The sequence below is a fragment of the Bradyrhizobium sp. SRL28 genome, from assembly GCF_018596315.1.
Classification (GTDB): Bacteria; Pseudomonadota; Alphaproteobacteria; order Rhizobiales; family Xanthobacteraceae; genus Bradyrhizobium.
Genome location: NZ_JAHEAG010000015.1, coordinates 1 through 111098 on the forward strand (window position 1 = coordinate 1; position 111098 = coordinate 111098).

A 111098-nucleotide genomic window follows, 5' to 3' on the forward strand; every position below is an offset into this window, starting at 1 on the left:
TCTGTCCGCGTACGCCGAAGGATGGATTGCTTCGTCGCTTTGCTCCCTTGCGCAAAAGCTTCGCGTTTGTCGCAGGCAATGACGTGGTGAGGCCGGCGCTCCACTCGCTCAGATTTTCTCCACCCCGCACCATTCCGCGATGAACAGCGCGGTGGCCTTGGTCGACTTCCGCAGCGACTCCAGATCGACATATTCGTTGAAGCCGTGCATCGCCGCGCCCGTCGCGCCGAAGCACAGGCTCGGGATGTTGTAGTTCAACCCGTAGAACCGCGTATCGGTCAGTGCGGTGAACGCCCGGTCCGGCACCGTGCCGCCATAGACAGTGCCAAACGCCTTTGCAAAAGCGGCTTCCGGTTCGGCAGAATTCGTGAGCTCATAGCCTTCCGACAGGAAGCCCGACCACTCGACCTGCGGCGGATTGTTGGACAAGAAGCGATGATCGCGCGCCGCGGCCGAGACGCAGGCCAATATCTCCTTCTGGCATTCGGCGATCGACCAGCCCGGCAGCACCGCAATCCGGCAATCGACGTCGCACCAGGCCGGCACGCTGGAGGCCCAGTCGCCGCCCTTGATGATGCCGGGATTGAAGTTGAGCGGATGGGCGACCGCCTTGAAGTGACGGTCCGCCTTGGCGCGCTCGTTCCAGTCGGCCTCGAGCTTCTGCAGCGAATGGATCAGATGATACGCCGCCATGATCGCGTTGGCGCCCGCGCCGGCCTCGAACACATGCACGGGAAAGCCGCGCACCTTCAGGCGAAACCAGATCACGCCGACCTGCGAGCGCACCATCGTCTCACCGGTCGGCTCCGGGATGAAGCAGGCGTCCGCCCGATAGCCGCGCTGCAAGGTCGAGAGCGCGCCGACGCCGGTCGACTCTTCCTCGATCACGGACTGGAAGTGAATGCGCGCCGTGGGCTTCAGGCCTGCGGCCTTGATCGCATCCAGCGCATAGAGCGCGCCGATGGTTCCGGATTTCATGTCGCAAGCGCCGCGGCCATACATCTTGCCGTCTTTCACGACGGGAGCGAACGGGGGCGTCTCCCACATGTCGAGGGGGCCCGCCGGAACGACGTCACAGTGGCCCTGCAGGATCAGCGATCTGCCCGCGTTGTTCGAGGGACGGTAAGTGCCGACCACCGTGCGCGCCCGGGAGAAATCATGCTCGATCGGCCCGAAGCCGCGCAGGTCCTTCAAATCCTCGACGTCGATATGCCAATCGTCGACCTCATAGCCGCGCTGGCGCAGGAGGTCGCCGATCATGTCCTGGCACGGCCCTTCGGCGCCGCGGGTCGATGGGATAGCGACGAAATCCCGTGTCGTTGCCAGTTGCGCATCAAAGCCGGCATCGACGGCGTCGAGGATTTTCTGTTGCGTGTCGGTCGTCATGCGGCGGGCTCCAGTCGAGAATTCAAAGGAGCGCGCACCCTACCTATCTCAGCCGCCCGCGTAATGCGCAAAATGCGCATCCCGCAATGCATCTTCGAGCAGGCGGCCTTCCGAATAGCCACCAAGCGACGCCGGCCGCTCGACGCCATCGAGAAGCCGCGGACACGGTTCCGGCGCGCCCAGCACGGTGCGCACCGGAATGCGCTCGGCATAGATGGGCAATGCATAGTCCTCCTCGTCGTCACCAACGCCCTTGGCGCGAATTTTGGCGGAAGCCTCTTCGATCTCCATCGCGATGACGGATGTGGCCTTGATCTCCTGCGCGGTACTCTGCCGCAGACTCGCAGTGCGATCGGGGAAGAAGCGGTCGACCATGGCAACCAGCGCGCGCTCCTTCTCGGCGGGAGAGTCGATGAGATAGGCAGTACCGAACGCCATCACGGCGCGATAATCGGCCGAGTGATTGAAGCCGCATCTTGCCAGCACCAGGCTGTCGAGATGCGCGACCGTGAGACATGCGCGTTGACCGTCAGACTGGTTGCGCAGCATGCGGCTCGCGCTGCTGCCATGCCAATACAGCGTGTTTCCTTCCCGCCAGAAGAAAGTCGGCGTGCAGTAGGGCTGGCCGTCGACCACGTAGGAAACGTGACAGAGCATCGAGGCATCAAGCAGGCCGTAAATCTTCGCCCGATCATAGGAGCCACGCTCGTGCATGCGCTTGACCCGATTGCGCGGCGACAGCGGATAGGAAGTGGTGGTCTCGCCCTGGATCGTCACGGCAGCTCCTTGCGGTATTGGCATGGTGGAACCAGTTGTACCGGCGAATTTGGTCTGCGATAGTGCCAATTCCATGCGAAAAATTCCGACCAATTTCCTTGCCAATTCCCCTGCGACGCGGCGCAAGGCCGAGCTTCCGCTCGACCTTGACGGGCCCCACGTGACGGCGGATGCCTCCTCGCAGCACCGGCTCTATCAGGCGCTCTGCCACGCCATCACAGGCGGAATTGCAAAGCCGGGCGAGCCGCTGCCGCCGCAGCGAACGCTGGCAAAGCAGACGGGTTTTCGCCGCAACGCCGTCACCTCGGCCTATGAGCGGCTGATCGCGGACGGGTTTGCCGTGGCCACCGTCGGCTCCGGCACCTTCGTCGCCGCACGCATCCCGGCCCGCGCCAGCGACACGCGCAAAACCAGGATCGCGATCGAGGCGCCGCAGCAAGGCGCGCTGGCGCTCGGCTGCACGCATATCGATGAAAGGGCGCTGCAGCGCTTCAGGTCTTTTGCCGGCCGGCGCATGCGCGCCTTCGGCGCCGAGCACCTGCAATACGGCGACCCCAGGGGCAGCCGCGAGCTGCGCGCCGCGATTGCCGATCATTTGTTGTCGGCGCGCGGGCTGCGCTGCGATCCGGACCAGATCATGCTGGCGTCGGGAACGCAGCACGCATTGCGGATCGTGCTGGGCGCGATCCTCAAGCCCGGCGATCAAATCTGGTGCGAAGATCCCGGCTATCCCGCGGCGCGAAGAGCGATCGGGCACTATGGCCTGCGCCCCGTCTCCGTGCCGGTCGACGGATCAGGCATGATCGTGGCCAGGGGCCGCGCTCTCGCGCCGGCGGCGGGAGCGGCCTATGTGACACCGTCGCACCAGTTTCCGCTGGGCGTGCAGATGTCGATGCCGCGGCGGCTGGAATTGCTCGACTGGGCAAGGGAGGCGAGCGCCTTCGTGATCGAGGACGATTACGACAGCGAATTTCGATATGACGGTGCGCCATTGCTGTCGCTCGCCGGCATCGATCACCTCTCGCGCGTCATCTACATGGGCACGTTTGCAAAGACGCTGTTTCCCGGATTGCGCATCGGCTACTGCGCGCTGCCGGAGCGGCTGGTCGGACCGGTGACGACGGCCCGCGCCGCGCTCGACCGCTTTCCCGGCACGCTGCTCGAAGGCGCGGTGGCGGACATGCTCAATTCCGGCGCGTTCGCGGCAAATCTGCGCAAGGTGCGCGGGATCTATCGCGAAGCGCGCGACGTGCTGGCTTCGACCTTGTCGGCGGCATCGGAGGGGCTTCTATCGGTGCCGGTGCCCTCGCAGGGCCTGCATCTGGTCGCGCGGTTCGATCCATCGACCGATCCGCAGGTTGCCGCCAACGCAAAGACGAAGGCCGGCGTCGCGGGCTGGCTCCTGGCGGAAACCTATTTTCGTGTGCGCCCGCTGCCGGGATTCGTCCTCGGCTTTGCCGGCCACCCCCTGCCGCAACTGATCGCATCGGCCGAACGGCTGGCGAAGGCGTCGCTGGCCGCCTTGCCGATAAGTGGCAAACCGAACAAGGGTGGAACCGGCAAGATCAAACGGCCGAAGACCGCGACCTGACCGCACTCGTCGGCCATCGCCCTATCAGAATCGCCGCCGCGTCACTAAGCTCGCCGTCCATCATTATGACGGAACCACCGGATGCCCGGCAATCGCAACGTCCTCTATCTCATTATCGGCGTGTTGATCGTCGCGATCAGTGTGCTCGGCTACAATCTCTATCAAGCCAAAAAGGAGCCCGAGGGCCTGCAGATCAATGTCGGGCCCGATGGGCTGAAGATCAAGACCAAGTGAGCGAGGCCGGAATGATGACGACAAAGGCTGCCCGATGTCTTGCCCTGCCCGCCGGCCTTGCACTGTGGCTGCTCACGAGCCCCGCCCTCGCCCAGGTGTTCTCGCGCGAACAGGATATCGTCGACCTGCGTCTCGGCCAGCGCGCCCTCGTCGACGACGGATCCTGCCCCGCCGGACAAATCAAGGAAGTCATGGGCTCGCAAATGACTGAGACCGGCGTGCTGCGCACCCGGAAATGCATTCAGCGACTGGGGACGAAGAGACGATAGCGGCGATTCTCCTTAGCGCTAGAACATGCCGTTGGTATTGGCGGCCTTCTCCGGAATCTCCTGCACGACGTCCCAGTGTTCGACAATCTTGCCGTTCTCGAGCCTGAAGATGTCAACGATAGCGCGGCCGCGCGTGCCCTTCTCGCGTACGCTATGGACGTGGACAATCACGTAATCGCCGTCCGCAAAAGCGCGCTTGATCTCGCTCCGCGAGTCCGGGAATTTCTCCCGCAGGAAGCCGAGGAAGGCCTTGAAGCCTTCGATACCGTCCGGCGCGGTCGGGTTGTGCTGGATATAGTGCGGCCCGAAAAACTTCGCCGCGGCGTCGAAATCCTTCCGGTTGAGCGCCGCATCGTAGAATTCGAGCACGGCCTTCTTGTTGGCTTCCTGCGTCGCCGTGTCGGCGGCGGATGCCGGAGATATGGCCAGCGACAACAGGCCGATCAGGCCGATGAGAAGAGATCGCATGACTGCTCCTTTGTGCAACCGGTATCGATGCCGAACCAATCCTACCAGCTTCCGTATCGGCCGACGACCCCGCGCCACAGCGCATCGCGTTCGCGCGCGAGCGGCTCCTTGCCGACGCTGGCATTCTTCGCCGCCGCGGTAATGACCATCACCAGCTTGAGTTCGGGATCGACGAAGATCGACTGCCCGTAGACGCCGAGCAGCGCGAACCGCCGCTTCTCGCCCGGAAACAACCAGAACTGGTAGCCATAGCCGAAATAGGGCGTCGCCTTGCGCGGCGCGAACGCCTCCGGCTGGCGGTGCCAGTCGGTCGCATCGAGCAGATAGTCCTTCGGCAAGATCTGCCTGCCGCCCAAGGCGCCGTCGTTGGCCAGCAGGATTCCAAGGCGGCCATAGTCGCGCAGGACCGCATTGAAACTCCCCGAGCCGACTTCGGTGCCATCCTTTGTCCTGATCCAGGTCGCATCGGCCTCCGCGCCCATCGGCTGCCACAGGCGCGTCGTCAGATATTCGCTCACCGAGGTGCCGGTCACCGCGCGCAGCAACAGCGTCAGAGCCACGGTCTGGTTGGACGCATAGTGAAAGCGCGTCCCCTGCTCGTCCTCGCGCGTCGTGAACGCGCGCAGCGCCGCGACCGAATCCTGCGTGAGGCGGATCCTGTTGAATTTCGTCAGATCGTCCTTGCCGTCATAGACTTCCTGAAACGGCACGCCGGACGCCATCCGAAGCATGTTGCGGATCGTCGTCTCGCCATAGGGATTGCCGGCAAGGCCGGGCACATATCTGGCGATGGTATCGTCAAGCGAAGCGATCTTCTTTTCGGCCAGCGCCATCCCGACGGTGATGCTGACAATGGACTTCGCCATCGAATGCGAAACGAAGCGATGTTCGGCATTGCGATTGTACTGATAGCGTTCAGTCAGCACCTCGCCGTCCCGGATGAGAAGGAAGCCGGTCACGCGTTGATGGTTGAGAAAATCATCGAGGGTGCGGGTCTGCTGTTCGAACCGATACTCGATCCTGGGCTCGGTGGAAATTTTCGGCAGTGGCCGCGGAGACACCGCCTTCTTCAGCATGTAGTGCTGCAGGATGCTGTCGAGGTGGCTGAACGATCCGACCCGGACGCTCTCGTCATAAAACCAGTTGGCGCGCGAGCCGATCGGATAGCCGGCCGCCTTCCCCAACAGGTCCTCGTCGGGTGCGGCGCCGGCTGGCAAGCCCAGCGCGACAAGCACCGCGCATGAGAGCAGGATTCGTCCCGGCTGCATTGGCTGGCTCACGCAGATCTTCGATCTGCCATTGCTTACAATGGCCGTTACCGGCGTGTCGAGCCTGCGGGGAATGTGGAGCTAAGCCGCGCCAACTTTACTGGTTCGTCGCCGGCTCGAACATGCATTGCAGCGTCGGCTTGGCGATCTTGGTGAAGGTCGGGCCGATCTCGGCTTGCTTTGACGGCGGCACCCACGCGGTCTCGATCGTCGGCACCCCGGTCTCGCTGATGCCGCGCAGCAGGGCTTCGCGCAGGTCGGCATCTTCCACCGTCGCGGCGGCGTAGTCGTGCAGACAGCCGCAAACCCTTTCGGGGTGCGCCCAGCGTCCGACCATATGGGGCATGCAGAGCCGCACGAACTCGCCGCGCGGATCAGGCATCTTGAAGAGAGAACGGAACGAAGTCTGCGGCGGCTGAAACTGGACCTGAGCCCGCGCAGCGCCGCCGAGAAGGACGGATGCCAGGATGGCGGCAGAACAGATGCGTACGAACATGCAGGGCCTTTATCGGCAATCTTTTTGCGAACGGTACGCGACGCTCACTTGGCGGCCAGAACCATCGGCAGGGGCGCCGGAGTCGCGACCGCCGAGCCGTTGTAGGCGAAGGTGCCGACGCCCGGCAGAGCTTGGTCCGACGAACCAGCCATCGAGGGACCAGCCAGGATGAAGGCGAAGGCGAGGATGAAGCTTGTGGTCCGCATCTGACTGTCTCCGGTTGTCCGTGGCCGGCAACGCCCGCCGTCTCGTTAACCACGTGATAGCCGTCGGCTGTTTCCGGACATCTGCGCCAAAAACGCAAAATGGTTTCATTGCGCAGGAGAATTGTTTCATCGGCTCTGTCGGACGAAACATTGGCCCGAAAAATTCAATGAATTCAGCCCCGACGCCGTCACTCCAGATGATCCGGCTGAACACTGAAAGCCGCCCGTTGGGGCCACTTTGGAACCTCTCCCATAGACGAGGACGGCCTCGTTCACTGGCTGATTGGATGAACCGAAGCCTCGTTCCGGCCGACTCAGTCGAACGCCGTGCAACTTTGCGCGTGCCTGTGCGTTGTGACCCCTCCTCAACAAAGGATAGCCGTCGTGGGTAGTGGCAACACCGATGTTGGCAGTGCAACCCCGACCCGCAAACCCGGCCAGCCCGAACTGCGGATCGATCCTTCCCTGAAGACAGAGCACCAAGGAACAACCCCAGCGCATCCTGCGAGCCCTTGTGGCGCGATGTCGCAACAGGGCAGCGAATTTCGCGGCAATGTATCGGCGCCGCAAAAATTCGTGCAGCTGGTCGGTTGCCGTGAGCGCAAGGCCGGACCCGGCCTGGAGGCCCGCCAATATTCCTATCCGGTCAAACGGTAAGCCCAAAACCCTCATCCCGGATCCGATCTCGGATCCCGGGTGACATTGGGCTTACTGGACGAATTCACCGCATTTCTGAACCGTGGCGTCGGCTGCCCCCCAGGGCATGATCGGCACCGAGGACGTCGAGTTTTTGGGTGAACCTTCGATCAGCCTGTCCGAATAGACCATGTAGACCAGCACGTTGCGTTTGGCATCGCAGCCGCGAACGATCTGCATCTTCTTGAAGAACAGCGAGCGGCGCTGCCGGAACATGTCGTCGCCCTGCTCAAACTTATGCTTGAACTTGATGGGCCCGATCTGGCGGCACGCCAGTGAGATGTCCGAGACCTCCTCGGCGAGGCCGAGCCAGCCCTTGAAGCCGCCCTTTTCCGGCACCGTGAAGTGACAGGCCACCCCCTCGACCTCGGGATCGTCGACGGCATAGGTCGCGAGCTTGTCGTTCGGGCTCAGCCACTTGAAGACCGTCGAGCGGCGAAAGATCAGGTCGGGTTCGTCCGCAGCCGACGCCGGCCCTGCCTGCCAGAGTACCAGCGCCAACACCCCCAAGGCCAGACTTCTCCACTTCTTGTCACGCTTAACGATGGCCTTGGATGTCATTGATATCTCCGCTGAAGGGCTCCCCGGCCTATGTAGTGGCAGAAAGCCGCACAGGAAGGCTCCGGGAGGTATTGGAGGGCCGTAGTGCTGCCTTATGGATGGCGTCAGATTGGGCAGGCGCCGTTTAACGGAATGTGAGGCTTTTTTGCTACGATTCGGGCGAAAAGCGCTGGAATTAGAAGGCCTACGCTGGTGAACGCTTTTCGTGTCTGCGACAACAAACGGATTAGCAGGACGGTAGATTCGAGTATCTGGATTTGAGGATTATGCGCGTGAGCGGGCATCGGTTTTTCAGTGCGAACGTTGCGGGCGCGACCATTTCGAAGCAGCGATTTTGGCAGATGGCGATGTTGACGGCGGCCGGTACCCTGGTCGCCACGCCCCAGGCAGATGCCGCCACCATGTTCTACTGGCAGGACTCCGATCCCGGCTACTACTACCGGCCGGCACCCGTGGCGCAGCCGCGCAAGCCGAAAGCCCGCCAGCCTTCCGCAAAGGCCGGAGCCGCCGTCAAGGAAACCAACGCCAAGCCGCAGGGACCGCTGATCATCGCGGTCTCGATCGAGCAGCAAAAGGTGCGCGTCTACGACGCCAACGGCTTGTTTGCCGAAAGCCCGGTGTCGACGGGCATGAAGGGTCATTCGACCCCGATGGGCGTGTTCAGCATCATCCAGAAGCACAAGATGCACCGCTCCAACATCTACAGCGGCGCGCCGATGCCTTACATGCAGCGCATTACCTGGTCGGGCGTTGCGATGCATGCCGGCGTGTTGCCCGGCTATCCGGCATCGCACGGCTGCATCCGCATGCCGACGGCGTTCGCCATGAAGATGTGGAACTGGACCAGGATGGGCGCGCGCGTCATCATCACGCCGGGCCAGATCACGCCTGCCAGATTCGCGCATCCATTGCTGGTGGCGCAGAAGGTCGTGCCGCAACCCCTCATCGCCAACGATCCGACGACCGACGCGCCCGCGGTGAAGAGCGACAAGGGCGCGGACGCAGGCAGCGCGACCAAACCTGCGAATTCGGAGGCGGGCCTCGACCTCCGATCGACCGTCGGGCACGCGGCGCCGTTACGCGAACAGACCCACACTGCGGATGCCAGCAGCGCGTTGCCGAAGGGCGTCGTGACCATGTCCGACGCAGCGCCGTCTGCGGCTACGATTCAGCCTGCCAGCGATACACCGGCCGCCGAAGTAAAATCGACTGAGGCCGAGGACAAGCCCGGCGATGCGAAGGTCGAAGTGAAGTCGGAAACAAAGTCCGACGAATTGAACACCGAGGCGCCCACCGCTGCGATCGCCAATACAGAGCCTGCCAAGACAGAGCCTACCAAGGCTGAAGCGCCGAAGGTCGAGGAGGCCAAGCCGTCTGAAACGAAGGCCACGGAATCCAAGTCCGCTGAAAAGCCCACCGAGCCCGTCAAGGCGGTCGGCGCTCCACCCGCCGATGCCAAGAAGGATCCGGCGCGTCTGCCCGGCGCGGAAAAGGCTGCCAAGGCAGACCCCCCCAGGCGTCCCGGCCAGATTGCTGTCTTCGTAAGCCGCAAGGATTCCAAGCTGTACGTTCGCGAGAACTTCAAGCCGCAGTTCGACGTTCCGGTAACCATCGCGCCGAGCGACCGGCCGCTGGGTACGCACGTCTTCACCGCCGAGGCGGACAAGAAAGACCCCAATCTGTTGCGCTGGTCAGTGATCTCTCTGCCGGTCACGGCCCGCAACGCCGCTCGCACCGAGGAGGACAGCCGCACAGCCGGCCGCCGCAAGATAGCCGCCCCTGCCGAGGCCAAGCCGTCGCCGGTGCCGAACAGCCCGGCCGAGGCGCTCGACCGCATCACGGTAGCGCCCGAGGCGATGGCGCGGATCGCCGAGGTGTTGGCCACCGGCGGCTCGATCATCGTGTCCGATCTCGGCGTCAACCAGGGCGGCGAAACCGGCGAAGGCACCGACTTCATCGTCCCGCTGCGGTAGATCCCATAACGGCTTGTTGAGGGGCCGCGGCCCCCGCGTTGCGCTATCCTTTGCACTGACGAACCGCAGCACGAGGCTTTTCATGATCGACCGCAGGAACGTGATATCAGCGGCGCTGGCCGCGATCGCAGCCGTCGCCTCGAACAGGAAATCCCTGGCGCAGGCCGGCATGAGCCGGATCACGGCCTACGCGTTTTCATTTCCGGGATTGGCCAGCGGCGATATCAGGCTTTCCGAATTTGCCGGCCGGCCGATTCTGATCGTCAACACCGCCTCGCTCTGCGGCTTCACCCCGCAATATGGCGGACTACAGGAATTGTGGACCGAGTTTCACGGCCGCGGCCTGATGATCATCGGCGTTCCCTCCAACGATTTCGGCGGCCAGGAGCCGGGCGGCGCGACCGAAATTACCGCGACCGCGCAAAACCACCACGTCACCTTTCCGATCGCCGCCAAGGCCGTCGTCAAGGGAGCGAACGCGCATCCGTTCTACAAATGGGCGGCGGAGGCACGACCTAAGGATGTTCCACGCTGGAACTTCCACAAATACCTGATCGGCCGCGACGGCTATATCGCCGACGTCTTCCCGGAATCCGTCAACCCCGTGGATACACGGGTAAAGACCGCCATCGCGCGGGCACTGGCTCAAAGCGTTTCCGAGCGAAGTGGCTAGCGGTTCGCGTAGAGGAAACGCGTCAAAAAGAGCACAAGACTCCTGAATTAAGCGCCCGGTGACAATTCGGCTGGGCGCAACCGTTGCGTTGGCGCGGCTGCTCCAACTAGGTTACTATGTGCTTCGGGGAATGGAGGCAGACCGGATGACGGCAGAGCCGCGGACCGGGTGCGGGATTCAAATTTAAGGAAAACAAGATGCGTGTTGCGGCAGGGTTGATCTTTGCAGGCGCGGTTTCGCTGTTGGCATCAAGCGCGGCGTGGTCGCAGACGCCACCCGCCAAGGGCGCGGCCTCTCCGCCGCAGGCAGCACCTGCCCCCGCCCCGCCGCCGGCGCCGGTCTCGACCCGTCCGCCCTGCAACAATCCGAACGCGCTCGGCATCGGCCGCACCGTCGAGATCGACACGACCGGCGGTCCCGGTTTCGGTTTCGAACATTTCAAGGAACTCGACTTCCTGCGCGACAAGGAAGTGGTTCTGACCTTCGACGATGGTCCGTGGCCGGTGAACACGCCCGCGGTCTTGAAGGCGCTGGCGGAGGAATGCACCACCGGCATCTTCTTCCCGATCGGCAAGCACGCCACCTACTATCCCGAAATCCTCAAGCAGGTGATGGCGGCCGGCCATTCCATCGGGTCGCATACCTGGTCGCATGCCGCCCTCGTCAACAAGAAGCTGAACGAGCAGCAGCGCAAGGATGAAATCGAAAAAGGATTCAGCGCCGTGAAATGGGCGCTCGGAGGCAAGTCGCCAGCGCCGTTCTTCCGCTTCCCCGCGCTGCAACACCCGCCGGAGATGGTGACCTATCTCGGCGCCCGCAACATCGGCATCTTCTCCTGCGACCTCGATTCCTTCGACTTCAAGGCGAGCAAAGCGCAAACCATCGTCGACACCGTGATGCGTAAGGTCGAGAAGAACGGCAAGGGCATCCTCCTGATGCACGACTTCCAGAAGCATACCGCGGAAGCCTTGCCCGAGATCCTGAAGAAGCTGAAGGCCGGCGGCTACAAGGTGGTTGCGATGCGCGCCAAGACGCCGGTGCAGACCATCGCGCAATATGACGAAGACATCGTCAAGGACCTGAAGCTGCCGACCGTGAGCTCGCGCCCGGTTTCCAGCGTCGTTCAGACGATCTCGGAATAGCGCGGCGCGACACGCCCCGTGCCGGCGCTGCGCATCGAAGGTTATGTCATCGTCTCCGCGGACGGCATGCTGGCCGACGCGCGCAATGTCATGCCCGACGAATTGAAGTTCGAGGGCGACAAGGCGTTTTTCACCGCCGCCCTCGACCATGCCGATCTGATCCTGCACGGCCGCAATTCCTACGAAGACCAGCCGAACTCGCCGCTGCGCAGGCGCGTCATCCTGACGCGGACGGTCGACGCGATCGCGCCCGATCCGTCCAACCCGAAAGCCACGCTTTGGAATCCCGCGGGCGCGACCTTCGAAGCTGCCTGCGCGCATGTAGGCGTGCGTGACGGCGCGGTTGCGATCATCGGCGGCCCCGGCGTGTTCGGCATGTTCATGGACCGCTACGACGTGTTCTGGCTCTCGGTAGCGCCGCATGTTCGCCTGCCCGGCGGCGAGCCTTGCTTTCCCGGCGTCCCTGCCCGTACGCCGCAGGAAATCCTCGCCGCGCATGGACTGCGTGCCGGCGACGTGCAGACGCTTGATGCAGTGCAGGATGTCACCGTTACACCGTGGCGGCGCAGCGCCTAGAGCCCGGCCCTATTACGGCGTCATCCTTTCGTACAACCAGCCTCGCCGTAAGCCAGCCTTCGGCCAGAGATCGCTTGACAGCACGCGGGCGCGGTTCCACCCTGAAAAGAAAAAACATACACATCATCATCGGGAGGACCACAACATGTTGAGGTACGCTTCAACCATGGTTGCAGCGGTGACTCTTGGAATGGTCACCATCTTTGCTGCGCCGGTTCACGCTCAGACCACTGAAAAGCCGTTAGTGCTTAAGGGTCAGTCGACCCACCCCGCATCCTCGAACTTCCATCTCATCTTCAAACTATGGGCCGAGACCGTCGAAAAAATGACGGCCGGGCGTCTCAAGATCGAAACGCTTCCGGCGGGAGCGATCGTGCCCGCGTTCGAGGTTTTTGACGCGACTTCCAAGAACGTTCTCGACGTCGGCATGGGACCGTTCGGCTACATCCTCGGCCGCAACACCGCGACGATACCGATGTCGCATGGTCCGCTGTACGGCATGGACGGCTCGGACTACTGGGCCTGGTACTATGACGGCGGCGGCATGAAGCTGCTTGATGAATTCTATCGTGACGTCCTCAAGCTGAACGTCGTCGGCTTCCCGATCCCGACCGACTACCCGCAGGGAATGGGCTGGTTCAAGAAGGAGATCAACAGCCTCTCCGACCTCAAGGGCATGAAGTACCGGATCTACGGCATCGGTGCGGAAACCTACGGCCGGCTCGGCGTGTCGGTCGTCACCATTCCCGGCGGCGAGATCGTGCCGGCGATGGAGCGCGGCGTGATCGAGGGCGCCGAGTGGATCAACTGCGAGGAAGACAAGAAACTCGGTCTGCACCAGGTCGCCAAGCACTATTACACGCCGGGCATGCACGAGCCCGTCACCGGCGGCCAGTTGATGATCAATGGTGACGTCTGGAAGAAGCTCACTCCGGATTTGCAGGAGATCATCAAGGTGGCGAGCGTCTACGCCACGACCACGCGCAACTTCGCCTTCAATCGCGAGACGGCGCAAGCTTGCCAGGACCTGATCAAGATGGGCGTGCAGATGCATCGCACACCCGACGAGATCCTGAAGAACTTCCTCGACGAGTGGGAGAAGATCCAGGCCGAGCACGCGGCGAAGAATCCCTTCTACCGGAAAGTCATCGACAGCCAGAAGGCCTATGCCGAACAGATCGTGCCCTTCAAGCTGTCTTGGTTCCCGCCCTACAATTTTGCGGGCGAGTACTACTGGAAGAACAAAATCTACCTGACCAAGAAGTGATCTCTCTGTAACGGAGCTGCTGGCGTCCGAACCGCCGGACGCCAGCACTGTCTGATGAGGAGCGATCATGTCCGCGGACACCAGCAGTGCTTCAGTCGCCAGCAATCAGGGCGGCGAATTCCCGCGCGCTTTTTACCTGATCATACGTGCGATCGACCGCTTCACCGACGTGACCGGCAAGCTCATCGCCATGTCGATGTTGTTTCTGGTGGCGACGATCTCGTACGAGGTCGTCATGCGGTACGGGTTCGGCGCGCCGACCGTTTGGGTCTACGAATCGAGCTTCATGGTCAACGGCGCGGCCTTCATGCTCGGATCCGGATATGCGCTGCTGAAGGGCGCGCATGTCCGCACCGACATCTATTGGGAGAATTACTCGGAGCGGAAAAAGGGCATCGTCGACCTGATCTCCTACCTGATGTTTTTCTATCCGGCCATGATCACGTTCATGCTGATCAGCATCGACGACGCCTTGCACTCCTATGACACCGGTGAACGATCGCAGGAAAGCGTTTGGCGCGCGATCATGTGGCCGTTCCGGGCAACGATCCCGCTGGCGGCGCTTCTGCTCATGATCCAGGGCGTGTCCGAGGTCCTGAAGTGCTGGTACCAGGTCCAGTTCGGGCGCGAGTTCGAGCACAAGGAAAAGATCGAGATATGACGGGCCTCGAACTCCTCGGACTTTCCATGCTCCTCGTGATGCTGGGAGCGATCTTCATCGGCCTGCCGATCAGCTTCACACTGCTGTTTCTGGCGCTGATGTTTGGTTACGTCGGCATGGGAGAGCGCGTTTTCAACCTCGCCTACCTGCAGACCATCGGCCTGATGAAGCAGGACGAACTCGTCGCGGTGCCGATGTTCATTTTGATGGGCTTCGTCTGCGATCAGGCCGGACTCATGGAGCGACTGTTCAGGGCGTTCCGCGACCTGTTTGCGCCGCTCAATGGCGCGCTCTACGTGGTCGTCATCCTCACGGCGACGCTGTTCGGGATCGCCGCCGGAACCGTCGGCGCAACCGTCGCCCTGCTCGGCATCATGGCCGGGCCGATGATGATCCGCTCCGGTTATGATGTGCGCATGTCGGCCGGCGCGATCGCCGCCGGAGGCACGCTCGGCATCCTGATTCCGCCGTCCGTGATGCTGGTCGTGATGGCGCCGGTGCTCGATATTTCGATCATCGATCTCTATGCGGCGGCATTCGGTCCGGGCTTCCTGCTGTCCGCGATGTTCATCGCCTATACCTTGATCCGTTGTTATTTCAATCCGAAGCTCGGCCCGCCGGTACCGGTCGAGGAGCGCCCCGATTCGATGCGGATCGTGCTGTGGGAATGCCTGGTCGGCCTCGTGCCGGTGACCGTGCTGACGATCGTGACGCTCGGCGCCATCCTCGCCGGAATCACCACGGCTGCGGAGGCCGCCGCGTTCGGTGCCTTGGGAGCGATCCTGCTCGTTGTGGCCTACGGCCGCTTCACATGGAAGGGCTTGCTGGACGCCTGCTACGCCACGCTGGCGACGACCAGCATGGTGCTGTTGCTTGCGGTCGCCTCCAACGTATTCGGCGCCGTCTTCTCATGGCTGGGTACCGCGACCTGGATGACCAAGGCCTTGCTGGCCTCGCCGCTGCCGCCCTGGGGCACGATGTCCATGCTCCTGACCCTGATCTTCCTGCTCGGCTGGCCGTTCGAATGGCCGGCCATCGTCTTCATCTTCCTGCCGATGCTGGCGCCCGTGGCCAAGGGCCTCGGCTACGACATGGTCTGGTTCGGCTGCATCGTCGCGGTCGTGCTGCAAACCGCCTTCCTGTCTCCGCCGGTCGCCATGTCGGCCTATTATCTCAAACAGGTCGTCAAGGAATGGAACCTGCGGCTTATCTACCGCGGCATGGCCGACTTCATGGTGCTGCAGGTCGCTTGCGTGGCGCTGGTGCTGATCTTCCCCGCCATCGCGATGTGGTTCCCGCAATGGCTGCAGGCGCGCAGGATGGCGGCGCGGACCGCGCAGATCGAGTACGTCGCGCCGCCGCAGAACGCCGCGGTGGCATCGAACGAGCCACCCGCCATCATCAGGAATTTCTGACTTCGTCTGGAGTCGTAGATACCGGAACTACACGTCTCCGTAGGCCGGTTCATTCGGCCGTGGCCCGCGGCCGTAACCTGCGATCATGAACAGGGCGCCGATGAGCGACAGGTTCTTCAACGCCTCGATCAGCGTCTTGGCATTTTCGGGCGCCGGCTGGTTCCAGAAGTCGTGGAAGTAGAAGGTCGTCGCGATGACGAAGAAGATCAGCAGGATCGCGAAGAAGCGCGCCCCGAAATTCACCGCGATCATCAGGCCCGCGAGGATCTCGAAGCCGCCGACGCCCCACGCCAGCAGTTGCGGCGTCGGCATGCCCGTCATGGTTTCGAGCTGCGAGGTATAGGGCGCAAGCATCGACGGGATGGCCACCTTGGATGAGATGTAGTCCGCCGTCTGCTGAATCGCGAAGAGCTTGGTCGCTCCCGTGTACATGAAGAGGACGGCGAACAGGACTCGCCCGAAGGTAACTAACGCTGGCATGGGATCGGCCTCACTGAATGGCATGCAAGATAGCAGGCGGCGCGAAACGATTATGGGCGTTTCGCCTCCGCTTTTCAAACGCTCAAATCGAAACCATCCGCGCAGGAGCCTGCGCGGGGCCTAACCAGACCTTCTGATAGAAGCAGAACCAAGGCCCTTTTTTGGCCATAGCGTTTTCGAGCGCGGATACATTCGCACAGAGAAAACACGTCAAAACAAAAGACTAGAGCGGTTCTGATTCAATCGGAACCCCGCGCTATCCAAACAGCGTCGGCTGCGGGCGGCCGGCGCGCTCCTGGGCTTCGACGGCGGCAACCGCCGTCATGTTGAGTACGCCGCGCGCCGTCACTCCCGGGGTGAGGATATGCGCCGGACGCGCCGGCCCGATCAGGATCGGCCCGACCGGCAGCGCATCCGCCAGCGTCTTGATCATCTGGTAGGCGACGTTGGCGGTGTCGAGGTTCGGCATGATCAGGATGTTGGCATCGCCCTCCAGCTTGGAATGCGGCAGCACGAGCTTGCGCGCCGCGGCCGAGAGCGCGGTATCGCCCTGCATCTCGCCGTCGGCCTCGATCTCGGGATGCTTTTCCTTCAGAAGCGCGGTGGCGCGGCGCATCTTGCGCGAGGAGTCCGTATCATAACTGCCGAAGTCGGAATGTGACACGAAGGCGACGCGCGGCTTCATGTTGAACCGCTGCACATGGTTTGCCGCCAGCGACGCGACTTCCGCGAGTTCCTCGGCGCTCGGGTTCGGGCGCACCTGGGTATCGGCGATGAAATAGGAACCCTTGCTGGTGATCATCATCGACAGCGCCGCAAAATCGCTGACGCCAGGCAGGAAGCCGATGATCTCGCGGACATGGCGCAGATGGCTCATATAGCGGCCCTCGACGCCGCAGATCATGGCATCGGCCTCGCCGCGCATCACCGCAAGCGCTGCGATCACGGTGTTGTTGGTGCGGACCACGGTGCGCGCGGCTTCGGGCGTGACGCCGCGCCTTCCGGCGACGTCGATATAGGTCTGCACATAGGAACGATAGCGCGGATCGTCCTCGGGATTGACGAGATCGAAATCCCGCCCGGCCTTGATTGAGAGGCCGAACCGCTTGAGCCTTGCCTCGACGACGGAGGGGCGGCCGACCAGGATCGGCCGCGCCAGTTTTTCCTCAAGCACGACCTGCGTGGCGCGCAGCACGCGCTCGTCCTCACCCTCGGCATAGATCACGCGGACCGGCTGGGTCTTTGCCTTGGCGAATACCGGCTTCATGACGAGGCCGGAGCGGAAGGCGAAGCGTTGCAGCAGTGCGCAATATTCGTCAAAGTTCTTGATCGGGCGCGTGGCCACGCCGGATTCCATCGCAGCCTTCGCCACCGCCGGCGCGATGCGCAGGATCAGCCGCGGATCGAACGGGCTCGGGATCAGCGAGCCCGGGCCAAACCCTTGCGTCTCGCCGCTGTCAAAGCCTTGCGCCACCGCATCCGACGGCGGATCGCGCGCGAGCTGCGCGATCGCATCGACCGCTGCATGTTTCATTTCCTCGTTGATCCCGGTAGCGCCGACGTCGAGCGCACCGCGGAAGATGAACGGGAAGCACAGGACATTGTTGACCTGGTTCGGAAAGTCCGAGCGCCCGGTGCAGATCATCGCGTCGGGGCGCGCCTTACGCGCCTCGTCCGGCATGATTTCCGGGTTCGGATTGGCCAGCGCCATCACCAGCGGCTGGTCTCCCATCGACTTGACCATGTCTGGCGTCAGCACGTTGGGCGCGGACAACCCCAAGAAAATATCCGCGCCGCCGATCACGTCCGCCAGCACGCGCGCGCTGGTTTTCTGCGCATAGACCGCCTTCCAGCGATCCATCAGCGTGTTGCGGCCCTCATGCACCACGCCGTCGATGTCGCAGACCCAGATGTTCTTGCGCTGCGCGCCCAGCGAGACCAGGAGATTCAGGCACGCGATCGCCGCAGCACCGGCGCCCGAACAGACGATCTTCACATCAGCGAGCTTCTTGCCGTTCAGCAGCAGCGCATTGACGATGGCGGCGCCGACGATGATGGCCGTGCCATGCTGGTCGTCGTGGAACACCGGGATCTTCATGCGCGCCTTGAGCTGCGCCTCGATCTCAAAGCATTCCGGTCCCTTGATGTCCTCGAGATTGATACCGCCGAAGGTCGGTTCCAGCGCCGCCACCGTCTCGACCACGCGCTCGATGGTGTCGGCAGCGATTTCAATGTCGAAGACGTCGATCCCGGCGAATTTCTTGAACAGGACCGCCTTGCCTTCCATGACCGGCTTGGAGGCCAGCGGGCCGATATTGCCGAGCCCGAGCACCGCGGTACCGTTGGAGACCACTGCGACGAGATTGGCGCGGGCGGTCAGCGAGGCCGCTTCGGCCGGATTGTTGGCGATTTCGGTGCAGGCTGCAGCTACGCCCGGCGAATAGGCCAGCGCGAGGTCGCGCTGGTTGGCGAGCGGCTTGGTGGCCTGGATCTCGAGTTTACCCGGGCGCGGCAGCCGGTGATACGCAAGCGCCGCGGAGCGGAGATCTTCAGAATAGGACGACATGCACTCCCCCACGGGCTTTCTCGACCCCGAATTGCTTCCGGCGGCCGGTCTTCGTTCGAACCGTTAGTTCTGCGGCAGATTGAGCCGGATGTGAAGCACGGGCAACCGCTTGGATGCAACATTCGAAAGCCTCCCCATCAACAGGGGGCATCGACGGAAAGCGCCAAAGCCGGTAGCATATTTTCCTCCCTACCCCGTCCCCTTTACCGACATATGGCAATTTTGCCTCCCGCAATGTCGGCATCCGGAGCACAACTAATGGTCAAGATACTGATGGGCCTGGCCGCTGCGGTCGTAATCGCGGTGGGCGGCTTCTTCGGCTTCGAGTTTTATACGCAGCATCGGGTTGCCAGCGAGGTCGAGGCCACGTTCGAGCAGATCCGCGCCGGCGGCGGCAAGGCAAGCCACGGCAAGGTATCGTTCGACCTGCGCAGCCGCACGCTCAAGATCGCCGATATTGCGACTGAATCGGCCACGCAGCCTCCGGTAAGCGTCAAGATCGCCAGCATCATAGCCACCGGCGTCGGTCAGCCGGACGCGACACGCTTCTCGGCCGATGCCATCGAGATCACCGACTTCGAACTCAATACCAGGATGGCCGTGGGGGCGGATTGGCAAGTCGCCTACAAGGTGCCGCGGATCGCGGCGAAGGATTTTTCCGGCCCGGCAAACCCGCCGGTGCCGCCGGCATCGTCATCGATGATCGACCTATATCGATTGTTTATTGAACAGCTTGGTGCAGTCACTGCTTCCTCGATCACGGCACCGACTGTTGCCGGCACCATGAGCTCCGGAAACCCGCAATTGGGGAACGGAGAATTCGCCTATTCTAACCTTACGCTGCGCGACATGAAGGCCGGCAAGATTGCCGCTGTGACTGTAGACCGAATGACCTTCACAGGGAACTCGCAATCGAAGGGCAAGCCCGAGAGGGTCACCGGTGAGCTGGCAAATCTCGCTGCGCAGGACGTCGATATGGTCGCGGCCGCGACAATCCTCGATCCGCAGCGAGGCAACGACGACCAATACTACCGCGTCTACCGGCAGATTAGCGCCGGCGCCTATACGATCACCTCAGGGCAAGGTCCGACGGTGCGTATCGAGGGGCTGACGGCCGAGGATATCGGGGCGCGGCCCTCGCGGCTGCAACTGGCCGCACTGCTGGCAACGATGCCGTCCGGAGCGGCCCAGCCCACGCCGGCGCAGACGCGCGAAATGATGGAAAGGGCGGCCAAGATCTACGAAGGCGTGCGCATTGGAAACGCCGAGATGCGCGGCTTTTCGATGGATATGCCGGAGGGCGGCTTCAAGCTCGCCTCGCTGCGCTTCAGTCTGGAGAACGGAAAGACCGGCGAATTTGCGCTCGAGGGTTTTGATGGCCGTACAGCGCAGGGGCCGGTCAAGGTCACCCGCTTCGCCCTCAAAAGCGTGGATATCGCCGGCTTGTTGCGCAAGACCGCACTGTTCTCGAACCCGGCGCAACCACCGCCGCCCGACCAAGCGCTCGGCATGATTGCCCTGCTCGAGGGCGCCGAACTCAAAGGCTTCGCAGCGCCCTTTAAGAACACCGGCCGGCCGATCAACGTCGACCTCGTCAGCCTGGACTGGGGGCAGTTCATCGGACCTATACCGAGCAAGGCGCGACTGACCGCGAAGATGTCCGGTCCTCTCGACGCGACCCATCCCGGTCAGCGAATGCTGATTGCCGCGGGCCTCGACAAGATGGCGATCGATCTCGATCTCGGCACGGCATGGACCGAAGCATCGCGCGCATTCGTACTGGAGCCCGTGACGGTCGAGCTTGGCGGCATGCTGAAAGCGTCCGCAAGAATTTCGCTCGCCAACGTGCCGCGCGAGGTGTTCTCGATCAATCCAATTCAGTCGGCCGTCATGGCCACGCAGATCGAGGCCGGCACGATCGATCTCACGGTGCGCGATTTGGGCGGCGTCGATCTCGCGGTCGGCCACTATGCCCGGATGCAGAACATCAGCCGCGACGCCGCGCGAAAAGCGATCGTTGACGACATCAGAAACAGCGCTGCGACGACAGGGACAAACAACCCCGATGCTGTCGCCGCCGCGGAGGCGCTGGCGCGTTTTATCGAAACGCCGCGGACAGCGCTGACGCTCAAGCTCACGCCGCTCGGCAAAGTGCCGGCGATGCAGCTCTTCCAGATGTTGAAGACCGACCCGCTCGTCGCGCTTTCGCAGTTCCGTATCGAGGCTTCGACGGCGCTGTGAGCTACCCCTTGTCCGGCAAATTGAGCCGGATGTGAAGCTCGCGGAGCTGCTTGGTTGTGACTTCCGACGGCGCGCCCATCAGGAGGTCCACGGCCTGCTGGTTCATCGGGAACAGCGAGATTTCGCGCAAGTTCGTGGTGCCGCAGAGCAGCATCACGATGCGGTCGACGCCGGCCGCCATGCCGCCATGCGGCGGGGCGCCGTACTGGAACGCGCGATACATGCCGCCGAAACGCTCGACGACATCCTTCTCGCCATAGCCCGCGATCTCGAACGCCTTCACCATCGCCTCGGGGCGATGGTTGCGGATGCCGCCGGAGGCGATCTCGTAGCCGTTGCAGGTGATGTCGTACTGGAACGCCTTGATGGTCAGCGCTTCCTGCGTCTGCAACGCCTTGAGGCCGCCCTGCGGCATCGAGAACGGGTTATGCGAGAAGTCGACCTTCTTGTCTTCCTCATTGTATTCGTACATCGGGAAGTCGACGATCCAGGCGAGCTCGAACCGGTCCTTGTCGATCAGGTTCAATTCCTCAGCCACCTTGGTGCGGGCGAGGCCTGAAAACTTCCAGAATTTTTCCGGATCGCCGGCGACGAAGAACGCCGCATCGCCCTCCTTCGTGCCGAGCTGCGTGCGGATCGCAGCTGTCCGCTCCGCGCCGATGTTGTTGGCGAGTGGACCCGCGCCCTCGCCGCCCTCGCGCCACATGATGTAGCCGAGCCCGGGCTGGCCTTCGCCTTGCGCCCAGGAGTTCATGCGGTCGCAGAACGCGCGTGATCCGCCGCCCACGCCGGGGATCGCCCAGACCTGGTTCTTCGGGTCTTCGAGCATCCGCGCGAACACCTTGAAGCCGGAGCCGCGGAAGTGTTCGGAGACGTCCTGCATAATGATCGGGTTGCGCAGGTCCGGCTTGTCGCTGCCGTATTTCTTCAAGGCTTCGGCGAATGGAATCCGCGGCCAGTTCTTGGTCACCGGCTTGCCCTTGGCGAACTCCTCGAACACGCCGGTGACGACGGGCTCGACGGCCGCGAATACGTCGTCTTGCTCGACAAAGCTCATTTCGAGGTCGAGCTGATAAAACTCGCCCGGCAAGCGGTCGGCGCGCGGGTCCTCGTCGCGGAAACACGGCGCGATCTGGAAGTAGCGGTCGAAGCCACTCATCATCAGGAGCTGCTTGTACTGCTGCGGCGCCTGCGGCAGCGCGTAGAATTCTCCGGGATGGATCCGCGACGGCACCAAAAAGTCCCGCGCGCCTTCCGGCGAGGACGCCGTCAGGATCGGGGTCTGGAACTCGAAGAAGCCCTGCTCCTTCATCCGCTTGCGCATGGAATCCACGATGGCGCCGCGGGTCATGATGTTCTGGTGCAGCTTCTCGCGACGGAGGTCGAGGAAGCGGTACTTAAGCCTGATGTCTTCAGGATATTCCTGCTCGCCGAACACCGGCAGCGGCAGCTCGGCCGCAGGTCCGAGCACCTCGATCTCGCTGACATAGACTTCGACCGCCCCGGTCGGCAGTTCCGGATTGTCGGTGCCGTCGGGACGACGGCGTACCTTGCCGTCGATCCGCACCACCCATTCCGAGCGGAACTTTTCCACTTCCTTGAACGCCGGCGAATCCGGGTCCGCCACGCATTGGGTGATGCCGTAATGGTCGCGCAGATCGATGAACAGCACCCCGCCATGGTCGCGGATACGATGGCACCAGCCGGAAAGACGGGCAGTTTGGCCGATGTCGCTGTCGCGAAGCGCGCCGCATGTATGTGACCGATAGCGATGCATGGAAGTCCCAAAAACAGATGTCGGAGGTCAGAATCGGGGGCCAAAGCCCGCGCGAATTGCGGGAGGGTTTACCCGACGCCGCGAGGGGCGGCAACCAATGGCGGGGCCTGTTTTGGGCCCGGACAGCGAGATTTCCGCCCGCACCCGCCCGAACCGTTTGCCTATTCCCTGCCCGCGCCTATCTTTGGGTCATGACCGTCCATTTCCCGTTCCAGAACACCTATTCGGCGCTGCCGGCGAGTTTTTTCGCCCGCGTGGCCCCGACACCCGTCGCCGCCCCCCGACTGATCAAGCTGAACCGGGCCCTGGCCGTCCATCTCGGCCTTGATCCCGATGTGCTGGATAGCCCGGAAGGGGCGGAAATCCTCGCCGGGAAGCGCCTGCCCGACGGCGCCGATCCGATCGCGATGGCTTATGCCGGCCACCAGTTCGGCCATTTCGTGCCCCAGCTCGGCGATGGCCGCGCCATCCTGCTCGGCGAGGTCGTCGACCAGGACGGCATCCGCCGCGACATCCAGCTCAAGGGATCTGGCCCGACGCCGTTCTCGCGCCGCGGCGACGGCCGCGCCGCGCTCGGGCCTGTCCTGCGCGAATACATCGTCAGCGAAGCGATGTTCGCGCTCGGCATCCCCACCACCCGCTCGCTCGCCGCCGTCACTTCGGGCGAGAACGTGATGCGCGAGACCATGCTGCCCGGCGCCGTGCTCACCCGCGTCGCCGCAAGCCACATCCGCGTCGGCACCTTCCAGTTCTTCGCTGCGCGCGGCGATACCGACGGTGTGCGCCAGCTCGCCGACCACGTCATTGCCAGGCATTACCCGGATGTCGCCAAGGCCGAGCGTCCCTATCACGCGCTGCTCGAAGGCGTCGTCGCCCGCCAGGCGGATCTCGTCGCGCGCTGGCTTCTGGTCGGCTTCATTCATGGCGTCATGAACACCGACAACACGTCCATATCCGGCGAGACCATCGATTACGGCCCATGCGCCTTCATGGACGAATACAACCCCGCGCAGGTATTCTCCTCGATCGATGAAATGGGCCGCTACGCCTACGCCAACCAGCCGCGCATCGCGCTCTGGAACCTGACCCGGCTCGCCGAATGCCTGCTGCCGCTGTTCTCCGACGACCAGGACAAGGCGATCGAACAGGCCCAATTCATTCTCGGTGAGTTCGCCGAAAAATTCACCGCCGCCTATCAGGCCGGCCTGCGCAAGAAGATCGGCCTGTTCACCGCGCGCGACGGCGACGAAGCGCTGGTGCAGGATCTGCTCGATGCGATGGCGAAGAACCAGGCCGATTTCACCCTCACCTTCCGCCGCCTGATCGATGCCGCTGTGGATGCCGACGACGACAGCGTCAGGGCCCAGTTCACCGATCCCGCCGCCTTCGACGAATGGGCCACGCGCTGGCGTCAGCGCCTTGCGGACGAGCCGCAATCCGCCGCCGATCGACAAGCCGCGATGCGCGCCGTCAATCCAGCGTTCATTCCACGCAACCACCGCGTCGAAGCCGTGATCGCGGCGGCCGTAAACAACGACTACGCGCCGTTCGAGGAATTGCTGACGGTGCTGTCGAAGCCGTATGAGGATCAGCCGGCGTACGCAGCCTATGCCGAGCCGCCACTGCCGGAGCAACGCGTGCTGCAGACGTTCTGCGGCACATGAGGCGAAGTTTTCACTCCTCGCGCAGATTGTAGGATGGGTAGAGCGAAACCCATCAATGCCGCGCGCGGGGCTGATGGGTTTCGCTTCGCTCTACCCATCCTACGCACCATTATTCTAACGACCGTATCACCCGATGATACGTCATAATTGACGAGTGTATCATATGCTGATACACTCAATCATGATCAAGAGTTTCAAGGATTCTCTAACGGAGGATGCATTCAACGGCGTCGTCCGCAAGGGCTTTCCCGCGGACCTGATCAAGGTTGCCCGACGCAAGCTGCGTTATCTGCACGCCGCACATATTTTAGCGGATTTGCGTGTGCCGCTGGGCAACCGGCTTGAGGCGCTCAAAGGAGACCGTGCTGGGCAACACTCAATTCGAGTAAACGACCAGTTCCGGATTTGCTTTGTTTGGACCGCCGAAGGGCCGAGAGATGTTGAGTTGACTGACTATCACTCGTGAAGTCAGGCATGGCCTTCGCGCCAAAAGGAGGACCGTTAATGGCCAAGAAGCTTTCCCCCATGCATCCGGGAGAAGTTCTTCGTGAGGAGTTTTTGTTACCGCTCGGGCTGTCGCCCGGCGCGGTGGCAAAGGCCTGCGGCGTTCCACGGACGCGCATCGAGCGATTGTCGAATGAGGAAACTGGCGTAACGGCAGATACCGCGTTACGCCTGTCGAAGGTCTTCGGTACCTCGCCCGAACTCTGGCTGAACCTTCAGACCGATTACGACGTTCAAATCGCGAAGCGACAGATAGGCAAGGACCTCGCGAAGATCGGACCGATCCGCACAAGAGCGGCCTAGACGTGGTTGAGGATCAGCCGCAGCCTCGCACGACGACTATTACCCGTTAACCGAACTCCTTAAGCGCGCGTCCACCATCCGCGCATGCGCGCCTCCCCAGGTTTCAGAAATTAAGAAACGGTCAACGCGCTCCCCACAATTCTATCGGTTTATCCGGGGAGAATTGCCGTGGACGCCTTTGCTTTCGGATTCATGGGAATGGTGATGATTGCACTCTGTCTCGCCGTGCTCGCGATCCCGTCCGGCCGGCGCCGGTCGCGGCACATCCGCTACGAGTAGTGCCTGGAATTTCCTGACATCGAACCAGCCGCAGCGAAGCCAAATTCGCCGCCGTTATATCAATTTGCTTTGCCGCCCTCAGATATATGTATTATACGTATAATTGAAATCGTGAGATTTCACTAAGGGATATCGCAATGGTCAAGACCACGGCCCTGGAATTCCAGCGTAAATTCGGTGAATTCCAGCATCAGGCCCAACGGGAGCCGGTGGAGATCACCCGACACGGCCGGCGCGAATTCGTGCTGATGTCGGCCGAACAGTATGATTGGCTCACGGCTGCCGCCAAGCGCACGCATCGGACAGCCGACGCAACATCGGTGGTGATCGACGCCGTGGAGCGGGCCGAGATGGATGTCGAACACACCGCGCTCGACGAACTGCTGAAGTAAAAACAGCACCGTGGCGTTTCCCGATCCGAAGCCCGGACTCATCGTCCGCTATGATTATCTGTGGTCTCATGAGGCTGCAGAGGGCCGCGATCAGGGCAAGGACCGGCCGACTTGCCTCGTGGCCGCAAGCGATAGCCTGGCGGAGCCACGCTATGTCGTGCTGCTGCCGATCACGCACTCGCCGCCGAATGCGGGCACGGAGGGCGTCGAAATACCGGCGAAGGTCAAGCAGGCCTTGGGATTGGACGACGCGCCGAGTTGGGTCATCGTTTCCGAGCACAACGTCGACGAATGGCCGAACGCCGGCGTGTCGCCTATCCCCGGCAGACCAGGCGTATTCAGCTATGGGTTCATCCCACCGGGCCTGTTCGCGCAGATCAAAGCCCGATTTCTCGAACTGGCTCGACGGAGCAAAAGCCGCAGCGTGCGGCGCTGACCAAATTTGGGGGCTGAACGATAACGCCCCTATCGTCCGGCCCCGGTTGGGTCGCAAAAAAGCCGTGCTCAGGATCAAATGCAGGGCTCAAATTCTGCCCAACACCCTTGACATATCAGCGTTTTCGGCAGAACGCCTGTCCGACGCGTCATGGATTGTTCATGGATCTGATTACCACCACTTCCGACCTCGCCGCCGCCTGCTCCCGGCTCGCCCAGCACAAGGTCATCACCGTCGACACCGAGTTCCTGCGGGAGACGACCTACTATCCCCTGCTCTGCGTCGTGCAGATGGCAAGCGCGGACGAGGCCGTCGTGATCGACACGCTGGCGCCCGGCATCGACCTCAAGCCGTTCTTCGAGCTGATGGGGAACGAGGCGGTGCTGAAGGTGTTTCACGCCGCCCGCCAGGACATCGAGATCGTCTGGCACCAGTCCGGCACCATTCCGCATCCGATCTTCGATACGCAGGTCGCCGCCATGGTGCTGGGTTATGGCGACAGCATCGCCTATGACCAGCTCGTCGAGCGCGTCACCGGCCATCGGCCGGACAAGACCCACCGCTTCACGGACTGGTCGCGCCGGCCGCTGACGCCCGAGCAGATGCATTATGCGGTCTCCGACGTCACCCATCTGCGCGACGTCTTCGCAGCACTGGACGCCGACCTGAAGAAGCGCAGCCGTAGCGACTGGGTCAGCGAGGAGATGGAAGTCCTGACCTCGCCCAGGACCTACGATTTCCACCCCGAGCGCGCCTGGGAGCGGCTCAAGACGCGGGTGCGCAAGCCGAAGGAGCTCGCCGTGCTGATGGAAGTCGCGGCCTGGCGCGAGCAGGAAGCGCAAAGCCGCGATGTGCCGCGCTCGCGCGTGCTGAAGGACGATGCGGTCGGCGACATCGCCACCCATGCCCCGACCTCACTGGAGCGCCTCGCCAGCCTGCGCTCGCTGCCAAAGGGCTTTGACCGCTCCAAATGGGGCACCGATATCATCGCCGCCGTGCAGCGCGGGCTTGCCCGCGATCCCCACACGCTGCCGAAGATCGAAAAGCCGCGCGGCAACTCGAATGGCGCTGCGACCGTCGAACTCCTGAAGGTGCTGCTGCGGATGACGTCGGAACGCCACGCCGTCGCCAGCAAGGTCATTGCCACCGTCGACGATCTCGACCAGATCGCCGCCGACGACCAGGCCGACGTCCCCGCTTTGCACGGCTGGCGCCGCGAATTGTTCGGCGAAGCCGCGATAGCTCTGAAGCACGGCAGGCTCGCGCTCGCGATCGAAAAAGGCCGCGTCGTCAGGGTCGATCGGGCTTAGACGCTCGCGTTCCCCGGATGCTGCGCAACGCGCCGCGTTTGCGGCGTGGTGCGCTGCTGGTCCGGGGTCCACACGCCATGGGTCCCGGCTCTGCGGAGCACCGCTACGCGCTGCATCGCGTCCGGGACACGAGGATGTTCTCGTCCGCTACCACCTCAGCTCCAGGCCCAGCGTGCCCTGATGCGACTGCATCGCGGCGCGGAGTTTGGCGTCGTAGTTGACGTAGAGCCGCGCGGTATTGGTGAGGCTCAACGATGCCGAAGCGCCGGCATCGGCACCGTACCGGCTCTCGCCGATACCCTGGAACGTAATACTCTGCACGCCTTGGCTGACGGTGATGTCGGAGAAATTCTGCACGACATTGTCGACGAACTTGCCATAGCCCGACAGGTCGAAAATCTTGCCGTCGAAGATCCAGTAATGGCCGATCTCCGCGCCGATCAATAGCCGCCCGCGCTGCACGGTGGCGCCCGTCGCCGTCACGGGATCGAGGCCGCCGATCTCCTGCAGCGAGCCGGTCTGGGCGCGGACGTATTCGAACGCCCCCTTGGGCACGATGCGGCCCTGGTCCTTGGTCCAGTAATAGCTGATCTCGCTCAGGACGCCGTCGAGCCGTGCATTGTATCCGGCGGTCGCAATTCCAAGCCCCGTGTCGCGGTGCGAATGGATGTTGCCGAAACCGTGGACCACCGCACTGGCCCAGGTCCATGGCCCGCTGTCGACAGAGGCCGTGAAGCCGATCTGGGTCAGGTCGATCGTCGCCGATTGCAGCGCCAGCGGAATATCGATCGCGGAGCGGCTCTGATCGACCGAGAAGCCGATATTGATGCCCGGCGCCACCCGCGCGCCGATCCCGGCGACGCCGCCCCAGGTCTTTCTGCTATCGCCGACGAAATCGCCGATCGCGCCGGTCTTCGTATAGTTCCCATAGCCTTCGAACCAGGTCCGGAAGCGTGGCGCTTCCGTGCTCTCGGAGGCACCGCCGCCGCCCGGATTGGTCCGCTGCAGGCGGTTGAAGCCGTTGCTCGACTGATTGCCCAGCCGTTCCAGGAAATTGCTGCCGAGATTGGTCAGCGCTGCGCCCGACGAAACCGTCGAGTTGATCACCGTCGGGGTCGGACTAGGAGTCGGCGATGGTGTGGGTGTCGGGGTGGGCGTTGGCGTTGGCGTCGGTGATTGCGCCTGTGCCGCTGACATCACGGCGACGAGCACGACCACAATCGCGATAAGCCGCGCGAGCGCGCCACCGGTCCCGATTTTTCGTGCCCGCGAAAGCCGCGATGAGCAGCGCATGCAATCCATTCCCAAGGGCAAAAGCGCCGGCCCGAAAAATGCGCAAATCCCGATCAACCGGAGCGATTTGCCCCCAGTTCGCGGGAAGCGTCAATCGGTTGGCTCCCCGGCGCGCCACCGAATACGCGCCATTGTTGTCCGGCTGCCACAGCTCGCGCGAACCCGCGACCAGGTTTCCAGCACGCGCCAGAAGCCCCTGAGGATCTTGCCCTGCCCTCGAACTCAGGCCGCCGCCTGACACCCGGCGATCTCGACCAGTTCCGGATAGAATCGCGCGGTCATCCGGCCGACATATCGCCTCAAATTGTCATGGCTTGCGGCCGCCCGCTGCAGATCCGATTCGAACACCGGACAAATCGCGCAGACCGCGAAGGCAAACATCGTGGCATCGATGCCGGCCGGCGAGGTGCCCATGAAGAACTGCTTGTCACCGAGATAGGCCGCCATCGCATCGATCGAGCGGATTCCGATCGCGGTGATCTCGTCGGCAGAGTGACGGCCGATTCCCTGGCCCTGCAACGTCTTGCGGAGGCGGCGGCGGATCATCGAGACGACGACGGGCCGGACCGGCGCGGGCACGCCCTTGAAGAAATTGACCGGCCCCTTGCGGAAATTGTCGTCGATCATCCAGCGGAAATAGACGCTGGCCCAGTACAGATTGTCCTCCGCCATCTTCTCGAATGCCCAGGCGATGGCGAGCTGCTCGGCGCTGAGTCCCTTGTCGAAATCGATGCCGTATTTCTTTTCGAGGTGCCAGCGGATCAGCGTGGAGTCGCCGAGCAGCTGGCCGTCGTCCTCGATGTAGGGAATCTTGCCCTTGGGCGCCTTCGAAAAGCTCATCAGCGCCTTTTCGAACGGGAGTTTCGACATCCGCAACAAGGTCTCGGCCTTGGTCACGAACGGGCTTGCGTCGGGAAGGCCGAAATTGGGCCCGGAGCCATAGAGCGTGATCATGGAACCTCGATGGATTTTGCGGAGCGCGGCTATCGCGCTCGTTCGCGTATACCGAGGATAATATCAGATCGTCCGCGGCGAAATCAGGGTGCCGTCGCGCTCAGTGCTGTCAGCGACCTTGCAGAGATCGCCTTCGAGGCGAAGTTTGCCGCTCGCAAGCAGCCGCAGCGCCTCCGGGTAGATGCGATGCTCGATGCCGAGGATGCGCTGCGACAGCGTCTCGGCCGTGTCGTCATCGGCCACCGTGACCGCCCCCTGCATTATGATCGGGCCGGCGTCGGTTTCCGGGATCACAAAGTGCACGGTCGCGCCCGAGATCTTCACCCCGGCCTGCAACGCCTGGCCGTGCGGATCGAGGCCGGGAAAGGACGGCAGCAGCGAAGGGTGAATGTTGAGCATCCTGCCGTACCAGCGCTGCACGAATTCGGCGGTGAACAGCCGCATGAATCCGCCAAGACAAATCAGCTCGACCTTCTGTTCCTCCAGCGCCCGCTGCAGGACGGCTTCGAAACCCGCGCGATCCTTGCCGAACGGCTTGCTCTCGATAACCGTCGTCGGGACGCCGCTCGCTTCTGCCTTCTCCAGCCCAGCCGCATCGGCCCGATTGGAGATGACCGCGACGATCTCGGCCGGAAAGTCCGCAACCTTCGCCGCGTCGATCAGCGCGGCCATGTTCGAGCCGCGCCCCGAGATCAGGATGGCGACACGACGTTTCATTGCGCGAGATCGAGGTGGCCGTTGTAGATCACGCGATGCTCGCCATCCCCGTCGCGCCGGGCCGGGATCACTTCACCGAGCAGGGCGACGGTCTCGCCGCTTTCGGTCAATATCTGCGTCACCTGCTCGATCGCATCCGGCTTGACGATGGCGATCATGCCGATGCCGCAGTTGAAGGTGCGCAACAGTTCGAGTTCGGCGATGCCGCCCTGCTCCGCCAGCCATTTGAAAACCGGCAGCACCGGCAGCCGCGCCAGATCGATGCCGACGCCGAGATGCTTTGGCAGCACGCGCGGAATGTTGTCGGTGAAGCCGCCGCCGGTGATGTGCGCGAGGCCCTTGATCGCCCCGGTCTCGCGGATCGCGCGCAGACAGGATTTCACATAGAGGCGCGTCGGCGCCAGCAGCGCGCCGCCCAGCGTCATGACCGGCGAGAACGGTGCCGGCGCATCGAAGCCGAGGCCTGAGTTTTCCACGATCTTGCGGACCAGCGAAAAACCGTTGGAGTGCACCCCCGACGAGGCCAATCCGACCACGGCGTCGCCCACGGCGATATCCCCGCTCGGCAGCAACGTGCCACGCTCGGCGGCTCCCACCGCAAAGCCCGCGAGGTCGTAATCGCCGTCCTTGTAGAGCCCCGGCATCTCGGCGGTTTCGCCGCCGATCAGGGCGCAGCCGGATTCCCGGCAGCCCTCGGCGACGCCGGCCACGATGGCCGCGGCCGCCTCGGGGTCGAGCTTGCCGCATGCAAAATAGTCGAGGAAGAACAGCGGTTCCGCGCCCTGCACCACGAGGTCGTTGACCGACATCGCCACCAGGTCGATGCCGATGCCGCCATGCAGCCCGGTCTCGATCGCGATCTTGACCTTGGTGCCGACGCCGTCGGTCGCCGCCACCAGCACCGGGTCCTTGAAACCCGCCGCCTTGAGGTCGAACAGACCGCCGAATCCGCCGATTTCGGCGTCCGCGCCCGCCCGGGCGGTGGCGCGGACCATCGGCTTGATGAGATCGACCAGGCGGTTGCCCGCATCGATATCGACGCCCGAATCCGCGTAAGTGAGCCCGTTTTTGCGGTCGATCATGCCCAATTTCCGTATGATGACCGCTGGTTACGAGGAATTCCACGATCCTGCAATGGCTCGCGAACGCTTCTCGCATATACTATGTAGATAAGGTCCGGCCGAACCCGCCAAGGGCCGGATTTAGGCCGGGAGCCGGGAAGCGACCGAGTTGAGTATTCCAAACATCATTACGCTGGGGCGCATCATTCTGGTCCCGGTCATCGTCTGGGCGATCGTTTCCAGCCAGATGGAAATCGCCTTCGCGATCTTTGTCATTGCCGGGGTCAGCGACGCCGTCGACGGCTTTCTCGCCAAACGGTTCAACATGTCGAGTGAACTGGGCGCCCTGCTCGACCCACTCGCCGACAAGGCGCTCTTGGTGTCGATCTTCGTGGCGCTCGGCATCTGGGGCGCGGTTCCGCGCTGGCTCGTCATCCTCGTGGTATCGCGCGACATCATGATCGTCACGGCCGTGATCGTGTCGTGGCTGTTCGACAAACCCATTCCGATGAAGCCGCTGATGGTGTCGAAGCTCAACACGGTGGCGCAGGTGGCGTTCGCGGCGCTGGTGCTGGCTTCGCTCGGTTTCAATTTCAAACCGGCGCCCTATGACGTGATCCTGATGGGTTTTGTTACGGTCTTTACTTTGGTTTCCGTCTCGCTCTATCTCGTCGAGTGGGTGCGGCACATGAGCACGATCGAAGCGCGCTAGCCGTCCTTTTCGTTTTGCCGTTTTCTTCACGCGAACCGGTTCCCACTTCGCTTGAAAACGCTATGAAGGCTGTAATATCCCGGCCTGGAGATCTGCGTGGCAGTCCGCGTTCAACCTCGTCAGCTTGCCTTTGCGTTGCCGCATGCGGAGAGCCTGACCCGCGACAATTTCCTGGAAGGCCCGGCCAATGAAGCCGCGCTCTCGCTGATCGAAAGCTGGCCGGACTGGCCGAACCGCATCATGCTGCTGGTGGGACCGGAAGGCTCCGGCAAGAGCCATCTCGCCGCGATCTGGGCCGAACAGGCCGGCGCGCGCGCGATATCGGCGCACGCGCTTAACCCCGCTGCCGTCCCCGGCGCGCTCGCCACCGGCGCGCTGGTGGTCGAAGACCTGAGACCGGCCGACTTCGACGAACGCGCGATGTTTCACCTCCTCAATCTCGCGCGCGAGGACGAGGCCTTCGTCCTGATCACGGGGCGCGTTCCGCCTGTCGCGTTCGAGGTCGAACTACGCGATCTCAGGTCGCGGCTGCGCGCCGCACCCGTCGTGTCGCTATCCGCGCCCGACGACTTGCTGTTTCGCGGCCTGATCATCAAATTCTGCGCCGACCGCCAATTGAGCATCGACGAGACGGTCGTGAGCTACCTCGCCACCCGGATCGAGCGCTCCTATGCCGCCGCCCGCCAGGCGGTCGACCTCCTGGATACCGAGGCACTGCGGCTCGGCCGGCCGGTGACCCGGGCGCTGGCCGCGGAACTGCTGCGCAACGCCTGATCGGACGGGTGTGCTGCTTCCTGCCGCCTTGACGGCGGCGGTGGGCGGAACATCAATGTCATTGAAACGTCATCGGCGTATCACATGGTGCGGGCCGCATTCCCTGTAAACTAGCCACGCCTCTCCCGAGATGGATCAAAGCCTTATGGAATCGGCACAAGTTATTGAAATAAAAGAAAAAGAACCAGTTGCCGAGGCTCCGCCCACGATTGCCACGAGCCCGGAACGATTCATCAATCGGGAACTGTCCTGGCTGCATTTCAACCGCCGGGTGCTCGAGGAATCCGTCAATCCAGGCCATCCCCTGCTGGAACGGGTCCGGTTCCTGTCGATTTCGGCCAATAACCTTGATGAGTTCTTCATGGTCCGCGTTGCCGGTATCAAGGCACAGGTCCGTGAAGGTATCGCCGAACGCAGCCCCGATGGCATGACGCCGTCCGAGCAGCTCACCCTCATCAACAAGACGGTTTCGACGCTCGCATCCGACCAGCAGGCGATCTGGCGCGATCTGCGCGCCACCCTGTCGGAGACGGGCATCATTCTGGTCGACGGCCACGACTTCACCAAGGCGGAGCGCGGCTGGCTCGAGGATCACTTCCTCCGCAACATCTTCCCGCTGCTGACGCCGCTGGCGATCGATCCGGCGCACCCGTTCCCGTTCATCCCGAGCCTCGGCTTCACCATCGCGCTGCAGTTGGCGCGCGTCGCCGATGGCAAGCCCATGAACGCGCTGATCCGCATGCCCGGCAAGATCGACCGGTTCATTCGCATGCCCGCGTCCAAGGATGGCGCGGTGCACCTGATCCCGCTGGAACAGGCCACCGGCCTGTTCATCGGCCGGCTGTTCCCCGGCTACACCGTCAAGGGCCAGGGCGCCTTCCGCATCATCAGGGACTCCGAACTCGAAATCGAGGAAGAGGCCGAAGATCTGGTCCGCCTGTTCGAGACCGCGCTGAAGCGGCGGCGGCGGGGTTCGGTGATCCGCCTCGAGATGGAAGCCAAGATGCCGGAAGAGCTGTGCGGCTTTGTGCGGCAGGCGCTTTCGGCCGCCGACGACGAAGTGTTTCTGGTCGACGGCGTGCTGGCCATGAACGAGCTGTCACAGCTCACCCGGCTCGACCGGCCCGACCTCGAATTTGTGCCCTATGTGCCGCGCCATCCCGAGCGCGTACGCGACCATGGCGGCGACATCTTCGCCGCGATCCGGCAAAAGGACCTCATCGTCCATCACCCCTACGAATCCTTCGACGTCGTCGTGCAGTTCCTGCAGCAGGCCGCGCGCGATCCTGACGTCGTCGCCATCAAGCAGACGCTGTACCGCACCTCGAACAATTCGCCGATCGTGCGCACGCTTGCCGAAGCAGCCGAGGCTGGCAAATCGGTGACGGCCCTGATCGAGCTGAAGGCGCGGTTCGACGAGGAAGCCAACATCCGCTGGGCGCGCGATCTCGAACGCGCCGGCGTGCAGGTGGTGTACGGCTTCCTCGAATTGAAGACGCACGCCAAGCTGTCGATGGTGGTGCGCCGCGAGGGCGGCAATCTAACGACCTATGTGCATACCGGCACCGGCAATTATCATCCGGTCACCGCGCGCATCTATACTGATCTATCCTACTTCACCTCGGACCCGATCATCGGCCGCGATGCGGCGCGGGTGTTCAACTACATCACCGGCTATGCCGAGCCGAGCGACATCGAGCGGATGGCGGTGTCGCCGCTGACGCTGCGCAAGCGCATCATCGAACATATCAAAGGCGAGACCAATCACGCCCGGCACGGCAAGCCGGGAGCGATCTGGATGAAGATGAACTCGCTGGTCGATCCCGATGTCATCGACGCGCTGTACGAGGCCTCGCAGGCGGGCGTGTCGATCGACCTGGTGGTGCGTGGCATCTGCTGCCTGCGGCCGGGCATTCCCGGATTTTCCGAGAACATCCGGGTTAAATCGATCATCGGCCGCTTCCTGGAGCACGGCCGCATCTACTGCTTTGGTATGGGTCAGGGCCTGCCCGGCGCCAAAGCGGCTGTGTATATCTCGTCTGCCGACATGATGCCGCGGAACCTCGACCGCCGCGTCGAAGTGCTCTGTCCGTTGCAAAATCCCACGGTACATCAGCAGGTTCTCGAACAGATCATGGTCGCGAACCTGAAGGATACCGAGCAGAGCTGGCAGTTGTTGCCGGACGGGTCGTCAACGCGTATGAAGGCCGCGAAAGGCGAAGAGCCATTCAATCTGCACAACTATTTCATGACCAATCCGAGTCTGTCAGGCCGTGGAAAGTCTCTCAAGGAATCTTCGCCGCGCCGCCTCACGCGCCGTAACGAACGCCAGCAATCGCCATAAAGGACCGTGGCTGTGAAGCGACCGCGCAAGCGCGCTTCCAGCGTCGCCGTCATCGACATCGGTTCGAACTCGGTTCGCCTCGTCGTCTATGAGACGATGACGCGCAGCCTCGTCACCATCTTCAACGAGAAAGCGCTGTGTGGGCTCGGCCGCGAGGTGCAGAGCACCGGCCTGCTGTCGGCCGACGCTGTCGCCAAGGCCCTGACCTCGCTGCGGCGCTTTCGCGCCTTGTGCCGCATTCAGCAGGTCGGCCGCGTCTATGCGATCGCCACCGCGGCCTGCCGCGACGCCTCCAACGGCCCCGACTTCATCGCCAAGGCCGAGCGGATCTGCGGCGTTCCCATAGAAATCCTGTCGGGGCCGCGCGAGGCGAAACTATCCGCGCTCGGCGTCGTGTCCGGCATCCACAATCCCGACGGCGTCGTCGGCGATCTCGGCGGCGGCTCGCTCGAACTGATCGACGTGCGTGGCAGCCGCGTCTCAAGCGGCGTCACGCTGCCGCTCGGAAGCCTGGCGCTGCAGGACCTGTCGGACAAATCGCTGAAGCGCGCCGAACGCATCGTCAGCAGTGATCTGGCCAACGTGGCCCAGCTCAAGGCCGCCCAGGGCCGCACCTTCTACGCGGTCGGCGGCACCTGGCGCGCGCTGGCGCGCATCCACATCGTCCAGAGCGACTATCCGCTGCGGGTGATGCACGGCTATTCGTTGCCGGCCGCCGATGCGCTGGATTTCGCGCGGCGCCTGCGCCGGCTCGCAGCCGCCAACATGCTCGCCGATATCGAGGTGGTCGCGGATGCTCGGCGTCCGCTCCTGACCTACGCCGCGCTGGTGCTCGAATACATCATCCGTGTCGGCCGCCCGAAGACGATCGTGTTCTCGACCTTCGGCGTGCGCGAAGGCCTGCTCTACGAAATGCTGCCGCCGAAGGAGCGCGCCAAGGACGGCTTCATCTGCGCCGCCCAAACCCTGAACGGGCTGCTGTCGCGCTCCGCGCGCCACGCCGAGGAACTGGTCGCATGGACCGATCGGCTGGTGCGAGTCGTGAAGCTGCGCGAGACCGAGGAAGACCGCCGCCTGCGCCACGCCGCCTGCCTGCTGTCCGATGTCGGCTGGCGCGTGCATCCCGACCACCGCGGCGAGGAAACGCTGAGCCTGATCACCAACGGCAATTTCGGCTCGATCAGCCATCAGGGCCGCGCCTTTGTCGCGTTGTCGGTGTTCTATCGCTACGCAGGCTTAAGCGAGGAAAACGAACCGCCGACGCGGATCCGGGAGCTGGTGCCGCCGGCGATGGATGAACGCGCCCGCATTCTCGGCGCCGCCTTCCGCGTCGCGCATCTGATTTCGGCGGCGCGCACCGGCGTGTTGCCCGCGACGCATTTCCGCAGCCGCGGCCGCAAGCTGATGCTGGTGTTCGAGCATCGCATGGTCGATCTCGTCGCCGACCGCGTCGGCAGCCGCTTCAAGCAACTGGCGCGGCTGGTCGGGCGCGCAGGGTCAATCGTGCGGAACTGACGGACGGGGAAGCGCCGCCTCCCCCGCATTATCAGTCACATCAGCGCCATCACGCGGGCCGCGAGCGCTGGCTCGCGCAGCGCGGCCTGCGGCTTGAGCAGTTGCGAGACTTCCACCGTCAGCCGGTGCACCTCGGGATCACCAGCGGCGAGCTTGGTCAAGGCTACACCATATTTCAGGCGCTGGGCGAGGTCGGCGGGTCGAACACCGCGCGTCGCGGGATAGACAAAATCGCTGACGGCAACGCCCCACGGCGTCGCGATGGTGTCCTGGATGGCAGCGAAGAAGTCACGCGCCAGCCGCTCCATGGGAACGTCTTCCGCCAGCAACCGGTCGAGGATCACGGCTTCCTGCGCTGCCACGCTCATGCCCTGGCCGAAGACTGGATTAAAACGGCAGAGGGCATCGCCTATCGCGAGCAGCCCCGCCGGGAAAGACTCCAGGCGCTCGAAATGCCGGCGTGTGCTGCAGGGCAGCTGGTAGCGGACGATATCAGTCACCGGTCGAGCGTCCCTGATCGCGTCATAGATGGTCGGGGTGCGCAGGCTCCTGACAAAATCCATGAATCCCGCGCGGTCGCCCGGAGGCGCATCGCCATGATTGCCTCCGATCGAAAGCAGCCATCGCTGCTTCTCGATCGGAAACAGGAACGCTCCGCGGCTGCTGGCGGGTGCGGACGGCAGGATGATATTGCCCAGCCATTCGGCGTTGTGAGCGAGCGGTCGCTCGACGATGGTGCTCGCGTAAGCCTGATCAATGCCGATCTCGGTTTCTTCGGGCATCGGCAGAGAAAGCTCTTCGAACAGCTTCAGCGTCAGGCCGCAGCGGCCGGAGGCTTCGACCACCAGGTCGGCTTCCAGGGTCACAGGCCCATCTTCGCTATCATAACGGACCCCCTCGATCCGCATTGCATCACGCGATGGGACAAGCCCGGTCACGCGAGAGCGCACGCATATATTGATGTTCCGCGTCTGCTGAATGCGTCGTCGCGTTACGGCTTCGAGCAGCGGGCGCGACATGCAGAAAATGTCGATGCCGAGATCGCGAGTCGGGAAAGGATCGAACCCCGGGCGCTCCATCCGGATATCCTTCCCGGTGCGGGCCTTCACGGCGCCCGCTTCCGCCAGATCGTTCTCAAATCCCGGAAACAAGGCCTGCAGGGCCTTCAGCCCGCCCGCGAGAAGCGTATGGGCATGCTGGGCCTGCGGCGTGCCGCTTCGGGGCGCGGCCTCGGCGGGAAGCACGTCCCGCTCGATGATCGTGACTTTCGCGAAATGCCTGGAGATCGCCTGAGCGGCCGTAAGGCCGGCCATGCCGGCGCCAATTACCACGGCATGACTTCTTGCAAGATCTGGCACGTCTTCCTCCTTGTACGGGAGTGTCAAACGGGACCGAAAACGAAACCAAGCTTATCTCATCCTTTTTGGGGCGATGGTGAAAGGCATCACAAGTTTGGCTTGGGAACCTACCTCCAGCAGGTCTGCTCAACCCGGTTGAAAACAGCGCCTAGATTGCACCGGCTCCTGCTTGTCCGGGCTCCGCTTTCGTCACAGACACCTTTCCAAGCCCCGCCCCTTTGACCAGCGCGTAGATCGCGGGGATCACAATCAACGTCAGCAGTGTTGACGATATCATGCCGCCGATCATCGGTACGGCGATGCGCTGCATGATCTCCGAGCCGGTGCCGGTGCTCCACATGATCGGCAGCAGTCCGGCCATGATGGCGACTACCGTCATCATCTTCGGACGCACCCGTTCCACCGCGCCTTCCATGATGGCGTCGTAGAGATCGTTGCGCGAGAGCGAACCGCCTTCGGCTGCCTTGCGTGCCCTCCGCTCGTCCAGCGCCTGGTTGAGATAGATCAGCATCACCACGCCGGTCTCGGCGGCAACACCAGCCAGCGCGATGAAGCCGACCACGACGGCGACCGACAAATTGAAGCCGAGCCACCACATCAGCCAGAGGCCGCCGACCAGCGCGAATGGCAGCGACAGCATCACGATCAGCGTTTCCGCGAGCGAGCGGAAGTTGAGATAGAGCAGCAGGAAGATGATCGCGAGCGTCACCGGCACCACGATCCTGAGCCGCGCCGCTGCCCGCTCCAGATATTCATACTGGCCGCTCCACATCAGGTAAGCGCCGGGCGGAAACTGGATGCTGGCTTTGACGGCCGCCTGCGCATCGGCGACGTAACCGCCGATGTCGCGATCCCTGATGTCGACGTAGACGTAGACCGCGAGTTGTCCGTTCTCGGTCCGGATCGAGGTAGGCCCGCGCGCCGGCGCGACTTTTGCGACTTCCCCCAGCGGCACCGCCCCGCCGGCCGGCATAGGCACGAGGACGTCCCGGGCGATTGTCTGTGGGTCACTGCGCAAGTCGCGGGGATAGCGCATGTTGACGCCAAAGCGCTGGCGGCCCTCCACGGTCGTCGTCACGGTCTGCCCGCCGAGCGCGGTCGCGATGACGTCCTGCACGTCCTGGATCATGATGCCGTAGCGCGCGAGTGCCGCCCGGTCGGGAACGATGTCGAGGTAATAGCCGCCGATGCCGCGCTCGGCATAGGCCGATGACGTCCCCGGCACCGCCCGCAGCACCTGCTCGACCTGTTTTGCCAAACGATCGATCTCGACCAGATCAGTGCCGATCACCTTAACGCCGATCGGGGTGCGGATGCCCGTCGAGAGCATATCGATGCGCGCCTTGATCGGCTGGGTCCAGGCGTTGGAGACGCCGGGAAATTGCAGCGCCTTGTCCATTTCGGCCGTGAGGCTCTCGAGCGTCAGCCCAGCCCGCCATTCGGCCTTCGGTTTGAGATTGATCGTGGTCTCGAACATCTCGATCGGCGCCGGATCGGTCGCGGTCGCAGCGCGGCCGGCCTTGCCGTAAACCGACTCTACTTCGGGAAAACTCCTGATGATCCGGTCCTGCATCTGCAGCAATTCGGCTGCCTTGGTGACGGAAAGTCCGGGCAGCGTAGTCGGCATGTAGAGCAGCGTGCCCTCGTTCAAATTGGGCATGAACTCGGTGCCGAGCTGCCGGGCCGGCCACGCCGTCGCCGCGAGAATGCCGAGCGCGATCAGGATTACCGGGATCTTGGCGCGCATCACCGCCTTGATGACCGGCCGATAGATCCAGATCAGGAAACGGTTGATCGGGTTCTTGTGCTCCGGAATGATCTTTCCGCGCACGAACACCACCATCAGCGCCGGCACCAGCGTGATGGACAACAGGGCCGCCGCCGCCATCGCAAATGTCTTGGTGAAGGCGAGCGGACTGAACAGGCGGCCCTCCTGCGCCTCCAGCGTGAAGATCGGCATGAACGAGACGGTGATGATCAGCAGGCTAAAGAACAGCGCCGGGCCGACCTGCGCTGCCGCCTCGATCAGGATTTTCACGCGAGATTGCCCGGGTTCGGCCCGTTCGAGATGCTTATGGGCATTCTCGACCATGACGATCGCCGCATCCACCATCGCGCCGATCGCGATCGCAATGCCGCCGAGACTCATGATGTTGGAGCCGAGCCCCAATAGTTTCATCGCGCCGAATGCCATCAGCACGCCGACCGGCAGCATCAGGATGGCGACCATCGCGCTGCGAACGTGCAGCAAGAACACGATGCACACCAATGCAACGATGATGCACTCCTCCAGCAGAGTGCTCTTGAGCGTGTCGATGGCGGCATTGATCAGGTTGGAGCGGTCATAGACCGGCACGATCTCGACCGATTTCGGCAGGCTGGAAGCGATTTCCGCAAAGCGCTTCTTGACGTTTCGAATGACGTCCAGCGCATTGACGCCAAAACGCTGCAGCACGATGCCGCCGGCGACCTCGCCTTCGCCGTTGAGTTCGCCGATGCCGCGGCGCTCGTCCGGCCCCAGCTCGACCCGCGCAATATCCCGGAGCAGCACCGGCGTGCCGTTACTGGCCTTGAGCACGATATTGCCGAGATCATTGACCCCCTTCAGATAGCCCTTGCCACGGATGACGTATTCGAACTCGGACAGTTCAACGGTGCGGCCACCGACGTCGGCATTGCTGGCGCGGATTGCGTCGCGCATCTTCGGCATGGTGATGCCGAGATCACGCATGCGCTGCGGATCGAGCACGACGTTGTATTGCCGCACGAAGCCGCCGACGCTCGCGACCTCGGCGACGCCTTCCGCTTTCGCCAGCGCAAATTTCAAATTCCAGTCCTGGATGGCGCGGGTGTCGGAGAGGTTCAACTCCCTGGACATCACGGCGTATTGGTAGACCCAGCCGACGCCGGTCGCATCAGGACCGATGGTCGGCGTCACGCCAGCTGGCAGCCGCGACGCGGCGCTATTGAGGAATTCCAGCACGCGCGAACGCGCCCAGTAGATATCGGTGCCGTCCTCGAAGATGACATAGACGAACGACACACCGAAGAACGAGAACCCGCGCACGACCTTCGAGCGAGGTACCGTGAGCATGGCGGTGGTCAGGGGATAGGTGACCTGATCCTCGATCACCTGCGGGGCCTGCCCCGGATATTCGGTGTAGACGATCACCTGCGTATCCGAGAGGTCAGGAATGGCGTCGAGCGGCAGATGCGCGAGCGCGTAGAGGCCGGCGGCGGCGGCGAAGGTCGCGCCGAAGAACACCAGCAGCAGATTGCGCGCCGACCACGCGATGAGGCGGGCGATCATGGCTGCGCTCCCTCGGCAAAGCCTTTCAGCGCCGCCTTCAGATTGCTTTCGGCATCGATCAGGAAATTGGCTGAGACCACGACCGGATCGTCCTCGGCGAGGCCTTCGCGGACCTCGACATAACCCTCGCCGCGATGGCCGAGCTTGACCTCGCGCGGCTCGAACCGCCCTTCCCCCTTGTCCACCAGAACGGCCTGCCGGCTACCCGTATCCATGACCGCGCTCTCCGGAATGGCGAGCACGGCCTCCGGACTGCCGGTGTCGATTTCAGCATCGACATACATGTCGTGGATCAGCAGCAGTTCCGGATTGGAGAGTTCGACGCGCACGCGCGCCGTTCGCGTCTCCTTGGTGATCTGCGGATAGATGAGGTTGACCTTCCCCGAAAATTGCCGCCCGGGAAAACTCCTCGCGCGCACTATCGTGCGCTGGCCAATGGCGACGCTTCCCAGATCGCGTTCGGCAACATCGACGATCGCCCACACCACCCTGTGATCGGCAATCCTGAACAGAACGTCGCCCGGTTGGGCACGCATGCCTTCAGTGACGTTGCGTTCCATAACGATGCCGTCACGCGGCGAGGTCCATTCGATCCCGATCGGAACGTTCCGGCCCTTCTCGATGGCGACGATCGCCGCCTCTGGCACATCGAGATTCATCAGCCGCTGGCGTGAGCCCTTGCCGTAGGGCCCCTCGCCGCCGCCGGTGACCTTGGAATTGAGGGTCGAGATGTATTCGGCGGCGGCCGACGAGACCGCGGGACTGTAGATTTCCATCAGGGGCTGGCCCTTGACGACGTGCGCGCCCGTCGTGACGTCGGCAACTTTCTGGACATAGCTTTCTGCGCGCATCGCGATCACGGAGACGCGCCGTTCGTCGAGCTGGATCGTGCCGGGCGCGCGGATCATGGTGCGGATCACGCGCCGCGCGGCCCGCTCCGATTTGACGCCGGTTCGCTGGATCTTGCCCGGCGACAGCTTGACCGAGCCGTCGTCGCTGTCCTCCCCTTCGTAGACGGGGATGTAGTCCATCCCCATCGAGTCCTTCTTGGGCGTCGGCGAAACGTCCGGCAGGCCCATCGGATTGCGGTAGTACTTGATCTTGCGATCCGCAGGCTGCGCAGCCGCCACATCCGTCGGATCGTCGAAACTGAAGTCGGCGCCCGGAGGGACGGCGCGGTAATCGCGGCCATCAGGCGTTTTCTTCGGCGTCAGCGAATAGAAAGGCTTGCCGTCCGGGTCCTGATAGTAAATCGCCGTGCCCTGTTGGGCGCGCGCCTGCTCCATGACGTGCGCGTGTTCCATCTCTCCACTCGGCCAGAGATATGGACGCGAGAGGACGCCTGCGATCGCCGCAGCCGTGACGGCAGCGGCGATTCCAACCAGAACCGAGCGTTTCATTTGTCGGCCCGAATGACGAGCTTGTTTTCGACCGTGCCGGTTTCACCCTGCACCTTTGCGCCAAGCGACAATTGCCACCGGCCGGCCATGCTGAAGCTGGCCTTGAACCGGTAGGTGCCGGGTTCCGCTCCCGGGAGCGGGGTGACCTTGGTGACCATCTCCTGCATGGCATCCGGCGCCATGTCGAGGCGCGTGGCGAAGATGACTGCGCCCGGAACAGGCTTGCCCGTCGTCTTGTCGACAAGCCTCACGGCGATGGTTTGGTCGGCGCCGACCTTGACGGTCGGTTCGACGAGTTTGAACTCGTAATTCTTGATATCGGCGAACGCGACGGTAGCGCCGCACATCAAGACAGCGCCGGTCAGCGCAAGCCGCAGGCTGCGCGAAAATTGATTGGCCTTCATGGTGATAACCCTCGATCTTCTGGTCAGCTGCGAACGCAGCATGGGCGCGGACGCCACAAAGCGCCGCGCGCGATTTTCGGCGTTACGCCGAACGGACCAGGGATCGGGGAGGTTTTGGAGGGGGTGAGTACGCGACGCTTTCCACTTCGGGATCGCTGCCGGGAAACAGCATTCGAAGCGTAACCGGCTGGATTTCGGCAACGCCCGCCGGCAGTGGCGCCTGCAAAGTCGTCGTCACGCAGAGCGCCATCAACGGGCACTGGTCGCAATCGGCAGGCGCCGACTTGTCCGGACAGCACGGCATGTCGTCGGACATCGCCGCCGCCTCATCGGACATCGACGTCATCGCCATCGATGCCATGGCTCCCCCCTTCGCCCGCGCCGAAAGCGGGGCGATCACGAGGCCGACGATCAGGAAGAACGCCAGCAGCCGGGGAAGGTGGATCGAGCGTTTCACGAAGCTAGTTTCGCATAATCCGGCCTACAATGGAAAGCCAAGTTCCATCACGAAACCGCGGGTTTCGTTAATATAATCCGATTGGGGTGCACCACATTTGCGGTGGATCAACCGGCCCGATCCAAGGGCGCCGGAATTCATTCTTGCCGACGGCGAGAACATTTTCGGTCGCTGCGGCTTAAAATAGCGGCCGCCCCGCTTGCGGCCAGCCCCTCAAAGGAGCCCGCCATGCACGCCCGCGAAATGATCGGCACCCACCCGGCCGTCCAGGGCCAGATCAACGACGCCCTGATCCGCTGCATCGAGGAATGTTATTCCTGCGCCCAGACCTGCACCTCCTGTGCCGACGCCTGCCTGTCGGAGCGCATGGTGCAGGAACTGACCCAGTGTATCCGCCTGGACATGGATTGCGCCGACATCTGCAACATCACCGGCCGCATCATGACCCGCCGGACAGGTTCCGATGACGAAGTGATGCGCCGCATGCTCAGCGTATGCGCGGCTGCCTGCCGGCTTTGCGCGGAAGAGTGCCAGAAGCACGCCGCCATGCATGAACATTGCCGCATCTGCGCGGAAAGCTGCCGCCGTTGCATGGAGGCCTGCCAGGAACTGGCGCGCGGCATGGCGCACTAGTCTAGCGCGGTGGCCGCGGGGGCGTGGATCAGCCCTCGTGCCGAAAGATGCTGAACTGGAAGTTCTGCCGGGACTGCCATGGCGTCGCGTGCTCGTGCCGCTGCGTGTGGATGAGCCTGAACGCGGTGCCGAGCGTCCGTCCGAGGCTCGCGCTGTCGTAGCGCACGACCGGCAGGCCGCTGCATTTCTCCGGGCCGTCGAGCGCGAAGGTCGCGACGATGGCGTGACCGCCGATCCTCAGGCCACGCCCGAGGTGGGCGATGTAGGCGTCGCGATCGCTGGCGTCGGTGAGAAAGTGGAACGCCGCCCGGTCATGCCAGATGTCGTAGATCCTCGCCGGCTCCCAGGTCGCCGCATCAGCGACGATCCAGCTGACACCCTCCGCGCTGGCACCGAGATGACTCTCAAGCCGGCTGCGCGCGGCGGCCAATGCGGCGGCGGACAGATCGAGCACGGTGACGTCCTCAAAGCCCTGCTCGACGAGATTGTCGACCAGCCGCGAAGAGCCACCGCCGATGTCGATGATGGCCGACTCACGCGTCGCGCCCGCCTGCACGATCAGGTCGAGCGAAGGCGCCGGGCTTTGCTGAAACCAGCTGACCTCGTTCTCGCCCTTCGTCGTGTAGACGTTCTCCCAATGGGCCTGACGGCTGGTGTCTTCCATGAGCCTTAATCTCCCTGTCCGTACATGGTCATGCCGCCCGTCTTCGACAACGATCATGTCGCCAGCGTTCGCGCCTGCAGCTCTGCTTCCCGGACGGCCGCGGGATCAAACGATGATGCATAACCAGCGGGATATAATAAGTTCTGGAACCGGTGGTTCCCATGGTATGGTCCGTCGCTGTGCTTCGCATTCCCGCTTGACTAACCCATAGCTCAGCGGCTATGCGTTAGATCAATAACCTGTAGGTTATCGATCCCAATGCCGAACGCTCACGATGTCCTGTTCAGAACCCTCGCCGATCCGACCCGTCGGGCGATCTTCGAACGTCTGTGCCGCGAGGGAGAGCAGACGGTCGGGGCCCTGACGGCCCGCGCCGGGATCTCTCAACCGGCCGTCTCAAAACATCTCGGCCTGCTGAAGCAGGCCGGGCTGGTGCGCGACCGTCACGAAGGCCGACAGACGCACTATAGCGCGCAGCTCGGCGCCCTCGCCCCGCTGATCGACTGGACCAGCCAGATGCACGGCTTCTGGCAAAACCGGTTCGATCACCTCGAAGACCTGCTCAAACGGATGGACCAATGACCAATACAGCGACTGAAACGCGCACTGTCGTCGTCGAACGCGAGATGCCGCATCCGCCGGAAAAGCTCTGGCGCGCGCTCACGCAACCACACCTGATGGAGGAATGGCTGATGAAGAACGACTTCAAGCCGGTCGTGGGTCACCAGTTCAATCTTCGCGGAGAATGGGGCGGCGTGCTGGATTGCGAGATCATCGCCATCGAGCCGAATAAGGAGCTGTCCTACACCTGGAATTTTAGGCATGACGATGCGGCCTTCAACCTGCAGAGCGTGGTGACCTTTACGCTCACGCCGACGCGCACGGGGACACTCCTGCGCATGGAGCAGACGGGCTTCCGGCCGGATCAGAAGCAGGCTTTTGGCGGCGCCCACGCCGGATGGAAGCAGTTCTTCGAAAAGCTGGAAGAGCTCGTGGCGCGGACGGATTGAAATCTGTCGCGTTTCGCTTCGGCTCGTCTTCGAAAGGAGGTCGCATTGAACTGGAATAACTGGGTTCGGCAAATCCACCGCTGGCTGTCGATCGCCTTTACGGCGACCGTCATCGCCAACTTCATCGCCATGGGATTGGGGGAACCTCCGACCTTGGTTGTCTACTCGCCACTGCTCCCGCTGTTTTTACTCCTGTTCACGGGTCTGTACATGTTCGTGCTACCCTACGCCGCCAAGTGGCGCAGCGGCTGACACAGCGGCGACAGGAATAAATGCAATGGCGCAAACGACGTCGAGAAAGCCGGCGAAGGCCGCAAAGAAGGGCTCCGCCAAGCGGCCCGCAGCAAAAAAGCCTGTCCTCCTCTCAGGCGGCAATCCGCAGATCGCGAAGGGGGACGGCGACGCCCCTGTGCAGGCCTACATCGCGGCCATGCCGGGCTGGAAACGCGACGTCGGGCGCCAGCTCGACGCGCTCATCGTGCGCACCGTCCCCGGCGTGCGCAAGGCCGTCAAATGGAACACGCCCTTCTATGGCGCCGAGGATCAGGGCGGCTGGTTCGTCGCTTTTCACTGCTTCACGAAATACGTCAAGGTGACTTTCTTCCGCGGCACATCACTGCGCCCTATTCCACCCGGCGAATCCAAGCACAAGGAAGTGCGCTACCTCGACGTTCGCGAGGACGATCTCGACGAAGCCCAGTTCGTCGCCTGGGTAAAGCAAGCCAGCCAATTGCCCGGCGAAAAAATGTGAGCCGAACGACAACAGCCATGAAGAAAGCAACAATGAAGAAGAGCGGTTCGAACGAAGGAAAAGGCGGAACCTCTCCCTCTCAGCACATCGATGCGCGAATAAAAGAGCTGGGCGATTGGCGCGGCGAGATGCTCGCCCGCATCCGGAGTATCATCAAGCAGGCCGTCCCCGACGTGGTCGAGGAGTGGAAGTGGCGCGGCGTTCCGGTGTGGGAGCACGACGGCATCATCTGCACCGGCGAGACCTACAAGGCCGTCGTGAAGATGACTTTCGCCAAGGGCGCCGCGCTGGACGACCCGTCAGGCCTCTTCAACTCCAGCCTCGAAGGCAACACCAAGCGCGCCATCGATATCCGCGAGGGCGACAAGCTCAATGAAAAGGCATTGAAGGCGCTCATTCGCGAGGCCGCGGCGCTGAACGTTTCGGCGCGAGCACCGCGGAAGAAAAAGAGCGCTTGAGAGGACGACGGCGACGAACGCGAGGACGCGGGATGACAGCCGCGTCGACGTTACAAAGTTACGGCGCCTTCGCCCGCAATTGCTCAAAGCTCACAATGCGGCCCGCAATCGCACTGGCCGCCACCGTAGACGGGCTCGCCAGCCAGACCTGTCCTGGCCCGGAACGTCCCGGAAAATTGCGGTTGATCGCGCTCACCGTCACCTGTTCGGCTCGCTCGGAGACGCCAGGACCGGCGTTCACACACGCGCCACATCCCGACTCGATCAGTTCGACGCCTACGCGTTCAAACACGTCAAGCATTCCGCTCTGCACGCAATAGTCGCGGACATCCTGGCTGCCGAACTGGAGAAAGAAGCGTGTGCCGGGAGCAACCCGCATGCCTCTTTGCATCGCCCATTCCAGCACGGCATGGTAATGCAACAGGTCTTCGCGCTTGCCGCCGGTACATGAGCCACCATAGGCGATATCGATCCCCACCGTCTCGACCAGTTCCGATACGGCAATGCCGTGACCGGGATCGCCAGGCCTCGCCAGCATCGGCTCGAGCCTGTCGCACTCGACTTCGATGACGTGAGCGAATTCGGCGCCCTCGTCGCTGCACATCCAGGGCTCCAGTTGCAAGTCGGTGCCGCGACGGTCCCTGACAAAGCGGCGTGTCTCTTCGTCAGGCACGACAATTCCACTGAAGCCGCCGATCTCCGCCACCATGTTGGTCAGGGTCGCGCGCTCGTCGGTGGACAGGCCCGACAAGGCTTCGCCGCAATACTCGATCACCTGACCGATTGCTCTTCCCTCACGCACATAGGGCAAACGCAACAAATGCAGAACTATATCCTTCGCCTCGACGCCTGCCGGAAGCCGGCCATTGAGCCGCACACGGCATGTCCGAGGAACTTCAACGCGCACTTCTCCCGTCACCCATGCGTTTGCCATCTCGGACGTACCGATACCAAAGGCCAAAGCCCCCAATGCGCCGCAGTGAGGCGTATGGGAGTCGGTGCCGACGACCAATTGACCAGGCCGAACGTAACGCTCGGTCATGATCGAATGGCTGATGCCTTCCGAGCCGTCACGGTCCGCAAGGTAGCCGTGCAAACGCAGCCCATGTGTTTCGCAGAATTGCTTTTGAACCTTAGCCAATGCCTGAGCCGCTTCGAGCAGCCCTTGCGCGCGCCGCTCCGGTGACATGCTCCGGTGGATGAAGGGCAAATGATCGCCAAAGCAGACGATGCTCGCGCGGTCATGCAGCGTGATCCGGTCGCCCATCTCCCGTTCGAGAAAGCTGATGCACATCGGCGTGACGTATTCATGTGCATAGCGCCAATCCGCCCTTGCAAAAATTGCGTCCCCGGCGCGAACCGCCCCGGAATTGTCGGCAGAAGCGCGAGCGATGATCTTTTCGGCATAAGTCATCGGCCGCGGTGCAGTGGCATGCGTGGTCGGCGACCACCCGTCCTTTCGCGCGCGCATCAGCTTGAACAACCCTCCCCGGCGAACGAGCTCGGCTGTGAGCTCGTCCTCTCCTTGCGTGAACTCGCCGACAGGAATGCTGTCGCCGCGGCGGATGCGTTCGATCAACCCGAAATCGGTCGAGGTGTAGATACCGAGGTTGCGGCAGTTCTGCCGATAGATACGTTCAAAATTTTCGGCAATCACCAGCCGGATGCCGGCACACCATTCGGCATAGGGACTGGCCTCGCGCGACGAACCCTTGCCGTAGCGCCGCCCCGCCACCGTCACGCCGAACCCGCCGGCCTTGACGCCACCGGCGGACACCGGCGTTCGCTGACCGCATTTCAGGCCCAGATAGGGAAATTCCCCGAGCTTTTCGTCGTAATAATAGCAGATCCAGGCCGGAGTGATCTCGTCGGTCGACACGTCGCTGCGCAACGGCAACGCATCGGCCAGCGAGACATCCGTCCCCCGTAACTGGCGCTCCACTACATCAGCGTCTTCAGACAGGAACAAGATACGGCCCTCAAACCGGACCTGTTCGTTTGATGCCGTCGCCATGATGCTTCCCTCGCTCATTCGCCGGTAATGCCAAGAGCTCGGACGAGTTCACCACGCGCTTGATAGTCGACCTCGATCTGGCGCCTGAAATCATCAGGCGGACCACCGACGGCGACCATGCCCTGCTTGTCCAGCCAGGCCCGCATCGAATCCGTTGCAAGTATCTGGTTCACTTCCTTGTTCAAGGTAGCGATCACCGGCTTCGGCGTGTTCCTTGGGAGCATGAACCCGATGTAGCTGATGATCTTGAACTGCGGAAAAGTTTCGCTGATCGCCGGCACGTTGGGCAGCAACGGGAATCGCTTTTCCGATGTGACGCCGAGCACCTTGATCTTGCCCGCCGCCGCCAGCGGCTCCACCGCCGTAGGCGCACCGAACAGCAGCGGTATCTGCCCGCCCAGGAGGTCGTTCACCGAGGCCGCCGTTCCCTTGTAGGGAATGTGGGTCATGGTGAAACCGCCGTATTTCTGCAGCATCTCGCCGGCGAGGCGGTGCGGCGTGGAGCTGCCCGGGCTGCCGAAACTCAAATTCTGCGTCTTCTGCTTGCCGAGAGCGACAAGCTCGGCAACCGAATTCGCCGGCACATTGTTGGCTGCGGCAAGCAGCAGCGGCGACCACGTGACGTTGATGACCGGCTCCATCGCCTTCGAAAGGTCGAAGTGATTGCTGGTGGCGAGATGCGGATCGATGGTGACCATCGCATCCGTCACCATCAAGACGGTGTATCCGTCAGGCTCGGCGCGCGCGGCCGCCTGCGCCGCGATCATGCCGTTGGCTCCTGTCTTGTTCTCGATGATGACGGATACTTTGAGGTTCTCGCCGAGCTGCTTGCCCACGATCCGGGCCAGGGCGTCGGCCTGCCCTCCTGCGGAATAGCCGACCAGCATCGTGATCGATCGCGACGGATATGGTTGCGCCTTTGCAGGCAACGCGATCGCGCTCAGCGCAAGCGCCGCGGTCGCTACACCGACGATGCGAGCTTTCGTTCGAACCAGTTTGCCGAAAATCATGTTCCGCCTCCTCCCTGACCATGTTGCGTTGCGCGAGTCGGCTGGACCGCTCTTGTTCGCTTCGTCTTGTTGCTTCTATGCGGGCACGCTCGCAGCCGCGCCGAGAACACCCGCCGCGCGCAGTTCGATAATTTCCTGCTCCGAATATCCGGCCGCGCTCAGAATCTCGTGCGCGTGCTCGCCGACCTTCGGCGGCTGGCGGTCGAGACCCGCGCGCACGCGGCCGTCGCCGAACTCCACCGGCAGCGCAGGGATTCCGACCAGCGGTCCGCCACCTAGTCCGGAAACGGCTGTCGCAAGCAGGCCGCCATGGGCAAGCAGATGCGGATCGAACGACAATTCATCGGGCCGCCCGACGCGCGAATAGGCCACCCGCGCCGCCTCGCACTTTTCGAGGATTTTATTGAGCGGCAATTTCGTGATGCGCCGTTCCAATTCGGGCAGCATCCACTCACGCGCCTCGCACCGCCTGGTGTTTCCTGCAAGCCGTGGATCGTCGCGCCAGTCGTCAAAGCCGAAGGTTTCGCAGAAGCGTTGCCAATGTCCGTCCGATGTGCAGCCGATGAAGACCTGGCCACCATCGGCAGCGCTGAAAACGTCGTACACGCCCCAGGCATTCTTGCGGGCCGGCATCGGCGGTATCGGTCCGCCGGTCACGGCACTGCCCACGACGATGGACCCGAGCATGAAGGTCGCGCTTTCAAACAGCGAGCTCGCAACCTTCTGTCCGACCCCGGTGGTGTCGCGCTCGCGAAGCGCGGCCAGCGCAGCAACCACGCCGAACACGCCGCCGAGAATGTCGATGACAGGTGCGCCCGCGCGCAACGGCCGGCCCGGCGGCCCGGTCATGTAGGCGAGGCCGGACTGCATCTGCACCACCTCGTCGAGCGCGCCGCGGTTCTCGTACGGCCCCTTCAGGAAGCCCTTCATCGAGAGGTAGACGAGGCGCGGGTTGATCTGGCGCAGGTCCTCCCAACTGCATTTCAGCCGTTCGATCGTTCCCGGGCCGAAATTCTCCAGCACGACATCGGCATCCCTGACGAGCCGATGCACGATCGCCTGTCCCTCAGGCCGTTTCAGGTCGATCGCGATCGAGCGCTTGTTGCGGTTGTAGGTCGCGAAGAATCCGGCGGCGAAGCCCGGCAGCCGCCGGGTCGGATCGCCGTCGGCCGGCTCGATCTTCACCACGTCGGCGCCGAGATCGGCAAACACGACGCCGGCGCACGGCCCCATGATGGTGTGACCGAAATCGAGCACTTTCAGCCCCGCCAGCGGTCTGGAGGAAGTCGTCATGCAGCCCGTCTCCTGAATGCGGCGAGCGTTCCCGATCGCAACGCGGCGCTCGGCAGCCTGTGCCCGACGATCCGCTCGGCAAGCCGTCCAGCCTCGATCAGCGCCTCGATATTGAGGCCGGTGGCGATACCCATCTCCTCGCAGAGCAGCGCGAGTTCTTCGGTGGCGATGTTGCCCGGCGCCCCCGGCTGGCCGGCGAACGGGCACCCGCCGAGCCCCGCTACCGCCGCATCGAAGGCCGTGACCCCGAGCCGCAAGCCCTCATAGGCGCAGGCGATGCCTTGCCCGCGCGTGTCGTGGAGATGAAGGGCGATCCGCAAATCGTCGAAGCTTTCCCGCACGGCGCCGATGGCGTCAGCGACACGCCTGGGCGTGGCCCAGCCCATGGAGTCTGCGAGCGTCACGTCCTGCACCTCGACGCCGGCGTCGCGCGCAATGGCGCGCGCGTCCGAAACGGTCTCGACGACTTCGGCCGGCGAAACGTCTCCTGCAAAATTGCAGCCGAAGGCGGCCATCACGATGATCTTGGCAATCGGCACGCCGGCTTCCCGGTGCACGCGCACATATTTGCGCATCGCCTCGATCTGTCCGGCGCGGTCGCGGTTGAGGTTCCTGATCGCGAAGGGCTCGGATGCGCTCAGCGAAATGAACCCGGTAAGAGTGAGCTTCTCCCTGACCGCAAGCGCGCGCTGCAATCCGCGCTCGTTGAACCACAGCGCGGAATATTCGACACCTTCACGCGGGGTGAACCCTTCAATTACCGCTTCAGCATCGGCCCACCCCGGAACATGCTTGGGATTGACGAAAGAGGCGATCTGGATCCGGCGGAGGCCGCACGCGGAGAGCGCATCGATCAGCGCGATCTTGTCCGCGGTTGCGATCGGACCCGGCTCGATCTGAAAGCCTTCGCGGGGCCCCTCCTCGCTGATGACGACGCTGCTCGGCAGGTCCATACGCCGACGCTCCTCGGGTTATCGTTATTGCTTGTGACGGCAGCTTGCCGTGCGCACAGATATCTGACAAATATAATATGAAGATCATCTTGTTCTGATAATTAGATGGCAGGAGCGATTTCAGTGGCGCTCGGATTGCGGCAGATCAGGTATTTCATCGCCATCGCCGACGCCGGCGTGCTGTCGCGGGCGGCGGAGACGCTCAATGTCGCCCAGTCGGCGCTGAGCCACCACGTCGCCGCCCTCGAAACCGATCTGGGCGTCAAGTTGCTCGAACGACGACCGCGCGGCATCGCGCTGACCGCGGCCGGCCGGCGGCTCTATGAGCATGCCAGCGCCGTGCTTTCGGCGCTCGGCAAGGCGGAAGAGGATGTCCGGACCTATAACGAGGCCGCGACCGGTCCGGTTTGCATCGGCTTCAGCCATACGGCGACCTCCATGGTCGCGCTCGATGTCATGAAGGCGGTGCGAAAGAATTCCCCGGGCGTATATCTAAGCGTCGTCGAGGCGCTGTCGCCGGCGCTGATCGAACGCATCTTCTCAGGCACGGTCGATCTCGCGCTCGCCTATAATCCCCCTAGGGACGCCCGCTTGGACGTCGAATTGCTGCACGACGAAGAGCTCTATCTCGTCGGGCATCCGAGCCTGATCGGCCGATCATCCGGTCCGATCGCATTCTCTGCCATTCCGCAACGAAGCGTGGTGGGACTGACGCCGATGCCGGCATCGCGCGCCATCATCCAGGCCCAGGTTCTTCGCAATCAGATCACACCGAGCGAGACACTCGAAGTCGATTCATTGTCGGCCTTGCGAATGGCGCTCGAGGCTGGACTGGGATGCGCGATCCTCTCCCGCGCCACCGTCCTCTCCGACCTGGCGGCGGAGAAATATCACGCGCGGCGCATCACCGATCCGCCGCTGACGCGCTCGCTTGCGCTGGTCGCGCTCGCGGACCGGCCGCAGACCAAGGCCTTTCTCGAGGTACGCAAGACAATGGTCGAGGTGGTCCGCTCAGCGGTCGGCGCAGGGCGATGGCCCGCGAAAGTAAACGGCCGGCGGAGCAAACGCGCCACGACCTAGTTCCCCGATCAGAGGCGCCGCAATCTCCCAGCGGCATTTAACCAGGCGGCATTCGCTCGAATGTCTGCAGCGAGGAATTCATCGCGTCCCAGACATGGCCCCGGATGCCGTACGTGACCAGTTGCGGATTGAACTGGCTTGGGTCGTCAAGGCTGGTCGCGTGAACCGCTATCAGTTCCGGCATGGCGACGAATGTCAGGTAGACCGGCGTTCCGCAGGTCGGGCAGAAGGCGTGAACCTTTTCATTCCCGCTGTCGCCCGCTACCCGCCAGTTTTTCGCTTCACCCGCAATGCTCATTTCGGCTCGCCGGGAGAAGACCAGATAGGATCCATGCCCGGTGCCACTTCGCTTCTGGCAATCGCGACACTGGCAGTGGCTCTCGACGATGGGTTTGCTGCTCGTCTCATAACGGATCGCGCCGCACGCACATCCGCCGATATAGGGCTTGGTCATGGTCATGCTCCCGGATTGATAAGGCAAGGGATCAAGCCGATTTCGGCTTGGCGAGAACGTCGAGGCCCTGACCGGTTTCGAGCAAGGATTTGAGGCTGGCGAGGACAACCGGCCAGCCCTTCTTGATGCCGTTCGCCATCCCGCTACCGGCTTCGAGTTCGTCATGGCTGACGGTCAGCCGGACCATCTCCTCGTATTCCTCGATCTCGAACGTCACCCGGCTGTAGGCGGAAGGATCGGCGGCCTGTGACGCATTCGCCCAGGTGATGACGAGACGGGTCGGCGGCGAGACCTCGATGACCTTGCCGACGAGTTCGACAGTCCGTTCATCATTGGCGCGGACGTGCTCCCATTTCGATCCGGGATTCCAGTCAGAGACGTTCTCGTGGCCCCAGTAACGCCTTGCGATCTCCGGTTTCGTAATGGCCGCGAACACCTTCTGCGGCGTCGAGCGAATATAAGTCACGTAGACAAAGCTGGTCGTCTCTTTGGTCATCGCTATTCTCCTTCGAGCTCTTTCTTCAGATCGTGCAGCAGGCTGAGCCGCTGTCGTTCGAATTTCCGCACCCACCGCTCGTAGACTTCGTGAAGCGGCACGGGGTTGATGAAATGCAGCTTTTCCCGGCCGCGCTTGACCGTGCTCACCAGATTGGCCGCCTCCAGGATTTCGAGGTGCTGCGTGGTGGATTGCCGGGCCATGTCGAGGTTTTCGCAAAGCTGGCCCAGCGTCTGCCCGTTCTTTTCACAAAGAAGGTCAAGCAGCTTTCTGCGTGTCGGGTCGCCCAGCGCTTTGAAAACCTTGTCGGCCTGCATCGGTCTCGCTCGTATGGAGAACATAATATGCAGGTAAATACCTGCATGTCAAGCGACGACAATCCAGCCGCGATCAGGCATTCGCCAAAGTTGCGGATCAGGACGGAGGATCAGGATTGACGGGTCGCGTCTGCCGCCTGGATCGCGTGCCAGATGCGCGAGGGCGTTGCGGGCATGTCGAGATGCCGCACGCCGAGCGGCGCGAGCGCGTTCATCACCGCGTTCATGATGGTGGCGGGAGCCGCGATGGCGCCGGCCTGACCGCTTCCCTTTACGCCGAGCCGGTTAGCGCGGCTTGGAAAGTCGCCCGTCAGGCTGCCCTCGAACGCGGGAAGATCGTCCGCGCGCGGCAGCGCGTAATCCATTAGCGAGCCCGAGAGGATCTGTCCGGTCTCCGCATCGAACAGCGCATGCTCGAACAACGCCTGGCCGATGCCTTGCACGACGCCGCCATGGACCTGCCCCAGCGTCAGGCGAGGATCGAGCAGGCGGCCGTAGTCGTCTGATATCACGTAGCGGTCGAGCCTCACCTCGCCGGTCTCGGGGTCGATCTCGACTTCGGCAACATGGCAGCCGTTGGGAAATGTGTAGCGGTCGCACAAATGGGTCGCCTTGTGCGCAAGGCCGGGCGCGACATCGTCGCCGGGCGTCTGGTAGGAGGCGCGCGCCACCTCCTCGAGGCTGATCTCCTGCCCGGTCAAGGCCACCCGCAACATGCCGGCGTCGTAGTGAACCGCATCCACACCGGCCTGCAGCAGGCGGGCGGCAAGCCGCCGCGCATTCTCGATCACGCCTTCGGCCGCCATCAGCAGTGCAGTGCCGCCCTGATGCATCGAGCGCGCCCCGCCATGCCCGCCGCCGGAGTCGAGATCATCCGTATCGCCCTGCCGAAACCGGAAGCGCTCCAGCGGCAAGCCAAACGCATCGGCCCCGATCTGGGCGAATGTGGTCTCGTGGCCCTGACCGTTGGAATGCGTGCCGACCATCAGATCGATCCGGCCGTCGTCCCCGACGCGCACCTGCGCCACTTCATTGGGCTGGCCACGCGACGTTTCGAGAAAGCAGGCGTAGCCCAGGCCACGCAGCCTGCCCCGCTTGCGCGAGCTTCGCCGTCGCGCATCGAATCCTGCGGCGGCCTTGACCGCGTGATCGATCGCGTGACCAAAACTGCCCTGCTCGAGCGAAAGCCCCATCGCGGTTGGATGAGGAAACTGTCGAACGATGTTCTTGCGCCGCAGCTTCAGCGCATCCATCCCGAGCCGGTGGGCTGCGATGTCGATGCAGCGCTCGATCAGATAGTTCGCCTCAGGCTTGCCGGCGCCGCGATAGGCGTCGACGGGCGTCGTGTTGGTGAACACGCCGCTGGTCTGAAAGGCGATCAGCGGAATGTCGTAGACGCCGCCCATCGCGCTCGCCATTGCCATGGTCGGCACGGCGGGCGCCACGGTCGAGACATGGGCGCCCAGATTGGCCAGAACTTTTGTGTCAAGCGCGAGGAAACGGCCATCCCGATCGAGCGCCAGGCGGGCCCGGATGAGGCTATCGCGGCCATGGGCGGAGCCGGTAAAATCCTCGCTGCGATCGCCAATCCAGATGACCGGGCGGCCGAGGCGGCGCGCCGCCCACAGCACCAGCACCCATTCCGGATAGAGAACGTTCTTCATTCCGAAGCCGCCGCCGACGTCGGGAATGCTGATGCGAAGTTTTTCTCGGCCGATATGAAACACACCGTCGGCGAGCAGGTCGCGGATCGCGTGCGCGCCGGCGGCCGAGGCGGTCAGGTGCAGACGGCCGCTGGAAGCGTCGAACTCCCCCAGCGCACCGCGCGTCTCCAGCGGCGCGGCGACGACGCGGTTGTTGACCAGCTCGCATTCCACGACATGGACGGCATCGCGGATCACCGCTTCCACTGGGCCGATCTCGCCGCGGTTGAACTGGAATGCGATGTTGCCCGGCGCCTCCAGCCAGATCGACGGCGCGTCCGGCCGAACGGCATCCGCGATCGAGACCACCGGCGGCAGCGGCGCATAGTCGACGACGATGGCCTCGGCGGCATCGCGCGCGGCCTCAGTGCTGTCCGCGATCACGAAGGCGACCGGCTCGCCGACATAGCGAACGATGTCGCGCGCCAGTGCGTGACAGGGCGGCACCACGAGCGGCGTTGTCATCGGAATAGCGGTCACCCCGCACGGCAGCGGGCCGATATTGTCGGCGGCCAATTCCTGTCCCGTGAGCACGGCCGCAACGCCGGGCATCCGGCGTGCCGTATCGACGCTGATCGCAGCGATGCGCGCATGCGCATGCGGCGAGCGAACGACGACGCCATGAAGCGCGTTTGGCGCCACGAGATCGGCGACATAGCGCCCGCGTCCCCGCACGAAGCGCTCGTCTTCAAGGCGGTCGATGCTGCGACCCAATAACGGCTCGGTCATGGGAATCTGTATGGAACCCCGCGGCGGCAAAAGCAATCGGCAGCCTCGTCGGCACGCCGGCCAAGCGCTTAACGATTAGCGCTGAATGAGCTGCAATTCCAGCAGCGCAAGCCTTTGCAGGACGTTCGGATCGCGCTCTCCGCCATGGGCCGCGCGCAGGATCGATTCGGCGATGGCTTGAACGTGACCGGAATGGACCGGCTCGGGAAGCGAAGCCACCGCGGCATCAAACGCAACCTCCATCACCGAGATCACCTCGGGCGGGAACGACGCATTGGAAAAATCCTTCATGATGTCGCGAACCAAAAGCAGTAGCTGCCAGCATGTGTTGGCAGCAGGAGTATAATCGGCAGCCGCTTGGAGTTTGATGTACCTATCCCCAGGACACAGATTTCATAATTTTTCCGGCAATGAATCGTTCCTGGAAGGTGAACAAAATCGCCGTTCATAGGTCCAACACCCGATCAAGGGCCTCACCTCACGGACGCCTTACGCCGCAGGCTTCAAGACCGCAGCGCCATTTTCCGGCATGCGCCTTAGAGCGATGGATCCTGGTGAAGATAGCGGTCGTCAAACTGCGCCAAATCCGCAAGCTTCGTCTCGTCGAGCACCACCACGCGACCTCTGCTGATATCGACGATCCTGTCGTCGCGCAGTTGCCTGATAATCCGGTTTGCATGCACTGGCGTGACACCCAGCGCCTCGCCAATTTGCTCCTGCGTCAGCGGCATTTCGAACGTGTCACCCGCCGCGCGGCCCGTGATGGCAAGGCGTCTGCGAAGCTCAACGACGGTGTGGGCAAGCCGGCTCGCGGCCGGCCGCTGGCCGACATTGACGATCCACTCGCGAAATATCGCGGAATCGATCAGCGTGTCCCGCCAAAGCACTTCGGCGATGTTCGGATTTGCCCGCGTCAGGGCTCGCAACGAAGCGTGACTGATAAAGCCGAGCGTGGAAGCAGCCACCGCGATGAGATCGTGATCCATCCTGTGCAGGTGCAGGCTCTGGAGGTCAGGAATCTCCCCGGCAATATGGATCGAGAGAATTTGCCGCTGGCCGCTGACGGTCGTTTTGGCGCGGACGCAAAACCCTTCGATAACAAGACAGCATTCCGTCGGGCGACCGCCGTCAGATACAATCGACCTTCCGGCTTCCCACTGCCGAACGATAATCGGAAGCGCGCGGATTGCAGCGATGTCCGCGTTTTCTAACCCTGAGACGGTATTGAGCCGCCGCAACAGGGCCGCCAAAACCATCTCCCGGTCCAAGCCCGCGTCTCCTCCAATTGAACGACTTCCGTGACTTGAACGAAACGGCGCCGACCGATGCCGGTTCCCAACAAAGGTTAAGGAGGCGCCTCTCCCGACATGCAAGGATCAGGGCCAACAAGGAGATATGTGCCATGAAGAAAACGCGCAATCGCAGCCGCTCGCCGCTGCCGCTTCAAGAACGGCTCAGGCAAATTGCACGTGGCGCCCGCGAAAAGGCCGCCGGCCTTCCGCCCGGGCATGAACGCGATCGTCTGTTGGAGACGGCGGTCTCAACCGAGTCTGCGGCCGCTATCGACCGCTGGTTGTCGTCACCCGGTTTGCAGAGCCCCAAATAGCCAGACCTCTGGCTGGATCCGCAGCCCCGTCCGCCCAAGTTTCTCTCGTCAAAGCTCACTTGGCTCGGTCGGCGCTGACGTGAATGACGTATAGCGGCTTTGCGGATTCGTCGGTGACCTCCAGCCGCCAGTCTTTACCGGGGCGCAGCTTGCCGTTGAGATCCTGGATAATTTGCCCCGCCGTAACCGTCGCTTCCCGCCACGCGGCTTGCACGTCTGGCAATTCTTCGCCTTCCTCGTCCAACTCAGCCCTGTCGTGATAGACGTTGAAAAAGTAACGGGGCATGGGGATTCCTTACTGCGTGGCGGCCCTCTTCTCGGCCCGTACGCCCTTGAACTTTCTTCGCCGAAGTCTTCTTTGCGATTGACCGCTATGAATTCTCCCGACGATTTGCTGCGCTTGGTCCAGGCGCTGGCGTCGCCTAACTTCGTCCTTACCTGGCTGCGCTTTTCACCGCGCCCTTGCGCGTCTTGTCGCCCACCGGCTTGTTCACCGCCATCCCAGTCCTCCCGTGTCGGCCGTACACAGAGGAAGGAAGTCAGGACCTTGCCAAATGTTCCTATGCAGGAACCGAGAGCAGTGCCGCGGCATTACGCCGGCGACCGGCGAAGGGAGAGCCAGTCCGTTTGCTGTCTTAGGGCTCTGGCGCGATCCGGCGCCTTTCCCTGCGCGGAACGAATCAAAATTCGCGCACTTAGATCCTTGTTCTGTGACGCGAGAGTTCGTTCATGCGTTCGTCTTTCGGAACTCCATCGATCGTGCCGCACAGCGAGGAGCACGACGTCTATGTCGTCGAGCATGATCCCGGCCCACGCCGCCTGGTCTGGGCGGAGGCGAATTCCGAGGCGACCGGGTTCGAACTCGTCGTCATGGACCTGCTGACGGGGCGGTACACGAAGCCTGTCCGGGTGGTTGTCTTTAACGTCGCCGCGGGCTGGTGTCGTGACGCGTCCGTGGAAGTCGCGCATGAGCTGCGGCGACGCTGCGACCTGCAGCTTCGCGACATTCCGTTTTTCCTGCAGGACTTCGTGGACCGTTACGAAGGCCGCTATCGCGACGTTCAGCTGCCGTTGCCGATCCGCTTGTTCTAGCGCCGGCGAGCGGCGGCGCCCTCCCGAGGCTTGAGATTCAAGCCTCGGGGCGTCATCCGCCCCGCGCGGGACGGCGGGTAACTGCCCTCGCCGCCGGGTCGGGAATTGCTTCGCTCACGCGGTGGCGGAATGCTGGGCGCCTTCCAGCTTTCGCTTGCGCCAGATCGCTCCTACCACGAGCACCACAGCGATGCCGATGAGTCCGAGCAGCACCTCGCCGCCGGGGCCGCCATTGGCAAAGCGCAGCCCAAGACCAAGCGAGCTCAGCACGCCATCGAGGCCGACACCGACCGGGCCGTTGAAGAACGCATGCATCGACGGCTGTATTGCGGGGTCGGTCGCCATCACTTCACCGGCGACCCAGCCGAGCAGGCCCGCACCGGCCCACACCAAAGCGGGCAAGCGTGTGAGCAGCGCCATGATCAGCGCGGCGCCCGCGACGATCAGGGGAACGCTGATCGCAAGGCCGATGACCAGCAGCGGAATGCTGCCGTTGGCGGCGGCGGCAACCGCAATCACGTTGTCGAGGCTCATCACGATGTCGGCGATCGCCACGATCTGCACGGCCGCCCACAGATGCGCAGCCGCATCCACGTCGCCCTCGCCCTCGTGTTCAGGCACCAGCAGCTTCGCTGCGATGAAGAGCAGCGCGAGGCCTCCGACCAGCTTGAGGAACGGCAGCGCCATCAACGTCACGACGATACCGGTGAAGATGATGCGCAAGAGAACGGCGACGCCGGCGCCGAGGATCATGCCCCAGAACCGCTGGCGCGGCGGCAGCCCGCGACATGCCATCGCGATGACAAGCGCGTTGTCACCGGACAGCAGGATGTTGATCCACATGATCTTGCCGAGCGCGACCCAGAAAGCGGGATGCTGCATCTCGGCCTGAAACTGGGTGAAGAACGCCGAGATCGTCGCAGGATCGAAAATTTGCCACAGCCAGTTCACAACGTCTCCCCCTCGGCTCTTTCAGCCGTTGCTCGCGGCGATTATCGCCGCTGTCCTAGTAAATCAGCCGACGATTTCGTTGCCCGAAAAGAACTGAGCGATTTCGATCGCGGCGGTCTCCGGTGCGTCCGAACCGTGCACCGAGTTCTCGCCAATCGACTTCGCGTGGACCTTGCGGATCGTGCCGTCCGCCGCCTTCGACGGATCGGTGGCGCCCATCACGTCGCGATACTTCAATACGCCGCCCTCGCCTTCCAGCACCTGCACCACGACCGGGCCCGAGGTCATGAAGTCGACCAGTTCGCCGAAGAACGGACGCGCCTTGTGAACGGCGTAGAAGGTTTCCGCCTGTTCGCGGGTCATGCGAATGCGCTTCTGGGCCACGATACGGAGCCCGGCCTTCTCGATCAGCGCGTTGACGGCGCCAGTCAGATTGCGCTCGGTCGCGTCCGGTTTGATGATCGAGAAAGTGCGTTCAATCGCCATTGCTTACGTCCTTGCAAAACGCTGGTTGGAGAGTTGCGGGGCTTATATCGGCGCCACCTCACGACGGCAAGCGCCCGTGTGACGCGCCTGCCACCCCTTTTGGGTGTGTTTTCGTGCCGCGCACGCACCGCGGAGGCGAAGATTACAGCAATTTCACGGAGGTGAACCCTGTCTGAAGCCGCCGTGCCGTCTTCATTCAGCTTCGCGGCCGTAGACTTGCGGACGATCGAACGCAGGGCACGCGCATCCGCCGGCCCTAAGGCGTCACGGGACCCGATCTCACTGGTGGCGCCAACTGGCGCCGAAACTTTGAGGAGACGATCATGTTACGCAAACTCTCGCTCGTTACAGTGGCCGCGGCTTCGCTGGGTGCTGCCGCGCTGGCGCCGACGTCGGCCTCGGCCGGCGGTTGGCATCATGGCGGTTGGCATCGTCATCATCATCATGGCTGGGGCGGCCCCCGCGTCTTCATCGGCGGCCCGGCCTATTACGCCGGTGGATATGGCAGTTGCTACGCGCGGCGCCTGGTTCCGACCCCCTGGGGTCCGCGCTGGCGGCTGGTGAACCGCTGCTACTGAGCTGATTCGAGCTTCCCCCTGACTGACGCCCCGGCCGCCGCGCCGGGGCTTTTTTTGTGCCGTGGAACCTGATGGCGAACCCGATTCGACTACTTTGACGTGAATGCATACGCCTCATGCACGGAAACCAATTTCGTCGTTGTGACTTGACCCAACGAATAACACTCAAGCCTTGCGAGCACTGCGAGGTGGAACTCGTCGAGACCGCCCATGAATGCTCGAATCAACAATGACCTCGAACAGATCGATCACAAAACGTGCGTGTCGATCTGCGACGCTATCGGCGAGCGGCTGCAGCAAAACCTGCGCCCCGAGACCGAACTTTCACCGCGTTTGCGCCAGCTCGTCGATGAGCTGAGCCGCCGCGATAACGAGCTGCGTTGAGGGCCGCGGGATGTCGGCTGATAGACGTTGCCGATATGCTGATAGATTTTACCAATAATGAGTTGCGTTTGGGGTTGCGTTTGCCGGGCGCTCCGGTGACAACGCCGCATGCTCTCAATAACGGATATTTCGGTCCGCATCGCCGGGCGGCTTTTGATCGACGACAGCACCGTGCAGATCGTGCCCGGCGCGCGCGTCGGCTTCGTCGGCCGCAACGGCGTCGGTAAATCGACGCTGTTTCACGCGATCCGCGGCGACCTGCCGACCGAATCCGGCAGCATCACGCTACCGCCGCGCTGGCGCATCGGCAGCCTGGCGCAGGAGGCGCCGGACGGCCCGGAGAGTCTGATTAATGTCGTGCTGAAGGCTGATCTGGAGCGCCACGCGCTGCTCCATGAAGCCGAAACCGCTGACGATCCGCACCGGATCGCCGAGATCCAGACCCGGCTGGTCGACATCGATGCGCACTCGGCGCCGGCCCGCGCGGCGGCGATCCTGAGCGGCCTCGGATTTTCTACCGCCGACCAGGCGCGGCCGTGCTCGGAATTCTCCGGCGGCTGGCGCATGCGGGTGGCGCTGGCGGCGACGCTGTTCTCGGCGCCCGATCTATTGCTGCTGGACGAGCCGACCAACTATCTCGACCTCGAAGGCACGCTGTGGCTGGAAGACCATCTGGCCAACTATCCGCGCACCGTCATCGTGATCAGCCACGACCGCGACCTGCTCGACACCTCGGTCGACCAGATCCTGCACCTCGATCGCGGCAAGCTGACGCTCTACAAAGGAACGTATTCCTCGTTCGAGGAACAGCGCGCCACCCGCGAAATGCTGGACGCCAAGCACGCCAAGCGCCAGGCCGACGAGCGCAAGCGGCTGCAGGCCTTCGTCGATCGCTTCAAGGCCAAGGCTTCCAAGGCCCGTCAGGCGCAATCCCGCGTGAAAATGCTGGAGCGGATGAAGCCGGTCACTGCGCTGGTGACCCAGGATGTGCGTGAAATCACCTTCCCCACCCCGGAGAAAATGCTGTCGCCGCCGATCATCGCCGTCGATGACGTCTCGGTCGGCTACGATCCGAAAAAGCCGGTGCTCAATCGCGTCACGCTGCGCATCGACACCGAAGACCGCATCGCCCTGCTCGGCTCCAACGGCAACGGCAAGTCGACGCTGGTCAAGCTGTTGGCCAACAAGCTGCAGCCTTTCTCCGGCCGGATCACACGGGCGGAAAAACTCTCGGTCGGCTATTTCGCGCAGCATCAGGTCGACGAGCTCAACCTCGACGGCTCGCCCTACGATCACGTCCGCAGGCTGATGCCCGATGCGCCGGAAACCAAGGTGCGCGGCCGCACTGGCGCGATCGGGTTTTCCGGAAAAGCCGGCGATACCCTGGTCAAGAGCCTGTCGGGCGGCGAGAAAGCGCGGCTGTTGCTCGGGCTCGCCACATTCTTCGGCCCGAACATGATCATCCTCGACGAGCCGACCAACCATCTGGACATCGACAGCCGTGCCGTGCTGGCCGAGGCGATCAACGATTTTCCCGGCGCCGTCATCATGGTCTCGCACGACCGCTATTTGATCGAGGCCTGCGCGGATCAATTGTGGGTCGTCGCCAATCAGACGGTGACGACCTACGACGGTGACCTCGACGAATACAGGCGCATGGTGTTGTCGATCGGCGACGCACGCAGCGGTTCGCGCGAGCGCAGCAGCGAGCGTATCAAGGAAAGCGTAAAGCCCGAGCGCGGCAAGAGCGAAAGGCGATCGCCGCTGAAGCAGCGGATCGCCGTGGCCGAGGCCGAAATCGAGCGCATCAACGGCATCATCGCCAAGATCGACACCGCGCTTGCCTTGCCGGATCTGTTCACGCGCGATCCCAAGCAGGCCGCCCAGCTCAGCAAGGCGCGCGCCGGCGCCGAAAGCGCGCTGCGGCGGGCGGAGGAAAATTGGCTGGAGGCCAGTTCGGAATTTGACGAAGCGGCGAGCTGAAAACCGTTATTGCCGAGAGACTTACGCGGCCGGCTTCTTCTTCGGCTTGGCGCCTCTCGGCTGCGCCGCCGGCTCCGGTGCACGCTCGATCGACGTCAGGCGTCCCGCGGTGAAGGTGTAGATGCCGGCCCGCTGGCCGCGCGAATAGTTGACGACCGCCACGCGATCGCCACGCGGGTTGCTGGAGAGGCTGACATTGTCGGGCGCACCGATGCCGCGCACGACGTCGCATTCGGTGTGCCCAAGCGCCACCCTTCCCGTCGTCGAGGGAGGCGGGCTGCCTGCAGCGCCGTCTGCCAGCGCGTTTGCGCCAGCGCCCGGCGTCGCCATTCCAGGACAACCGCCGTCGGCACTGACCAGTTCATCTGGCGTGACAGCTTTCTCCTGGCTGAGCGGAGGCGTTTCGATCGAAACGTTTCGGATGAATACGCGTCCGGTGCGCGAAAACCAGTCCGCATCCTTCGACATGAGGTCGGACGCACCCGAACAGCCCGCGAGCGCGGGCCCGAGCAGCAACAACGTCAGCAATGGTTTTCGATCGATCATTCCGCGTCGCACGCTAGACCCAGGCTCCGCCCTTAGCTGTAACTACTTGTCCGACCATCACTTTGCGGCACGACCATGGCTGCCCGCAACGTCCGGCGCAGAAACCGCAGATTATCACTAATTCCAATAGATTCGCTATTGCCGCCGCTGCCACCGGCCCCGCTCGTCGGCCTGCCAATAAGTCAACTCGAACCCCCGCGCCTTGCAATCGGTCCAAATGCCGCGCGCCGCGGTCAGCGCGTCGTCATCGTCGCCGTTGAAGACCAGCACCATCCGTTCGTAGCTGTCGCAATCGGCCGGCAGCGCCGCGTTGTCGATCAGGAACCTGACATTGGCCCGGTTCGGGTTGCCATCCTCGATCGAGAGAATGATGGGCTGGTCCTGCGCATCGCCGGCGCGCCATGTGGCGTGCGGCAGGAACGAATCGTCGCTGTAGGTCCACAAATGCGCATCGAGCGCCTCGGTGCGCTCCGGCGAGGTCGATTGCACGACCACGCGCCAGCCGCGCTCGAGCGATTTTTCCAGAAGCGGCGGCAATACGCTTTCGAGCGACATGCCCTGCAAATGATAGAACAGGATTTCCGTCATCCGGCTGCGACCAGATTACTTCGTGGCTTCGTAATATTCCGCGACCAGCCGGTCCAGCAGGCGAACGCCGTAACCCGAACCCCAACTGTGGTTGATGTCGGTTTTCGGCGCACCCATCGCGGTTCCCGCGACGTCGAGATGCGCCCACGGCGTGTCGTCGACGAAACGCTGCAGGAACTGCGCGGCAGTGATCGAACCGCCATGGCGCCCGCCGGTATTCTTCATGTCGGCAAACTGCGAATCGATCTGCTTGTCGTATTCGGGACCAAGCGGCATGCGCCAGACGCGTTCGCCGGTTTCGGTTCCGATCTTGCTCAGCCGTTCCGCCAGTTCGTCGTTGTTGGAGAACATGCCGGCATATTCGGTTCCGAGCGCCACCATGATCGCGCCGGTGAGCGTCGCAAGATCGACCATGAATTTGGGCTTGAACTTCTTGGCCACGTACCAGAGCACATCGGCGAGCACGAGCCGGCCTTCGGCATCGGTGTTGATGATTTCGATGGTCTGCCCCGACATCGAGGTGACGATATCGCCGGGACGCTGGGCGTTGCCGTCAGGCATGTTCTCGACCAGGCCGATGGCGCCGACCGCGTTGACCTTCGCCTTGCGCGCCGCCAGCGCATGCATCAGCCCGACCACGCAGGCCGCGCCGCCCATGTCGCCCTTCATGTCTTCCATGCTGGCGGCGCCCTTGATGGAAATACCGCCGGTATCGAAGCAAACGCCTTTGCCAACGAAAGCAACGGGTTGATCGCCTTTCTTACCGCCGTTCCAGCGCATGGTCACGGTGCGCCCCGGCTGCGTGGAGCCCTGCGCGACGCCGAGCAAGGCGCCCATGCCGAGCTTCTTCATCTCCTTGACGTCGAGCACGTCGACCTCGACGCCGAGCTTCCTGAGCTGGCTCGCGCGGCGCGCGAATTCGATCGGATACAGTACGTTCGGCGGCTCGTTGACGAGTTCGCGCGCGATCACCACGCCGTCCACGACATGGGATGCGGGGCTGAATGCCTTGCGCGCGGCGGCGACATCCGCGACGGCGATCGAAACGTCCGCGCGAAGCACGCCGTTCTCGCCGTCTTTCTTCTTGGTCTTGTAGCGGTCAAATTTATACGCGCGCAGCCGGATGCCCGACGCGATGGCGGCGGCGGCATCGCCCTGCATCGCCGCCTCAGGCAATTCAGCGATCACGGTGACCGATTCACTGGCGCCGTTGAGCTTGCCCGCCGTCACCCCGCCGAACTTTAGAAAATCCTTCTCCTTGATGTCGGACGCCTTGCCGACACCGACCACGATCAGGCGCTCCGCCTTGATTCCGTCTGGCGCCGGGATATCGAGCGTCGATCCGCTCTTGCCCTTGAACTGGTTGGCCGCCGCCGCCCGCTTGACGGTATCGGCCGCCTTTCCCAGCGCCTTCCGCGTTGCCTCGCCGAACTTCAATGCGTCATCGCAAAACACCACGAGAACGCCACGGGGTGCGGCGGAAAAAGCGACAAAGCCGACCTTGACGGCGTCGGACATAGGTAAATCCTCCAGAATTCAGGGCTGTCTTGCGGGTCCGGAATCGGCCCGCACGATGGAATGTTTCTCTTCGGTAACGGCCCAAATCGCTCAGGACCTGATGTTTTCGGCACTATGGCCCGCAAGCCACGGCGCTGCCAAGCGCCGCAGTGGCCGGAAGGCCACATGAAGTGAATTATTAACCGTATCGAGGGGACGCCACGGCCCGGCCATTTTGTTGACGGATCAAAGGGATGGTAGAGAGAGTAGACGGCTGGCGGTTGGCGGCCCGACCAAAGGGGAACCCTCAAACAGGGGTTGGTCGGAAGCCGCTCTTGGGGCGTATAAGGGTGGGACCGTACGGGTAACGATGGGGTCGATCGACAGGTACATTTTCCGCACGACGCTCGCGTCGTTTGCGCTGGTCCTGGTCAGCCTCACCGGCGTGATCTGGATTACGCAGGCGTTGCGCGGCATCGACCTGATGACGAGCCAGGGCCAGACCATCATCACCTTTCTCGGCATCACCAGCCTGGTGATTCCGGCGCTGGTGCTGGTCATCGCGCCGATCGCGCTGATGATCGCGATCTCCCACACGCTGAACAAGCTCGCTACCGACTCCGAAATCATCGTGATGAACGCCGCCGGCTTTTCGCCGTTCCGGCTGTTCCGCCCGTTCTTCTTCGCCACTTGTGTAGTGGCGATGCTGGTCACCTTCATCGGCGCCTATCTTGCTCCCGACGGCCTGCGCCGGATCAAGCAATGGGACGCCGAAATCACCGCTGATGTGCTGACCAACATCCTGCAGCCCGGACGTTTCGCCCAGCTCGACCAGAACCTGACGATTCGCATCCGCGAACGCCGGCCCGGTGGTGAGCTCGGTGGCATCTTCGTCGACGATCGCCGCGATCCCAAGGAGCGCGTCACCATCATTGCCGACCGTGGCACGGTGCTGAAGAACGAAAACGGCTCCTATCTGGTACTCGAGGACGGCAACCTCGAGCGATTCGAGGCCGGAAAGCGCGATCCGGCGCTGGTGGCATTCGCCCGCTATGCGTTCGACATGTCGAAATTCTCCAATCGCGGCCGCGACGTCGCACTGGGAATTCGCGAACGCTATCTCTGGGAGCTGATTTCGCCCTCGGAGGACGATCCGGTTTTCAAGCAATTGTCCGGGCAGTTTCGCGCCGAGTTGCATGACCGCTTCCTGGCGCCGGTCTATCCCTTCGCGTTCGCAGTCCTGACCTTTGCCTTCCTCGGCACGCCGCGCACCACGCGCCAGAGCCGCAATTTTTCGATCGGCGGATCGATCCTGGCGGTGTTTGGCCTGCGCATGGCGGGATTCGCCTGCTCGGTGATGACAGTGAAGACGCCGGGCATGGCTCTCGTTCAGTATTCGATGCTGTTCGGCGCGATCGGCGTCGGGCTGTGGATGATCATCGGCGGCGTCGTGGTGGAGCCGCCGGCAGCGCTGATGGAGGCCATCAACCGGTCGAACGCGCGGCTTGCGCGGCTCTTTGGACGGCCGGCCACAGCATGAGCATGATGACCAACACGCTCGGGCGATACTTTGCCGGCCGCTTCCTGGTCGCGGCGGTGGGCGTGTTTGCGAGCATTTTCGTGCTGCTCGTGCTGGTCGACTACATCGAAATGGTCCGCAAGACTTCCGGGCTGGTATCGGTATCGGCGATCACGGTGGCCCAGACGTCGCTTTACCGGGTGCCGCAACTGCTCGAAAAGCTGATGCCGTTCTGCGTCCTGATCGGCGCGATGACCTGCTATCTCGCACTGTCGCGGCGGCTCGAACTGGTGGTCGCACGTGCGGCTGGCGTATCCGCCTGGCAGTTCATCTCGCCGGCGCTGGCAAGTTCGATCATCCTCGGCATCGTGGCGACCGTTGCCTACAACCCGATGTCGGCGAATCTGCGCGAACTCTCCAAACGGATGGAGGCCGATCTGTTCGGCTCGGCGCCCGGCGGCGGCATCCAGGATGCATCCGGTTTCTGGCTCAACCAGATCAACAGCGACGGCCAGTCGATCATCAATGCGGCGCGCAGCGAGCAGCAGGGTGTCCGGCTGACGGGACTGACCGTGTTCCGGTTCGATACCGATCTCCAGTTCAAGGAGCGAATCGAAGCCCGCGAAGCCGCCCTCGAGGAAGGCCGTTGGGCCTTCAAATCGGTACGCAGATACTCCCTGGATAAACCTCCGGTTGATCAGGACAACTATTACCTGACGACCACCCTCACCCCGGCCCAGGTTCGCAACAGTTTCTCCACCCCCGAAACCGTGTCTTTTTGGCAACTGCCCGGCTATATCCGCTCTTCCGAAAGCTCGGGATTTGCGACCGCAGGCTACCGTCTGCAGTACCATAAGCTCATCGCACAGCCGTTTTTGCTGGCTGCAATGGTGATGTTGGCGGCTTCCGTCAGCCTAGGCTTCTTCCGGATGGGCGGCGTGCAAAAGATGGTTTTGAGTGGCGTGGGCGCAGGCTTTCTGCTCTACGTTCTATCGAAAGTTACTGAGGATTTGAGCAAGGCTGAGTTGATGCATCCCATCGCTGCGGCGTGGTTGCCCGTCTGTGTGGGTGGCCTCACCGGCTTCTTAGCCTTGCTGTACCAGGAGGACGGGTAGTGGCCGTTGTCGCCGCCCGCCAGTTGAGGTCGCCTGCGTTCAGGCGGCGCACTACTGTGCGCCGCTATCGAGCTCGCTTGGCTGCCGTTGGCGTTTCTATGTTTGCCCTGCTCGCCGGATTCGTTTTCGCGGGCGCGATCGAGCTTGCCCTGACGGTGCCGGCCTCGGCGCAAAGTTTCACCTACAATCCGCGGCCGCCCAAGCCGCCGCCACGGCCTGCCAACAACGACGGCAGGATGCTCGTGCAAGCGGTCGAGGTGGACTACGACTACAACAACCAGCGCGTGTCGGCGGTCGGCAACGTGCAGATGTTCTACAACGGCACCAGCGTGGAGGCCGACAAGGTCATCTATGACCAGAAGACCAAGCGGCTGCATGCGGAAGGCAACATCCGCCTGACGGATGCGGAAGGCAAAGTCACCTACGCCAACATCATGGATCTAAGCGACGACTACCGTGACGGGTTCGTCGATTCGCTCCGCGTCGATACTGCCGATGACACGCGGATGGCGGCGACGCGCGCCGACCGTTCCGCCGGCAATTACACCGTGTTCGAAAACGGCGTGTATACCGCCTGCGCGCCCTGCAAGGACAACCCGAAGAAGCCGCCGCTGTGGCAGGTCAAGGGTGCGCGCATCATCCACGACCAGACCGACAAGATGCTGTACTTCGAAAACGCGCAGCTCGAGTTCTTCGGCGTGCCGATGGCGTATCTGCCGTATTTTTCCACGCCCGATCCGACCGTCAAGCGCAAGACCGGCTTCCTGATGCCGGCCTACACGACGGTCACAGGCTACGGTTACGGCGTGGAAACCCCGTTCTACTGGGCGATCGCGCCGGACTATGACGCGACCTTCAATCCGCGCTTCACCACGCGGCAGGGCGTGCTGCTGCAGGGCGAATTCCGCCAGCGACTGATCAACGGCTCCTACCAGATCCGCGCCTACGGCATCGATCAGCTCGACCAGAGCGCCTACGCCGGTCAACCCGGCGATCGCCAGTTCCGCGGCGGCGTCGACACCAAGGGCCAGTTCGCGCTCAACGACAAATGGGTTTGGGGCTGGGACGGCGTTCTGCTGTCGGACTACTACTTCTTCTCGGACTACCGGCTGGCCCAGTACAAGGATCCGCTGGGCTCGTTCCTGAGTCTTCCGACGGAAGCGATCTCGCAGCTTTATCTGACCGGCGTCGGCAACCGCAGCTTCTTCGACGCGCGCACGATCTATTACCTCTCCTTCTCCGGCAACCAGGACCAAGTGCCGGTGATTCATCCGGTCATCGACTATTCCAACGTCTTCAACCGCCCGATCCTCGGCGGTGAGGTCAGCTACAAGACGAATTTCACCAGCCTGTCGCGTGAAACGGCGGCCTTCGACCCGATCACGACATTGGCCAACACCGCCAGCCTGTGCACGACGACATCAGCCGATCCACTGGCGCGGACGCCGTCGCAATGCCTGTTGCGCGGCTTCCCCGGCACTTACACGCGCCTGACGGCCGAAGCGCAATGGCGGAAGTCGTACACCGATCCGTTCGGTCAAATCTGGACGCCGTTTGCGATTCTGCGCGCCGACGCCATCAATTCCTCGGTTTCGAACCAGCCGGGTGTTTCGAATTTCCTTCCTGTCGGCGACACCCAGGCGCTGCGCCCAATGCCGGCCGTCGGCCTCGAATATCGCTATCCCTTCATCAACGTTCAGCCCTGGGGCACCACCACGATCGAGCCGATTGCGCAGGTCATCGCGCGTCCCAACGAGACCTACGCCGGCAAGCTGCCCAACGAAGACGCGCAGAGCATGGTGTTCGACGCCAGCAACCTGTTCGCGATCGACAAGTTCTCGGGCTATGACCGCGTCGAAGGCGGCGGCCGCGCCAATGTCGGCGTGCAGGCGACCACGCAGTTCGATCGTGGCGGCAGCGTCAATGTGCTGGTCGGACAATCCTACCAGCTGTACGGCCTGAATTCGTATGCGGTGAAGGACGCGACCAATACCGGGCTCGATTCCGGCCTGCAGAACACCCGGTCCGACTATGTCGGCCGCATCAACTATTCGCCGAACCGAACCTATACGTTCAGCGTGCGCTCGCGCGTGGATGAGGCAACGCTGAATGTCAATCGCTTCGAGGCCGAAGGACGCGCCGCGTTCGACCGCTGGTCGGTGAGCATGATTTACGGCAATTATGCCGCGCAGCCGGAACTCGGCTATCTGACCCGGCGCGAAGGCCTGCTCGGCAGCGCGTCGATCAAGGTGGCGTCGAACTGGGTCGTGTCGGGCTCGGCGCGGTGGGATCTTGAAGCCAACAAGCTGAACCAGTACATCGTTGGCGCCGGCTATGTGGATGACTGCTTCGTGCTGGCGGCCAATTACGTCACGTCCTACAGCTACTCTGCCGGGACGACGCCGCCGGTGCTCAGCCACGCGTTCATGTTGCAGATCGGCCTGCGGACCATCGCGAATTCGTCCTCGTCGGCCGGCGGCAGCGGCATTCAGTAGCGTGAGGCCCCCCGACCTTGCCGGAGAGTACCCAGCGCAACGCGGTACGAATTGGTTGATACAGCTGACATGACCATGACGACCACTACGCTCCTTGCTCGCCGACTTTGGTCCCATGCTTGGTCCCTTGCCGCCGGCTGCGCCGTCGTGCTGGCCGTGTTGGCCGGCGGCGTTTCACCGCTGCCTGCGCAGTCCATTGCCTGCATGGTCAACGGCGAACCCATCACCAGTCTCGATATCGAGCAGCGTATCAAGCTCAACTTCCTGACCACGCGCAAACAGATGCCCCGGCAGGAAGCGATCGACGAGCTGACCAACGAAAAGGTGAAGATCAAGGAGGCCAAGAGATTCGGCGTCGACCCTTCCGCCAGCGATATGGATCAAGCCTATGCGGGAATGAGCCAGCGGATGCGTATCACACCCGAACAGCTCACCAAATCCCTGGAGAGCCAGGGTGTCCGGCCGGAAGCGCTGAAGGCCCGCCTCAAGGCCGAGATGGTCTGGGGCAGTCTGGTGCGCGGCCGCTTCAAGGAGAGCCTGCAAGTCGGCGAGAAAGACGTTGCGGCAGCCGCCGAGCAAGGCGGCGAAGCGACCCAGACCGAGGCGTTCGAATACAAGCTGCAGCCGATCGTTCTGATCGTGCCGCGCGGTTCGGCGCCGGCGGCGGTCGACCAACGGCGCAAGGAAGCGGAATCCTTGCGCGAGCGCATCCAGACCTGCGAGCAGGCCAACTCCTACTTCAAGTCGATGCAGAATGCCGCGATCCGCGATGCCATCACCAAGACCTCGGCCGACATTCCCGGCCCGCTGCGCGAACTCCTGGACAAGACGCCGGTCGGCCGTTTGACCCCGCCCGAGATCACCAAACAGGGCGTCGAGATGGTGGCGTTGTGCGAGAGGAAGCCGACCAAGGTCGACACGCCGAAGAAGCGGGAAATCCGGGAAAAGATGTACGCCCAGAAATACGAGGCGAAGTCGAAGGCCTATCTGAACGACCTCCGCAAAGCCGCGATGATCGAATGCCGTTGATGGCCAGGCTCTGATGGCCAAGACTCTGAATACCAAGACTCTGAAGAACGAGGCTCTAACGACCGAGACTCTGCAGACCAAGGCCCTCGCGCTGACATCCGGCGAGCCCGCGGGCATCGGCCCCGATATCGCCCTCGCAGCCTGGCTGCGCCGCGGTGAGCTGGATCTTCCGCCGTTCTATCTGCTCGGCGACCGCGCGTTCTTCGCCGACCGGGCGAAAATCCTCGGATTGCAGGTCGAACTCGCCGATAGCAACCCTGAGGAAGCGAGCGCGGCATTCGCGAAAGCCTTGCCCGTGGTGGCGACGGGCGAAATCGCCACTGCACGGCCCGGACAGCCCGATCAGACCAGCGCGAACGCTGCGCTGGCCTCCATTCGCCACGCCGTCGACCATGTCAGGACCGGGCGAGCCGGCGCCGTCGTCACCAATCCGATCGCCAAAAGCGTGCTGTACCGCGCCGGATTCCGCCATCCCGGCCATACCGAGTTTCTCGCTGAGCTTGCCGCCGATGGCGGCGGCCGCGCGCCGCAGCCGGTGATGATGCTGTGGTCGCCGGCGCTCGCCGTCGTTCCCGTCACCATCCATCTTTCGCTGCGCGAGGCGCTGACCCAGCTCACGAGCGAGCTGATCGTGACAACCGCGAGGATTGCGGTCGCGGATCTGAAGGCGCATTTCGGGCTGGCCCGACCGCGGCTTGCGATATCGGGCCTCAATCCGCATGCCGGCGAAGACGGCTCGCTCGGCAGCGAAGACATCGATATCGTAGCACCGGCCATCGAAACGCTGCGCGCGGAAGGCATCGACGCCAGGGGCCCCTTGCCGGCGGACACCATGTTCCACGCCGCCGCGCGCAAGACCTACGACTGCGCCATCTGCATGTATCACGACCAGGCGCTGATCCCGATCAAGACGATTGCGTTCGAGGACGCCGTCAACGTCACGCTGGGACTGCCGTTCATCCGTACCTCGCCGGACCACGGCACGGCCTTCGACATCGCCGGCACCGGCAAGGCCAACCCGTCGAGTCTCGCAGCAGCCTTGCGGCTCGCCGCGCGGATGGCGACGACCAAGCCTTCATGAGCGCGATCGACGATCTGCCGCCCCTGCGCGACGTCATTCGCGAGCACTCGCTGTCTGCACGCAAATCCCTCGGCCAGAATTTCCTGCTCGACCTCAACCTCACTGCGCGGATCGCGCGCGCTGCGGGCCCGCTCGAAGGCGCCACCATCATCGAGGTCGGCCCCGGCCCCGGCGGCCTGACGCGCGCGCTGCTGGCGCTGGGCGCCAAACGCGTCATCGCGGTCGAACGCGACGAGCGCGCGCTCGCCCCGCTCGACTATATCGCAAAGCGCTATCCCGGCCGGCTGGAGATCGTCCACGCCGACGCGCAGCGCTTCGATCCGCGCCCGATGCTTGGCGGCGAGCCTGCCAAGATCGTCGCCAACCTGCCCTACAACATCGCGACTGCGCTTTTGGTGGACTGGCTCTCGATCGAGCCGTGGCCGCCCTGGTACGACATGATGGTGCTGATGTTTCAGCGCGAGGTCGCCGAGCGGATCGTCGCAAGAGAGAATGACGAGGCCTATGGCCGGCTCGCGGTGCTCGCCAACTGGCGCGCCGAGACCAAAATCCTGTTCGACATTTCCCCGGCCGCTTTCGTGCCGCAGCCCAAGGTGACATCCTCGGTGGTGCGGCTGGTGCCGCGCAGCGCGCCTGAAGCGTGCGACCGCCGCGCCCTCGAACAGGTGGCGGCCGCGGCCTTCGGCCAGCGCCGGAAAATGCTGCGGCAGAGCCTCAAATCGCTGTCGGTCGATCCGGCCAGGCTAGCCGCCGCCGCCGGGGTCGACGCCACCCGACGGGCGGAGACCATCCCGGTTTCCGGCTTTGTTGCCATGGCCCGCGAATTGACCGATATACGAAACACAAAAACTCAAACGCTCTGAAGAAACTTCTGCTCAAGGGAGATATTGCCATGGCGCTGATGCGTCGCCAGTCGCTGGTCAAGTTCGATGCGCCGTTGTGCGAAACCATCGTCGACACGCCGAAGCCGCAGGGACGCGAAGTCCTCGTCCGCATCGAGCGCTGCGGGCTCTGCCATTCCGACCTCCACATCCAGGACGGCTATGCTGATTTGGGCGGCGGCAAGCGCCTTGACACCACGCGCGGCATGACGCTGCCGTTCACGCTCGGCCACGAGATCGCAGGCGTCGTCGATGAAGTCGGTCCCGACGCCCCGAAGGACCTGATCGGAAAGAAGCAGGCCGTATTCCCCTGGATCGGCTGCGGCCAGTGCCGCGACTGCGCCAATGGCGACGAGAACCTCTGCGTCAAGCAGCGCTTCCTCGGCGTGTCGATCGATGGCGGCTTCGCCACCCACGTGCTGGTGCCCGACGCAAAGTATCTGCTGGATTACGATCCGCTGCCGGTCAATCAGGCGGCGACCCTGATGTGCTCGGGCGTCACCGCCTATGGCGCGCTGAAGCGGCTGGTCGACCGTCCGCGCCAGCGCAACCTGCTGCTGATCGGCCTCGGCGGCGTCGGCATGATGGGGCTGTCGTTCGCGCAGGCGATGTTCAAGCAGAAGATTACGGTCGCCGATCTCAGTCCCGCCGCGCGCGAGACCGCGCTGCAAAACGGCGCCGCCGTCGCCTACGATCCGGCCGAGCCCGAAATCATCAGGCGCATCCTGAAAGAAACCGAGGGCGGCTTCGACGGCGTCGTCGATTTCGCGGGCAATGAGAAATCGATGGCGTTTGCGGTATCGGTGGTGGCGCGCGGCGGCAAGGTCGTGGTCTCCGGCCTGATGGGCGGCAACTTCAGCCTGCCGATGGTGCAATGGGTCTACAAGCGCATGACCATCGAAGGCTTCATGGTCGGCACCCTCGCCGAGGGCAAGGAATTGATGGCCCTCGCCCGCGCCGGCAAGATCAAGCCGACCCCGATGAAGGAAGAGCCGATGGCCGACGTCCAGAAATGGATCGACGAGCTGCGGGCCGGCAAGGTCGTCGGGCGGATCGTGCTGAAGAACTGAGGCGGCGCGTCTCACATCGTTGCGGTCCGTTGGGCGGATTGGAGCCGAACGGGACCGCCAAGGCGCGGGCCCGATCGGCGTAATCCGCCACTCGTGTAATTCCGTTGCTGCCTCTTCAGTTCTTGCTCGTCATAAGCCGCTGGAACGTTCACCTGCAGGTGCACCCAGGGATAGATCCTGTATCCCGTGTATTCCGGCATGCCGGCCCCGCTGACCGTTTCGTCCCTGGATTTTCGCGCGGCAATTGATTCTTCAATCCGCTGCTTCAGGCGATCGAGATAGGCGATGTGATCATCGACGACCTTGACGGTCGCGGGCTCGCCGTGACCGGGTACGACGACCGCATCGGCCGGCAACGTGGCGCGCAGCGCCTTCATCGTCGCAAGCGACTCACGCAAATGGCCGTCGAGCAGCCATGGAAATGCCGGCGCGCGGGCGATCACGGGATTGCCGGTGAACACCACCTTGCCACCTGCCGCGGTCACCCATAGGTCGCCCGCGGTCTGGGCGAATCCGATGTGGCGGATTCTCGCGTGTTGACCGCCAAGATCGACGGTGATGTCGGCTTTGTCTTCCAGCAGCACGGAGGCCGGCACCGGCTTCAGCTCGGCCAGCCCCTGATTGCTGCCGAAATGCCGCGTCATGAACGCCACATCCTTTGCGAAGGATTGACGGATGTAATCCTGCGTGGCGCGATGCTGAATGATCTGCGCGTCTGCCGGAAAGAACTGATTTCCGTAGGAATGATCGCCGTGATAGCTGGTGTTCACGATGTAGCGGATCGGATTTTTGGTCCTTTCGCGCACCAGCGCCATCACCTGGCCCGCCAGTTGCCGATTGAGCATGGTGTCGATGATCATCACCGCGCGGTCGCCGATGATGAAACCGCCGGACGTCGCCACAGGAATCCCTGCGGCCGTCTTCTGCGGGGCGTCGTCCGCATAGACGGCAAAGACATTCGGGGCCACTTCCCTGGCGACAAGCGCGACCTGCGATGCGGTCCAGACCAGCTTCGGGTCCTCCGCCGTTCGCGCAGATGCGGCTTTCCGGTAGGCCGCGCTCGACGCAGGGTCCGGCGCGCCCTGTGCAAGGGCGTCCTCGTGCCATGATCCGGCGGCGAGCATGCAGGCAGTGGCCACAGCGTAACGAATGGGCATATCGCGTTCCCTTTTTCAACTGACTCGGACTTCATCTTTGGGTGGCTTGTCGCTACCTGACCGCGGGCTTCGCCAAAAAGGCGCGGATAGCCCCGACGGTCTGCTGCGGCTGCTCGGCCATCAGCCAGTGCCCGGACTGCGGAACGATGAACTCGCTCACATCGTCGGCCGCGGCGCGCATGACGATCGCCATGGTCGCGCCGAGCGAGCGTTCGCCGCCGATCGCCAGCACCGGCATCTTGAGGCGGCCCCGCGCGAGAAAGGCGCGGTTGTCGATGACATCCTGGTCGAACGCCGCGAACTGCGCGAAGCCGGCGCGCATCGCGCCGGGCCGTGCATAGAGCTCCGCGTAGTGGCGCCGCGATGCTTCGACAAATCGCGCAGGTTCTGCGGAGAACTCGTTCCAGAAGCGGTCGAGATAGATGCGCTCCCGCCCAGCCACCAGCCGTTCCATGTCCGCCCCGCCAAAGCGGAAGTGCCAAAGCAGCGGGTGTTTCAGGATCTCTTCCCACGGTCCAATGCCGGGAACGGGAGCGTCCATCATGACAAGCCGCCTCACCCGTCCGGGATGCTGGGCGGCAAAGGCAAAGGCCACCATGTTGCCGATGTCATGCGCGACGACGTCCGCGTTCGCGACGCCAAGCGCGTCCATGACGCCTGCGACGTCTTCGGCCTGGTTCTTCTTGTCGAACCCCTTGTCGGCGCGCGCCGACAGGCCCATCCCGCGCAAATCGGGTGCGATCACCGTGAAATCACGCGCTAGGTCGGTGGCGAGCGGCGTCCACATGTCGCCGGTCTCACCATAGCCGTGCAGCAGCACTACGGCCGGTCCGTTGCCGCCGACGCGTACGTGTAGGGTCGTTCCGTTGGTCGTGATCTGCTGCGCGCGGAAGTCAGCGGGATAACTGAGTTCCTGCGCGAACGCCGGTGCGCCGAGAACGAACGTCACGATCAAGACCAAACCCAAATCCAAGACCAACCCGATGCCACGCATGCATGACCTCCATCAGTGCGATAGGGCCATTATCCGGCGGCTGTGCCGGACAGTCTTGAAGCTGAGGGGCGGGTTTGTTCTAAAACCGCCGTATCAGCTCATGGCGTTGCGGCGCCAGGCGCCCGGAGACGCTCCGGCATGCGCGTTGAACACGCGTGTAAAGTGGCTTTGATCGGCAAAGCCGCAGGCGACCGCGACTTCCGCCAATGTCACCTGCGGATCACGCAGCAACTCCTTCGCGCATTCGACGCGTTGACGCAGCAACCATCGGTGCGGCGGATCGCCGGTGCTTTGCTTGAAGGCGCGAGTGAAATAGCTCAGCGAAAGCCCGCACCCGGCCGCGACGTCAGAGAGCGCGGTATCTCCACTGAGCCCTGACATCATCATTTCAGTCGCGCGGCGCAACTGCCAGGAAGCCAGCATGCCGCGCTCGGGATGGGATCGCGCCAACATGCCGCCGAACGCACACGCAAAATACGTATTGATGGCCAGCAGCATGTGCTCGGCGTACATCGAACTGACTTCATGCGGCCGAACGAGTGCCGGCAGCAACGCCTGCCCAAGATACCAGACGGTCTCGTCAAGCACACCGCGTTCACAGGACAGGTTGTCGATCCGCGGAACGCCCTGATCGTCGGCGATCTCATCAAGGATCATTTGCGGCACGGAAAAAAACAGCATGTCGAAGGGACTGATGAGGTTCGCCTTTGGCCGCTCCAGATGATTGCAGATGCTCGTGGTGCGCGCCGGGTAGCTGCCGCGGTGGACGCAGCGCTCACCCAGGAAGAGTTCGCGCGCGGGCTGTTCGCGGAGTTGAAGGATGACGCTGAAAGCCGGTTCAATGGCATGTGGTTCGGCAAAACCATGCCCGGGCGTGTCGCAGCGCAGACGCGAAACCACGAGATTGGATTTCTTCAGACCGGTCGTAACGAGTTGCGAAACCTGCTCGGGTCTAAATCGAGAAATCAGGTCCTTGCCATATTGCGTGTCCACGTGCATGCGAGCTCTCCGTGCGCGACGTTGAGCGACGAGCAACGATTAATCTTCACGATTTGGCAGAGTTAGCCTTCAGGCCATGCATGAGAGCACCAACGGCTCATTGAATTGGTGCTTTTCCCAAAGACGTCGAAACGCTTCGTTGTCCCACTTGTGCCCGAATACGCGAGGCATAGCCAGCGTTTCATGCCCGCTTTGCCTCCAAAGCGACCGGTTCCAGGGCACGACGTCGAATCATCGAGCTACCGAGGACTGCGAAGACCTAACATCGTTGGATCAGCGCCCGCCCGATCGGTTTTGGCTGCTCGCTGCGCAAGACCAGCGACGTCGTGACCGCGCCGTGCCGCGCGACCGTATCCACGATCGTTTCAAGCTCCTGTGGGGACGGCACGAAGACCTTGAGGATGAAACAATCCTCTCCGGTCAGTCGCAGCACCTCCATGACGTGAGGCATTTCGGAAAACTGCTTCAGGCAAGACTGAATATGTTCATGGGTCGTGCGCAGGCGGATGACCGCCATCATCCTCAACCCAAGCGCGGCCGGATTTATCCTCGCGGTATAGCCGGTGATGATTCCGCGTTCCTCCAGCCGCTTGACCCGCTCGGAGGTCGCGGGCTGTGAGAGCCCTACCCTGCGACCAAGCTCCGATATCGCGATACGCCCATCTTCCTGCAGAACTTCGATGATCGCGACATCAGTCGGGTCCAGCGCTGGAACAGAACTTTCTCGAAATGACATGGAGACCTTGAATCCATCGGCAAGAGGACGTCTTTTCCGATGATTGCCTATTCCAGATCGCAGTGGAAGACGTCAGGTTTGCCCGGTTGCAAAGACAACGGAGCTGACATGACCGACATCGTTATTCTGCCGGGAATTGGGGGATCGGGTGAGCTGCACTGGCAAACCCGATGGGAAAAGAGCGACCCGCGGTATCGGCGCTTCCAGCCGACCGACTGGAATCAACCTGAACTAAAGGATTGGATCTCAGCGTTGGATCGCGCTGTCGGCGCCGCTTCGAAACCGCCGCTCCTCGTCGCGCATAGCCTGGCATGTCTTTTGGTTGCACACTGGCAGCAGGTTTCCACAGCGCCGGTCGCGGGCGCATTTCTCGTTGCAGTTCCGAATCCGGAAGCCCAGACCTTCCCCGTCGAGGCCGCCAGTTTCGCCGATCCACCACTCAGCGAGCTCAGGTTTCCATCACTCATCATCGCGAGCACGAACGATCCATATGGCACGATCGAATATGCCCGCGGGAGAGCGAGCCAGTGGGGAAGCGACATTGTTGAAGTGGGGCGGCTTGGCCATATCAACGAGGCAAGCCGGCTAGAGGACTGGCGGCAGGGAAAGGCATTGCTCACGGCTTTTGCAGCCGGAGTCGCGAATTCAACCATTAGACGCTGAGGGCCTTTCGGCGGTCCGGGCAGTCCTTGCTCATGACAGATACAATAAGCTTGCCACCTGATAGAGCGCAAAGGCCAACTGGCCTATCATGACGACAAGTGCAATCGCGAGGAGATAGAAGCCGTAATACATGCCGCTTCACCCCAAAAATTTGAGGAAGACTTACGCGGAAACAAAACTCGTAACTTGCAATGATGATTCGCTAACATGAGTCAGCTCTGAATCGGCGTCAATCAGATTTTGGATTTTCCTTGTTTGGCTCAGAATGGTGAGTCTTTTTTGCCACGCTTGAGCGAATCGGCTCGAGCGGCTCGCCAGTCCTTGGGTAGCGGAGTCCGCCTGATGTGGCCGGGCCCGACGATGTCGTTAGTTAAGTCACGCAGCCAGTATCTTGAATCCCCACCATACAACAGCGACGGCAGCGACGATGCAGGCAGCCGTCAGGGCGCGCTCCAGGACATGGATCTTCATTGTTTCCATCCCGTTTTCTTCGCTACCCCGCGCGGAAGCTATGTGATTCCACAATATGTCGGCAACTTCGGGGTTGCCGAAAGAACGGGCATCGAAGCGCGCCCGGCGCTCACGCGGGCACATGGGCCGAGGATAATTCGTTTCCACGACGGTGTTAGGGCGAAGCAAGCGTAGCCCGGATGAGCAAAGGTTTTGCTTTATCCCGCATATCGCTGTGCTCATGCGGGCTGCTTGCCACTTCCGCTTTCAAGGGCATGTCGACATGGTGGGACGGGCTGACGCGCCGGCTCGGTCGAAAATGACCCAACTCGGACGGCGCACATTGATGCGTGCGACCAGACCCAATATCGTATGGTTTCACCTGTCGACTTCGCCGGAAGGAGGCCGCGTCATGAGCAGCGACTCTCAGCTTTCGAACCCACCGGGGTGGGACTGGCCGTCCTGGATGAAGGGCAGCATGCCCAATCCTCTCGATTTTTTTGCGGCGCCCCGGAACTTCGTGCAGCCCATATTGCCCGGATGGTTCGGTAGCGTGATCAACATCACCGAGCAGAATTCAAGCGCTCCTGATACCGAACGAGAGATTGTCGCCGCGCAGAGCTACGGTCGTCAGCTAGGTCGTGTCATGGATGCACTTGCCGTTCTCATTGCTGACTTGCCGAAGGCGAAGCAGGATGCAACGGCTTTCAAAGAATTCGCGAAGATCCGTCGCGAGATCGATGACATCAAGGCACAAGCTGCAGCCCGACGCCTCGACCGCATCGCAGCCGACCTCGCTACGCTGAAAGAGACGAATCCAAAGGAATATGAGCGCCTCGCCGCGACGCTTCGCGAGGCGGTGGACGGAGCATCATGAGGTCTTAAGCCCAGCACGTAGAATTTCCTACCCGCAGTCAAGGGGCGCGAGTGGGAAGTCCTACGGGCTGCGGGCCAGGAAAGTCGTTGGTCGCATCGTTCTTAAGAACTGAAGCCGTGCGTCTCAACCTGCCAAACTAAGACATCGCTAGACGCTGTATTCAAACACTGTTTTAAACACTCACTTTCATCAAACTACATCTGAGAGTCTAAAAGCGAACCGACACCTTTAAAGCCCATTGGTATCTTGATGGTACGCAACTGGGATGGCGGGCGCGGCCGTGTTGGAAGTGTTGATTACCAAGCGAAGCTCAATCAAGTGGGAATGGCGGGTCTGTGACCGCTACGGGGCCACGATTATCGGCGGGTTTGAGAGCACCCGACCAGCGGCCAACTACCGGGGTAATCGGGCGCTATTTCTTTTGTTGTCTACGCGCTGGATACGATGATGCGCGAAGTCGCGCGCTAGATTGCGAATAGCGGTCGCCGGCCGAGTAAACTAGCCGCAGTTATAGGGCTCCAGAGCGATCAGGGGTCCCGCGAAATCGGCATAGGCTACCTTCATAAAGCCTTCCGCCTCCCCGTGCCGGGTTAGATCGTTTGCCAAGAACACGGGTTGAACACTATCCCGCAAAACTACGGTGAAATGACCCCGACGATATTGCACGTCGGGGTCATTCGAGATCATCAGGCCGGGTACTTCCGCCGCGCCTTCCGATCACAAGCGTCGATAATTACGGTACCTGACCAGGGCTGGACGTGGCAACCGTGCCATCGAGGTAATCACATTTCGCGCGAAAACGGCTCGCGGCCAGCTCGCGCTTGCGCCAGTCGGCCGGCGCTGACGTTCCAGCGCCAATGCCTTACGCGCCTCAACATCCGAGATGATCGTATCGATCTCAACATCATCCAGCGTGCGCTTGATCCGCAACACGATGGACAAAGCCATCACTACGTCTCCTTAGGCCAGTGGAGTCCCACGAAGCCCGCAACGTCTTCAATTTAGTGCACTCAACAACCGTTCGCTCGCGCGATTTTCTCTGGCGGCCTCCAATCACTGATTTGCCCCTCCTGGCAAGAAACTTATTTCGCACTTCGTCAAAATTTTTCGCTTAACGCGAGACCCAAATCAAACCTACAACTCCCGCCATCCTGTCCCGCAAGAGGGGCGTTGGCCATCGTCACGAACGTTGGGACGGGTTGCGGTGGACGCGGCAGCGTCGGGCGCGAGGTGTGTTCGCAGGGCGGATCTTCCGTGAGCGGGCATGGCGCGCAGACGACCGGCGCTTAAACGCCTCGGCCGAAACTTCTTCCGGCAGCATACGGGCCGGTCGAAGCGTATGGCACGAGGAAGCTGCGGACGGCAAAACCGTGTGGTCCTGGCACCCGTTGCTGGTGTCAAGCTGATGGAGATTGTCGAGCCCAACCGGGCCTTCGATCAATCGCCAATCCGTCAGCGACGGAGGCAAGAGGAATTCGTCTCCGGGGAGAGCGCGGCATAAGCCGATAAACCACTGCGCAGGGAAGGCCGGGTGTTCCGGCGCACCTGCGGTCCACCGTGTGCATTCTTGCGCACGACTGCGGGTGTCATGGGCACCCGGCTTTCCCTGCGCCCTCTATCTCAAGAGGGCATCGCAGATCGCATAACTTCGGGCGCTACCCGCGCCGCGAGATCGTAATGCCGTATCCAGCCGCTGGCCGCATCTATCGAACACAACTATACGCGTATCGGAGCACCGGCATAATCCGTATGAGCCCCCTGTTTGCACGGCCGTACCGCTTTTCGCAGAGCGCGCAGGCTGATAATCTGTCGTCGTTTCATTATGGGTTTCATTTGATTATGAGCGGGGCCTTCGGCGGGAAAATTTGGAAAATCGCGGCGCTGGCGTCGTTGCTGGCGCTCACCCTCGCCGCGCCTGCCGCCGCCGAAAAGCGCGTCGCGCTGGTGATCGGCAACTCCGCCTACCAAAACGTGACCCGGCTGGATAATCCGCGCAACGACGCGGCGCTGATGGCCGAAACGCTCTCTGGCCTCGGCTTCACGCTGATCGGCGGCCGCGCCCAGCTCGATCTCGACAAGCCGGCGATGGATCTGGCCGTGCAGAATTTCGGCCGCCAGGTTCAGGGCGCCGACGTCGCGCTGTTCTACTATGCCGGCCACGGCGTGCAGGTCTCCGGCGCGAACTATCTGGTCCCAATCAGCGCCAACCCGACACGCGAGGCCGATGTCGATTTCCAGATGGTCGACGTCAACCTCGTGCTGCGCCAGATGCAGGGTTCGGGGACGCGCCTCAACATGGTGATCCTCGATGCCTGCCGGAACAACCCGTTCGGTGCCCGCGGATTGCGCGCTTCCGACGGCGGTCTCGCGCAGATGCGCGCGCCGGAGGGGACGCTGATCTCCTATGCGACGCAGCCCGGCAATGTCGCGCTCGATGGCACCGACGGCCACAGCCCCTATACCAGGGCGCTGGCCGGGACAATCAAGCAGGCCGGGCTCGACATCTTTCAGACCTTCAACCAGGTCGGCCTCGCCGTGAAACGCCAGACCGGCGGATCGCAACAGCCCTGGGTGTCCTCCTCCCCGATCGACGGCAATTTCTATTTCGTGGCCCCTGCTCCGACTGCGGCATTGCCACAGGTCGCCGTCGCGCCGCAGCCCGCACCGCTGGCCTCGACGCTGCGTCCGGACCCCGACCGCATTCCGATCAAGGATCCGATCCTGCTGCGCGAATTGAGCGACCGCCTGTTCGAGCTCAATTACGATCCGGAGCCGCTGGACAGCAAGAACGGCATGCGGGTCGCGATAACAAAATTTCAGGAGAAGGCCAGGATGACGCCGACCGGTGATGCCACCGAAGGCGTGCTGACGCGGCTGCGCAAGATGGAAGACCTGAAACCGTGGGGCTCGATCGTCTACGGCCCCGACGGCGACAAATGGGGAATGTCCTGGAATCATTCGTCGCGACGGGCAGCAATCGACGACGCACTCAAGAATTGCGGCTCGACCAAATGTCCGGTCGAGTTGAGCTTCTATGGCGCGCGATGCGGCGCGTTCGCGATCTCGGGTAAGTCATGGTCGCTGGTCCAGCGCGACACCGTTGCGCGCGCCAGGGAAGCCGCGCTTGACGAGTGCGGAAAGACTGGCAAATCTTGCCGCATCATTGGCGCGGTCTGTGCCGACGGTTCGGGCCGCTAGAATTCAGACTCAAGCTATTGGAAGCACCTGCCTATGCGAATTGCCGTCCGCCGCTCGATCCGGGTTGCCTACCTCTTGATATTGACCTTGGTCGCGTTGGGTCCTGCGCATGCGCAGTCCGGCAGCGCCGGCGGCAGTATCGGCAATGATGAAAAATCGCTCTCCGGTTCGCGTGAGCCGCCGCGCGCAAGCGAATCGGAAAGGCCCGCACGGCGCAGCAAGCCCGAGGCGGACGAGCCGCGCCGCGCTTCGCAGAGCAGCGGTGCCAGCAGTTTCGACGGCGCGTGGGTCGTCAACAGTGTCGGTACCACCTGCTCCGGCAGCAGCCGAAACGCGGTGGTGGTGACCAGCGGCAGGATCATCGGCCAGGGCGTGAGCGGACGAGTCAGCCCGAACGGCGCGGTCAGCGCGATCAACAATTCAAGCGGCGTCACCGCCACCAGCGTCGGCCGACTTTCCGGTCGCAGCGGCTCCGGGACTTTCAGGCAATCCGATGGATGCAGCGGCCGATGGACGGCATCCAAGCAGTAATTTTCAAGAATCTTGTTGGGGCTCCGTGCCCACCGATCCGATTGGGAAGCGCCAGTCATGAAAAACAGGGTTCGAGGCTCGATCAGTGTCTATGGGTTCGCTGTGTTGCTATTGGGCACATGCGGATCAGGCCCTGCGCTGGCACAATCCGGCAGCTCCGGCGGCAGCATCGGCAACGATGAGAAATCGCTGTCCGGTTCGCGCGAGGCGCCTCGCGCGGTCGAATCCTCCAAGCCGGCACGGCGCGGCAAACCCGAATCCGACGAGCCGCGCCGCGCGTCGCGCAAAAGCGGCGGTGAAGGCGGTGGTGGCAATTTCGATGGCTCATGGGTTTCCGTTGCCGTGGGCACGCCTTGCGGCAGCGCCACCGAGAGATTTGTCATCTCCGGCGGCAGGATTTCGGGTGAGTTGAGCTCCGGGTCAGTCAGCCCAAATGGCTCCACGCGGAGCGGCGGATCGGTCCAGGGCTTGAGTTGGAACAGTTCCGGGCGTTTTTCGGGCCGCACCGGCTCCGGCTCATTCGTGCGATCCGATGGCTGTACCGGCCGCTGGACCGCCTCCAAACAGTAGGAAAAAACGCCGGTTTTTCATGGCTGTAGCCCGCCTCAAATTGAGGCGGAACACTGGCCCCAATTATACCCCATCCGCTCCGAAATTGCGGCTCATTGCCACCCAAGTCTCTGACCAGATTGGGCACGTAAAGAGTCGCGTAGCGTTGCGTTGCCGGGGATGTTGATGTCGAACCGTTCGGTGAAATTCGTCCCGGCTCTGTTTGCCGGTGTTGTGGCAGGTGCCAATCTCGCCACAATGACGGATCTCCGGGCGCAGGTAATATCAACGGCGGAAGCCGCCATGCCAGCGACCCAGGCCGCCGCGGACAGTTGCCTGTCGGCGCCGAAGGGCGCTACTCCCTCCGGCAGCCATTGGTACTATCGCATCGACCGCGTCACCAAACGTCAATGCTGGTATCTCCGGGAGGAGAGCGACACGGCCGACGACAAGTTCGCGCGCGCCGCGCCGCCAGCTTCGGCGCCTCCGTCAGTTTCGGCCCCCGCGCCGTCTTCGGCCGCAGCAGAACCGACGCCGCCGCAGCAACGAACGATCACACGCAAGTCGATCTCCGACGCACGTGCCGAATGGGTCTCCCAGCAACCGCGCGCCGAGCAGAATTCGCCCGCCAGAGCCGAGCCGCGAACGGTTGCCGCAGCTCCCGCACCGGCCGCTCAAAATATCCAGCGTGCAGCCATGCCGAGCGTGCTTGCGCCGGCGCCGCTGTCGTCGATGCGATGGAACGACGCTCCCACCACGAGATCTCTGGCCAATCCGGCCGATCTCCAGGTCGCCGCCGCCAACCCGCCCGCAGCCCAGCCGCCACAGGCCGAGGAAGTGCAGCAGCCCGCGGCAGCAGATCAGGTTGCGCCCGTCGCAGCGGAAGCGGCGACGGCAAAGCCGACCGCATCGCTGCAGAAGCTGCTTCTGGTGATGGCCGCCGCCCTCGCGCTGGCCGGCCTTACGGTAAGCGCGATCGTCAGGATCGGCCGCATGCGGGCACGCCGCGCCATGCGCCGCAAGCGGCGCGCGATGTGGGATTCCGCAAAGACCGCAAAGACAAGGCGGCGTTCGCCGCAACCGATGTTCCATGACGAGGACGCCGGGCTGCGGCGTACCGCAGGCGTGCACAATCCGCGCGTGCCCCAGGAAAGGACAACGCGCGTGCCCCGAGAGCGGCCACGCGCACCGCAGGAGCGGCCACGTGCGCCCCAGGAACGGCGACACGTGCCCAACCAGGATCGGGAGCGGGAGCTGCAGGTTACGGAAATGCTGGCCCGGCTCGCCCGCAGCGCGCAGACGTAACCGAAACGGAAGCGGCGGCTATTTTTCCAGCTGGCGCTGCAGCTTGCGAACGAACTCGGTGAGACCGGTGCGGCGCTCACGCTTGAGCCGCTCGGCCTTGAGGATCGACTGCACCTCGGCGAACGCGTCATCGACGTTCTGGTTGACGACGATATAGTCGTATTCCGCCCAGTGGCTGAGTTCGTGGGTGGCGCGGCTCATGCGTCCGCGAATCACCTCGTCGGAATCCTGCGCACGCGTGTGCAGCCGTTTCTCGAGATCGGCGGCCGAAGGCGGCAGGATGAAGACCCGGACCACATCAACGCTCGCCTTTTGATGCAGTTGCTGAGTACCCTGCCAGTCGATGTCGAACAAAACATCCTGCCCCGCCGACAATGCCGCTTCGACCGGCGCGCGCGGCGTACCGTACAAATTGTCGAACACGGTCGCCCATTCCAGCAGTTCGCCCTGCGCGACCATCGCCTCGAACTTGGGTTTGTCGACGAAGAAATAATCGCTGCCATCGACTTCGCCCGGCCGCATCGGCCGCGTCGTCGCTGAAACCGACATCTTCAGGCCCGGCTCGCGCTCAAGCAGCATGCGCGACAGCGTCGTCTTGCCCGCGCCCGAAGGCGACGACAGCACGAACATCAGCCCTCGCCGTTCAACCCCGTCGAAACCAGAAGCCACCATCCGTCACTCCAGATTCTGGACCTGCTCGCGGAACTGCTCGACCACGTTTTTCATCTCGAGCCCGGTCTGGGTCAATTCCAGATCGTTCGATTTGGAGCAGCAGGTATTGACCTCGCGGTTGAATTCCTGGGAGAGGAAGTCTAGCCGCCGGCCGACCGGTCCGCCCTTGCCGATCATCTCACGGGCCTGCGCGACGTGCGAGGCGATGCGGTCGAGCTCTTCGCGGATGTCGGCCTTGGTCGCGATCAGGATCGCTTCCTGATTGAGCCTGTCAGTATCGAAACGCTCGGAAGTCTCCAGCAGCGCCGCCACCTGCTCGGCCAGGCGCGCCCTGATCGCCTCCGGCTTGCGGCCGGGCGCAGCCTCGGCCTTTTTCGCCAGTCTCTCGATTTCATCCATGCGCTGCATGAGAATTTGTCCGAGCGTCACGCCTTCGCGGCGGCGCATCTCGACGAGGTGGGCGAGCGCCTGCTCGAAGGCGGCCGCAGCCGCATCCCTCGCCGCCTTGTCTTCCGCCTCGTCGCTTTCGGGCTCGACGACTTCGATGACGCCCTTGATGCCGAGGAGACCGTCGATGCTGGGTGCCACGGCGTCGATCCTGCCGGCGAGTTCGCCCGCGACCTTCACGATCGAGGCGAGCACGTCTTCATTGATGCGCACGGTCGAGACCGCGTTGGCGCGCTTGACGCTGAGGTTGGCGTAGACCGTGCCCCGCGACAGCACCTCGCCGGCGCGTTTCTTGGCAAAGGCCTCCAGCTCGTCCCAGCCGGGCGGCAGCCGCAAGCGCAGATCAAAACCCTTGGCGTTGACCGACTTCAACTCCCATTCGAACGTATAGGGGCCGCTGGCGCCGTGACTCCGGGCAAAACCGGTCATGCTCGATAGCGCCATCGCGTAATACTCTCCGAAAGACAGGGATTTCGAGACTCGAAAGGAACGGCGGGACCTTAAGCCGATTTCCGCCAAAGTGGAATTGCGTTCCGGCGGTGGCCGGAACGACTATTCAACCGACCGGGCGTCAGCGCTGAACCACCGGCGGTGTCGTGGTCGACTGCGCGGCGCCCTGGCGGCCTGGCGCCGCAGCAGGTGCCGCAGGACGTGCGGGCGGCTTTTTCGCTGGCGCCGCCCCACGCGGCGTGGTCGCGGTGGTATCGGCCGGCGCTCCGGCCGCGGTGGGCGGTGGCGCATCCTCTGACGGTTCGACGGTGTCGTTCTGAATCTGTTTTTCGAGCGCCCGCAGCTTGGCGACGTTCTTCTGGTGCTGGTCGTAGGTCTCGGTGAAGGCGTGCCCGCCGGTCCCGTCGGCCACGAAGAACAGGTCGCGCGTGCGCGCCGGGTTGGCCGCCGCTTCGAGCGAGGCACGGCCCGGATTGGCGATCGGTCCGGGCGGCAGGCCCTCGATCACATAGGTGTTGTAGGGCGAAGGCTGCGTGATCTCGGAGCGCTTGATCGGCCGGCCCAGCGTTCCCTTGCCGCCGACCAGGCCGTAGATGATGGTCGGATCGGACTGCAGCTTGATCCTCTGCCGCAGGCGATTGGTGAATACGGCGGCCACGCGGCTGCGCTCGTCGGCCCGGCCGGTTTCCTTCTCGATGATCGACGCCAGCGTGATGAGCTGTTCCGGCGACTTGACCAGAACGTCCGGATTGCGGCGCTCCCAGATCTCCGCAAGCACCCGCTTCTGGCTCTGTTGCAAGCGGTGGATCACCTGCTCGCGCGTGGTGCCGCGCGGGAATTTGTAGGTCTCCGGCAGCAGCGTGCCTTCGCGCGGCATTTCCCGCACGCTCCCAGCGAAGATGTCATTGTCGATGAGCCGCAACACGATCTGTTCGGACGTCAGGCCTTCGGGAATCGTGACGGCGTGCTGCACCACCTTGCCCTCGACGATGGTGGCGATGACATCGCGCAGGCTGGCATTCTTCTGGAAGGAATATTCACCCGGCTTGAGGTCGGAACTCGCCTTCAGCGCAAACACACCGCCGATGAATACCCAGGGATTGACGTTGATCACGCCCTCACGCAGCAGCGCGTCGGCGATGTCGCGCTTGCCGGCACGCGAGGGAATGTTGACGATCTTGTCTTCCCGCAGCGGACCCTGCGCTTCCAGGATTTGTCTGCCGTAATAGTACACCGCTCCCGCGCCGATCATCAGGATGATCAGGATGGTGATGATGGCATTGCCGACGACCACGAAGGGATTGCGGGCGCGCTCCGACCGCTTCGGCGGCGGCGGCACCTGCTCGGGCTCCAACGCAGCGCGCGGGCTCCGTGGTGAAATGGGCGGCCTCTCACTCATCGATGCAACCTGAATCCTGTCGGTTCAATCGCGGCCCGGCAATCCCCTGCCCGGCCGATAGCATACGCCCGTATGTAGAAGTCATCGCCGAATACGGCAAAACGGTGGAGTAGTTATAAACACTTGCTAGTCAGCCACGCGCCGAACGATCACGGAGGCATTGGTGCCACCGAAACCGAAGGAATTCGACAGCGCGACGTTAATCTCGCGCTTGCGCGCCGTCTGCGGCACCAGATCGATTGCCGTTTCCACCGACGGATTTTCCAAATTGATGGTGGGAGGAGCGACATTGTCGCGAATCGCAAGGATACTGAAAATGGCCTCGATCGCGCCGGCAGCACCGAGCAGGTGTCCGGTCGACGATTTCGTCGACGACATCGATACCTTGGAGGCGGCGTTGCCGAGCAGCCGCTCCACCGCGCCGAGTTCGATCTCGTCGCCGATCTGCGTCGAGGTTCCGTGCGCGTTGATGTAGTCGATATCGGATACCGCTATCCCGGCGCGCTTGATCGCCGCGCTCATGCTGCGGAAGCCGCCATCGCCATCCGGCGACGGCGAGGTGATGTGATAGGCGTCGCCCGACAGGCCATAGCCCACCACTTCGCAATAGATTCGCGCACCGCGCTTTTTCGCGTGCTCATATTCCTCGAGCACGACGACGCCGGCGCCCTCGCCCATCACGAAACCATCGCGATCCTTGTCGTAGGGTCGCGAAGCTCTTTGCGGCGCGTCGTTGTAGCCGGTCGAGAGAGCGCGCGCAGCGCAGAATCCCGCCATTGCCAGCCGGCAGATCGGCGATTCGGTCCCGCCCGCCACCATGACGTCGGCGTCGCCGAGCGCAATCAGCCTGGCACCATCGCCGATCGCATGCGCGCCGGTCGAACACGCCGTCACCACGGAATGGTTGGGACCCTTGAGGCCGTGCTCGATCGAGACATAGCCGGAAGCGAGATTGATCAGGCGTCCCGGGATGAAGAACGGCGATACCCTGCGCGGCCCGCGCTCCTTCAGAAGCAACGCCGTATCGGCGATGCCGGACAGGCCGCCGATCCCCGAACCGATCAGGGTGCCGGTGGCGCATTTGTCTTCTTCGGTCGAGGGATGCCAGTCGGCATCGTCGAGCGCCTGGCGCGCCGCAGCCATCGCAAAGATGATGAAATCATCGACCTTGCGCTGTTCTTTCGGCTCCATCCACTGGTCGGGATTGAAAGTGCCATCACTGCCGTCGCCGCGTGGAATCACGCAGGCGATCTGGCTGGCAAGATCGGCGACTTCGAATGTATCGATCTTCCTGGCGCCGCTCTGGCCGTTGAGGATTCGCGTCCACGTTGTGTCAACGCCGCAGCCGAGCGGCGTAACCATGCCCAGCCCCGTGACGACAACCCGTCTCATGTCAAAACTCCAGCCCGAAACCAGCGGCCCAAAACAAGAAACCGGGGGACCGTTCTACAACGGCCCGTCCGGCTCTGTCTCTACCCGCCCGGGACGTCAGCTTTTCGCGTTCTTCTCGAGAAACTTCGTAGCGTCGCCGACGGTCAAAATCGTCTCGGCGGCGTCATCAGGGATTTCGCAACCGAACTCTTCTTCAAATGCCATCACAAGCTCGACGGTGTCGAGACTGTCGGCGCCGAGATCGTCAATGAAACTTGCGTTGTCGACGACCTTATCGGGTTCAACACCGAGGTGTTCGACCACAATCTTCTTAACCCGCTCGCCAATCTCACTCATCGTTTAACCTCGTGCTTGTTCCATTGGACCCGACCCCAAGACGCTATAGAGACGCTACGAGCTATCGTGGTCGTTAAACTTCCTTCGCTATCGCGCATAGTCTTGATTCGGCCCGGTGGTAGCCGACAAAGCCCCGGCGAACGGCAGGCGTCGCCACGCCAATATACAGGGTTTCAAAATCCTGCAATGGCCTTGTTTGCCCATCCGTCGGGGGTTCGGTTACCATACTTCCCAAGCCCTGACTACAACCTCCACCACCCCGGCGAAACGGCCTTTGGCCGCATCGATCGGGGCGATAACTGGCTCAAAACATGGCCATTCCGCCGTTGACGTGAATAGTCTGGCCGGTGACGTAGGCCGCCTCGTTCGACGCGAGATAGACGGCCGCCGCGGCGATGTCCTCCGGCGTGCCCAGCCGCGCCGCAGGAACCTTCGTCAGGATGGTCTCGCGCTGCTTGTCGTTGAGCGCGTCGGTCATCGGCGTCTTGATAAAGCCCGGCGCAATGCAATTGGCGGTGACGTTGCGCTTGGCGTATTCCGCACCCAGCGTCTTGATCAGGCCGATGATTCCGGCCTTCGACGCGGTGTAGTTGGCCTGGCCGGGGTTGCCGGTTACACCGACGATCGAGGTGATCGCAATAATCCGGCCGAAGCGCTTGCGCATCATCAATTTGGTCGCGGCGCGGGCGAGACGGAAGGTCGCGGTCAGATTGACCTGGATGACGTCGTCCCAATCCGCGTCGCGCAACTGCACGAAAAGGTTGTCGCGCGTGATCCCGGCATTGGCGATCAGGATGTCGACCTGCCCCATCGCGGCTTCCGCCGCGGGCACCAGCGCCTCGACATCAGCGCTGTCGGAGAGGTTGCACGGCAGCACATGGACGCGATCGCCAAGCTTGCCGGCGAACGAATCCAGCACCTCGCGGCGCGTTCCGGAAATAGCCACCGTCGCACCCTGCGCATGCAACGCCTGCGCGATCGCCCCGCCAATGCCGCCGGTCGCGCCGGTCACCAGCGCCGTCCTGCCCGTCAAATCGAACATCAATGTCTCCTTCCGGGAGCTTTAGGCCGAAGCCGCCAATGCGTCCTTGGCCGCCGCAATATCGTTGGGTCCCCCGATCGACACGCCGACCGCGCCGTCGGCGATGCGCTTGACCAGCCCGCTCAGCACCTTGCCGGCGCCGATTTCGAAGAACCGCGTGACGCCATGACCTGCCATGTAAGCCACCGACTCGCGCCAGCGCACGGTACCCGTCACCTGCTCGATCAGGCGGCGGCGAATCTCGTCGGGATCGGTGATCGGCGCAGCCAGCACGTTCGACACCAGCGGCGAGGCCGGCGCCTTGATCGTCACGCCCGCCAGCGCCTCCGCCATCGCATCGGCCGCAGGCTGCATCAGCTTGCAATGGAACGGTGCGGACACCGGCAGCAGCATCGCGCGCTTGGCGCCCTTGGTCTTGGCGATTTCGAGCGCGCGCTCGACGGCGGCCTTGTCGCCGGACACCACCACCTGCCCGCCGCCATTGTCGTTGGCGGCCTGGCAGACCTGCCCCTGCGCCGCTTCGCTGGCAACCGCCATCGCGGCCTCATAATCGAGCCCGAGCAATGCGGCCATGGCGCCGGCGCCGACCGGCACGGCCTTTTGCATCGCAAGGCCGCGGGTACGCAGCAGGCGCGCGGTATCGCTGAGGCTGAGGCTGCCGGCCGCAGCCAGCGCGGAATATTCACCGAGTGAATGGCCGGCGACGAAGGCGGCATCCCGCCCGACGGAAAAGCCCGCCTCGGTCTCCAGTACCCGCAGCGTGGCGATCGAGACCGCCATCAGGGCCGGCTGGGCATTTTCGGTGAGCTGGAGGGTTTCGGCCGGGCCGTCCCAGATGATGGCGGTCAGCTTCTCGCCGAGCGCCGAATCGACCTCGTCGAACACCGCCCGCGCGGCCGGAAAGCCCTCCGCCAGGGCCTTGCCCATGCCGACCGCCTGGGAACCTTGTCCCGGAAACGTAAATGCAGCCGTCATCGGCGCTCCCTCATTCGAATGGGGGTCGTAAGACACTGACCGAGGCCGGGATGTCAAGCCGCGGTGCGGGATGACGCGCTCCGTGGGAAGGTCAGGTATTGGGGCGAGCTCAGCGTTCTTGCAGCGCCAAACGGACACCCAGCGTACAATAGATCCCGCCAACCACCTTGCCCTGCCATTTCAACACCGTGGGATTTCGACGGAGGAAGCTGCCGAGACCGCCCGCGCAAACCGCAAAAACCACCGTGCTGACGAGCCCCAACAGGACAAAAAGGATGCCCAGTATCGTCAATTGAAGCATGACCGATCCGTTCTCGGGCACAACGAATTGGGGAAGGAACGCAAGGAAGAAAAGCGCTGTCTTTGGATTCAGCACCTCCGCCAAAATAGCCTGCCTAAATGCCTTGCCGGCCGAGATTGGTAGTGCGCCGGCGGTCAGATTTGCCGGCGTTCTCTCAAGAATTGCACGAAGGCCGAGATAAACGAGATACGCCGCGCCAATGTATTTGATGATGCTGAACAGCACCGCCGAAGTGGCAATGATCGCCGAGATACCGACGATCGCCATGAAGGTATGAATCATGTCGCCAGCGGCGATCCCGACGCCGGTAGCGATTCCCGCCTTGGTGCCCGAACTCGTTGCCCGTGCAACCGTGAGGAGCGTAGCGGGACCCGGAATGAATACAAAGCCAAGCACAACCGCCCCATAAGCAACCAAGGTAGTCAGATCGATCATCCACTGGCTCCTTTCACGGCCATTGTCGCTCGGGGAAGTCAGCGCTGAGCGAAAAGGAAAAGGTTCAGCTCTAGAAGCTGCCCGCCGCCTGATCGCCGTCAACTTCGGCGCCTGCCCGGGCGCGGCGTACGCTGCTTACCAGTTTGCCCGGCCGGTCCTGATGGGCTGGCCTGGCGGTTGCGAGCCGCAGCACGGCGGCGTAGTTCGGCTGCACCTCCATCCGATCCGCATACTGGCTTTCAGAGAGGATGCGGTGGACAAGCGGCAGGTTGTAGCAAGGCACATAGAACAGCAGATGATGCTCGAGGTGATAATTGACGTAGTACGGCGCGATGAACAGCCGCTCAAGGAAATTCGCGCGCGTGGTGCGGGTGTTGCGAAGGGGATCGTTCGAGTCGGGAACGACTGCGTGTTCGGCGATGTTGCGGATGCGGGTAATGACCATCTGCCAGGTGAGCAACGGCAATAGCCATAGCAGCGGATAGGCCCACCACACGCCGGCGGCCGCAAGGCCTGCGAACAGCACGGTATTGACGGCGAACTGCGGACCAAGTTTTTCCCAGAAATGAGCGGCGCGTCGCGCGAGCGGCCATTCCTTCGGCCCTAGCGCATTTAGAAACTGCGCTTTGCGCTGCTGGTAGCCGGTCTGCCCGGTGATATCGCGCACGAACTTGCGGCGGTAGCTCATTCCGGTGATCGGAAACGGCGCTGATAGCACCAGATCCGGATCGTCTTCCTGCTGCGTGCGCGCATGGTGCTGCAGGTGATAGCGGCGATAGGCGCGCGTCTCGGCGAAGATCGGATAGGCGCAGAACCATTGGCTGAGCGTCAGGTTGACCTTCTCGTCCGCCGACAGGCAACCATGCGCACCGTCATGCATCAAAATCGCGAGCCCGAGCTGGCGCGAGCCGATGATGCCGACCGCCAGCAAAAAGGTCAGCGGATTGGGCCACCAGGCGACCAGCGCGATCGATCCCACTATCAGCGCCCACGCATGCGCGATCAGGGCTATACCCTTCCAGGTCACGCGCTGGCGCACGGCGATCAATTGATCCTCGTTCAAGAAGTCACGGGCACGCATGCGAAGCGCGGTCATGACGATCCCTCCCCGTCGGGTGAATCCGGAGCGTCGCGGTCGCCGACGAGACGCAGCCCTGTATTGTCGCCACTGGTCCTTGTCGTCGCCTGATCGCCCAGCACGCGCAGCATCTCGCTGCACATTTCTTCCGCCGAACGACCCATGGCATGGCCCTCGACCATCACGCCGATCGCGAGCGCCCAGAACCGGCGTGAGCTGGCGTCGGGATCGCGCAGGGTTTTCCAGCCGTGCCGCTCGATCTGGCCGGCATAGGCGCGCATGCCCTCGCCGTGCAGCCGCTCGATGGTGCGTTCCACCAGCGGCGCGAGATCCGGGCGGCGGCGGGTGAGCGTCAGCGCTTCGGTAAAGAAGGCGACCGAATCCGTCGCAGTGACGGTCTCGGCTAGCGCGCGGGTGTATTCCCGCGGCGTGTGGGCCTGCAATGCGGCCTGTTCGGCTGCGCGCGCCAAATACAGAACGTCGCGGCAGGCGGCTTCGACGAACAACGCTTCCTTGGTGCGGAAGTAATAGGTGATCTGGCTCGGAAAGGCGTCCGCGGCGGCCGCGATGTCAGAGATCGAGGTGCCGGAAAGGCCCCGCTCCTTGAACAGGCGGCTGGCCACGTCGAGCAGGCGCGAGCGCATCTGACGCCCAGCCGAACGGGTCGCACGGGCGGCGTGCTTGGGGTCGCCGGCCGACGTTTCGGGAGCTGTCTGGACGGATCTGGGAGCCATTTCGCCCTCTCGTCCATTATTTGTATGACATACAAACAAATAAGTCAATTCGGTGTGCTGGCCCGCCCTGTGGTAAGCTCAGGAACCCCTGGCCCCCCGCAAGAAGCCTTGCCAGCGCGCCCAAAATCCTTATAAACCGCGCATCCGTGGATCCCGGCCGGGAGCTGAACGGACGGTCTCAGCAATCTCACCTTCTTGGCGATGTTGATGCGGCAGGGCCAGTCGGCCCGTCGTCCCGTGCTTCCGCCTTCTGAGCTTATCCCGAGTCCTTTCCGAAGGCCTCGAAGGGCTTGCCGCCGGGAAACGCGCCAACACTAGGAAAGGACACCCATGCCTCTTTACGAGCATGTTTTTCTCGCGCGTCAGGATGCGAGCACCCAGCAGGTTGAAGAGCTGACCACCCAGATGACGGGCATCGTCGAAGGGCTTGGCGGCAAGGTTACCAAGACTGAGAACTGGGGCGTGCGCTCCCTCACCTACCGCATGAGCAAGAATCGCAAAGCGCACTTCGTGCTGATGAACATCGATGCGCCCTCCTCCGCGGTCACCGAGATCGAGCGGCAGGAGCGGATCTCTGAAGACGTCATCCGTTACCTCACCGTCCGCGTCGAAGAGCACGAGGAAGGTCCCTCGGCGATGATGCGCAAGGCCGATCGTGACCGCGAGCGCGACGATCGCGGCGGCGGTTTCCGCGGTGACCGCGAAGGCGGCTTCCGTGGCGATCGTGAAGGCGGTGGCTTCCGCGGCGACCGCGGCCCGCGCCGTCCACGCGAAGACGCCGCTGTTGAAGCGACGGAAGAGGAGTAAGAATCATGGCTGAAGCTGGTGCACGCCGTCCGTTTTTCCGTCGCCGCAAGACCTGCCCGTTCACGGGTCCGAATGCGCCGAAGATCGACTACAAGGATTCCAAGCTGCTGATGCGTTACGTCTCCGAGCGCGGCAAGATCGTGCCGAGCCGCATCACCGCCGTGTCCGCCAAGAAGCAGCGTGAACTCGCGCGCGCCATCAAGCGCTCGCGTTTCCTCGGCCTGCTGCCCTACGTCATTCGCTAAGACATCTTCGACCGGCGGCGTCCGCGCCGCCGGTCGCAATTCCTCATAAGGCTTCCGGGTCGTCCGGTCGCCGATGGTTGGGGTCGAACGACCTCTAACCGCTCGAAAGGAGCGGGACAGCTGATGATCGCGATTGTCCTCATTGGTCTTGCCGCCGGCTGCGCGTCGGCGCTGATGTTCGCCTCGATCATCTCGGGCGCGCTGATCTCATTGCTGCTGTTCTATCTGGCGTCGCTGCCGCTGATGGTTGCGGCACTCGGATGGGGTCCGCTCGCGGCAACGATCGGCGGCATCGCCGCCGCCTGCGGCCTCGGCGCGATCTTCGGCCTGCCCTATTGCATCGCCTTTGCCATCACCGTTGCGCTGCCCGCCTGGTGGCTCGGCCATCTCGCGCTATTGGGACGGCCGGTGGCCGATCCAGCCGCAGGCAATGGTGCCGCGCCGGCCGCGCCTCAACTCGAATGGTATCCGGTCGGCCGCATCCTGCTCTGGATCGCAGGCTTTGCCGCGTTGACCACGATTGCGGCCATGCTGACGCTTGGCACCGACGCCGAGACCATCACCAGTTCGCTGCGCCGGGGCCTCATGCGGATCCTGGGGTCGCGCGATACCGCTTCCTCAGGCGACATCGAACGCTGGGTCACCGCGCTCTCCATCATCGCGCCAGCGGCCGCAACGATCGTCGCCATGATGACGTTGACGCTCAACCTCTGGCTCGCCGGCAAGATCACGGCAACGTCCGGCCGGTTGCACCGGCCGTGGCCCGACCTGAAGAGCGCGGAACTGCCGCCGATGACGCTGGTGGCGCTCTGTGTCGCACTGGCCCTCTGCTTCGTCGGCGGGCTCGTCGCGATGTTCGCGCAGATCACGACCACCGCGCTGATGATGGCCTATGGCCTCACCGGCTTTGCCGTGCTGCACACGCTGACGCTGGCGCTCAAGAGCCGCGTCTTCTGGCTCTGCTGCACCTACGCGATCGTTGTCGCGTTCGGCTGGCCGGTGCTGGCGATGATCGCGCTCGGTCTTGCGGACGCGGTCTTTGGCATTCGCCAACGCTATTTGCGCGGCAAGCCGCCGCCCTTGCCCGCATCCTGAAATGCCAACCATCCACTTCAAACTGAATACATACACATCAAAAGGAGAACGAATATGGAAGTCATTTTGCTGGAACGCGTCGCCAAGCTCGGTCAGATGGGCGAAGTCGTCCGCGTCAAGGACGGGTTTGCCCGCAACTTTCTGCTCAAGCGCGGCAAGGCGCTGCGCGCCACCGCCGACAACCGCGCCAAGTTCGACGGCATGAAGGCCGAACTTGAGGCCAACAACCTCAAGGCCAAGGGCGAAGCGAGCAAGGTCGCGGAGAAGATCAACGGCCGCAACGTGGTCGTGCTGCGCCAGGCCTCTGAGACCGGCCAGCTGTTCGGCTCGGTCAGCGTGCGCGACATCATCACCTCCTTCGAGGCCGATGGCGTCACCATCAGCCGCAGCCAGGTCCTGCTGGATGCGCCGATCAAGACCATCGGCAAGCACGAGATCGCCATCGCCGTGCATCCGGAAGTCGAAGTCAGCGTCAGCGTCACCGTGGCGCGCAGCGCCGACGAAGCCGAGCGCATCAACCGCGGCGAGGACATCTCGACCCGTCAGGAAGACCAGGACGCCGCCGCCGAAGCGCTTGCCGCAGCCGGCGAATTCTTCGATCCGGAAGCCCAGCACGACGAAGAGGCGCCGGCGCCCGCTTCGACCGAGAAGTAACGCGCGTATCGCTCCAACGGCCTATGACGACTTCAAGCCCGGCCCTTCAGGCCGGGCTTGGGATTCTCGCCACAGCCTTCTCGTCGAGCATCGCGATCGAGGCCAGCGCCGTCGCAGTGTGCTTCTCTTTCCCGTCGATCACGCAAAACACATCGGCCGCAACGACGGCGACCTGACGTCCGGGCTTGATGACGCGCGCCCGGCAGATCAGGCGCTCGCCGGTCGCCGGCGACAGCAGATTCAATTTGTATTCCGCCGTCAGCGCCGATTGCCCGCGCGATGCCGCGGCCGCTATCGTGGTTGCGTTGTCGACGAGGAAGGCGGTGACGCCGCCGTGGAACAGGCCGTTCTGCTGCAACAGCTCAGGCCGCCGGTCGACCGCAAGCGTGCACGTGCCGCGCGTCAGCTCGGATAATTCTGCGCCGATGTGGGTCATGAAACCCTGGCGGCCGACATTGTCGCGGATGCGGGTCGCGATCGGGGCGAAGTCAGGATCGTTATTCGCATTCATACGGTTTCTCCCGGTTTGTGGATCGCATCGGGTGCGACCACCGCGCGGATGGCACAGGCGATCAGGATGTCGGCCTGCGCTCTTGGATCAGTGCGGTCGCGGCCCGACAGCCATGCACGGCAAAAAATCTGCGCCGGTCCGATGATCTGGCTGAAGAACAGTAACGACGTCATCGGCAGCAATTCGCCGCGCTCAACCAGCGGCGCGCGCCATCGCTCGACGGCTTCCGCAAGGCGCGAATTCTGTGCGCGCTGCGCGCCGCGGATCTCCTCGGTCCATTCGCTGCGGGAAATTTCGAACAAATAGCGCGCCTCGCGCCTGGAGTTGACGACCCATTCGAGATGCGCGCGGATCAGCCGCGCCACGCCTTCCTGCGCGCTGCAGGATCCATCGAGCGCCGCGATGACGGCAGCATGGTAACGGGCGAGAATTTCCAGGAACAGCGTGCCGGCCAGCTCCTTCTTCGACCCGAAGAAATGAAAGAAGCTGCCATTGGACGCCCGTGCGCGGGTTCTGATGGCTGCCACGGTGGCTCCCTCGAAACCGTCGCGGTCGAATACCGCCAATCCCGCCGCCAAGAGATCCTCGCGTGCCGTAGTCATTTGCATCCGACTTTCGAGATCTGGATTATTACTCTAGAGTGATACTCCAGAATTGGTCAAGCGACATCACACCGTCGACCGGCATCCGGAAATCTGAAAATTCTAGCGCGAGATGGGCGGCACGGGCGGGCCGGCGGGCGCTACCGGCGGTGCGGGCGCCGTAGCCTCCACGGACGGAGGCGCCGCTGTGGAAGAACCTGCGGCCGGCTCAGGCGCGGTCGCTGCGGAAGCTGGCGGCGCCGGCGCGACCGGCGGCACCGGATCTGGCCTGAGCGGATTCGGCTCGCTACCGGCGTTCTCCTTGGGAGCATCGACCTTGGCAGTGTCGGGCCTGTCCTCGCGTGCCGGCTTTTCGGTTTCGCCTGCGGGCTTCGCTGCCTCGCTGGCCGGCTTGTCGCCCTCGCCCTTGCTTGCGTCGGTCTTGATCGCGTCGGTTTTGGCGGGATCGGTCGCGGCGGTTTCAGCCGTGGCGGCGTCCCGCGACGCATCTTCCTTCGCGGCGTCGCCGGGGCTTGCCTGCTCGGCTTTCGGCGGTTCCTCGGTGGCGGGTTTGCCACGTCTGCCCTGCTTCTGCCTGACGCCCGATTTGCTGTCGGTCGCGGCCTGCGCCGGGGCCTGCCCATCTGCTGGCTTATCGGCATCGGGCGCCGCTTGCGGACGTGCGAACCGCTTCGCGTCCCGGCTTGGACGCGCGCCCTCGCCTTGCCGTGGTGCTCCGTCGGCATCCGGCCGGGAGGCCTCCTGCGCAGGTGCGGCGGGCGGCTGCCGGCGACCGAGCCGGTCGGGCTGATCCGGTCTTCCGTCCTGCTTGGCGTCCTTCTGCTTCGCCTGATCCTTGCCCTGATACCGGGGGTCGGCAGCCCCGTTGGATATCAGATAGGACGAAAGCAGCGAAGCCATGTCGGTGCCCGTCGTATAGTGCTGGCGCAGGAAGCCCGGCAACGACGAAGGCGACGTGTTCTTCAACAGGCCACGCGGGCTCTTGTGGCAGGCGCTGCAGGTGTTCGAGAAGATCTGGGAGGGGCTCTTGCCGCGGTCGAGATTTTCCACGGCACGCGCCGCGCCTGCTGTGAGGCAGCCGATCAGAAGCGTCACCGTCGCCAAACTGAGCGCTCGGCTCAACATTCCCTGCTTCTCCAGACCTGGAATCGCTGCCGGCGTCGCACAACGGCCGGCGGCGGGGTCACCTTTTAGCCGATTATGACGCGAATGGAAGCGCGCTCAGTACGCATCTGCGTGAGTGTGACATTTGTGAATATCCGCTTTGACTCCAACACACTAGCGCCACGGCATCATCGTACTTATGTTGTTGTTGATCCATTCTTGGAACCAACCTTCCAGGGTGTGTCGTGTAACAGTCGCTCGCTCCATTGGTGCTTCGATGGACCGGTTGTTGCGTTATTTCCTGGGTCAGTTCATTCGCCGCGGCACGATGACATTTACGGCCGCGAGTGGGACCAGGTTTACCTGCGGTGACGGAACCGGCCGCCCGGTGTCGGCGCGGTTCCTGACCGAACGGACCCAGCGCCGTATTCTCCTCAATCCCGAACTGGCGCTCGGCGAAGCCCATATGGACGGCACGTTCGTGGTCGAGAACGGCTCGATCGCGGACGCGCTGGAGATCCTGCTCGATCAGCCCGAAATGGTGCCGCGCTGGGCCAAGCTGCAATGGTGGCTGCGTTATTTCAGCAGGCACGCCAGGCAATTCAATTGGCGCGGCCGGGCGAAAAACAACGTTGCCCACCACTACGACCTCGACGGGCGGCTCTATTCCCTCTTCCTCGACGCCGACAGGCAATACAGTTGCGCCTATTTCGAAACGCCGGATACGACCCTCGACGATGCCCAACTCGCCAAGAAGCGCCATCTTGCCGCCAAGCTCCTGATCGGGCGCGGCAACCGAGTGCTCGACATCGGCTCGGGCTGGGGCGGCCTTGGCATCTATCTCGCCGAAATGACCGGCGCCGACGTCACCGGCATCACGCTGTCGTCGGAACAATTGCTGGCGTCGAATGCCCGCGCCGCCGAGAAGAACCTGACGGGGTCGGCAAGATTCCTGCTGAGCGATTACCGCGATATTGCCGGCCCGTTCGACCGCATCGTGTCGGTCGGCATGTTCGAACATGTCGGCATCGACTTCTATGAAACCTTTTTCCGGCGCTGCGCCGAACTTCTCAGCGACGACGGCGTCATGGTGCTGCACTCGATTGGCCGCTCGACCGGGCCCGATGTAACGAGCCCATGGATCACGAAATACATCTTCCCGGGCGGCTATATCCCCGCCCTTTCCGAGGTGATTCCCGCGATTGAGAAGGCGGGCCTGCTGGTCTGCGACGTCGAAATCCTGCGGCTGCATTATGCCGAAACGCTGAAGGCCTGGCGCGACCGCTTCATGGCGCGGCGCGAAGAGGCGGTGCGTCTCTATGACGAGCGGTTTGCCCGCATGTGGGAATTTTATCTGGCGGCGTCGGAAATGTCGTTCCGGAAGCAAAACCTGATGAATTTCCAGATCCAACTCACCAGGCGCCAGGGCATCGTGCCGATGACGCGGGATTACATTACCCGGGAAGAAGCGAAGCTGCGCGGGATGGAACTCGGGAAGCAGCCGCGGCTGCAGTTGGCGGGCGAATAGGCTGCGCCAGGCGCGATCGCGTCAGTTCCGCAGGCTATAAGCCGAGGCATAAGGCGCCAATGCCGGACGGGCGAGTTGGGCGCGCACCGTAGCAAGCAACTGATCGTCACAGGGGACAGTACGCAGTTCCGGGCGCGAAATCTCTTCCATCGTGTCGATCAGCATCGACAGCCACAAGCGCTGGCCGCTTGCCGATCGCCATCCCTGGATTTGCTGACCCATCGCCTGTCCTTCCGGTCCGTTACAACTGGCAACTCGAAAATCGCCAGCCCGTTCCCGATTTCGTAACCAATCCATTCTGCGGCGAAGAAAATCACACCCGATGTGATCTACTTCACAGAAGACGCCGGCGGCTCGTCGTACGTCTCAGCCATGAGCCGACAGACCTACCCAGCCCCGTTCGATTCCGACATCAGGATCGACTACGCCTTGATCGTAGCCGGCGTGGGCGCCGCTCTGTTCGCGTTCATCTACCTGATCCTGGTTTGATCAACGCTTAAGACGCGGCGCGAAAACGCCTCCCCGCGTTCGGATGGGTCTGTCCAAGTCGTGGTAAGGTTCAGGCTCTCCTAAGATTTTACCTGGCATTTCGCGGAAAAAGCGCCCGCACCGCCCAGTTTGGGCCGAAAGCCCGTCAAGCTTCACGGCGCGCGCGCGCCGGATTCATCCACATTTTTGAAGAACAGTGCATAGCGGCGAGCTTTTGCTTCCGCTTTGCCCGGGACAGGCGCTTTATCGCCGCCCCCCCTAGCGGAAATGCTAGCAACGCCAAAAATCACGAGCATAACCTGACGCCATGGCTCTGACTGATTCGAACGTCCTCAAACTCGCTCCCGACGCCGGAACTCCGGTCTTCCGGAGCGCGCCGCATAACATCGAGGCGGAGCAGAGCCTGCTGGGCGCCATCCTGGTCAACAACGACGCGTTCTACCGGGTTTCCGACTTTCTGGAGCCGAAGCACTTCTTCGAGCCGATCCACCAGACCATTTTCGAGACCGCCGGCAGCCTGATCCGGATGGGCAAGGTCGCCACCCCCGTCACGCTGAAAACCTTCCTGCCCGCCGATACCGATATCGGCGGCATGACGGTTGGCCAGTACCTCGCGCGCGTGGCGGCCGAGGCCACCACGATCATCAACGCGCAGGATTACGGCCGCACCATCTACGACATGGCGCTGCGACGCGACCTGATCCGGATCGGCGAGGACATGGTCAACGTCGCCTTCGACGCGCCGGTGGACTTTGCTCCCCGCGCGCAGATCGAAGATGCCGAGCGCCAGCTTTATGAACTCGCTGAATCCGGCCGTTACGACGGCGGCTTCCAGCGCTTCTCGCAGGCGATGAAGGTCGCGCTCGATATGGCGGCCAACGCCTATCAGCGCGACGGAAAATTGTCCGGGATCTCTACCGGATTGCGCGATCTCGACTCAAAGATGGGCGGCCTGCAGCGATCCGACTTGATCATCGTCGCCGGGCGCCCCGGCATGGGCAAAACCGCGTTCGCAACCAATATCGCCTATAACATTGCTGAAGCGTACCAAGCGGAAGTTCAGGCCGACGGCACCATGAAGTCGGTCAATGGCGGCATTGTCGGCTTCTTCTCCTGCGAAATGTCGGCCGAGCAGCTCGCCACGCGTATTCTCGCCGAGCAAACCGGCATTGCGTCCAGCATGATCCGTCGCGGTGGGATCAAACAGGACGAGTTTGAAAGGATACGCGACTACACGATCAAGCTCGAGCATTTGCCGCTATATGTCGACGAGACGGGCGGTCTTTCGATTTCGCAACTGACGGCGCGCGCGCGGCGGCTGAAGCGGCAGAAGGGCCTCGACATGATCGTGGTCGACTACATCCAGCTGCTGCAGGGCTCAGGCAAGCGCGGCAACGACAACCGCGTGCAGGAAGTCACCGAGATCACGACCAACCTGAAGGCGCTCGCCAAGGAGCTGAATATTCCGGTGATCGCGCTGTCGCAGCTGTCGCGGCAGGTCGAAAACCGCGATGATAAGCATCCGCAACTGGCTGATTTGCGTGAATCCGGTTCGATCGAGCAGGACGCCGACGTCGTGCTGTTCGTGTACCGCGAAGAATATTATCTGCAGAACAAGGAGCCCAAGCCCGGTACACCCGAGCACGAGAAGTGGAAACTCGACATGGAGCTCGCTCACGGCAAGGCCGAGGTCATCATCGCCAAGCAGCGCCACGGACCAACGGGTACGGTCCCACTGCAATTCGAAGGGCAATTCACGCGGTTTAGTGATTTCGTCGAAGGGGATAGTCTACCCTACCATGTGCCCTAGCCGGCCTTCAGCGCAGTTGAACCATGGCGTTCCCCCGCGTAAAACTGTGGCATGAACATCGCCCCCGACCCCAAATCCATTCCGCAAGGCAACCTGCTCTCGCCGGAGACGAACCAGACGGCCGCGCTCGTGACCGCCACCGGCGTGCTGACGGTCGATCTCGACGCCATCGTCGCCAACTGGCGCAAGCTCGAGAAGACGGCGGTGCCAGCCGAATGCGCCGGTGTCGTCAAGGCGGATGCCTATGGCTGCGGCGCCGAACAGGTGGCGCGGGCGCTTGCTGCCGCCGGCTGCAAGACATTCTTCGTTGCCACGCTCGATGAAGCGCGCGTTGTGCGCGCCGCGGTGCCAGGTGCGGCGCTCTATGTGCTCGGCGGTTTTTTCCAGAACACCGGCGATGCCTACGCCAAGTTCGACTGCAAGCCCGTGATCGGCGACCTCAACGAACTCGCTGAATGGGACGTGTTCTGCCGCCGCTCGGGTTGGTCGGGCGGCGCCGCTATCCATATCGATACCGGCATGAACCGGCTCGGCCTGACAGTAACCGAGGCACAGGGCATCATCCCGCGCATCAACGCCGGCGATCACGGCATTACGCTTGTGATGAGCCACCTCGCCTCGGCCGAACTGCTCAACAATCCCGCCAATGCCAGGCAGCTCACGGCCTTCCGCGAGATCGCGAGCGTGTTCTCCGGCGTGCCGGCGTCGCTTGCGAATTCGTCCGGCGTTTTCTTAGGGTCTCAATTCCAGTTCGATCTCGTGCGGCCGGGTTGCGCGCTTTACGGCATCAATCCGACGCCGGAAGCCGACAATCCGATGCAGCCGGTTGTCGAACTGAAGGCGCGCATCGTGCAAATCCGCAACGTCGAGCGCGGCGATACCGTCGGCTATGGCGGCACCTGGACGGCGCGGCGTCCGACCAGATTAGCGATCGTTTCCGCGGGCTATGCCGACGGCTATTTCCGCGCCGCGAGCGCCAATGACGGCACCCGTGGCGCCGAGGTGGTGGTCGCCGGCAGGCGCTGCCCGATCGCGGGGCGGATTTCGATGGACCTGACGGCGGTGGACGTCACCGATCTCGATAAGAGCGCCGTACGGCGCGGCCATATGGTGACGCTGATCGGCGAAGGCATCACGGTCGACGAACTCGCCCACCATTTCGGCACCATCGGCTACGAAGTGCTGACCAGCCTCGGCAAGCGCTACGCGCGAATCTATAAGGGCGGCAATGCCACGGCAGAGCCACCTGCTCCGCCTCCAGCGGAGCCGGCCGCCGCTTCTTCCTAGCTCTTCGTTCCCAGGGTTCCTTCGCGGCGCCTCATGTCGAGGTTGTGTATTACTGCGTCTTCCGGCTAGCCAACACTTTCTTGCAGGCATCGCTGAGTTGGTGCTGCTGCTTGTTCAGACATGCGACGACGCGGCCGCCGCCGGGCGGCGTACCGGCGCAATATTTGTCATAATCCGCCTTACAGGCACCGCGCCCGTCGGCGTTTTGAGCAACCGCAGATCCGGGGCATCCGATGGCGAGCACGAGAACGGCGAGGCGTAGTTTCGACATGGAGTCTCCAAGTGTCAGGCAAAGCATCGTGATGCCGGCTAGCTCTACATGAAGATCGCGACCTTCAACATTAACAATGTCAACCGCCGCCTGCCGAACCTGTTGCGCTGGCTGCGCGCGGCAAAACCCGACGTCGTCTGTCTGCAGGAATTGAAATCGACCGATGCCGAGTTCCCGATTATGGCAATCGAGAAGGCGGGCTATGGCGCGGTGTGGCGCGGACAGAAGACATGGAACGGTGTCGCCATCCTGGCACGCAACGCCGAACCGGTATTGACCCGAACCGCCCTGCCCGGCGATCGCAATGATGACGAAGCGCGCTATATCGAGGCCGCCGTCAACGGCATCATCGTCACCAGCATCTATCTGCCGAACGGCAACCCGCAGCCCGGACCGAAATTCGATTACAAGCTCGACTGGTTCAAGCGGCTGCGATCGCATGCCGGCAAACTGCTCAAGCAGGACATCCCGGTGGTGCTGGCCGGCGACTACAATGTCGCGCCGACGCCGTCAGATATCTATCCGACAAAGTCATGGGACAAGGACGCGCTGATCCAACCGAAGAGCCGCGCTGCGTTCAAGGCGCTGGTGGACCAGGGCTGGACGGACGCGATCCGGACGCTCCATCCGTCGAAACCGATGTTCACGTTCTGGGACTACAAGCGCAACCGGTGGCCGCGCGACGCCGGATTGCGGCTCGATCATCTGCTGCTGAGCCCGCAGATAGCGCCGCGCCTGCTCAAGGCCGGCGTCGATCGCAAGATGCGCGGCGAGGAAGGCGCCAGCGATCACGCGCCGGCATGGATCGTGTTGCGGTAGTTTTTTTGTTTGACGCGTTTTCTTCACGCGAACCGGCGTCCACCCCGGATCAAGTCCGAGGGCATGCTTCGCTCGAAAACGCTACGAATCATTGCGGCGTGATGCCCGCCGCCTGAATGCACGCGAAAAATAAGAGGGTCCGGCCCTTGGTTTGTTTCGCACCGAAGCAGGGATCGTTATGCTTCGGCAAACTTCAAAACAACCAAGGCGGAGGAACGCGCGTGGGAATCCCGAAGATGATCGGTGCAATAATAGCCGTGCTTGTTTGTGCGCTCGCCAATTCTGGTGCATCTGCGCAAGAGGACTACCCTTCCCGTCCGATCACGCTGACACATGGCTTCGGCGCCGGCGGCAACGCCGATGCGATCGCACGGATCGTTGCCGACGGACTTTCCCGGCGACTAGGAAAACCCGTCATCGTGGAAGCCCGCCCGGGCGCCGGCGGCAACATTGCATCTGATCGCGCCGCAAAAGCTGCACCCGACGGCTACACGCTGATCATGCTGACGGGCGGCCACGCGGTCTCGGCGGCGATGTACAAGGCCCTGCCGTTCGACCCGGTCGAGGATTTCCAGATGATTTCGACGGTGGTGTTCTTTCCCTTCGTCGTCGCCGTCAAATCGAGCCACCGGTTTCAGACGCTTGCGGATTTGATTGCTGAAGCGAAAGCCAAACCGGACACGCTGACCTATAGCTCGGTAGGTGTCGGATCAACGCAACATCTGGCCGGCGAATTGCTGTCGTCGATGGCCGGCGTCAGGATGATCCACGTGCCCTCCAAGGGCGGCGGCGGCCCCATCAACGACCTGCTCGGCGGTCAGATCGACATTCTGATCGACACGCTGACGATCACTGCTCCGCAGCTTGCGGCCGGTACGATAAGAGGCCTCGGCGTGACCAGCGAAAAACCGTGGTTTTCGATCCCCGGCGTGCCGCCGGTCGCCGCAACCGTCCCGGGTTACGAGGTTCGATCCTGGCTCGGCATCGCGACCAGCAAGAACGTTCCTCAACCCGTCGTCGAAAAGCTCAATCGCGAATTACGTGCCGTGCTCGATATGCCTGACATCAAGGACAAGCTCCAGGCCATGGGGAACGACGTCCGCGGCGGTTCGCCGGGCGACATGCGAAGCATGATCTCCTCCGAGATTTCCCGTTGGAAGCGTGTGATCGATGCCGCGGGGATTCCAAGGCAATGACCGGCATCGACTCCCCTAGGCGCACCGGTCCCTGTCACGATATGCAACGCCTCCTTCGAAGCTCTCACGAGCACTCTAACGGTGGAGCGGCGGGGTTGAACCTTTCAGGATTTGCCAAACACTTCCGATCGCCGCGGAAAATCATCGCCGACCTGCGGGCGGAGATACCCGCACGACAGTTCGTCAAGTTTTATCCTTCAAACCGCTAGGTCGCGGAACTTAGCACAAGCGGCATCGTCCCCAGCTTGCGCAGCAGCCGCCACAACCCCCGCAGCCACCGCAGCCACGCACAGCGCACCCACGGCATCCACGGCATCCTCGGCAGCCACGGCAACCTCGGCGAACAACAACGGCGGCCAGCTTCACGTCGCTGTTTTCCTTATCGAAGAGATAGAACGTGGCGAGACTGACATCGGCCATTTCCTCTTCGCCAAGAACGAAGCGCTGATTGGGCGAGATATTGTCAGATTGCGGGATATCAGCAGCGAGTATCGTGTGCGCGGATGCGCTCCCCGCCAGCGAAAGACCCAGTCCGGCCGTACCGAATGCCGTAACGGCAGCGGCTTTGGTTGTACGCGCGTGCTTCGCAGCTTGCTTCACCCTTGGCATGGTCGCATCCTTCGAAAGTTGTTGTGAAGGGTCAACTTGACGTAGCAAGTGTGCCTGTACGTCTAGAAATGCGACCTGGCGCATCCGGTTCCCCTTCGCGCGAAGCCTTTTTTGAATTGCAGCCGATGGGAGAGAAGAGGGGATGGATATTTGAGACAGCAGCGCTGTCCAAACGTGTCGCAGGCAAGGCGCCCGCATGCTCGGCAGAGCCCAGCGGCTTGTTGGTGTAGCCACATGTCGCTATCCAAGCAGTCGAGCTGATTTGTGCTTGTTTTATCAGAGTTTACTTGGCCGCTCTTCGTCTCCCGAAGGGAACACGGTGCGCTGCACCTTCTAGGGAAAGGCCTTGGAAGCGAATAAGATCAGCCCTTGCGGGTGTGCCCCCACGTTTCGTCCCAATCCTCGCCGGCTGCGTCGATGACGCGGCCGTCGGCCTCGAAGAACTTGTTCGGGACCTGGAATATCGCCAGCATCAGGCCACCCTGGGGACACCAGGCCACATGGCGGCTGCCCTGCTCGCGCCAGATGAATTCGCCGGCCTTGCATTCGATCCCCTGCGCCGGCCCCTCCTTGTCGACGAGCGAGCCTTCGAGGACGTAGGTCTGCTCGATGTTGACGTGCTCATGGTCGGGCAGCACCGCGCCCGGGGCGAACCGCATCAGCGCGGTCATCAGGCCGGTCTTGCGATCGAACAGCAGCGTCTTGGCTTCGCAGCCAGGGAAACGGGTCTTCTGCCATTCCATGCTGTCGGGGCGAACCAGATGAGAATGGGTCTGCGCGCCCTTCGGCGTCACGGCGTCCATGGCGATCCTCCGTTTTGATTATTTTGACGCGATCCTAGCAGCTTTGTCTTGGGCCGCCAGACGGCTGGTGTGCGCTGCGGTGGCGCTTGTCTTGCTCACCCCCGCTGCCGACGATAGGATCGTCATATCTGCCACGCTCCGGAGTCACGGCTGAAAATGGCAGCTCTGCAAC

Annotated in this window: 115 protein-coding genes (1 of these 115 running past the window's edge); 55 read left to right on the plus strand and 60 right to left on the minus strand. The window is 63.0% G+C overall.

The window, feature by feature from the left end:
* Positions 1-108 precede the first annotated feature (108 nt).
* Together KIP88_RS25235 and KIP88_RS25240 are read right to left on the minus strand one after the other, a co-directional pair.
* A complete protein-coding gene (locus KIP88_RS25235; protein WP_214490742.1) occupies positions 109-1386 on the minus strand; it encodes an ArgE/DapE family deacylase in 1278 nt (425 codons plus the stop codon).
* A 48-nt stretch (positions 1387-1434) separates the two neighbouring features.
* Positions 1435-2187 (minus strand): pyridoxamine 5'-phosphate oxidase family protein, encoded by a 753-nt coding sequence (locus KIP88_RS25240; protein ID WP_214490904.1) that lies wholly within the window; start codon positions 2185-2187, stop codon positions 1435-1437.
* A 49-nt stretch (positions 2188-2236) separates the two neighbouring features.
* On the opposite strand from KIP88_RS25240, the gene KIP88_RS25245 reads away from it, so the two are divergent.
* The 3 genes from KIP88_RS25245 (at position 2237) to KIP88_RS25255 (ending at position 4257) form a co-directional block, all read left to right on the plus strand.
* Positions 2237-3754 carry a PLP-dependent aminotransferase family protein gene (locus KIP88_RS25245; protein WP_214490743.1) on the plus strand — a complete coding sequence of 506 codons (1518 nt, stop codon included), beginning with the start codon at positions 2237-2239 and terminating at the stop codon, positions 3752-3754.
* Positions 3755-3835: 81 nt separating this feature from the next.
* The gene (locus KIP88_RS25250; RefSeq protein ID WP_214490744.1) at positions 3836-3988 is read left to right on the plus strand and encodes a hypothetical protein; all 153 of its coding nucleotides are present in this window, start codon (positions 3836-3838) and stop codon (positions 3986-3988) included.
* 14 nt (positions 3989-4002) lie between these two features.
* A complete protein-coding gene (locus KIP88_RS25255; protein WP_214490905.1) occupies positions 4003-4257 on the plus strand; it encodes a DUF6719 family protein in 255 nt (84 codons plus the stop codon).
* Between the two features lie 18 nt (positions 4258-4275).
* Here the strand turns inward: KIP88_RS25255 and KIP88_RS25260 are convergent, their stop codons facing one another.
* From KIP88_RS25260 to KIP88_RS25275, 4 genes are all read right to left on the minus strand, one after another.
* On the minus strand, positions 4276-4725 hold the full coding sequence (locus KIP88_RS25260; protein ID WP_214490745.1) for an ester cyclase: 450 nt from the start codon (positions 4723-4725) through the stop codon (positions 4276-4278).
* 41 nt (positions 4726-4766) lie between these two features.
* On the minus strand, positions 4767-6005 hold the full coding sequence (locus KIP88_RS25265; RefSeq protein WP_214490746.1) for a serine hydrolase: 1239 nt from the start codon (positions 6003-6005) through the stop codon (positions 4767-4769).
* A gap of 85 nt (positions 6006-6090) precedes the next feature.
* Positions 6091-6489: a hypothetical protein gene (locus tag KIP88_RS25270; protein WP_214490747.1), complete on the minus strand. Its 399-nt coding sequence runs from the start codon at positions 6487-6489 to the stop codon at positions 6091-6093.
* 44 nt (positions 6490-6533) lie between these two features.
* Positions 6534-6695, minus strand: a complete 162-nt coding sequence (locus KIP88_RS25275) for a hypothetical protein (RefSeq protein ID WP_214490748.1) — start codon at positions 6693-6695, stop codon at positions 6534-6536.
* 384 nt (positions 6696-7079) lie between these two features.
* Between KIP88_RS25275 and KIP88_RS25280 the strand changes: the two genes are divergently transcribed.
* The gene (locus tag KIP88_RS25280) at positions 7080-7352 is read left to right on the plus strand and encodes a hypothetical protein (RefSeq protein ID WP_249791012.1); all 273 of its coding nucleotides are present in this window, start codon (positions 7080-7082) and stop codon (positions 7350-7352) included.
* Positions 7353-7403: 51 nt separating this feature from the next.
* Here KIP88_RS25280 and KIP88_RS25285 read toward each other — a convergent pair whose 3' ends face one another.
* A complete protein-coding gene (locus KIP88_RS25285) occupies positions 7404-7952 on the minus strand; it encodes a CreA family protein (RefSeq protein ID WP_214490749.1) in 549 nt (182 codons plus the stop codon).
* Between the two features lie 341 nt (positions 7953-8293).
* Between KIP88_RS25285 and KIP88_RS25290 the strand changes: the two genes are divergently transcribed.
* The 7 genes from KIP88_RS25290 (at position 8294) to KIP88_RS25320 (ending at position 15659) form a co-directional block, all read left to right on the plus strand.
* Positions 8294-9925 (plus strand): L,D-transpeptidase, encoded by a 1632-nt coding sequence (locus KIP88_RS25290; protein ID WP_249791013.1) that lies wholly within the window; start codon positions 8294-8296, stop codon positions 9923-9925.
* An 82-nt stretch (positions 9926-10007) separates the two neighbouring features.
* On the plus strand, positions 10008-10598 hold the full coding sequence (locus tag KIP88_RS25295; RefSeq protein WP_214490751.1) for a glutathione peroxidase: 591 nt from the start codon (positions 10008-10010) through the stop codon (positions 10596-10598).
* A gap of 197 nt (positions 10599-10795) precedes the next feature.
* Positions 10796-11740, plus strand: coding sequence for a polysaccharide deacetylase family protein (locus tag KIP88_RS25300; RefSeq protein WP_214490752.1), 945 nt, complete (start codon positions 10796-10798; stop codon positions 11738-11740).
* Between the two features lie 66 nt (positions 11741-11806).
* Positions 11807-12316, plus strand: coding sequence for a dihydrofolate reductase (locus tag KIP88_RS25305; protein WP_214490907.1), 510 nt, complete (start codon positions 11807-11809; stop codon positions 12314-12316).
* A 145-nt stretch (positions 12317-12461) separates the two neighbouring features.
* The gene (locus KIP88_RS25310) at positions 12462-13583 is read left to right on the plus strand and encodes a TRAP transporter substrate-binding protein (RefSeq protein WP_214490753.1); all 1122 of its coding nucleotides are present in this window, start codon (positions 12462-12464) and stop codon (positions 13581-13583) included.
* 67 nt (positions 13584-13650) lie between these two features.
* Positions 13651-14244 (plus strand): TRAP transporter small permease subunit, encoded by a 594-nt coding sequence (locus tag KIP88_RS25315; protein WP_214490754.1) that lies wholly within the window; start codon positions 13651-13653, stop codon positions 14242-14244.
* Positions 14241-15659, plus strand: a complete 1419-nt coding sequence (locus KIP88_RS25320) for a TRAP transporter large permease subunit (protein WP_214490755.1) — start codon at positions 14241-14243, stop codon at positions 15657-15659. Before KIP88_RS25315 ends, KIP88_RS25320 begins: the two co-directional genes overlap by 4 nt.
* Positions 15660-15686: 27 nt before the next feature.
* Here KIP88_RS25320 and KIP88_RS25325 read toward each other — a convergent pair whose 3' ends face one another.
* A complete protein-coding gene (locus KIP88_RS25325; RefSeq protein WP_214490756.1) occupies positions 15687-16139 on the minus strand; it encodes a DoxX family protein in 453 nt (150 codons plus the stop codon).
* 256 nt (positions 16140-16395) lie between these two features.
* Positions 16396-18705 (minus strand): NADP-dependent malic enzyme, encoded by a 2310-nt coding sequence (locus KIP88_RS25330; protein ID WP_214490757.1) that lies wholly within the window; start codon positions 18703-18705, stop codon positions 16396-16398.
* A gap of 258 nt (positions 18706-18963) precedes the next feature.
* Between KIP88_RS25330 and KIP88_RS25335 the strand changes: the two genes are divergently transcribed.
* Complete coding sequence (locus tag KIP88_RS25335; protein WP_214490758.1) at positions 18964-20946, plus strand: hypothetical protein; 1983 nt, start codon at positions 18964-18966, stop codon at positions 20944-20946.
* 1 nt (position 20947) lies between these two features.
* Here KIP88_RS25335 and aspS read toward each other — a convergent pair whose 3' ends face one another.
* Complete coding sequence (gene aspS, locus KIP88_RS25340) at positions 20948-22723, minus strand: aspartate--tRNA ligase (protein WP_214490759.1); 1776 nt, start codon at positions 22721-22723, stop codon at positions 20948-20950.
* A 191-nt stretch (positions 22724-22914) separates the two neighbouring features.
* Here aspS and KIP88_RS25345 point away from each other — a divergent pair, with 191 nt between their 5' ends.
* The 6 genes from KIP88_RS25345 to rnd all read left to right on the plus strand — a co-directional run bounded on the left by KIP88_RS25345 (position 22915) and on the right by rnd (position 27611).
* Positions 22915-24387, plus strand: a complete 1473-nt coding sequence (locus KIP88_RS25345; protein WP_214490760.1) for a YdiU family protein — start codon at positions 22915-22917, stop codon at positions 24385-24387.
* A gap of 181 nt (positions 24388-24568) precedes the next feature.
* Positions 24569-24853, plus strand: coding sequence for a type II toxin-antitoxin system RelE/ParE family toxin (locus KIP88_RS25350; protein ID WP_214490761.1), 285 nt, complete (start codon positions 24569-24571; stop codon positions 24851-24853).
* Between the two features lie 38 nt (positions 24854-24891).
* Positions 24892-25194: a HigA family addiction module antitoxin gene (locus KIP88_RS25355; protein ID WP_214490762.1), complete on the plus strand. Its 303-nt coding sequence runs from the start codon at positions 24892-24894 to the stop codon at positions 25192-25194.
* 416 nt (positions 25195-25610) lie between these two features.
* Entirely contained in the window at positions 25611-25865 is a 255-nt protein-coding gene (locus KIP88_RS25360; protein WP_214490763.1) for a type II toxin-antitoxin system prevent-host-death family antitoxin, read from the plus strand.
* Positions 25866-25875: 10 nt separating this feature from the next.
* On the plus strand, positions 25876-26301 hold the full coding sequence (locus tag KIP88_RS25365) for a hypothetical protein (protein WP_214490764.1): 426 nt from the start codon (positions 25876-25878) through the stop codon (positions 26299-26301).
* Between the two features lie 161 nt (positions 26302-26462).
* Positions 26463-27611, plus strand: coding sequence for a ribonuclease D (rnd, locus tag KIP88_RS25370; protein WP_214490765.1), 1149 nt, complete (start codon positions 26463-26465; stop codon positions 27609-27611).
* A gap of 147 nt (positions 27612-27758) precedes the next feature.
* On the opposite strand, the gene KIP88_RS25375 is transcribed toward rnd, so the two are convergent.
* From KIP88_RS25375 to purM, 5 genes are all read right to left on the minus strand, one after another.
* The gene (locus KIP88_RS25375) at positions 27759-28718 is read right to left on the minus strand and encodes an autotransporter outer membrane beta-barrel domain-containing protein (protein WP_374226511.1); all 960 of its coding nucleotides are present in this window, start codon (positions 28716-28718) and stop codon (positions 27759-27761) included.
* Positions 28719-28731: 13 nt separating this feature from the next.
* Positions 28732-28998 (minus strand): hypothetical protein, encoded by a 267-nt coding sequence (locus KIP88_RS48535; protein WP_374226512.1) that lies wholly within the window; start codon positions 28996-28998, stop codon positions 28732-28734.
* A 128-nt stretch (positions 28999-29126) separates the two neighbouring features.
* Complete coding sequence (locus KIP88_RS25380) at positions 29127-29858, minus strand: glutathione S-transferase family protein (protein WP_214490767.1); 732 nt, start codon at positions 29856-29858, stop codon at positions 29127-29129.
* 63 nt (positions 29859-29921) lie between these two features.
* Complete coding sequence (gene purN, locus KIP88_RS25385; RefSeq protein ID WP_214490768.1) at positions 29922-30575, minus strand: phosphoribosylglycinamide formyltransferase; 654 nt, start codon at positions 30573-30575, stop codon at positions 29922-29924.
* Positions 30572-31657, minus strand: coding sequence for a phosphoribosylformylglycinamidine cyclo-ligase (gene purM, locus KIP88_RS25390; protein WP_214490769.1), 1086 nt, complete (start codon positions 31655-31657; stop codon positions 30572-30574). Before purM ends, purN begins: the two co-directional genes overlap by 4 nt.
* 148 nt (positions 31658-31805) lie before the next feature.
* Between purM and KIP88_RS25395 the strand changes: the two genes are divergently transcribed.
* The 4 genes from KIP88_RS25395 (at position 31806) to ppx (ending at position 36981) form a co-directional block, all read left to right on the plus strand.
* A complete protein-coding gene (locus KIP88_RS25395; RefSeq protein ID WP_028346428.1) occupies positions 31806-32348 on the plus strand; it encodes a CDP-alcohol phosphatidyltransferase family protein in 543 nt (180 codons plus the stop codon).
* Between the two features lie 96 nt (positions 32349-32444).
* A complete protein-coding gene (locus KIP88_RS25400; RefSeq protein WP_214490770.1) occupies positions 32445-33122 on the plus strand; it encodes a chromosomal replication initiator DnaA in 678 nt (225 codons plus the stop codon).
* Between the two features lie 145 nt (positions 33123-33267).
* Positions 33268-35466 carry an RNA degradosome polyphosphate kinase gene (locus tag KIP88_RS25405; RefSeq protein WP_214490771.1) on the plus strand — a complete coding sequence of 733 codons (2199 nt, stop codon included), beginning with the start codon at positions 33268-33270 and terminating at the stop codon, positions 35464-35466.
* Positions 35467-35478: 12 nt separating this feature from the next.
* On the plus strand, positions 35479-36981 hold the full coding sequence (gene ppx / locus KIP88_RS25410; protein ID WP_214490772.1) for an exopolyphosphatase: 1503 nt from the start codon (positions 35479-35481) through the stop codon (positions 36979-36981).
* A 35-nt stretch (positions 36982-37016) separates the two neighbouring features.
* Here ppx and KIP88_RS25415 read toward each other — a convergent pair whose 3' ends face one another.
* From KIP88_RS25415 to KIP88_RS25435, 5 genes are all read right to left on the minus strand, one after another.
* Positions 37017-38339 (minus strand): FAD-dependent monooxygenase, encoded by a 1323-nt coding sequence (locus tag KIP88_RS25415; protein WP_214490773.1) that lies wholly within the window; start codon positions 38337-38339, stop codon positions 37017-37019.
* Positions 38340-38487: 148 nt separating this feature from the next.
* Positions 38488-41649, minus strand: a complete 3162-nt coding sequence (locus tag KIP88_RS25420) for an efflux RND transporter permease subunit (RefSeq protein ID WP_214490774.1) — start codon at positions 41647-41649, stop codon at positions 38488-38490.
* On the minus strand, positions 41646-43049 hold the full coding sequence (locus KIP88_RS25425) for an efflux RND transporter periplasmic adaptor subunit (RefSeq protein WP_214490775.1): 1404 nt from the start codon (positions 43047-43049) through the stop codon (positions 41646-41648). The genes KIP88_RS25420 and KIP88_RS25425 overlap by 4 nt, the downstream gene beginning before the upstream one ends.
* Positions 43046-43453, minus strand: coding sequence for a FixH family protein (locus tag KIP88_RS25430; RefSeq protein ID WP_214490776.1), 408 nt, complete (start codon positions 43451-43453; stop codon positions 43046-43048). Before KIP88_RS25430 ends, KIP88_RS25425 begins: the two co-directional genes overlap by 4 nt.
* An 82-nt stretch (positions 43454-43535) precedes the next feature.
* Positions 43536-43910, minus strand: a complete 375-nt coding sequence (locus KIP88_RS25435) for a hypothetical protein (protein WP_214490777.1) — start codon at positions 43908-43910, stop codon at positions 43536-43538.
* Positions 43911-44138: 228 nt separating this feature from the next.
* Between KIP88_RS25435 and KIP88_RS25440 the strand changes: the two genes are divergently transcribed.
* A complete protein-coding gene (locus tag KIP88_RS25440) occupies positions 44139-44543 on the plus strand; it encodes a four-helix bundle copper-binding protein (protein ID WP_214490778.1) in 405 nt (134 codons plus the stop codon).
* Positions 44544-44571: 28 nt separating this feature from the next.
* On the opposite strand, the gene KIP88_RS25445 is transcribed toward KIP88_RS25440, so the two are convergent.
* Entirely contained in the window at positions 44572-45207 is a 636-nt protein-coding gene (locus tag KIP88_RS25445) for a trans-aconitate 2-methyltransferase (protein ID WP_214490779.1), read from the minus strand.
* Between the two features lie 258 nt (positions 45208-45465).
* On the opposite strand from KIP88_RS25445, the gene KIP88_RS25450 reads away from it, so the two are divergent.
* The 5 genes from KIP88_RS25450 to KIP88_RS25470 are packed head-to-tail and all read left to right on the plus strand — an operon-like array spanning position 45466 to position 47426.
* Positions 45466-45789, plus strand: coding sequence for a helix-turn-helix transcriptional regulator (locus KIP88_RS25450; protein ID WP_214490780.1), 324 nt, complete (start codon positions 45466-45468; stop codon positions 45787-45789).
* The gene (locus KIP88_RS25455; RefSeq protein ID WP_214490781.1) at positions 45786-46217 is read left to right on the plus strand and encodes an SRPBCC domain-containing protein; all 432 of its coding nucleotides are present in this window, start codon (positions 45786-45788) and stop codon (positions 46215-46217) included. The genes KIP88_RS25450 and KIP88_RS25455 overlap by 4 nt, the downstream gene beginning before the upstream one ends.
* A 45-nt stretch (positions 46218-46262) precedes the next feature.
* The gene (locus KIP88_RS25460) at positions 46263-46469 is read left to right on the plus strand and encodes a hypothetical protein (RefSeq protein WP_214490782.1); all 207 of its coding nucleotides are present in this window, start codon (positions 46263-46265) and stop codon (positions 46467-46469) included.
* A gap of 25 nt (positions 46470-46494) precedes the next feature.
* Positions 46495-46968 carry a DUF1801 domain-containing protein gene (locus KIP88_RS25465; protein WP_214490783.1) on the plus strand — a complete coding sequence of 158 codons (474 nt, stop codon included), beginning with the start codon at positions 46495-46497 and terminating at the stop codon, positions 46966-46968.
* A gap of 17 nt (positions 46969-46985) precedes the next feature.
* Positions 46986-47426, plus strand: a complete 441-nt coding sequence (locus KIP88_RS25470; protein WP_214490784.1) for a DUF1801 domain-containing protein — start codon at positions 46986-46988, stop codon at positions 47424-47426.
* Positions 47427-47484: 58 nt separating this feature from the next.
* On the opposite strand, the gene KIP88_RS25475 is transcribed toward KIP88_RS25470, so the two are convergent.
* The 4 genes from KIP88_RS25475 to KIP88_RS25490 form a co-directional block, all read right to left on the minus strand.
* Positions 47485-49440, minus strand: coding sequence for an aconitase family protein (locus KIP88_RS25475; protein WP_214490785.1), 1956 nt, complete (start codon positions 49438-49440; stop codon positions 47485-47487).
* A gap of 14 nt (positions 49441-49454) precedes the next feature.
* Positions 49455-50450, minus strand: a complete 996-nt coding sequence (locus KIP88_RS25480) for a tripartite tricarboxylate transporter substrate binding protein (RefSeq protein WP_214490786.1) — start codon at positions 50448-50450, stop codon at positions 49455-49457.
* A gap of 75 nt (positions 50451-50525) precedes the next feature.
* Positions 50526-51743: a CaiB/BaiF CoA-transferase family protein gene (locus KIP88_RS25485; RefSeq protein WP_214490787.1), complete on the minus strand. Its 1218-nt coding sequence runs from the start codon at positions 51741-51743 to the stop codon at positions 50526-50528.
* Positions 51740-52696, minus strand: a complete 957-nt coding sequence (locus KIP88_RS25490) for a hydroxymethylglutaryl-CoA lyase (RefSeq protein ID WP_214490788.1) — start codon at positions 52694-52696, stop codon at positions 51740-51742. The genes KIP88_RS25485 and KIP88_RS25490 overlap by 4 nt, the downstream gene beginning before the upstream one ends.
* 105 nt (positions 52697-52801) lie before the next feature.
* Between KIP88_RS25490 and KIP88_RS25495 the strand changes: the two genes are divergently transcribed.
* Entirely contained in the window at positions 52802-53776 is a 975-nt protein-coding gene (locus tag KIP88_RS25495; protein ID WP_214490789.1) for a LysR family transcriptional regulator, read from the plus strand.
* Positions 53777-53813: 37 nt separating this feature from the next.
* Here KIP88_RS25495 and KIP88_RS25500 read toward each other — a convergent pair whose 3' ends face one another.
* The 7 genes from KIP88_RS25500 to KIP88_RS25530 all read right to left on the minus strand — a co-directional run bounded on the left by KIP88_RS25500 (position 53814) and on the right by KIP88_RS25530 (position 59367).
* The gene (locus tag KIP88_RS25500; RefSeq protein WP_214490790.1) at positions 53814-54230 is read right to left on the minus strand and encodes a GFA family protein; all 417 of its coding nucleotides are present in this window, start codon (positions 54228-54230) and stop codon (positions 53814-53816) included.
* A gap of 31 nt (positions 54231-54261) precedes the next feature.
* Positions 54262-54726 carry an SRPBCC family protein gene (locus tag KIP88_RS25505; RefSeq protein ID WP_214490791.1) on the minus strand — a complete coding sequence of 155 codons (465 nt, stop codon included), beginning with the start codon at positions 54724-54726 and terminating at the stop codon, positions 54262-54264.
* Between the two features lie 2 nt (positions 54727-54728).
* Complete coding sequence (locus KIP88_RS25510; protein ID WP_214490792.1) at positions 54729-55043, minus strand: helix-turn-helix transcriptional regulator; 315 nt, start codon at positions 55041-55043, stop codon at positions 54729-54731.
* Positions 55044-55153: 110 nt separating this feature from the next.
* Positions 55154-57475: a xanthine dehydrogenase family protein molybdopterin-binding subunit gene (locus KIP88_RS25515; protein WP_214490793.1), complete on the minus strand. Its 2322-nt coding sequence runs from the start codon at positions 57473-57475 to the stop codon at positions 55154-55156.
* Between the two features lie 75 nt (positions 57476-57550).
* Positions 57551-57766 (minus strand): hypothetical protein, encoded by a 216-nt coding sequence (locus KIP88_RS25520; protein ID WP_214490794.1) that lies wholly within the window; start codon positions 57764-57766, stop codon positions 57551-57553.
* A gap of 245 nt (positions 57767-58011) precedes the next feature.
* Positions 58012-58743: a Crp/Fnr family transcriptional regulator gene (locus KIP88_RS25525; protein ID WP_249791014.1), complete on the minus strand. Its 732-nt coding sequence runs from the start codon at positions 58741-58743 to the stop codon at positions 58012-58014.
* 393 nt (positions 58744-59136) lie between these two features.
* Entirely contained in the window at positions 59137-59367 is a 231-nt protein-coding gene (locus KIP88_RS25530; protein WP_214490795.1) for a hypothetical protein, read from the minus strand.
* A gap of 443 nt (positions 59368-59810) precedes the next feature.
* Between KIP88_RS25530 and KIP88_RS25535 the strand changes: the two genes are divergently transcribed.
* Complete coding sequence (locus KIP88_RS25535) at positions 59811-60173, plus strand: hypothetical protein (protein ID WP_214490796.1); 363 nt, start codon at positions 59811-59813, stop codon at positions 60171-60173.
* Positions 60174-60287: 114 nt separating this feature from the next.
* Here the strand turns inward: KIP88_RS25535 and KIP88_RS25540 are convergent, their stop codons facing one another.
* Both KIP88_RS25540 and ndk read right to left on the minus strand, forming a co-directional pair.
* Positions 60288-61124: a TerC family protein gene (locus tag KIP88_RS25540; protein WP_214490797.1), complete on the minus strand. Its 837-nt coding sequence runs from the start codon at positions 61122-61124 to the stop codon at positions 60288-60290.
* 63 nt (positions 61125-61187) lie between these two features.
* On the minus strand, positions 61188-61610 hold the full coding sequence (ndk, locus tag KIP88_RS25545) for a nucleoside-diphosphate kinase (RefSeq protein WP_214490798.1): 423 nt from the start codon (positions 61608-61610) through the stop codon (positions 61188-61190).
* 323 nt (positions 61611-61933) lie between these two features.
* On the opposite strand from ndk, the gene KIP88_RS25550 reads away from it, so the two are divergent.
* From KIP88_RS25550 to KIP88_RS25560, 3 genes are all read left to right on the plus strand, one after another.
* Positions 61934-62188, plus strand: a complete 255-nt coding sequence (locus tag KIP88_RS25550; RefSeq protein ID WP_214490799.1) for a sulfur globule protein precursor — start codon at positions 61934-61936, stop codon at positions 62186-62188.
* A 210-nt stretch (positions 62189-62398) separates the two neighbouring features.
* Positions 62399-62572: a hypothetical protein gene (locus KIP88_RS25555; protein WP_214490800.1), complete on the plus strand. Its 174-nt coding sequence runs from the start codon at positions 62399-62401 to the stop codon at positions 62570-62572.
* Positions 62573-62680: 108 nt separating this feature from the next.
* A complete protein-coding gene (locus KIP88_RS25560) occupies positions 62681-64555 on the plus strand; it encodes an ABC-F family ATP-binding cassette domain-containing protein (protein ID WP_214490801.1) in 1875 nt (624 codons plus the stop codon).
* Between the two features lie 21 nt (positions 64556-64576).
* On the opposite strand, the gene KIP88_RS25565 is transcribed toward KIP88_RS25560, so the two are convergent.
* From KIP88_RS25565 to KIP88_RS25575, 3 genes are all read right to left on the minus strand, one after another.
* Positions 64577-65101, minus strand: a complete 525-nt coding sequence (locus KIP88_RS25565) for a hypothetical protein (RefSeq protein WP_214490802.1) — start codon at positions 65099-65101, stop codon at positions 64577-64579.
* 135 nt (positions 65102-65236) lie between these two features.
* Entirely contained in the window at positions 65237-65689 is a 453-nt protein-coding gene (locus KIP88_RS25570) for a DNA polymerase III subunit chi (RefSeq protein WP_214490803.1), read from the minus strand.
* A 15-nt stretch (positions 65690-65704) separates the two neighbouring features.
* Complete coding sequence (locus KIP88_RS25575; RefSeq protein ID WP_214490804.1) at positions 65705-67207, minus strand: leucyl aminopeptidase; 1503 nt, start codon at positions 67205-67207, stop codon at positions 65705-65707.
* A gap of 349 nt (positions 67208-67556) precedes the next feature.
* Between KIP88_RS25575 and lptF the strand changes: the two genes are divergently transcribed.
* The 7 genes from lptF (at position 67557) to KIP88_RS25610 (ending at position 76376) form a co-directional block, all read left to right on the plus strand.
* Positions 67557-68726: an LPS export ABC transporter permease LptF gene (gene lptF / locus KIP88_RS25580; RefSeq protein WP_214490805.1), complete on the plus strand. Its 1170-nt coding sequence runs from the start codon at positions 67557-67559 to the stop codon at positions 68724-68726.
* A complete protein-coding gene (lptG, locus tag KIP88_RS25585; RefSeq protein WP_214490806.1) occupies positions 68723-69820 on the plus strand; it encodes an LPS export ABC transporter permease LptG in 1098 nt (365 codons plus the stop codon). The genes lptF and lptG overlap by 4 nt, the downstream gene beginning before the upstream one ends.
* 98 nt (positions 69821-69918) lie before the next feature.
* A complete protein-coding gene (locus KIP88_RS25590) occupies positions 69919-72315 on the plus strand; it encodes an LPS-assembly protein LptD (RefSeq protein WP_214490807.1) in 2397 nt (798 codons plus the stop codon).
* Positions 72316-72390: 75 nt separating this feature from the next.
* The gene (locus KIP88_RS25595; protein ID WP_214490909.1) at positions 72391-73344 is read left to right on the plus strand and encodes a SurA N-terminal domain-containing protein; all 954 of its coding nucleotides are present in this window, start codon (positions 72391-72393) and stop codon (positions 73342-73344) included.
* 13 nt (positions 73345-73357) lie between these two features.
* Complete coding sequence (gene pdxA, locus KIP88_RS25600) at positions 73358-74425, plus strand: 4-hydroxythreonine-4-phosphate dehydrogenase PdxA (RefSeq protein WP_214490808.1); 1068 nt, start codon at positions 73358-73360, stop codon at positions 74423-74425.
* Positions 74422-75288 carry a 16S rRNA (adenine(1518)-N(6)/adenine(1519)-N(6))-dimethyltransferase RsmA gene (gene rsmA / locus KIP88_RS25605; protein WP_214490809.1) on the plus strand — a complete coding sequence of 289 codons (867 nt, stop codon included), beginning with the start codon at positions 74422-74424 and terminating at the stop codon, positions 75286-75288. Before pdxA ends, rsmA begins: the two co-directional genes overlap by 4 nt.
* A gap of 29 nt (positions 75289-75317) precedes the next feature.
* Positions 75318-76376 (plus strand): alcohol dehydrogenase, encoded by a 1059-nt coding sequence (locus KIP88_RS25610; RefSeq protein WP_214490810.1) that lies wholly within the window; start codon positions 75318-75320, stop codon positions 76374-76376.
* A gap of 11 nt (positions 76377-76387) precedes the next feature.
* Here KIP88_RS25610 and KIP88_RS25615 read toward each other — a convergent pair whose 3' ends face one another.
* The 4 genes from KIP88_RS25615 to KIP88_RS25630 all read right to left on the minus strand — a co-directional run bounded on the left by KIP88_RS25615 (position 76388) and on the right by KIP88_RS25630 (position 80262).
* Positions 76388-77533, minus strand: coding sequence for an MBL fold metallo-hydrolase (locus KIP88_RS25615; protein ID WP_214490811.1), 1146 nt, complete (start codon positions 77531-77533; stop codon positions 76388-76390).
* Between the two features lie 52 nt (positions 77534-77585).
* On the minus strand, positions 77586-78527 hold the full coding sequence (locus KIP88_RS25620) for an alpha/beta fold hydrolase (protein ID WP_214490812.1): 942 nt from the start codon (positions 78525-78527) through the stop codon (positions 77586-77588).
* Positions 78528-78620: 93 nt separating this feature from the next.
* Complete coding sequence (locus KIP88_RS25625; RefSeq protein WP_214490813.1) at positions 78621-79526, minus strand: AraC family transcriptional regulator; 906 nt, start codon at positions 79524-79526, stop codon at positions 78621-78623.
* 259 nt (positions 79527-79785) lie between these two features.
* Positions 79786-80262, minus strand: a complete 477-nt coding sequence (locus tag KIP88_RS25630) for an Lrp/AsnC family transcriptional regulator (RefSeq protein ID WP_214490814.1) — start codon at positions 80260-80262, stop codon at positions 79786-79788.
* Positions 80263-80301: 39 nt separating this feature from the next.
* Between KIP88_RS25630 and KIP88_RS25635 the strand changes: the two genes are divergently transcribed.
* On the plus strand, positions 80302-80925 hold the full coding sequence (locus tag KIP88_RS25635) for an RBBP9/YdeN family alpha/beta hydrolase (RefSeq protein ID WP_374226513.1): 624 nt from the start codon (positions 80302-80304) through the stop codon (positions 80923-80925).
* 928 nt (positions 80926-81853) lie between these two features.
* Complete coding sequence (locus KIP88_RS25640) at positions 81854-82252, plus strand: hypothetical protein (protein ID WP_214490816.1); 399 nt, start codon at positions 81854-81856, stop codon at positions 82250-82252.
* Positions 82253-82969: 717 nt separating this feature from the next.
* Here KIP88_RS25640 and KIP88_RS25645 read toward each other — a convergent pair.
* Positions 82970-83200, minus strand: a complete 231-nt coding sequence (locus KIP88_RS25645; RefSeq protein WP_214490817.1) for a hypothetical protein — start codon at positions 83198-83200, stop codon at positions 82970-82972.
* Between the two features lie 891 nt (positions 83201-84091).
* Here KIP88_RS25645 and KIP88_RS25650 point away from each other — a divergent pair.
* On the plus strand, positions 84092-85450 hold the full coding sequence (locus KIP88_RS25650) for a caspase family protein (RefSeq protein ID WP_214490910.1): 1359 nt from the start codon (positions 84092-84094) through the stop codon (positions 85448-85450).
* A 68-nt stretch (positions 85451-85518) separates the two neighbouring features.
* Here the strand turns inward: KIP88_RS25650 and KIP88_RS48265 are convergent, their stop codons facing one another.
* Both KIP88_RS48265 and KIP88_RS25660 read right to left on the minus strand, forming a co-directional pair.
* Positions 85519-85974: a hypothetical protein gene (locus KIP88_RS48265; RefSeq protein WP_214490818.1), complete on the minus strand. Its 456-nt coding sequence runs from the start codon at positions 85972-85974 to the stop codon at positions 85519-85521.
* 96 nt (positions 85975-86070) lie between these two features.
* Positions 86071-86487, minus strand: coding sequence for a hypothetical protein (locus KIP88_RS25660; protein WP_214490819.1), 417 nt, complete (start codon positions 86485-86487; stop codon positions 86071-86073).
* 229 nt (positions 86488-86716) lie between these two features.
* Between KIP88_RS25660 and KIP88_RS25665 the strand changes: the two genes are divergently transcribed.
* Positions 86717-87835 (plus strand): hypothetical protein, encoded by a 1119-nt coding sequence (locus tag KIP88_RS25665; protein WP_214490820.1) that lies wholly within the window; start codon positions 86717-86719, stop codon positions 87833-87835.
* An 18-nt stretch (positions 87836-87853) separates the two neighbouring features.
* Here the strand turns inward: KIP88_RS25665 and gmk are convergent, their stop codons facing one another.
* The 10 genes from gmk to KIP88_RS25715 form a co-directional block, all read right to left on the minus strand.
* A complete protein-coding gene (gene gmk, locus KIP88_RS25670; protein WP_214490821.1) occupies positions 87854-88507 on the minus strand; it encodes a guanylate kinase in 654 nt (217 codons plus the stop codon).
* A 3-nt stretch (positions 88508-88510) separates the two neighbouring features.
* Positions 88511-89398: a YicC/YloC family endoribonuclease gene (locus tag KIP88_RS25675; RefSeq protein ID WP_214490822.1), complete on the minus strand. Its 888-nt coding sequence runs from the start codon at positions 89396-89398 to the stop codon at positions 88511-88513.
* 127 nt (positions 89399-89525) lie between these two features.
* Positions 89526-90803, minus strand: a complete 1278-nt coding sequence (gene mltG / locus KIP88_RS25680; protein WP_214490823.1) for an endolytic transglycosylase MltG — start codon at positions 90801-90803, stop codon at positions 89526-89528.
* A 126-nt stretch (positions 90804-90929) separates the two neighbouring features.
* Positions 90930-92195: a beta-ketoacyl-ACP synthase II gene (gene fabF, locus KIP88_RS25685; protein ID WP_214490824.1), complete on the minus strand. Its 1266-nt coding sequence runs from the start codon at positions 92193-92195 to the stop codon at positions 90930-90932.
* Positions 92196-92291: 96 nt separating this feature from the next.
* Positions 92292-92531 (minus strand): acyl carrier protein, encoded by a 240-nt coding sequence (locus KIP88_RS25690; protein ID WP_008969609.1) that lies wholly within the window; start codon positions 92529-92531, stop codon positions 92292-92294.
* Between the two features lie 304 nt (positions 92532-92835).
* Positions 92836-93573, minus strand: coding sequence for a 3-oxoacyl-[acyl-carrier-protein] reductase (fabG, locus tag KIP88_RS25695; RefSeq protein ID WP_214490825.1), 738 nt, complete (start codon positions 93571-93573; stop codon positions 92836-92838).
* Between the two features lie 21 nt (positions 93574-93594).
* Positions 93595-94548 (minus strand): ACP S-malonyltransferase, encoded by a 954-nt coding sequence (gene fabD / locus KIP88_RS25700; protein ID WP_214490826.1) that lies wholly within the window; start codon positions 94546-94548, stop codon positions 93595-93597.
* A gap of 109 nt (positions 94549-94657) precedes the next feature.
* Positions 94658-95284, minus strand: a complete 627-nt coding sequence (locus KIP88_RS25705; RefSeq protein WP_214490827.1) for a LysE family translocator — start codon at positions 95282-95284, stop codon at positions 94658-94660.
* Between the two features lie 70 nt (positions 95285-95354).
* Positions 95355-96380 (minus strand): fatty acid desaturase family protein, encoded by a 1026-nt coding sequence (locus tag KIP88_RS25710; RefSeq protein ID WP_214490828.1) that lies wholly within the window; start codon positions 96378-96380, stop codon positions 95355-95357.
* The gene (locus tag KIP88_RS25715) at positions 96377-97096 is read right to left on the minus strand and encodes a TetR/AcrR family transcriptional regulator C-terminal domain-containing protein (protein WP_214490829.1); all 720 of its coding nucleotides are present in this window, start codon (positions 97094-97096) and stop codon (positions 96377-96379) included. Before KIP88_RS25715 ends, KIP88_RS25710 begins: the two co-directional genes overlap by 4 nt.
* A 330-nt stretch (positions 97097-97426) precedes the next feature.
* Between KIP88_RS25715 and rpsF the strand changes: the two genes are divergently transcribed.
* The 4 genes from rpsF to rplI all read left to right on the plus strand — a co-directional run bounded on the left by rpsF (position 97427) and on the right by rplI (position 99897).
* Positions 97427-97903 carry a 30S ribosomal protein S6 gene (gene rpsF / locus KIP88_RS25720; RefSeq protein ID WP_214490830.1) on the plus strand — a complete coding sequence of 159 codons (477 nt, stop codon included), beginning with the start codon at positions 97427-97429 and terminating at the stop codon, positions 97901-97903.
* A gap of 5 nt (positions 97904-97908) precedes the next feature.
* Entirely contained in the window at positions 97909-98148 is a 240-nt protein-coding gene (gene rpsR / locus KIP88_RS25725; RefSeq protein WP_002711478.1) for a 30S ribosomal protein S18, read from the plus strand.
* Positions 98149-98271: 123 nt separating this feature from the next.
* A complete protein-coding gene (locus KIP88_RS25730) occupies positions 98272-99243 on the plus strand; it encodes a hypothetical protein (RefSeq protein ID WP_214490831.1) in 972 nt (323 codons plus the stop codon).
* Between the two features lie 54 nt (positions 99244-99297).
* The gene (gene rplI, locus KIP88_RS25735) at positions 99298-99897 is read left to right on the plus strand and encodes a 50S ribosomal protein L9 (protein ID WP_214490832.1); all 600 of its coding nucleotides are present in this window, start codon (positions 99298-99300) and stop codon (positions 99895-99897) included.
* A gap of 46 nt (positions 99898-99943) precedes the next feature.
* On the opposite strand, the gene KIP88_RS25740 is transcribed toward rplI, so the two are convergent.
* The 3 genes from KIP88_RS25740 to KIP88_RS25750 form a co-directional block, all read right to left on the minus strand.
* Complete coding sequence (locus KIP88_RS25740) at positions 99944-100408, minus strand: PaaI family thioesterase (protein ID WP_214490833.1); 465 nt, start codon at positions 100406-100408, stop codon at positions 99944-99946.
* Positions 100405-101010 (minus strand): TetR/AcrR family transcriptional regulator, encoded by a 606-nt coding sequence (locus KIP88_RS25745; RefSeq protein ID WP_214490911.1) that lies wholly within the window; start codon positions 101008-101010, stop codon positions 100405-100407. Before KIP88_RS25745 ends, KIP88_RS25740 begins: the two co-directional genes overlap by 4 nt.
* 102 nt (positions 101011-101112) lie before the next feature.
* Positions 101113-102135 (minus strand): hypothetical protein, encoded by a 1023-nt coding sequence (locus KIP88_RS25750; RefSeq protein WP_214490834.1) that lies wholly within the window; start codon positions 102133-102135, stop codon positions 101113-101115.
* A gap of 256 nt (positions 102136-102391) precedes the next feature.
* Between KIP88_RS25750 and KIP88_RS25755 the strand changes: the two genes are divergently transcribed.
* The gene (locus KIP88_RS25755; RefSeq protein ID WP_214490835.1) at positions 102392-103642 is read left to right on the plus strand and encodes a cyclopropane-fatty-acyl-phospholipid synthase family protein; all 1251 of its coding nucleotides are present in this window, start codon (positions 102392-102394) and stop codon (positions 103640-103642) included.
* Between the two features lie 21 nt (positions 103643-103663).
* On the opposite strand, the gene KIP88_RS25760 is transcribed toward KIP88_RS25755, so the two are convergent.
* Complete coding sequence (locus KIP88_RS25760) at positions 103664-103864, minus strand: transcriptional regulator (RefSeq protein WP_214490836.1); 201 nt, start codon at positions 103862-103864, stop codon at positions 103664-103666.
* Positions 103865-103966: 102 nt separating this feature from the next.
* On the opposite strand from KIP88_RS25760, the gene KIP88_RS25765 reads away from it, so the two are divergent.
* The 3 genes from KIP88_RS25765 (at position 103967) to alr (ending at position 107228) form a co-directional block, all read left to right on the plus strand.
* Positions 103967-104131 carry a hypothetical protein gene (locus tag KIP88_RS25765; RefSeq protein ID WP_214490916.1) on the plus strand — a complete coding sequence of 55 codons (165 nt, stop codon included), beginning with the start codon at positions 103967-103969 and terminating at the stop codon, positions 104129-104131.
* Between the two features lie 307 nt (positions 104132-104438).
* Complete coding sequence (locus KIP88_RS25770) at positions 104439-105941, plus strand: replicative DNA helicase (RefSeq protein WP_214490837.1); 1503 nt, start codon at positions 104439-104441, stop codon at positions 105939-105941.
* 51 nt (positions 105942-105992) lie between these two features.
* Positions 105993-107228 carry an alanine racemase gene (alr, locus tag KIP88_RS25775; RefSeq protein WP_214490838.1) on the plus strand — a complete coding sequence of 412 codons (1236 nt, stop codon included), beginning with the start codon at positions 105993-105995 and terminating at the stop codon, positions 107226-107228.
* A gap of 49 nt (positions 107229-107277) precedes the next feature.
* Here alr and KIP88_RS25780 read toward each other — a convergent pair whose 3' ends face one another.
* Positions 107278-107499: a cysteine rich repeat-containing protein gene (locus tag KIP88_RS25780; protein WP_214490839.1), complete on the minus strand. Its 222-nt coding sequence runs from the start codon at positions 107497-107499 to the stop codon at positions 107278-107280.
* A 48-nt stretch (positions 107500-107547) separates the two neighbouring features.
* Between KIP88_RS25780 and KIP88_RS25785 the strand changes: the two genes are divergently transcribed.
* Together KIP88_RS25785 and KIP88_RS25790 are read left to right on the plus strand one after the other, a co-directional pair.
* Positions 107548-108318 (plus strand): exodeoxyribonuclease III, encoded by a 771-nt coding sequence (locus KIP88_RS25785; protein WP_214490840.1) that lies wholly within the window; start codon positions 107548-107550, stop codon positions 108316-108318.
* Positions 108319-108539: 221 nt separating this feature from the next.
* Positions 108540-109514, plus strand: coding sequence for a tripartite tricarboxylate transporter substrate binding protein (locus KIP88_RS25790; protein WP_308163638.1), 975 nt, complete (start codon positions 108540-108542; stop codon positions 109512-109514).
* A 971-nt stretch (positions 109515-110485) separates the two neighbouring features.
* Here the strand turns inward: KIP88_RS25790 and KIP88_RS25795 are convergent.
* A complete protein-coding gene (locus KIP88_RS25795; RefSeq protein ID WP_214490841.1) occupies positions 110486-110926 on the minus strand; it encodes a cupin domain-containing protein in 441 nt (146 codons plus the stop codon).
* 165 nt (positions 110927-111091) lie between these two features.
* Between KIP88_RS25795 and KIP88_RS25800 the strand changes: the two genes are divergently transcribed.
* Positions 111092-111098, plus strand: partial view of an adenylate/guanylate cyclase domain-containing protein gene (locus tag KIP88_RS25800; protein WP_214490913.1) — the start only. The gene runs 722 nt beyond the window's last position; 7 of the gene's 729 nt are visible here — the first part of the coding sequence; it begins with the start codon at positions 111092-111094; its stop codon lies beyond the right edge, outside the window.

Excerpts from the sequence above, each read along its gene's own strand:
- KIP88_RS25595 (WP_214490909.1), top strand. The coding sequence starts at position 72,391 with ATGACGACCACTACGCTCCTTGCTCGCCGACTTTGGTCCCATGCTTGG.
- fabF (WP_214490824.1), bottom strand. The coding sequence starts at position 92,195 with ATGAGACGGGTTGTCGTCACGGGGCTGGGCATGGTTACGCCGCTCGGC.
- KIP88_RS25360 (WP_214490763.1), top strand. The coding sequence starts at position 25,611 with ATGGTCAAGACCACGGCCCTGGAATTCCAGCGTAAATTCGGTGAATTC.
- KIP88_RS25795 (WP_214490841.1), bottom strand. The coding sequence starts at position 110,926 with ATGGACGCCGTGACGCCGAAGGGCGCGCAGACCCATTCTCATCTGGTT.
- KIP88_RS25745 (WP_214490911.1), bottom strand. The coding sequence starts at position 101,010 with ATGACTACGGCACGCGAGGATCTCTTGGCGGCGGGATTGGCGGTATTC.
- KIP88_RS25630 (WP_214490814.1), bottom strand. The coding sequence starts at position 80,262 with ATGTCATTTCGAGAAAGTTCTGTTCCAGCGCTGGACCCGACTGATGTC.
- KIP88_RS25615 (WP_214490811.1), bottom strand. The coding sequence starts at position 77,533 with ATGCCCATTCGTTACGCTGTGGCCACTGCCTGCATGCTCGCCGCCGGA.
- KIP88_RS25730 (WP_214490831.1), top strand. The coding sequence starts at position 98,272 with ATGATCGCGATTGTCCTCATTGGTCTTGCCGCCGGCTGCGCGTCGGCG.
- KIP88_RS25640 (WP_214490816.1), top strand. The coding sequence starts at position 81,854 with ATGCCCAATCCTCTCGATTTTTTTGCGGCGCCCCGGAACTTCGTGCAG.
- purM (WP_214490769.1), bottom strand. The coding sequence starts at position 31,657 with ATGATCGACCGCAAAAACGGGCTCACTTACGCGGATTCGGGCGTCGAT.
- rplI (WP_214490832.1), top strand. The coding sequence starts at position 99,298 with ATGGAAGTCATTTTGCTGGAACGCGTCGCCAAGCTCGGTCAGATGGGC.
- KIP88_RS25515 (WP_214490793.1), bottom strand. The coding sequence starts at position 57,475 with ATGACCGAGCCGTTATTGGGTCGCAGCATCGACCGCCTTGAAGACGAG.
- KIP88_RS25330 (WP_214490757.1), bottom strand. The coding sequence starts at position 18,705 with ATGTCGTCCTATTCTGAAGATCTCCGCTCCGCGGCGCTTGCGTATCAC.
- KIP88_RS25325 (WP_214490756.1), bottom strand. The coding sequence starts at position 16,139 with ATGCCAGCGTTAGTTACCTTCGGGCGAGTCCTGTTCGCCGTCCTCTTC.
- KIP88_RS25490 (WP_214490788.1), bottom strand. The coding sequence starts at position 52,696 with ATGGACCTGCCGAGCAGCGTCGTCATCAGCGAGGAGGGGCCCCGCGAA.
- KIP88_RS25350 (WP_214490761.1), top strand. The coding sequence starts at position 24,569 with ATGATCAAGAGTTTCAAGGATTCTCTAACGGAGGATGCATTCAACGGC.
- KIP88_RS25305 (WP_214490907.1), top strand. The coding sequence starts at position 11,807 with ATGCTGGCCGACGCGCGCAATGTCATGCCCGACGAATTGAAGTTCGAG.
- KIP88_RS25380 (WP_214490767.1), bottom strand. The coding sequence starts at position 29,858 with ATGATCACGCTCTATGGCTCCGGGCCCAATTTCGGCCTTCCCGACGCA.
- alr (WP_214490838.1), top strand. The coding sequence starts at position 105,993 with ATGAACATCGCCCCCGACCCCAAATCCATTCCGCAAGGCAACCTGCTC.
- rpsR (WP_002711478.1), top strand. The coding sequence starts at position 97,909 with ATGGCTGAAGCTGGTGCACGCCGTCCGTTTTTCCGTCGCCGCAAGACC.
- KIP88_RS25405 (WP_214490771.1), top strand. The coding sequence starts at position 33,268 with ATGGAATCGGCACAAGTTATTGAAATAAAAGAAAAAGAACCAGTTGCC.
- pdxA (WP_214490808.1), top strand. The coding sequence starts at position 73,358 with ATGGCCAAGACTCTGAATACCAAGACTCTGAAGAACGAGGCTCTAACG.
- KIP88_RS25555 (WP_214490800.1), top strand. The coding sequence starts at position 62,399 with ATGAATGCTCGAATCAACAATGACCTCGAACAGATCGATCACAAAACG.
- KIP88_RS25675 (WP_214490822.1), bottom strand. The coding sequence starts at position 89,398 with ATGGCGCTATCGAGCATGACCGGTTTTGCCCGGAGTCACGGCGCCAGC.
- KIP88_RS25565 (WP_214490802.1), bottom strand. The coding sequence starts at position 65,101 with ATGATCGATCGAAAACCATTGCTGACGTTGTTGCTGCTCGGGCCCGCG.
- KIP88_RS25530 (WP_214490795.1), bottom strand. The coding sequence starts at position 59,367 with ATGCCCCGTTACTTTTTCAACGTCTATCACGACAGGGCTGAGTTGGAC.
- rsmA (WP_214490809.1), top strand. The coding sequence starts at position 74,422 with ATGAGCGCGATCGACGATCTGCCGCCCCTGCGCGACGTCATTCGCGAG.
- KIP88_RS25590 (WP_214490807.1), top strand. The coding sequence starts at position 69,919 with ATGTTTGCCCTGCTCGCCGGATTCGTTTTCGCGGGCGCGATCGAGCTT.
- KIP88_RS25445 (WP_214490779.1), bottom strand. The coding sequence starts at position 45,207 with ATGGAAGACACCAGCCGTCAGGCCCATTGGGAGAACGTCTACACGACG.
- KIP88_RS25620 (WP_214490812.1), bottom strand. The coding sequence starts at position 78,527 with ATGCGTGGCATCGGGTTGGTCTTGGATTTGGGTTTGGTCTTGATCGTG.
- KIP88_RS25275 (WP_214490748.1), bottom strand. The coding sequence starts at position 6,695 with ATGCGGACCACAAGCTTCATCCTCGCCTTCGCCTTCATCCTGGCTGGT.
- lptG (WP_214490806.1), top strand. The coding sequence starts at position 68,723 with ATGAGCATGATGACCAACACGCTCGGGCGATACTTTGCCGGCCGCTTC.
- KIP88_RS25235 (WP_214490742.1), bottom strand. The coding sequence starts at position 1,386 with ATGACGACCGACACGCAACAGAAAATCCTCGACGCCGTCGATGCCGGC.
- KIP88_RS25740 (WP_214490833.1), bottom strand. The coding sequence starts at position 100,408 with ATGAATGCGAATAACGATCCTGACTTCGCCCCGATCGCGACCCGCATC.
- KIP88_RS25355 (WP_214490762.1), top strand. The coding sequence starts at position 24,892 with ATGGCCAAGAAGCTTTCCCCCATGCATCCGGGAGAAGTTCTTCGTGAG.
- KIP88_RS25505 (WP_214490791.1), bottom strand. The coding sequence starts at position 54,726 with ATGACCAAAGAGACGACCAGCTTTGTCTACGTGACTTATATTCGCTCG.
- KIP88_RS25245 (WP_214490743.1), top strand. The coding sequence starts at position 2,237 with ATGCGAAAAATTCCGACCAATTTCCTTGCCAATTCCCCTGCGACGCGG.
- KIP88_RS25750 (WP_214490834.1), bottom strand. The coding sequence starts at position 102,135 with ATGTTGAGCCGAGCGCTCAGTTTGGCGACGGTGACGCTTCTGATCGGC.
- KIP88_RS25495 (WP_214490789.1), top strand. The coding sequence starts at position 52,802 with ATGGCAGGAGCGATTTCAGTGGCGCTCGGATTGCGGCAGATCAGGTAT.
- rpsF (WP_214490830.1), top strand. The coding sequence starts at position 97,427 with ATGCCTCTTTACGAGCATGTTTTTCTCGCGCGTCAGGATGCGAGCACC.
- KIP88_RS25270 (WP_214490747.1), bottom strand. The coding sequence starts at position 6,489 with ATGTTCGTACGCATCTGTTCTGCCGCCATCCTGGCATCCGTCCTTCTC.
- KIP88_RS25780 (WP_214490839.1), bottom strand. The coding sequence starts at position 107,499 with ATGTCGAAACTACGCCTCGCCGTTCTCGTGCTCGCCATCGGATGCCCC.
- KIP88_RS25345 (WP_214490760.1), top strand. The coding sequence starts at position 22,915 with ATGACCGTCCATTTCCCGTTCCAGAACACCTATTCGGCGCTGCCGGCG.
- KIP88_RS25785 (WP_214490840.1), top strand. The coding sequence starts at position 107,548 with ATGAAGATCGCGACCTTCAACATTAACAATGTCAACCGCCGCCTGCCG.
- KIP88_RS25575 (WP_214490804.1), bottom strand. The coding sequence starts at position 67,207 with ATGTCCGACGCCGTCAAGGTCGGCTTTGTCGCTTTTTCCGCCGCACCC.
- KIP88_RS25645 (WP_214490817.1), bottom strand. The coding sequence starts at position 83,200 with ATGGCTTTGTCCATCGTGTTGCGGATCAAGCGCACGCTGGATGATGTT.
- ndk (WP_214490798.1), bottom strand. The coding sequence starts at position 61,610 with ATGGCGATTGAACGCACTTTCTCGATCATCAAACCGGACGCGACCGAG.
- KIP88_RS25335 (WP_214490758.1), top strand. The coding sequence starts at position 18,964 with ATGGTCAAGATACTGATGGGCCTGGCCGCTGCGGTCGTAATCGCGGTG.
- KIP88_RS25715 (WP_214490829.1), bottom strand. The coding sequence starts at position 97,096 with ATGGCTCCCAGATCCGTCCAGACAGCTCCCGAAACGTCGGCCGGCGAC.
- KIP88_RS25760 (WP_214490836.1), bottom strand. The coding sequence starts at position 103,864 with ATGGGTCAGCAAATCCAGGGATGGCGATCGGCAAGCGGCCAGCGCTTG.
- rnd (WP_214490765.1), top strand. The coding sequence starts at position 26,463 with ATGGATCTGATTACCACCACTTCCGACCTCGCCGCCGCCTGCTCCCGG.
- gmk (WP_214490821.1), bottom strand. The coding sequence starts at position 88,507 with ATGGTGGCTTCTGGTTTCGACGGGGTTGAACGGCGAGGGCTGATGTTC.
- aspS (WP_214490759.1), bottom strand. The coding sequence starts at position 22,723 with ATGCATCGCTATCGGTCACATACATGCGGCGCGCTTCGCGACAGCGAC.
- KIP88_RS25570 (WP_214490803.1), bottom strand. The coding sequence starts at position 65,689 with ATGACGGAAATCCTGTTCTATCATTTGCAGGGCATGTCGCTCGAAAGC.
- KIP88_RS25500 (WP_214490790.1), bottom strand. The coding sequence starts at position 54,230 with ATGACCAAGCCCTATATCGGCGGATGTGCGTGCGGCGCGATCCGTTAT.
- KIP88_RS25285 (WP_214490749.1), bottom strand. The coding sequence starts at position 7,952 with ATGACATCCAAGGCCATCGTTAAGCGTGACAAGAAGTGGAGAAGTCTG.
- KIP88_RS25255 (WP_214490905.1), top strand. The coding sequence starts at position 4,003 with ATGACGACAAAGGCTGCCCGATGTCTTGCCCTGCCCGCCGGCCTTGCA.
- KIP88_RS25710 (WP_214490828.1), bottom strand. The coding sequence starts at position 96,380 with ATGACCGCGCTTCGCATGCGTGCCCGTGACTTCTTGAACGAGGATCAA.
- KIP88_RS25310 (WP_214490753.1), top strand. The coding sequence starts at position 12,462 with ATGTTGAGGTACGCTTCAACCATGGTTGCAGCGGTGACTCTTGGAATG.
- KIP88_RS25770 (WP_214490837.1), top strand. The coding sequence starts at position 104,439 with ATGGCTCTGACTGATTCGAACGTCCTCAAACTCGCTCCCGACGCCGGA.
- KIP88_RS25650 (WP_214490910.1), top strand. The coding sequence starts at position 84,092 with ATGAGCGGGGCCTTCGGCGGGAAAATTTGGAAAATCGCGGCGCTGGCG.
- KIP88_RS25475 (WP_214490785.1), bottom strand. The coding sequence starts at position 49,440 with ATGGCGACGGCATCAAACGAACAGGTCCGGTTTGAGGGCCGTATCTTG.
- KIP88_RS25480 (WP_214490786.1), bottom strand. The coding sequence starts at position 50,450 with ATGATTTTCGGCAAACTGGTTCGAACGAAAGCTCGCATCGTCGGTGTA.
- KIP88_RS25755 (WP_214490835.1), top strand. The coding sequence starts at position 102,392 with ATGGACCGGTTGTTGCGTTATTTCCTGGGTCAGTTCATTCGCCGCGGC.
- KIP88_RS25315 (WP_214490754.1), top strand. The coding sequence starts at position 13,651 with ATGTCCGCGGACACCAGCAGTGCTTCAGTCGCCAGCAATCAGGGCGGC.
- KIP88_RS25690 (WP_008969609.1), bottom strand. The coding sequence starts at position 92,531 with ATGAGTGAGATTGGCGAGCGGGTTAAGAAGATTGTGGTCGAACACCTC.
- KIP88_RS25240 (WP_214490904.1), bottom strand. The coding sequence starts at position 2,187 with ATGCCAATACCGCAAGGAGCTGCCGTGACGATCCAGGGCGAGACCACC.
- KIP88_RS25470 (WP_214490784.1), top strand. The coding sequence starts at position 46,986 with ATGAAGAAAGCAACAATGAAGAAGAGCGGTTCGAACGAAGGAAAAGGC.
- KIP88_RS25430 (WP_214490776.1), bottom strand. The coding sequence starts at position 43,453 with ATGAAGGCCAATCAATTTTCGCGCAGCCTGCGGCTTGCGCTGACCGGC.
- KIP88_RS25290 (WP_249791013.1), top strand. The coding sequence starts at position 8,294 with ATGGCGATGTTGACGGCGGCCGGTACCCTGGTCGCCACGCCCCAGGCA.
- KIP88_RS25420 (WP_214490774.1), bottom strand. The coding sequence starts at position 41,649 with ATGATCGCCCGCCTCATCGCGTGGTCGGCGCGCAATCTGCTGCTGGTG.
- KIP88_RS25320 (WP_214490755.1), top strand. The coding sequence starts at position 14,241 with ATGACGGGCCTCGAACTCCTCGGACTTTCCATGCTCCTCGTGATGCTG.
- KIP88_RS25455 (WP_214490781.1), top strand. The coding sequence starts at position 45,786 with ATGACCAATACAGCGACTGAAACGCGCACTGTCGTCGTCGAACGCGAG.
- KIP88_RS25440 (WP_214490778.1), top strand. The coding sequence starts at position 44,139 with ATGCACGCCCGCGAAATGATCGGCACCCACCCGGCCGTCCAGGGCCAG.
- KIP88_RS25520 (WP_214490794.1), bottom strand. The coding sequence starts at position 57,766 with ATGAAGGATTTTTCCAATGCGTCGTTCCCGCCCGAGGTGATCTCGGTG.
- KIP88_RS25250 (WP_214490744.1), top strand. The coding sequence starts at position 3,836 with ATGCCCGGCAATCGCAACGTCCTCTATCTCATTATCGGCGTGTTGATC.
- KIP88_RS25665 (WP_214490820.1), top strand. The coding sequence starts at position 86,717 with ATGTCGAACCGTTCGGTGAAATTCGTCCCGGCTCTGTTTGCCGGTGTT.
- KIP88_RS25550 (WP_214490799.1), top strand. The coding sequence starts at position 61,934 with ATGTTACGCAAACTCTCGCTCGTTACAGTGGCCGCGGCTTCGCTGGGT.
- KIP88_RS25260 (WP_214490745.1), bottom strand. The coding sequence starts at position 4,725 with ATGCGATCTCTTCTCATCGGCCTGATCGGCCTGTTGTCGCTGGCCATA.
- KIP88_RS25535 (WP_214490796.1), top strand. The coding sequence starts at position 59,811 with ATGCGTTCGTCTTTCGGAACTCCATCGATCGTGCCGCACAGCGAGGAG.
- KIP88_RS25625 (WP_214490813.1), bottom strand. The coding sequence starts at position 79,526 with ATGCACGTGGACACGCAATATGGCAAGGACCTGATTTCTCGATTTAGA.
- KIP88_RS25465 (WP_214490783.1), top strand. The coding sequence starts at position 46,495 with ATGGCGCAAACGACGTCGAGAAAGCCGGCGAAGGCCGCAAAGAAGGGC.
- KIP88_RS25295 (WP_214490751.1), top strand. The coding sequence starts at position 10,008 with ATGATCGACCGCAGGAACGTGATATCAGCGGCGCTGGCCGCGATCGCA.
- KIP88_RS25425 (WP_214490775.1), bottom strand. The coding sequence starts at position 43,049 with ATGAAACGCTCGGTTCTGGTTGGAATCGCCGCTGCCGTCACGGCTGCG.
- KIP88_RS25560 (WP_214490801.1), top strand. The coding sequence starts at position 62,681 with ATGCTCTCAATAACGGATATTTCGGTCCGCATCGCCGGGCGGCTTTTG.
- KIP88_RS25610 (WP_214490810.1), top strand. The coding sequence starts at position 75,318 with ATGGCGCTGATGCGTCGCCAGTCGCTGGTCAAGTTCGATGCGCCGTTG.
- KIP88_RS25635 (WP_374226513.1), top strand. The coding sequence starts at position 80,302 with ATGATTGCCTATTCCAGATCGCAGTGGAAGACGTCAGGTTTGCCCGGT.
- mltG (WP_214490823.1), bottom strand. The coding sequence starts at position 90,803 with ATGAGTGAGAGGCCGCCCATTTCACCACGGAGCCCGCGCGCTGCGTTG.
- KIP88_RS25485 (WP_214490787.1), bottom strand. The coding sequence starts at position 51,743 with ATGACGACTTCCTCCAGACCGCTGGCGGGGCTGAAAGTGCTCGATTTC.
- purN (WP_214490768.1), bottom strand. The coding sequence starts at position 30,575 with ATGAAACGTCGTGTCGCCATCCTGATCTCGGGGCGCGGCTCGAACATG.
- fabG (WP_214490825.1), bottom strand. The coding sequence starts at position 93,573 with ATGTTCGATTTGACGGGCAGGACGGCGCTGGTGACCGGCGCGACCGGC.
- fabD (WP_214490826.1), bottom strand. The coding sequence starts at position 94,548 with ATGACGGCTGCATTTACGTTTCCGGGACAAGGTTCCCAGGCGGTCGGC.
- KIP88_RS25450 (WP_214490780.1), top strand. The coding sequence starts at position 45,466 with ATGCCGAACGCTCACGATGTCCTGTTCAGAACCCTCGCCGATCCGACC.
- lptF (WP_214490805.1), top strand. The coding sequence starts at position 67,557 with ATGGGGTCGATCGACAGGTACATTTTCCGCACGACGCTCGCGTCGTTT.
- KIP88_RS25510 (WP_214490792.1), bottom strand. The coding sequence starts at position 55,043 with ATGCAGGCCGACAAGGTTTTCAAAGCGCTGGGCGACCCGACACGCAGA.
- KIP88_RS25705 (WP_214490827.1), bottom strand. The coding sequence starts at position 95,284 with ATGATCGATCTGACTACCTTGGTTGCTTATGGGGCGGTTGTGCTTGGC.
- KIP88_RS25300 (WP_214490752.1), top strand. The coding sequence starts at position 10,796 with ATGCGTGTTGCGGCAGGGTTGATCTTTGCAGGCGCGGTTTCGCTGTTG.